The following is a 115,343-nucleotide window of genomic DNA, read 5'->3' on the forward strand; positions in this document are numbered from 1 at the left end:
GCGCAAAACATGGGACTGGGGCTTGTTTGTCGGCTCGTTTGTTCCGGCTTTGTTGTTCGGCGTGGCCTTGGGCAATGTGATTCAGGGCGTGCCGTTTCACTTTGACGACACCATGCGCTCGTTTTACACCGGCTCGTTTTGGGCATTGTTGAACCCGTTTGCCTTATTGTGCGGCTTGGTTTCTGTGGCGATGCTGGTGTTACACGGTGCGATTTTCCTGATGAATAAAACCGAAGGTGTGGTTTATCAGCGCACGCGCAAGGTGTTATTTCCTGCTTTAATTGCTACTTTGGTGTTATTCAGCATCGGCGGATGGTGGGTGGCCACGGGTGTGGACGGCTATGTTGTGACCGCCGGCACACTCAGCCCCGACACACTGCCAAACCCTTTGGGCAAAGAAGTGACCCAACAAACCGGCGCTTGGTTAAACAACTACCAGCAATATCCGCTGACCATGTTGGTGCCGCTGATAGCCTACGCCGGATTCATCATCGGCACGTTGCTGGCACGCATGGATAAAATGGGTGCGGCGTTTTTCTTCTCAGCCTTGGGCGTAATTGGCGTCATCGGCACATTCGGCGTGTCGCTGTTCCCATTTATCATGCCGAGCAGCAGCGACTTGCGCTCGAGCTTGACCGTGTGGGATTCCACTTCCAGCCATCTGACTTTGGTGGTGATGCTGTTTTCAACCGCAATTATGATGCCGATTATCTTGGCCTATACATCGTGGGCGTATAAGGTGATGAGCGGCAAAGTGACTGTGGAAGACATCCGTGAAAACGATCACAGCGCGTATTAACACGATTCAGACGGCCTATTGATTTTGAGGCCGTCTGAAAACAGAAAGGAACCAACAATGTGGTATTTTGCATGGATTTTGGGCTTGGGCTTTGCCGTGTTGCTCGCCATCATGAATGCAATGTGGGGCGAATTTGAGCAAGACCGCGATAAGCTGTTTGCCAAAGAAGATGAGGCCGTCTGAAAACGGGCACGCCCACATCAACTAAGTTAGCAAAATGCCGTCTGAAATATGTTTTAATCTGTTTCAGACGGCATTTTCTTTATCCCTTATAATGAGGCCGTCTGAAAGGAAATCCTGCTTGAAATGAACACCTATCCCTTAGCCCAAACGCTCGAAATCATCGCCAACGCCCCGCAAGCCTTGCTGTATCTTTCTGGCACGAATTGCGGCGTGTGCCATGCGATGAAACCGCGCGTGCAGGCTTTGGCGGAAAAACATGCGCTGACAGCTTTAGAAATCAATTTGAGCGAGCAAACCGAAGCAGCGGCTGTGTTTGAAGTGCTGACCATTCCGGCGGTGTTGCTGTATGCACATGGTAAGGAATACCACCGCCAAGCAAGATTTATCGATTTACAAGCGCTTGAACAGCAAATGAAGCAGCCACCGCTTGAGCATACGGATTATGCGGAAATCTTTAAATAGGCCGTCTGAAAAAACTGCCAGATTGAAAACCGCCGTTCCATCCCTATCTTTATCATCTATCAAACCCTTACCCGACGAGCCGTTCCGTGAGCGAAACCCAAGACTTCAATTTAGATTTATTCCTAAAAAACCTGCCCAATTTACCGGGCGTGTACCGCATGTTTGATGCAGAAAACAATGTATTGTATGTCGGTAAAGCGGTGAATTTGAAGCGCAGGGTGTCGAGCTATTTCCAAAAAAACGATTTATCGCCACGCATACGGTTAATGGTAAAACAGGTTCACCACATCGAAACCACGGTCACACGCAATGAAACTGAAGCCTTGATTTTGGAAAACAATTTCATCAAGGCCTTGTCGCCGAAATACAATATTTTGTTTCGCGACGATAAAAGCTATCCGTATTTGATGTTCAGCGGGCATGAGTTTCCGCAGATGGCGTATTACCGCGGCACCTTGAAAAAGCCGAATCAGTATTTCGGCCCGTATCCCAACGGCTATGCCGTGCGCGACAGTATTCAGATTTTGCAGAAAGTATTCAAGCTGCGCACTTGTGAAGACAGCGTATTCGAGCATCGCGAGCGCGCCTGCCTGCTTTATCAGATTAAACGCTGCTCGGGGCCTTGTGTCGGCCATATTTCGCCGGAAGATTACCGAGCCGATGTCAATCAGGCGGCCACGTTTTTGAATGGCAAAACCGACGAACTCACCCAAGTTTTGCACCATAAAATGAACCGCGCGGCCGATATGCTAAATTTTGAAGAAGCAGCCAAATACCGCGACCAGATTCAGGCTTTGGGCGTGATTCAGAGCCGCCAGTATATCGACAGCAAAAATCCGAATAACCCCAACGACATCGACTTACTCGCCGCCGTGGTTTCAGACGGCCTTGTGTGCATCCATTGGGTGAGCGTGCGCGGCGGGCGGCATGTCGGCGATAAAAGCTTCTTTCCCGATGTGCGCCACGATCCGGATCCCAATCTGCAGGATTACGCCGAAGCCTTTGTCGCGCAACATTATTTGGGTAAAGACAAGCCCGACATCATCATCAGTAATTTCAGCTTGCCCGAAAGCCTGCAACAAGCCTTGATTGGCGAGCAGGGCAGGCAGATTCAGTTTGTCACCAAAACCATCGGCGAGCGCAAAGTCTGGATGAAAATGGCCGAACAAAATGCGCGCATTGCCATCGGCCAGCGCCAATTACAGCAAAGCAGCCAGCAAAACCGCATCGAAGAATTGGCCAAAGTGTTGAACATGGATTCAGACGGCCTCAAACGCCTAGAATGCTTCGACATCAGCCATATGCAGGGCGAAGCAACCATCGCGTCCTGCGTGGTGTATGACGAACAGGCCATGCAGTCGAGCCAATACCGCCGCTACAACATCACCACCGCCAAAGCCGGTGACGATTACGCCGCCATGCGCGAAGTATTGACCCGCCGTTACGGCAAAATGCAGCAGGCCGAAGCCAACGGCGAAGCAGTGAAATGGCCGGATGCCGTGTTGATTGACGGCGGCAAAGGCCAAATCGGCGTGGCCGTGAGTGTGTGGGAAGAATTGGGTTTGACCATTCCGCTGATCGGCATTGCCAAAGGCCCCGAGCGCAAAGCCGGTTTGGAAGAGTTGATTTTACCGTTTACCGGCGAAGTGTTCCGCCTGCCGCCAAACAGCCCGGCGCTGCACCTGCTGCAAACCGTGCGCGACGAATCGCACCGCTTTGCCATCACCGGCCACCGTAAAAAACGCGATAAAGCACGCGTTACCTCATCGCTGACCGACATCCCCGGCGTAGGCAGCAAACGCCGAAAAGCCTTGCTTACCCGCTTCGGCGGCCTACGCGGCGTGGCCGCAGCGAGCAAGGAAGATTTGGCGCAAGTGGAAGGCATCAGCAGCGCATTGGCAGAGAAGATTTATGAGCATTTGCATTAGTGGATTTAAGAAGGTTGGATATAAGTATCCGAGCTGCGATTGTTGTGATATGTGGGAATAAACAAAGCCGTCTGAAAGATTTGCGGCATTTAGTTCAAGATTGTCGGATACAAGTATCCGACCTACGCTTGCTAAGACGATTTACGGCCTTTACCCAGATATTCCATTAAGAGGCCGATAACAAACAGACCGGCAACGATACTGCTGATAATCGGATAGAAGGCAAATCCTACGGCAAACATCACCAATATGAGTAGGACTGCAAAAGCCAGCCCCAACATGCCGAAAATATCATCGATAAATGCGACTAATTCTTTAGGCAACTTGAATGTGGGCATGTGCGGCTCCGAAAAAACATTTATTTTACAGGGACTTTAATCTATTTCATCTAATTTGGCAATAGCTATTACCGTCGGTACCAGCAAACGAGCAAGCGTAGGGGGCAACTCGTTGCCCACGCGTTTTAACTCGTATCCGATATTTCTAAAAATGCCGTCTGAAAGATAATAAAACTTTTCAGACGGCATGCAAGCTTATCCCTTACTTTTCGCCGCAATCATTGCGCGCAAATTGGCCAAATGGCTTTTGCCTTCTTCCTTGCTGACAATTGGTTCGCCGCCTTGACGGCCTAAGATTTTCAAATCTTCCTGCGGCATTTCGTCGATAAAACGGCTGGGCTCGGGAAATTGCCATGTGCCTTGTCGCTTGCGTTTGATGCAGTGGGTGAGAGTTAATTGGCGTTTGGCGCGGGTGATGCCGACATACATCAGGCGGCGTTCTTCTTCGACGTTGCTTTCTTCGATGCTGTCGGCGTGAGGCAAAATGCCTTCTTCGCAGCCGACTAAAAATACATACGGATATTCCAAGCCTTTGGAAGCGTGCAGGGTGGAGAGTTTGACTGCGTCGTTTTCTTCTTCGTCTTTGCCTTCCAGCAGCGTCATCAGCGCGATGGTTTGCGCGATTTCGATGATGTTTTTGCCGTCTTCATCGCCTTTGCGTTGCAGCCATGAGGTTAAATCGGTGACGTTGCGCCATTTGATTTCTCCGGCTTTGCCTTCTTCGCTGATGAGCAGATGGTTTTCATAGCCGATTTCTTCCAGCAGGCTGGTGATGAGTTCGCCTGCATCGGCCACTTCGGCGCGGTTGCGGTAGGCTTCCATCATGTGCATAAATGCTTGTAAATGCTCGCGGTTGGTGGTGTTGAGCAGGGCTAAGGCTGCTTCGGTTTGGGCGGCTTCGTATAGGCTGCACTCGTGTTCGTGGGCGTAGGTATTGAGTTTGCCCAGCGTGACGTCGCCGATGCCGCGTTTGGGTGTGGTCACGGCGCGTAAAAAGGCAGGGTCGTCGGCCGGATTGGCAATCAGGCGGATGTAGGCCAATACGTCTTTAATCTCGGCTTTGTCGAAAAAACTTTGTCCGCCGGAAAGCTGATAGGGCACGCGTGCGCTGCGTAGGGCTTCTTCAAACACACGCGCTTGATGGTTGCCGCGATAAAGCACGGCAAAATCGGCATATTTGGCTTTGTCGCCCGCCACGACTTTTTGTTTGACGATTTGGCTGACCACCCATTCGGCTTCGTGCTGCTCGTTTTGACACGCCACCACTTTCACCACTTCGCCCATGCCGAATTGCGACCATAAGGTTTTTTGGAACAATTTCGGATTGTTTTCAATCACTTTGTTGGCGATTTTTAGAATCCGCGCGGTGGAGCGGTAGTTTTGCTCAAGTTTAATCACCTTCATTTGCGGATAATCCTGCTGCATTTGGCGCAGGTTTTCCATGTTGGCGCCACGCCAAGCGTAAATCGATTGGTCGTCATCGCCCACCGCGGTGAACATGCCTTCCGCGCCGGTAAGCAGCTTCATCAGCGTGAATTGGCAGGTGTTGGTATCTTGGCATTCATCGACCAGTAAATAGCGCAAACGCAGCTGCCATTTGTGGCGCACTTCGCTGTTTTGCTGCAACAAAAGCGTGGGCAGGCGGATCAGGTCGTCAAAATCCACTGCCTGATAGCTTTCCAAAGTGGCTTGATAACCGGCATAAATTTGTGCAGTTTGCTTTTCCCATTCGTTTGAGGCCGTCTGAAACGCGATTTCAGGCGTTTGCAGATTGTTTTTCCATAGTGAGATTTGGTGCTGTGCTTTGAATACGGCTTCTTTGCCCGTGCCGCCCAACAGCTCGCCGATGATTTTGGCGCTGTCGGTGCCATCTAAGATGGAAAAGTTTTTTTTGTAGCCAATTTGCGCCGCTTCTTCACGCAAAATACGCATGCCCAACGAGTGAAACGTGCAAATCGTCAGCCCGCGTGTTTTCGATTTGGGCAGCATTTTTGCCACGCGCTCCTGCATTTCCTTTGCCGCTTTGTTGGTAAAGGTAATCGCCGCGACTTGATGGCCGGCATAGCCGATGTTGACCAGCAAATGCTTGATTTTCTGCGTAATCACGCCGGTTTTGCCACTGCCGGCGCCGGCCAGCACCAAAAGTGGCCCACCCAAATAATTCACAGCGGCTTGTTGTTGGGTATTGAGTTTCATAAGACGATAGGGGGAATGTGTTTGGAACAGGATTATAACATCGGGTAAAAGAACAGGCCGTCTGAAAAGTGTTGGGCAAACAAATTTCAGACGACCTTTTAAGAATGGATAAGCGAATTTTTAAGCGGCTAACCACTCATTAATCGCGGCTTCCAAGCGCTGCATGCCTTCTTGCAAATCTTCATGGTTCAGCAGCAGACTTGGGGCAAAGCGCACGACATTCGGGCCGGCAACCAGCACCATCAGGCCGTGTTTTAAGGCGGCGTTGAAGATTTCACCGGCGCGGTTTTCATATTGATCGGCCATCACGGCACCAAGCAGCAAGCCCATGCCGCGGACTTGTTTGAATACGCCGGTGCGCTCACTGATTTGTTGTAAGGCCGTCTGAAGTTTTTCGCCTTGGGTTTGCACATGGCTTAAGGTTTCAGGCGAGTTGATGATGTCGAACGCGCGATTGGCAACGGCGCAGGCTAATGGGTTGCCGCCGAAGGTAGAGCCGTGTGTACCGGGGCCGAAAGTTGGGGCGATGGCATCGGTGGTGACAATCGCGCCAATTGGGAAGCCGCAGCCGAGCGCTTTGGCTAAGCTCATGATGTCGGGTTTCACGCCATAATGCTCGTAGGCAAACAATTTGCCGGTGTGGCCGACGCCGGTTTGCACTTCATCAAAAATTAGTAAGGCATTATGTTGGTCGCACAAGCGGCGGGCGGCTTCAAGATATTCTTGCGTGGCAGGCAAAATGCCGCTTTCGCCTTGAATTGGCTCGATAATCACGGCGCACGTTTTTTCGCTGATGGCGGCTTCGAGCGCGGCGATGTCGTTAAACTCAACGTGGGTAATGCCTTGTGGCAGCGGCGCGTAATCTTGGCTGTATTTTGGTTGACCGCCGACGGATACGGTAAACAGCGTACGGCCGTGGAAACTGTTGACGCAGGCGATGATTTCAGTTTTGTGTTCGCCAAAATGGTCGCGACCGTGTTTACGGGCAAGTTTCAGCGCGGCTTCGTTGGCTTCGGCGCCGGAATTGCAGAAAAACACTTTGTCGCCGAAGCTATTTTCGACCAAGCGGCGAGCCAAATCTTGCGCGGGTTGGGTGGTGTAGATATTGGAAATGTGCCACACTTTTTGCGCTTGCTGGTTCAGCGCGTCAATCAGCACGGGATGGCTGTGACCCAAGGCGTTTACGGCGATGCCACCTGATAAGTCAATCAGCTCACGACCTTCGGTATCCCACACGCGGCTGCCCGAGGCGCGCTCGGGAATCATTGGGGCGAATGAGAAATTGGGGGTGAGATAGTTGCTCATGGCGGCTTCCTTTATTGAAATGGGTTGGCTGTTTTTTATAAAAATGAGCCTTTGATTATGCGCCGATTGTTAACGATTTTCAAGACAAAAGGCCGTCTGAAAACGATATTTTCAGACGGCCTTTAATCATCGCAATCAAATCGAGTATTCGATTAATTCGTTTTGCGAGAAGATGTAGATTTGTTTTGGCACCAATGCGAGCTCATTGCCCACGGCTAAGGCCAAGCGGGCGGCATCGCTGCCGGCTAGGGTGATGTGCACATCGCGGTTGTCGTGTTTGACGGTGACGTGGGTCAAAGCGCCGACAGCGTGGATTTTTTCAACCGTGGCGGTGAGCATCGGCGTTTGGCCGGCTTGGGCAATTTGCCATTCATGCGGGCGGATATAGCCGGTGGCCAATTGTTCCTGCCATTTGTATTGGCGGTCGAGCGGCCATTGATAGCTGCCGTAATGCCACACGCCTTTTTCGATGCGGCCTTCGAAGGCATCGGTTTCGCCTAAAAATTCGGTGACAAACGCGTTTTCCGGCTGGCGGTAAATGTGGTCTGCGCTGCCGGTTTGCTCGATGTGGCCGTGATTCATCACCACAATTTCATCGGATACTTCCAAGGCTTCTTCTTGGTCGTGGGTGACGAGAATGCTGGTCACGCCGAGATTATGGTGAATGTCGCGCAGCCAGGTGCGTAATTCTTTGCGGACTTTGGCATCGAGCGCGCCGAATGGTTCGTCCAGCAGCAGCAATTTCGGTTCAACCGCTAAAGCTCGGGCAAGGGCGATGCGCTGGCGTTGGCCGCCTGAAAGCTGGTGCGGATAAGATTTGGCCAAATGCGAAAGCTGCACCAAGCTCAATAATTCTTCCACTTTGGCGCGGATTTTTTCCTTGCTCGGGCGTTCGTTTTTCGGCAATACGGTCAAGCCGAAAGCCACATTGTCGAACACGTTCATGTGGCGGAACAAGGCGTAATGTTGGAACACAAAGCCAACTTTGCGGTCGCGCACATGTTTGTCGGTAACGTCTTGGCCATCGAACAGGATTTTGCCGTTGTCGGAAGTTTCCAAGCCGGCAATAATACGCAACAGCGTGGTTTTGCCGCAGCCAGATGGCCCCAGCAGCGAAACCAATTTTCCAGTCGGCACGTTTAGATTGATGTTTTTCAGCGCGTGGAAATTGCCGAAATGTTTGTTTAAGTTTTCAATGGTGATGCTCATGCGTTTCTCTCCGCTGCGGCGAGTTTTTTCTCTTGCATTTTGGTGATGAAGTTTTGTAAGGCTAAGGTGGCTAAGGCCAATAAGGCCAATACACCGGATAGGGCAAAGGCGCCGGTAAAGTTGTATTCGTTGTAGAAGATTTCCACTAAAAGCGGGATGGTGTTAGTCTCACCGCGAATATGGCCGGACACCACACTTACGGCGCCGAATTCACCCATGGCGCGCGCATTGGTCAGAATCACGCCGTAGAGCAGCGCCCATTTGATATTGGGCAAGGTCACGCGCCAAAACATTTGCCAGCCACTCGCACCCAAAATCAAGGCCGCCTGCTCTTCACTGTCGCCCTGTGCCTGCATCAGTGGAATTAGTTCACGCGCCACAAAGGGAAAGGTTACAAACAAAGTGGCCAATACAATGCCCGGAATGGCAAAAATAATCTGAATGCCTTGCGCTTCGAGCCAGCCGCCCAAGACGGTGTGTGCGCCAAACAGCAACACAAACATCAAACCGGCCACCACCGGCGACACCGAAAACGGCAAATCAAGCAAAGTTGTCAGCAATTGCTTGCCACGGAAATCAAAGCGCGTGAGCAGCCAAGCCATGGCAATGCCTAACACGGCATTCACCGGCACCACAATAGCAGCGGTAATCAAGGTCAGTTGAATGGCTGACCATGCTTCGGGATCGGTAATCGATTGCACATATAAATCCCAACCGCCTTTTAGGGCTTCGTAAAACACCACCACCAGCGGCACCACCAGCATCACCAGCAGGAATAGCAAGGCAATGGCGATTAAGGTAAAACGCAGCCAGCGTGGTTCGGTCAGGTTTGGATTGGAAGAATGAGTTTGCATAATCAATGTCTTTTTTCTATTCCAAAAGTTTCAGACGGCCTATCAAGCTTTGGCGCCGGCGCGTTTGCTCAATGCCCATTGCGTTACGTTTAAGGCAAATAAAATCGCAAACGAAATCATCAGCATAAATAACGCCACCGCCGAGGCACCCTGCACATCAAACTGCTCCAGTTTGCCGGTAATAATCAGCGGCAAAATCTCGGAAACCATCGGAATATTGCCGGCAATAAAAATTACTGAGCCGTATTCTCCGGTTGCACGGGCAAACATCATGCCGGCGCCGGTAATCAAGGCCGGCATGATTTCCGGCAGCAATACGCGGCGGAAAGTGGTAAAGCGGTTGGCACCTAAAGTGGCCGCTGCTTCTTCGTATTCACCCGATAATTCTTCCAGCACCGGCTGCACGGCACGCACGATAAACGGCAGGCTTACCACCACCAGCGCAATCCAAATGCCGATGGGGGTAAAGGCAATTTTGATACCCAAAGGTTCGAACCATTGGCCGATCCAGCCGTTTGGCGCATATAAAGTCGCCAAGGCAATACCGGTGACGGCGGTAGGCAGGGCAAAGGGTAAATCTACCAAAGCATTTACCAGACTTTTGCCCGGAAACTCATAGCGCACCAACACCCACGCGACCAAAGTGCCGAACACAATATTGGTCAGCATGGCGTAAAACGACATTTTCAGAGTCAGCCATACCGCTGCCAAAACGTTAGGCTCGGCAATAGTTTGCCAAAAAGCCGTCCAACCGATTTCGCCGGCTTTGGCGGCCATCATGGCAAACGGCAACACGACCAAGAGCGACAAACACAACACGGTCAGCCCTAAGCTGATTTTGAAACCGGGTAAGACACTGGGGGTTTTCAGTAATAACATGGTTTGATAACAGAATAGTGATTATGGGCATCACTTTATAGAAGCCGTCTGAAAAAGGGAAAGAATGGTTTGTTTGTTACAAAGATGATTTTGTTATATATGTTGCTGGGAAGTGGACTGGAAAAGGGTTTGATAAAAAAAGGCCGTCTGAAACTTATGTTTCAGACGACCTTTTAAGACAATAGCTTATGCGGCAAACTGTCGGCTAAATTCGATAAATTCCGCTTTTTTGGCTTTGGCTTTACCCGAATCAATCGCTTCTTGGGCGGCGGTGACACCGGCAGCCAAAGAGTTCACCACGTTGCCTGCATACAGGGCGGCAGCAGCATTAAGCACCACAATGTCGCGTGCAGCGCCGTATTCACCGTTTAAAACGTCATCCATTTTTTGCAGCGATTCTTCGCTGTTTTCCACGCGGATGTCGTCAAGGTTGCGGCGGATTTCCATGCCAAAATCTTGTGGATTGATGTCGTATTCGCGGATGGTGCCGTCTTTTAATTCAGCTACACGGGTGTTACCGGTAAGGGTGATTTCATCCAAGCCGCCTTCACCACAGACTACCAGCACATGTTTCGAACCCAATTGCTGCAACACACGCGAGAGAATGCCGCACAAATCAACGTGGAACACGCCCAAAAGCTGGTTCGGCGCACCTGCCGGATTCGTTAACGGGCCTAAAATATTGAAAATGCTGCGGAAGCCCAATGAACGGCGTACCGGTGCAACATGACGCATGGCGCTGTGGTGGTTTTGTGCAAACATAAAACCCATGCCGGTTTGTTCTATACTTTGGGCAACTTGTTCGGGGGTAACATTCAATACTGCACCCATTTGTTCCATCACATCGGCCGCGCCGCTGGAAGAAGACACCGAGCGGCCGCCGTGTTTCGCCACTTTGGCACCGGCTGCGGCGGCTACAAACATGGCCGTGGTTGAGATATTGAAGGTTTTCGCACCATCACCGCCTGTACCGACGATATCGACTAAATTATCATCATGGTTGACTGCCACTTTGGTAGAGAATTCACGCATCACGGCAGCAGCAGCAGTGATTTCGGATACGGTTTCCACTTTAATGCGCAAGCCTGTCATAATCGCCGCAATTTGTTCCGGCGGCACTTGACCGCTCATGATTTGGCGCATCAAATCGGTCATTTCGTCATAAAAAAGCTCATTGTTGCTGATTAAACGTTCAATTGCCTGTTGTGGCGTAATCATATGGTTTCCTTTGGAAAAAAATGAACTTGATACAGATTATTTAAGCGCATTTCTAAGTTTATATAAAGAATATTCACCTTATGCTTTAATCATTTGAGATTTGTTATCTGAATTGAATGATCAGAACCTTAACCTTCAAATGAAATATGGTGCTTCAATCTGTGTACAGACGAAAATCTTTGAATTCTTTTAAGAAATTACGCAGCATGTCGTGGCCGTATTCGGTCAGCAAGGCTTCAGGATGGAATTGTACACCTTCGATGGCATAGTGTTTGTGGCGCACGCCCATGATTTCTTGGTCATCCGTCCATGCGGTAACTTCAAGGCAATCGGGCAGGGTGTGGCGATCGATCACCAAGCTGTGATAGCGCGTGCAAGTCACGGGATTAGGCAAACCTTTAAACATGCCCTGATTGGTGTGATGAACCGGCGAAACTTTGCCATGCATTAAGGTTTGCGCACGCACTACATTGCCGCCAAACGCTTCGCCGATGGTTTGATGGCCGAGACACACGCCCATAATCGGCAGCTTACCGGCAAAATACTGCATGGCGGCCACGGAAATGCCTGCTTCTTTCGGTGAACACGGGCCGGGGCCGATAATCAGGTATTGTGGTTTGAGCGCGGCGATTTCTTCCAATGTAATGTCGTCATTACGGCGCACCACAACTTCTTGGCCGAGTTCGGCAAAATATTGCACGATGTTGTAGGTGAAGCTATCGTAGTTATCAATAAAAAGCAGCATTTTTAACCTTTTGTATTTATTTGTTTTATGTTTCAGACGGCCTGAGAACTTTGCAAAACTCTAAATTTGAGTACAGTTCAAAGTTGGAGCAGCACAGAAAGTGAATACATATCATGAAGATAGGCAAGATTTCAAGCAGCGCACAACAAAGAAATGTGCCAAAGATAGGGATTTTGCAAAGGTCCCGACCTAATTTTTCACCAACGCCAAGTTATCGGGATCATTGATAAACAACCACATTTTTTCATCGGTGGTAAACACGCCGTTGCGAATGAGATAGTGTAAATCGTGTTTGACTTGTACATCGGCTTTGCGTATCACCACACGCATATTGTTGCGGAATGCGGCCATTTCAAGAATTTTGGCGGCAAACTTCGGCTGGTGTAAACGGGCATGGGCGAGCGGATTACGGTGAATGTATTCATTTAATTTGCGGGCGCTGCTTTTGAAATCGGTGTGCAGCGGGTCGATGAATACGATGTGAAACGGCATCCGGCTGAGGTAATCGTGTTCGATATCCATCATCTGCGCCTTTTCTATTAAATCTTGAATGATGTTTATCTTATCAGCAATTCAGGCCGTCTGAAAGAATTTTTGCGTGGGGAAATTCTTTCAGACGGCCTGTTTTCATGCTGCATTGCTTTACGGCAATTTCGGTTTGACTTTCACGCTTAAAGGCAGATGGTCGGAAAGCATTTGCCAGTTGCGGCTGTTGTGGATTTGGGTTTCCATGATGTCCAAATTGCGCGTATAAACCCGGTCAAGGCTCAGCAGCGGCATGCGGGAAGGGAAGGTTTTCGGGCGTTTGCCATTGCTGTCGAGAAATACTTCATCTAAGTTGAGCGCCTTGCCCAGCGAAATAGCCGATTTATAGCGCCAATCGTTGAAATCACCGGCAATAATCAATGGGCTTTGGCTATCAATCTGCTGGCTGACGTATTCGAAAATCGCGTGATATTGCTTGGCGCGGTCAGGTTCGCGCAAATTCAAGTGGGCACATAAACAGACCAAAGGCACATCCCAACCTTCCGGCAACACTTCACAATGCAACACGCCGCGCTGCTCGTGTTTGTTGACCGTGATATTCAGGTTATTGCGGGTTTCTAGTGGCAGATGACTGAGAATGGCATTGCCGTGATGACGCTGCGGATAGATGGCATTTTTGCCGTAGCTGCGGTTGAACGAAAGATAGTCACCCAATACATCATAATGCGGCTCACTCGGGTATTCGAGAATTTTGCTGCTGCGGTTGGCATGCATGCCTTGCACTTCCTGCAGAAACAACACATCTGAATTAAGCGATTGCAAGGCATCACCCATGCTGTCGAGCTGGTATTTGCGGTTGAGCGCCGACATGCCTTTGTGCATATTGTAAGACGTAATGGTAACGGGATGTGGTGACATGACATGACCTCACTGTGTGTTTTGTTATGCGTCGGCTCATGATTGGATTTGTATTGAAGCCGACTGTTTTCCTCACTAAAGTATAACACCATAAAAGCCATGGTTTTTTTGCGCTATGTAAAAAAACTTCAGTTTTAGCAAGCAATAGAAACACCATGAGATTAGACCATCTGAAATGAATATCCAGATGGTCTTTTACTAAGATTTTATCTTGTCATTATCTTTTAAAAACATATTCACACCATTTTCACAACGAATTTGCTGTGTTTCTAAAGTATGCTCTAAAATTGCATCGTTTTGTGGTAATGACGCGCGCTCAGCTTCGTGATGCCACAAATGGTAAGCAATACCAGCGAATTTGAGATTGTGGCGTTTCATGCCGTTATGGTAACAGCGGGCAACAAACTCGCTGTCTTCACGTCCCCAACCGACAAACTGATTATTAAAGCCGTTCACAGCCAAGGCATCTTCGCGGAAAAAGCCCATATTGCAGCCTTTAATACCTTTAAATTTTCTAGATGATTGATTGCCAATTATTTTACTCAGCAAAGGAAACCTAACTGCAGATAATCGTTTAACAACTGCTTTATGGAAACATGATAGGCGTGGCAGCATGCTAGGTGATTGTAAAATCTCTTTGGTATAGGATTCTGTTAATAATACTCGTGAGCCTTGGATAAATCGATTTTTCCTAGCGATCTGTACATGATCAAAAATAAAGTTTTTTTCTAAAACCATATCACCATCAACAATAATCAAATAGTCACCTTTACTAGCGGCAATTGCGCGATTACGTGATTGTGCTAAACGGAAACCATCATCTTGTTGCCAAATATGTTTAACCGTAACCGGGCTGATTGATGAGAAATGTTTAATTACATCATAGGTTTCCTCTCTTGAGCCATCATCTGCTACCAAAATTTCTAGCGGAAGCTTTGTTTGATTAATAGCAGAGTATAGAACCATTTCTAATGCATCCGGCCGGTTATAGGTAGTAATAATCAGCGATACTTTCAGATTTTGGTTACGCTCATGCAGCTTCACATATTTATAGTAAGAACCTTGCGCGTTGGCCACGGAAATGGTGAGGCCGTCTGAACCGTAAGCAAAACCGCGTTTCAGGAAATAATTTTTCATAAACGACACGCCGCCGTGCAGTAAGGCTTTGGCAGGTGAAGTTTTCTTTTTAAAGCGGTTTTCATCGGCATACAGCGAAGAATATTGCTGCATTTTTTGAATCAAACCTTCTGCGTTTTCAAAAGAATAATGTTTCAGACGGCCTGACAAAGAATAGCTTTGCGCATCTTTAGGAATCATCAAAGATTCATGCACTTGACGGTCAGAAAAGCGGGTAAAACGACGATGGTAAAGGCGCGGCAGAATATCCGGATACCAGCCGCAACCTTTAATCAAACGGCCGTTGTAATGATTCAGGCGGGACAAGGTATAAATGCTTTGTGGGTCGTTTTCCGACACTGCGGCGCGAATACTGTCGATTAATTCCGCATCGGGCACTTCGTCGCTGTCGATGCTGAAAATCCAATCGTTTTGCGCCAAACGTGCGGCCAGGTTTTTCATGGGGCCGAAACCGATAAAATCATGCTTGAAATAGCTGACATTTTTAAATTGCGCGGCAATCTCGAAAGTGCGGTCAGTCGAGCCGTTATCGAGCAGCAAAACTTCATCAAAATCGCCCAGCGCGGTCAGCACTTCCACCAAATAGCGTTCGGAATTTTTTACCAACATGGCGGCAGTTGCCGGAATTCTTGTGTTTATCATGGTCAGGCCGTCTGAAAAATATCTTAAACGGCTGTATTTTACCCGATATACCGCTACAATACGCATTTCATTTTTCAGACGGCCTATTGACTATGCGATTGCTGCTCGCCCCTATGCAAGGATTATGCGACGACGTGATGCGTGATTTGTTAACGCGCATCGGCGGTTACGACGAGTGTGTCAGCGAATTTGTGCGCATCACCCACACCGTGCATTCCCGCGCCACCTGGTTGAAATATGTGCCGGAAATTGCTAACGGCAACCAAACCTTTGCCGGCACACCGTGCACCGTGCAACTTTTGGGCAGCGATGCCGACAATATGGCTGTCAATGCTTTGGAAGCCGTGTGCTTTGGTGCCGATAAAATCGATTTAAACTTCGGCTGCCCCGCACCGACGGTTAACAAACACAAAGGCGGCGCAGTTTTGCTGAAAGAGCCAGAATTGATTCATCACATTGTCAAAACCCTACGTAGCCACCTGCCCGAACATATTCCGCTGACCGGTAAAATGCGCTTGGGCTTTGAAAACACAGATTTGGCTTTGGAATGCGCGGCCGCGATTGCTGAAGGCGGCGCATGCGGTTTGACCGTTCATGCCCGCACCAAAGTTGAAGGTTACGAACCGCCGGCGCATTGGGATTGGGTACGCAAAATTCGTGATGCGGTGTCGATTCCGGTCACGGCAAACGGCGATGTATTCACACTGGAAGATTATTTGGCGATTAAAGAAGTCAGCGGTTGTGACAGCGTGATGCTGGGGCGCGGCGCGGTGATTCGGCCGGATTTAGCGCGACAAATCAAACAATACGAGCATGGCGAAACAGTGCAACCCACCGACTTTGCCGAAATCGCCGGTTGGATTAATCTCTTCTTTGACTTGTGCGTAGCGAAAGAAGCGAATAACAAGTACCCCGTTGCGCGTTTGAAACAATGGCTCGGTATGATGAAAAAAGAATTTCCGCAAGCGCAAGATTTGTTTGAACGCGTGCGAACCTTAAAAGAAGCGGATGAGGTCAAACAAGTGTTGTCGGCCTTTGAAGCAGAGCAACAGGCCGTCTGAAAAAATGCCGTCTGAACGTTTTCAGACGGCATTTTTAGTTTGATTAAGTCAGCTTAAGAAGCCAACACGCGCGGGAAAAATACTTCGTTTTCCAAATGGATATGGTCGGTCAAATCATTAACCATTTCTTCTGCTAAGCGGTATAGGCGCGTCCAGCTGCCGCAAGCGTTTTCGGGAATTTCAAAATTGTTGGTCAATTCGCGCAGGCGCTCAATCGCTTTATCGTGCTCTTCATGTTCGTGCATCATCACACTAATCGGCATCGCCGCACCACGCCCGACACCCTGATTCACCATCGGAAACAGCATACGCTCTTCCTTCATCATGTGGCTCAATAATTCGTTTTGCATATACGCCAACAATTCGGCGATTTCAACCGGAAAAGTATCCGCATGCACCGTCGCCACTTTTTGCGCCAACGGCACCAGCTCATCAAATTGTGCGCGATGCACATTATGGTAACGCTGCAAAATATGGTCGATGGTGGCATTAAAAGGTGCAGTTTGCCAAACGGTAAAATCAGTCATGGTCAGGTTCCTTGTGTTGATGAAAGGCTTTCAGATGGCCTTTTTAAAAGATACATATTTTATGAATGTATTGAATAAGTGCAAGGATACACCCAATCTGCCGTTTTGTATAGCATGACTAAAGATATAAATAATTAAGAATAAAAGTAATTTTCAGTTTTTGAAGCCATTGTTTTTTGCTGAATCACTTTTAAAGATAGCCTGTATCGGCTTGATTTTTGCCAAACGAGCTTCATCGATGCGTTGTCCAATCAAATGTTGCTGCTGATTTTGGGTGCATTGGGCAGCAATATCACCGGCATCGATTTCATTGGCTGCCTGTAATAAGTTCAGCCAATGTTCACGTTGCGGATATTCGGCATCTTCAAAATTCAGACGGCCTCGTTGGTCGGCCACGCATACATTTAAGGCCGTCTGAAAACGTTCCGGCCGTCTGAACGCATCGGTTTTCTTAAAAGTATTCAACACGGTAGTCGGTTTGAGTTGCCCCACTTGATGAAAAATAATGTGCCAGCGGCAAACCAGTTCGGCCAATTCGGCACATGCACGCGGCGCACGCAAACGCTCGTTCACTTCACGCACCAAACTTACACCGGCTAAATCATGGCCGTGATGCTTGGGCAGAATTTCAGGCGGCGTTTTGGCTTTGCCCAAATCGTGCAGCAAGGCCGCATAGCGCTCCGGCAAACTTAAGCCCATTTCAGCAGCTTTTTGCAGCACCATCAGCGTATGGATGCCGCTGTCGATTTCGGGGTGATAATCCGCCCGCTGCGGCACGCCGAACAACGCTTCTACTTCCGGCAGCAACACCGCCAGCGCACCGCATTCGCGCAAAACTTCAATCATTTTTGCCGGATTCTGCTCCATCAAGCCTTTGGCCAATTCCTGCCAAACCCGTTCCGCCACCAGTGCATCCACTTCGCCATCGGCCACCATTTGCCGCATCAACTGCATGGTTTCAGCCGCTACTGCAAAACCATAGCGCGCGGCAAAACGGGCAATACGCAAAATCCTGACCGGATCTTCGGCAAAAGCAGGGGAGACATGGCGCAAAATGCCGTCTGAAAGGTCTTGCTGCCCGTCGAACGGGTCGATAATCAGGCCGTCTGAATCTTGCGCCATGGCATTAATGGTCAAATCGCGACGCATCAAATCTTGTTCCAGCGTCACATCTTTATCGGCATGAAAGGCGAAACCGGCATAACCTTTGGCCGTTTTCCGCTCGGTGCGGGCGAGGGCATATTCTTCATGGCTGTCGGGATGCAGGAACACCGGAAAATCTTTACCCACCGGCTGAAAACCTTGCGCCAGCATGGTAGGCGCATCGGCACCGACCACCACCCAGTCGCGGTCTTTGACTTCTAAGCCCAATAAATGGTCGCGGACAGCACCGCCGACTAAATAAATCTGCATAGCAAACCTTCAGTGAAGTAAATAGTTTTCAGACGGCCTGAGACCTTTGCAAAATCATCCCTATCTTTGGTACATTTCTTCGTTGTGCGCTGCTCGAAAGCTTGCCTATCTTAATGATATGTCTTCACTTTCTGCGCTGCTACAACTTTGAACTGTACTCAAATCTAGGGTTTTGCAAAGGTCTCAGCCTTTGTTTTATTTTGTAGTGTCGTTATCCAACGCTTCAAACGCCGCTTTCATGGTCGGATTTTTGCGCGTGAGTTTCTTCACGCTTAATTCTTCCGCCTTATTATTGGCCAAGTGCAAGTTGTTTTCCGAAGAGAGCAGCGCTTCTTTGGTTTTCTGCAAGTGGGTGATGGTTTTGTCGATTTCTTCAATGGCCGTCTGAAACTTGCGGCTGGCCAATTCGTAATTGCGGGCAAACGCGGTTTTGAAGGTGTTTAAATCTTCTTCAAAATTCGTGATGTCGATATTTTGCGCGCGCATTTGGGCGACTTCTTGCTTGTATTTCAAGGTATTCAGCGCGGCATTGCGCAAGAGTGAAATCAGCGGAATGAAAAATTGCGGCCGCACGACATACATTTTCGGATAAGCGTAAGACACATCGACAATGCCGCCGTTGTAAAGCTCGTTATCGGCTTCCAACAGCGACACCAACACGGCATATTCGCATTTTTTCTCGCGGCGGTCTTTATCCAACTCTTTGAAAAAATGTTCGTTTTTCTTTTTGGTGGCGGTGGTTTCGTTTTCGTTTTTCATCTCAAACATAATCGAGATGATTTCATTGCCGTCTGAATCACATTCGCGGTAGATATAGTCGCCTTTGCTGCCGCCGGTCGCGTCGTTATCCTTGCCAAAGACGGCTTGCGGGAAAGCGGTAGTGCGGATGCGGTTGAACTCGGTTTCGCAATGCTGCTCAAGACTTTCGCCGACCATTTTGGTGGATTGGCGCGCTTTGAAATCTTTATAAAACGCAATCGCTTCATCTTTTTGCTTCAATTCGGCTTGATATTGCTCACGCAAGGCTTGTTTTTCCAATTCTCGCTCTTTAGCCTGCAATAAAAAACGCGCATTGAGTTCGCCCAATTCACGCTCTTTCACCGCGACGGCACGATGGATTTCCAATTCTTTTTCGATGTTTTTTGATTCTTCCAACGATTTGGCCTGCAAACGCAGCGCGGCAATTTGCTGATCGCGCTCGGCCAATTGCGCTTTCAGACGGCCTTCCGCTTCGGCAACAGCCAATTGGCTGTCTTTTTCATGGCTTTTTAAATGCGCCGCCAATTCGGCCAATTCGCGCTCTTTAGCGGCAAGTTTTTGCTGATAAGCCGTTTCCAGCGTGTTTTCCGCCAGCTTGATTTCGGTGTCGAACTGACGGCGGCTTTGCGCCAAACGATCGTTTAATTCCTGCTGAAATTCCAGCGTGCGCACTTGATTGGCAATATCGGCATAACCGGCTTCATCTACGGTAAAAGCGGTGTGGCAATGAGGGCATTTGATTTCTGGCATGATGTTCTCGCGTGATGTGTTTGTGCGTTATTTTAGCAGAAAGGTCGTCTGAAAACTGGGTTTCAGACGGCCTTTCTGATGGTTTCAGCACATTACGTTAATCGCATTTTACCGGACCGACATCATAGTGAATATTGTGAAATTCATTCAGGCTGCTGCGGTGGACGATGCTGATGATGACGCTTTCGGGCATTTTTTCGCGAATAGCGCGGTAGAGCAGAGATTCGGTCGGCTCGTCAAGCGCGGAGGTGGCTTCGTCGAGCAAAACGACTTTGGCGCGTGAGAGCAGGGTGCGGCAGAAGGCAACGCGCTGCAATTCGCCGGGGGAGAGTTTGTGTTGCCAATCGTCGGTTTTGTCGAGTTGGCCGCTTAAATGCTCGAGGCGGCAAAGACTCATGGAAGTGGCTAAATCAGGATGCTGCGTGTCAATATCGGGGGAGCAGATGGCTTCACGCAAAATGCCTTGCGGGGTGTACGGGCGTTGTGGCACAAATAAAATTTGGCTGCGTTCGGGTTGCGCGATATGGCCGCTGCTGCCAAACGGCCACAGCCCGGCCAGTGAGCGCAGCAGGGAAGTTTTGCCGCAGCCGCTCGGGCCTTTAATCAAGAGGGCATCGCCGGGTTTGACATTGATATTGATGTTATCCAACAGGATTTCGCCGTTGTTGCGGTAGAGCGCGACATTATTGAGTGTGAGGCCGTCTGAAACGTGTTTTATCTCGGGCTTGGGTGCGTTGTGTTGCTCGTGGGTACTGAGTAGGAAGCCGTATAAGCGTTCCAAGCGGGCGCGGTAGGCGGTGAATTCTTCGTAAAACATGCGAAAAAAAGACAGGGCGCGTTGCAGGCGGACAAAGGCTTGCACGGTTTGCTGCACGTCACCGATTTTGATTTGTCCGGCAAACAGGCGCGGAGCTTGCAGAATAATTGGGAACAGCTGAATGCTGTACCATTGGTTTGGGTTGGTTTAGCGACAGCCGTGCGCAAGGCACATTTGATTTGGGCGAGCGCTTTGGTGAAGACAAGCAATTCGGCGTACGCGTCAACGGCAAATTGCGCCACGGCGATACCCCGCGCGATGGCTACAGCGAAGACAACAAAGAATTTGCCTTAAATACGGATTACCGCGGTGAAAAATTACGCGTGGCGTTTGATTCCGTGTATTCCAAACGCAAAGCACAAGGCGGCCGCGCACGTATTCAAGATATTCAAAATGCTAATGGCCGATTGTTTGACGCACCAAGCGGCGACACCAATCTGCTACCTTCGTGGAACTGGCAAAACACCCGCGGCCAAACTAACATGCTGACCTTTGAATACGACACTGACTACGATTTTCAAATCAGCGGCGGTATCGGCTACAACGATGCGCGTTATTACGGCACGCTGATTTCGCCAACAATAAGCACCACCGACAGCACCCAATACAACACTAACACCGCGCGCCTGACCGACCAGCGTTTTCAAACCACCAGCATGAATCTCACCGCACGCGGCCAATTTGAAACCGGTGCAGTTGACCACACGTGGAGCGCTGCCTTAGACCGCATCGACCGCCGCCGCCAAACCTATCGCGGCACCAAAGCGGGCAGCAGCAAAGCCACAATTGATGGCACCGGCGATATTGCCGCGCAACTGGCTTCGCTTACTGCCGACTATTCGACCACGATGGAAAGTACGCCGAATTTGGATACCCGTATTGAAGTCAACAGTTTGGCCTTGTCCGACACCATGGGCTTTGTCGATAACCTCTACCACTTGACTTTAGGCGGTCGCTTGCAGCAAGTTGAGCAAAAAAATAACCTTGACCAAACCAAAGCCAATGCCAGCCGCTTCAGCCCGATGCTGATGGCCGCGTGGGTGCCACAATCGGATTTGGTCGTTTACGGCAACTACATGGAAGATTTGGAGCCGGCCAGCTTGAGTGTGGACGGCACCACCGGCGACACCACCATGGCCAAACCGCGGGTCAGCCGTCAGTTTGAAATCGGCGTGCGCAAAAACTGGGGCGATTTTGTCACTACCTTAAATGCCTTTCAAATCCGCCGTCCGGGCTATTGGCGCGGCAACACCACCAGCGGAACCGATTTTGCTGCCAGTGGCGCAGCTGCGGGCGATGAGCAGGGCATTGAGCGCAATCGCGGTATTGAATTTAATGTTTACGCCAACCTGCTCAACCAAACCTTGCGCCCGAGCTTCGGTTTGATGTATTTGAAATCGCAAGTGAAAGATTATCCGAATTACAAAGACAATCTGGTCAGCGGCGTGCAAGTTGCCAATCCGAGCGTGATTGCCAAAGCAGGTGTGGAATGGGATACGCCTTATGTGAAGGGGTTGACGCTGTCGGGCAATGTGCAGTATTTCGGTAAATCTTATCAAGACACACAGAAACAATACGCTTTCCCGTCTTACACTTTGGTGGACATCAGCGCACGATATAAAACCAAGCTGGGCAAAAACGATTTGACCGTGAGCACGGCGGTCGAAAACTTGTTCAACAAAGCTTATTGGCAAGTTCAACGCGGCCAGTATGACCGTAGCTTTGCCGTATTGGGCATGCCGCGTACTTATTGGCTGAAAGCAGAATATTCGTTCTGATTTTGACAATGAAGAAAGGCCGTCTGAAACTTTCAGACGGCCTATCGATATCAAATTTATTCAGCATCTTTCAAACCAAAATGCAGATAAGTGCGCTCGGTAGCAACACGACCGCGCGGTGTGCGCTGCAAAAAACCTTGCTGAATCAAATAAGGCTCAATCACATCTTCAATGGTATCGGTCGATTCACCAATCGCCGCCGCTACGTTTTCCAATCCCACGGGGCCGCCGCTGAATTTGTGCAAAATGGCTTCGAGGAATTTTCTGTCCATCACGTCTAAACCTTTACCATCGACGTCAAGCATGCTCAACGCGGCATCTGCAATATCGGCATCAATTACACCATTATTTTTCACTTCAGCATAATCGCGTACACGACGCAGCAGGCGGTTGGCAATACGCGGGGTACCACGGCTGCGCTTGGCCACTTCCATCGCACCTTCATCGCCCATATTCAATGACAATAATTGCGCCGAACGGCTGATAATTGTCGCTAAATCATTGTTTTCATAGAACTCTAAGCGAGAAACAATACCGAAACGGTCACGCAGCGGATTGGTCAGCATACCCGCGCGCGTGGTGGCGCCAATCAGCGTAAACGGCGGCAAGTCGATTTTTACCGAACGCGCCGCAGGGCCTTCGCCAATCATGATATCAAGCTGATAATCCTCAAGGGCAGGGTAGAGAATTTCTTCGACAACCGGACTCAAGCGATGAATTTCATCAATAAAAAGAACATCATGCGGCTCAAGATTGGTTAACAGGGCGGCCAAATCACCGGCGCGTTCCAATACCGGGCCGCTGGTTTGGCGTAAGTTCACGCCTAATTCTTTGGCAATAATGTGCGCCAAAGTGGTTTTGCCCAAACCCGGCGGGCCAAATAATAAAGTATGGTCAAGCGCTTCACCACGTTTTTTTGCCGCTTCAATAAAAATCGCCAATTGCTCCTTAGCCTTAGCTTGGCCGATGTAATCCGCCAGCGTTTTCGGACGTAGGGCGCGTTCTAAAAGCTCTTCTTGAGCAGAAATCGATTGTGCCGCAATAATGCGCTGCGGCTGCTGGGCGGTAAGGTTATCGGTTTGCAACATAATTTATCATTTCAATCATCGGCAAAAAGCCGGAAATATTTTCAGACAGCCTCAAAGTTAATATAGCGTTTAGGTTTAGCCGCGTAATTCACGCCAAGCCAAGTAATCACGCAGCGGCGGCATAGGCGGATTAATGCAATGCGGACAAACGCCGGTGATGTCTTCATCGTCGCTGTCGATATGGTATTCATTCGGATCAAAACGCTGCTGCTGCAAAACCGCCTGAGCCAATGCCTGTGCCTGAACCACGTCAAAATCAAAGCGCTGTAAAATTTCTTGAAGCAAACCGGTTTCAGTGGCGCTGAAATCACCGCTGTTGGCAATAATCATGCGCTGATAATCTTCGTTGATAATTTTCTGGCGCAGTAAATCGGTATTGAACATAAAGCCATTGGAGACATGAGATAATAGGCTGGATTATACAGCATAAGTGTATGCTTCGAGATGATTATATAAATTCGCATAATGTATATTATGTTAAATTATATTAGCATATTCAATCCGCATATTTAGTTATATTTGTTCCTTTTGAAAAAATTTTCATATAAGCTACCGTGCTAATGCTGGTATCGTCGAGCTGCTGCTCGGCGAAAACTCAGATGCGCTCTTGCGTTCTACCGTGTCTCATACGGTCTATCCGAATTTGGACATCATTATCTCAAATAACATTTCCGCCGATATTCAGACCAAAGTCGCCAACCGTGCCGACCGTGCGTTTTTGCTTAAGTCCAAACAATTACGATGCCATTTTGATTGATACCCAAGGTGCGGTTGGTGCCTTGCAGGATTCGGCAGCTTTTGCTTCCCAATGCCTGATTACCCCCTTCATGCCTAAAATCCTCAGTGCGCGTGAGTTTGTAACAGGTACTATAGTGGTCAACTTTTTCCGCAGTCACACTTAGGCAGCTTCAGCCCATAACGGCGGCAAACCGTTATTGGCCGTATGTGGTCGGATATGATTGTAATACAGCACATACTTCCTGATATCGTCCAAGGCCTCTCCAAACGTCGCATAGCCGCCCTTAGGCATTCATTCGGATTTGAAACTGCGAAACCAGCGCTCCATCGGCGCATTGTCCCAACAATTGCCCCGACGGCTCATACTCTGTATCAATTCGCTGTCTTTCACGCATTCGGCAAACAGCTTACTGCCGTACACACTTCCCTGATCCGAATGGAACACCGCACCCTCCCGCTTTTCAAACGGGATCCCCAGTATGGCATGCCGTAGCGCCGCACAGACCAATTGCGCGTCCTACGTAGCGCCAAACTGCCAACCGGCCAAACGGCGGCGGCTCAAATCCAGTACCGCTGCCAGATAATGCCATTGGCCGTTCACTTGTATATAGGTCACGTCACCGTACAATACGGTCGGCTCTCCTTCTTTGCGCTCAAACTTGCGTTGGAGGCGGTTTTCAAAAAGGTAGTGAGGTTTGCCGCCGGTATGGTTCGTTTTTTTCACCGGCTGTTTGCTGACCAAAGCCATTTCTTTCATCAGCTTACTGACCACATAAACCCCGACTTCAATACCTTTATTGCGCAGCAGATGCCGTATCGTCCGTTTACCCGGAGCCCGACGGCCTTCTGTATGGGCAGAGCGGATGTGTCGTTTTAAAGAAGCGTATTTGTCGGCACATCGTGCCGCCTGCCGCCAATCGTAGTAGGCGCGTTCGGATATGACGAACAGTTTGCACAGCCTTTTGATTTCGTGCGATTTTAAGGAGCTTATCTGCTGATAACGCTGTGCTTTCGGGAGGTTAAAATCGCGGTGGCTTTTTTTAAAATTTCATTGTCCTCTTCGAGTTCACGGATGCGGTTTTCCAATGCGCGGATGTATTGCATATCAGGGGCAATGGGGTTGCTGCCGGAGGGAATGGTGCCGTTTTGCTCGGCAAGGTACTGGCGCTTCCATTTACTCAAGAGACTTTCATTAATCTCTGCCTCGCGTGCGGCTTGTGCGACGGTGTACTTTATGTCAGTAACGAGCCTGACGGCCTCTATTTTGAATTTTGGGGTATATTTTTTGCGGGACATTAAGGCATCCTTTTTGTGTATTTTAGGGGAAATATCTGCCTTAGAGGGATTGCGGGATTATTAGACCACTATATCTGGCAGTGATGCTACCACTTGCCGAAATAAATTGATTTAGGCTTGATGCAATTCCAACCAATAACCCAGTTTTTAATCATGAGTTCTATAGTTAAAAAACATCAATTTCCAACCCTATAATTCACTTAACCCTTTTTTATGTTGGGTTCATTGCTTTGAATTCGATTATAGCTTTTAAAAGAGAGTAGAAATTTGAAACAACAACAGTAGCTACGCTACTGTTGTTGTTATCTGATAAGCATAAAATTATGCCTTTTAATTTATTGGAGTACAGTTTTTTCTAATAATTTGATTCACTTTTTCTCTTTTCCCATTTATTAAAACCATTTTATTCTGTGTTAGAAAACCATTATTTGCACGATGTATATTTGAAATTTCAGAATTATTTACGCTCCATTGATATCCTTGGCCGCTGAAAACAGTTATATCAGAGTTGCTTTCACTATCATATTTCATATTAAAAATTTTACCATTAATTTTTACTTCTGCAGTAGCAATAGCTTTGCTAATTTTATAGTGAACTGTTACTCGTTCGCCATCATGACATTCATAGTCAATCCAATTATTATTGATAGTACCAAGTTGTGCAGTATGGAGTGCTGTTTGATTTATAGTATTTGTTATGGCAAGAGTAACAACATATGGGCGTAAATTATTATTTTTTCTAGCTCCATTACGTGTTTGAAAAACACGTACTTCATAAAAGCCAGTAAAAGGAAGAATTTGATTAACTGTCGTTAAGAATTCATTATCTGAGCTTTTTCCCAAGTATCGTACAGAGACATCAATATCTTTATCACTGGTATCATAATTAATATTTAAAACTTGCCCTTTTTTAGCATAAAATCTATAACTATCAAACTGATAGCCTCTAACACTTCCCTTGTATGTAATAGATGATGTACCTAGCCTAAAGCGTACATCAACAGCTTTCACAGGCTTATTATTATTTGCTGTTGCTATTGGAGAGATAGCCGCAAATACTATAGATAAAGCTGATATTGAAAGTAAATGCATTGACATAATTTGTATCCTTATACTAAAAGTTTTTAGGGAGCTGTCTTAATATAATGAGAGAACTTATTTTTGGTTAGAATTCTTCATATTAAGAAAAAGTCACTCAGGCATTATTATTTGAACAGAAGCAGAATTAATGGATATAGACATAAAATATTGCATGTACTGTTGTTGCAACACAGCTTGTAAAGTTGTATTTCTCAAAAACAATATTTATGCACTTAATTTTATCCTTAAAGCAGCACAACTGCAACTGCTCAATTGGAGAAGAGAAAAAGTTTGAATTGAGTAAGTGGATCAGCATATTGTGTCGCCGTATCCTTTACCATGATGATTTACCATCAACCGTCAAACATGCAATGACTCCGGCTGACTTCACTCCGTATTAAAATTAAAGAGGCTGACTAGATAACTAGGGAAATCTAATTTCAGGTTAGAATAATCCCTATGAGAAGAAGTCGTTTAAGTCAGTACAAGCAAAACAAACTGATTGAACTGTTTATTGCGGGTGTTACTGCTCGCACCGCAGCGCAATTAGTCGGCGTTAATAAAAACACAGCAGCCTATTACTTTCATCGTTTACGCTTACTGATTTTCCATAACAGCCCGCATCTGGAAATGTTTGATGGCGAAGTAGAGGTTGATGAAAGCTATTTTGGCGGACGGCGCAAAGGCAAACGCGGTCGCGGGGCAGCCGGCAAAGTGGCTGTATTCGGGCTTCTGAAGCGCAACGGCAAGGTTTACACCGTTGCTGTGCCCAATACGCAAACTGCCACTTTATTACCGATAATACGTGAGCAAGTAAAGCCTGACAGTATTGTTTACACTGATTGTTACAAAAGCTATGACGTACTTGATGTGAGTGAGTTTAGCCACATTCGCATCAATCACAGCACACATTTTGCTGAACGACAAAATCATATTAACGGAATTGAGAACTTTTGGAATCAGGCAAAACGCCACTTACGGAAGTTTAACGGCATTCCCAAAGAGCATTTTGAACTGTATTTGAAGGAATGTGAATGGCGTTTTAACCACAGTGAAATAAAAGTTCAATTTTCCATTTTAAAACAATTAGTAAAGCAGAATTCATTCTAGTTATCTAGTACAGCCCCAAAAGATTTATAGATACAGATAACGAGAAGCATAAAATTATATTTCATAAATTAAATAAAATCAGCGATAAGGACAGGATATGGTTGGACGGCAATGCAAATAAGTGTCCTAGTTAAAAGGCGCAGATTCGCATAGCAAGGCCATCTGAAAGCAAGAAACGACGGCAGCTACGAAGCCTTCAGCCAACTGAGCCACAGCGAACGCCAAACTATTCTAAGCAGCGAATCAGAAGCCAACCGCCATGCCGACACTGAGGCCAAAAACTGGGGCATAGGCGGCAGCAAATCCCGCGCAGTATTGTTTTGCAAACCTTGTAAACAACACTCGTTTTCTTGCATATGAACCAGTGGATAATTAGCCCACCCAGTTCTCTAGCCTTAGCCCATCAACCCGTTCAAATTCTTTCAAATTATTGCTGACTAGCACCAAGCCTTCACTACGGGCATGGCCGGCAATCATATTGTCATAAGGCCCGATGGTTTTTCCTTGCTTTTGCAGTTCGGCACGAATCTGCGCCGCATGTGCGGCAGCTTCTGGCGTAAAATCCAATACAATCAGCCTTGCGATAAAACTTTCTACACCGGCCAATGCTTCTTTTGCTCGGACTGATTTTTCGGCACCGTAAAAAAGCTCCATCGCCACAACCGAGCTGATACACATTTGTCCATTGTGACGGGAAAATGCCGCTCTGACTTCTTCGGGTTTATTTTTCATGGTGTAAATACAGATATTGGTGTCCAGCATATAGCGCAACATCAGAGTGACTCTCTTTCTTGCATAGCCGGCTGATCACGTTCCGTCATGAAGTCATCCGGCATAGAGACATTGTCAAACCAACTGTCCCAAACTTGCTCGGCAGGTACCAGCAAACGAGATTCGCCTTGTACAATGACTTCTACCCGTTTAACTGTTTCTGGAAATGCAACGCGTTTCGGCAAGCGTACAGCCTGACTTTGATTGCTTTTGAAAATAGATGCTTGCATGGCATTTTCCTTGGATATGTTTGTTGTATATCCTTTCATTTTTTAGTAATGGTGTCAAGATTTTCTTTCGAAATTTATTGGTCTCGGTATTGATTTAATTTCGATGTGCCGTGAAATCAGCCGGACTCATTGATGTTCGACTGTTGATATAAACCATCATGGTAAATGATAAGGTGGAAAAGTGCTAATCTGCTGATATCAAGCTAACGAATCAGTAGGATTCTCGATTATTTTGGTAGATACAAAAAACGGGAAAAAATTTTAAGAACACTATGTTTTCAGGCAGCTGTCGCAAACCTTAGGTTTATTAAGATTGTTAAAGCTTTAATAAAAAAACAAGGCCGTCTGAAATCTGTTTTCTTAAAACTTTTCAGACGGCCTTGTTTATAATTTAACCTTAATCTTCGCCCCACACTTCAGCAGCGATTTCTTCCACCAAGCGCACTTTTGCCCATTGCTCGGCTTCGGTCATGATGTTGCCTTCTTCGGTTGAAGCAAAACCACATTGCGGCGACAAGGCCAGTTGGTCGAGAGGCACGATTTTTGCAGCTTCGGCGATACGTGCTTTGATTTCGTCTTTGCTTTCCAACTCAGGGAATTTGGACGTTACCAAGCCCAACACAATGCGGCCTTTGTGCGGATTGTCGTTGAAGTATTTCAACGGCTCGAAACCGCCCGAACGCTCGTTGTCGTATTCCAAGAAATAGCCGTCATAAGCCGTTTGACCAAACAATTCAGGCGCAACCGGATCGTAAGCGCCGGTCAACAAATAAGACGATTTGTAGTTGCCGCGGCAAACGTGGGTAGTGATGGTCATATCGGCCGGTTTGTCGGCCAAAATGGCTTGGATGTTTTCCAAGGCAAATTTTTTGCTGGCTTCAAAATCAAATTCAGGATTGCTGAAATTGTTGCACAAGGTACCCCAATACACGTCATCGATTTGCAGATAACGGCAGCCGGCATCGTAAAATGCTTTAATCGCATCTTTATAAGTTTGGCGCACGTCTTCGCAGAATGCGGCTTTGCTTTCATAAACGCCGGTATCCCAAATAAACGGATACATCAATTGGTTCGGGCTTGGAATGGTGTATTTCACAATGCCGCGATCACCAACGATTTCGGCTAAAGCTTTGTAATGGGCGATAAACGGATGGTTTTCGTTCCAAGACAATTTGCCGTTGCAGCGCGTATTGTATTTACGCACTTCAGTGCCTTTAAACGCATAAGCCTGCTCCGGCACAAAGCCTTCAATGCCGTTGAGGTTTTCCAAAAAGTCGATGTGCCACCATGAGCGACGGAATTCACCATCGGTAATCACTTGAATGCCCGCGTCTAATTGGTCTTGCACCAATTTGGCGATTTCTTGATCTTCCACATGGGTCAATTCTTCACGGCTGATTTTGCCCTCGGCAAATTCGGCACGCGCTTTTTTCAGGTTTTCGGTACGCAGGTAGCTGCCGACGGTATCGGCGCGCAAAGGTAAGGTTTTGCTCATGGTAGGTTCCTTGAATGAAGTTTATCTGTCGGCAAGTATAAATGAATTCATTAATGACCTGAAGTCAAACAGACATGAAAAATTCACGCATTCGTGTGATTGAAATTCATAAAGGCCGTCTGAAAGATATTCTTTCAGACGGCCTGATAAACAATCTCAATGCTGGGCACGAATTTGCTGCAAGAAGCGGCGGGTGCGTTCGTGTTGCGGATTGTCAAACAACACTTCCGGCGCGCCCTGCTCAACAATCACGCCGCCGTCCATCACCACCACAATATCGGCCACTTCCATGGCAAACTTGATTTCGTGGGTTACGACCACCATCGTCCAGCCTTCTTGCGCCAGCTCTTTCATGGTGTTCAACACGTCTTGCACCAATTCCGGATCAAGCGCGGAAGTCGGCTCGTCAAACAGCATCAATTCCGGTTGAATCGCCAAAGCGCGGGCAATGCCGACACGTTGCTGCTGGCCGCCTGACAATTGATACGGATACAAATCGACCTTATCGCCCAAGCCCACTTTTTCCAGCAAAGCCAAAGCGGCGGCACGCGCTTCGTTTTTGGCTTTGCCCTGTACCGATACCGGCCCTTCCATTACATTTTCCAAAGCGGTTTTGTGCGGAAAAAGATTGTATTGTTGGAACACCATGCCCGATTTGCGGCGCAAGGCCAAAATTTCGGCTTTGCTCGGTTTTTGGGCAAAATCAACTGTTAAAGGCGCTGCATTATCGAATTCGATTTGCCCTTGCTCGGGCATTTCCAACGCGTTCAAGCAGCGCAAAAACGTGGTTTTACCCGAACCTGAAGGCCCCAAAATCACCACCACTTGACCTTTGTTTACATCCAAATCAATGCCGCGCAAAATGGTGTTGTCGCCGAATGTTTTGTGGATATTACGGATTTTAATCATCTTTTTCCCTTACTTAGCCACATAGCGGTCGAAGCGTTTTTCGATTTTCGCTTGAATCAGGAACAATACCCAGCAGAAACACCAATACACCAAACCCGCTTCGATATACACCGGCAAAAAGTCATAGGCGCGGTTAGCCACTTCGGAAGCGGTGCGGAACAATTCCGTTACCGTCACAAACGAAGCCAGCGACGTGCTTTTGAATAAGCTGATGAATTCATTGCTCAAAGGCGGCACGGATACGCGGAAAGCCTGCGGCGCGATAATGCGGCGGAAGGTTTGCATATAAGTCATGCCGATGGAAAAACCGGCTTCCCATTGGCCTTTGTGCACCGACAAAATCGCGGCACGAATGGTTTCGGAAGCATACGCGCCGACATTCAGCGAAAAGCCGATAATCGCCGCCGGAATCGGATCAATGTACACCCCGACCGCCGGTAAGCCGTAAAACACCACCGCCAATTGAATCAGCATCGGCGTGCCGCGAATAGCGGAAACATAAAACTTCGCCAAAGCCAATAAAATTTTGTGCAGCCAGCTTTCAGACGGCATCACGCGAATCACCGCCACGATAATGGCAATTACCATGCCGATGATAAACGAAGCAATCGCCAGCGGCATGGATACCAAAAATCCGGCCTTGACCATAGGCCAAAACGCGCTGATTACCAAATCAGCGCGTGTCTCGGTCATAAACGGCAATGAAGCCAGTAGATTATTTAACACTGATGTCTTTTCCGAAGAATTGTTCGCCCAGTTTTTTCAAGGTGCCATCTGCTTGCAACTCCTTCATTGCTTCGCTGAATTTGGCCACGGCTTCATCATTGCCTTTATTGACAATCAAACCGGCACCGACTTTTTCATCAGCAGGCGCAGTCCACACGATTTTCACGCCGGCATTCGGATTTTTTTGCAGATAATCCAATACCGCCAATTCATCGTTTAATGTTACTTCAGCACGTTTTTGCTCAATCAGCATCAGAGATTGCGCCAAACCGTCAACCGGCACGATTTCGGCTTTAGCTGCAGTAGCGCGTTCGCCGTAGTTGCTGGTTAAAGATTGGGCGGCTTTTTTACCGGCAATTTCTTCAACAGATTTGATGGTGCTGTCGTTGCGTGCCACCAAAACCGGACCGCTCCAGCTATATGGCTCGGATTTGTCAAATGTTGCTTGGCGTTCAGGACTGGTCAAAGCCACCTGGTTGGCCACCACATCAAAACGACCTGCTTTCAAACCGGCCATCATGGCATCCCATTGGGTTTCTTTAAATTCAACCGTTACGCCCAATTTTTCAGCCACGGCGCGGGTCACTTCCACATCGTAGCCGGTCAATTTGCCGGATTTGTCGTGGTAGGTGAACGGCGCATAAGTGCCTTCGGTGCCAACGGTGATGGTGCCTTTATTGTTGATGCGTTCAATCAAAGAGCCTGAAGCATTGGCCGCAGGTGCGGCACCTGAAGCTGCCGAGCCGCCCTCACTGCCGCCGCAAGCAGCCAGTACTAAAGCAGTCATGCTGCCCAATAAGAATTTTTTCAACATCGCTTGATTCCTGTGTGTATCTTTAAAGCGGCTATTCTAATAGATACTGCCTGCAAATACAAAGAATGCTTTCTGCTATCATTTATAACCAAAACATATAACAAAGGCCGTCTGAAACAAAATATTCCGATATTCTGCTTCCGACGACCTTTCCAATAAACACTAAAATTTTATAGATTTAATGAAACTTCTAAATTATCAATCAAACGCGTGCTGCCCAATCGGGCCGCTGCCAATACCACTAAATGTTTGTCGCCCACACGCGCTACTTCCAAGCTTTCTGCTTGACGGATTTCAATATAATCTACCTCCCAACCGGCTTGATTTAAGTTTTCTATTGCCGTTTGCTCGATTTGCGTATAGGCAACATTACCTGCCTGCAATTGTGCCGCAGCGGCTTGTAATTCACGGTATAAACGCGGCGCTTCGGCGCGCTCGGTTTCGCTTAAATATTGATTGCGGCTCGATAAAGCCAAGCCATCGGCTGCACGGCCGGTATTCACCGGCACAATTTCAATATTAAAGTTTAAATCTTCAACAAAACCTTTAATAATCGCCAATTGCTGATAATCTTTTTTACCGAAACAAGCGACATCTGCCTCGACAATATTAAATAATTTACTCACCACCGTTGCCACACCGCGGAAATGGCCGGGACGAAATTTGCCACATAATTCGTTTTGCAGATGCGGTGGCTCAACGTTGTAACGCTGCTCGACATTGGGATAAAGCTCTTTTTCATCCGGCGCGAACACCACTGCTACGCCTTCATTGGCCAATTTATCGGCATCTTGTTGCAAAGTCCGTGGGTATTGATCAAAGTCTTCACCTTGACCAAATTGAAGACGGTTCACAAAAATACTGACCACCACATTATCGGCGCGCTTTTTCGCTTCACGCACCAAAGCCAAATGGCCTTCATGCAGATTGCCCATGGTCGGCACAAACGCTACTTTTCCGGCCTGTTTGCGCCATTCGCGCAATTCTTGAATGGTATGAATGATTTGCATAATTTGAATAATCCTTAGAGACGGCAAGGCCGTCTGAAAATAACGGTTTAATTATACGCCTAGCCCTGACGATAACCAAATCCATAAAGTAAAAACAAACATGCCGTCTGAAAACCTGTTATTTTTCAGACGGCATGTTGATTGTTTATTTGCTAATTAATCGGCAAAAGTATGCTCAGGTGCTGGGAAGGTTTGCGCTTTCACTTCATCGACATAGGCTTTCACCGCCGCTTGCACGCTGTCTTTGCCCTGCATAAAGTTTTTAACAAACTTGGCTGTTTTGCCCGGGAACACGCCCAGCATATCATGCATCACCAAAACCTGACCATCGCAATCCACACCCGCACCAATGCCAATAGTTGGGCAAGCCACGCTTTCGGTTACTTGCTTAGCCAATTGCGCCGGCACGCACTCCATCAACACAATCGCGGCACCTGCTTCATCATGTGCTTTGGCATCGTTTAACAAAGCCTGCGCTTTGTCGCCGCGCCCCTGCACTTTATAGCCGCCAAATGCAAACACCGATTGCGGTGTCAAACCGATGTGCGCACACACAGGAATACCGCGCATTTGCAGAAATTCAGTAGTTTCTGCCATCCATACGCCACCTTCCAGCTTTACCATATGCGCACCGGCTGCCATCAATTCCACCGCTGCTGCAAAGGCTTGTTCTTTACTTTGCTGATACGAACCAAAAGGCAAGTCGCTCACAATCATGGCGTTTTTCGTGCCGCGCGCCACCGCTTCGGTGTGATAACACATATCGCGCAAACTCACCGGCAGCGTGGAAGTTCGCCCTTGCACGGTCATGCCTAAAGAATCGCCCACCAGCAAAACATCCACGCCCGCTTCGTCCATCAACGCGGCAAAGCTTGCTTCGTAAGCAGTGAGCATGGCGATCTTATTGCCTTCGGCTTTCATTTTTTGCAGTGTGTTCACAGTAATCATGTCGTCTGGTTTTCCCGTCTTGTTCAGACGGCCTTATGTAGATTAAAACGAGGCCATTATAAGGCTTTCGTATCAAATATGTATCAAAAAATAAAAAACAGCTTAACCACATTCATGATTAAGCTGTTTTATTTTGGTGCCGGCACCAAGAGTCGAACTCGGGACCCCCTGATTACAAGTCAGGTGCTCTACCAACTGAGCTATACCGGCTTAACTGGCTGCATAAAAGCAATACAGTTTTAAACTGGTGCCGGCACCAAGAGTCGAACTCGGGACCCCCTGATTACAAGTCAGGTGCTCTACCAACTGAGCTATACCGGCTAAGAAAGTCAGCATTATGCCTTTAACCCTTGCCATTGACAAGGGCTTTGCTGCGAAAAAAATCTGCTATCGAACAAAATATTTGATTTTAAATTAAATATACTTTTTTTCATTTCAAGCAAATGACATGATAAAAATCTATATGGTCAATCATTCTGCAATAGGCCGTCTGAAAAAGAACACAAAATCTGTTAAAATAACCGACTTTCCCAATATTTCACGACTCTGCTCATGGCCCAACATCCTTACCGTCGCTTGCGTGTGCCGCAAGCGCATTTGCTCGAAGTCGGCATTTCTGAAGAAGGCAATATCCGCTCACTGCATTTGGGCAGCTCGACGATTCAAAGCTCAATGAATCTCGATCACCCTGCCGAATTGGTGTTGTCATACAGCCGCGCCATGATGGGCTGGCTGTTGTTTGCCGAAAACACGCCGCGCCACATCACCCAAATCGGCTTGGGCGGCGGCTCGTTTGCCCGCTGGATTGACGCCTATCTGCCCGATACCAGACAAACCGCCGTCGACATCAATCCGCAAGTCATTGCCGTGGCACGCAGTTTGTTTGAATTGCCGTTTGAAGGTGAAAAATTTGAAATCGTGGAGGCCGATGGTGCGGAATATATTAAGCTGTTCCGCCACAATACCGATGTGATTTTGGTCGATGGTTTCGACGGTGAACAGATTATCGATGATTTGGTCAGCGAACCATTTTTTGAAAACTGCCGCCAAGCGCTGTCGCCCGATGGTGTGTTTGTGACCAACTGGTGGAGCGGCGACAAGCGTTATCAGCGTTTTGTTGAGCGTTTGTTAAAAGTTTTTGACGGGCGTGTGTTGGAATTGCCGGCAGAAAGTCATGGCAACATGGCGGTGATGGCGTTTCAAAGCAGCCCAAAAGAGCAAAATCTCGACAACCTGAAAAAGCGTGCCGACAAGCTCAGTGACTTATACGATTTGAATTTCAAACGTATGCTGGCCGATTTAAAAGCCCATAATCAAAACAACGGCAAACATTTTTATTTATGACATAAATGCCGTCTGAACATTTTCAGACGGCCTCACACTCAATCAAAAGGAAATCATGATGTTGAAACTCGAGGTTATCGCCATTCAAGGTCCGGTCGGCACACTCGAAACCATTTACCTACCTGCCCAAGGCACTGCGCGCGGCGTGGCCGTGGTGAATCACCCCAACCCGCTGCAAGGCGGCACCAACACCAATAAAGTAATTCAAACCGCCGCCAAAGCCCTGACCCAGCTTGGTTTTCACTGCTACCTGCCCAACCTGCGCGGCGTAGGCAACAGCGGCGGCGAACACGATTACGGCAAAGGCGAAACCGATGATTGCATTTGCGTTATCGACTACGCCCGTGCGCAACATCCCGAATTAGAACAATTTGTGTTGGCCGGTTTCTCGTTTGGCGGTTATGTCGCCAATTTCGCCGCCCAAGAGCGCGAACCCGATATGCTGTTGCTGATGGGCGCTGCCCTGCGCCACTACACCGACCGCCCCGAGCCTGAAGCGGCACCGAATCCGAATAGAACCTTAATTATTCACGGCGCGGAAGACGAAGTGGTCGAGATCGAAAAAGTCTGGGCATGGGCGGAACCACAAGATATTCCGGTGATTGCCATTGCCGGTTCTACTCATTTTTTCCACGGCAAACTGATTGTGTTGCGCGATACAATCAGCCGCTTTGCACCGATGATTTTGGGTTAAGTTACTATGATAAACAGGCTGAGTCCTTTGCAAAACCTCATTAATCATTAGTAAAAACCAAAACAGCCGTCATTCCCGCGTAGGCGGGAATCCATCTCAAAATTTCAGAAACTTAATTTATTCAATAGCTTGATATGTTGAAAAATGGATTCCCGCCTACGCGGGAATGACGTCGGTTCTTTGTGCAATGGTTTTTCAAGGTGTTTTGCAAAGGTCTCGGCCTGTTTTAATTCGCCCCCTCATCACGAAACATCTTGCGCCAAGCATGCGGATTCACTTGATAATATTTAAAAAACTGCTGCCGAAACGACACTGCATTTTGAAAGCCGGTTTTCTCGGCAATCTGCTCAACGCTAAAACCTGAATTTTCCAATAAATCCAAGCTGCGTTGCAGGCGCTCTTTGTGCAGCCATTCGAGAAAGGTCATGCCAGTGGCTTTTTTGAAATGACGAGTGAAGGTGCTGCGGCTCATGGAAACGCGTTCGGCCACTTCATCAATATTTTGCGGCTCGTGTAAATGGTCGCGCAAATAATCCAACAGCACATTGATTTGCGTGTCTTTGGTTGATTGCGCCAATGGCCGCTCGATAAACTGCGCCTGCCCGCCCTCGCGATGCGGCGGCACCACCAGCAAACGCGCGGTTTTGTTGGCGGCTTTTGCGCCGTAAAACTTGCGGATAATGTGCAGGCAGCAATCCAAAGCGGCGGCAGTTCCGGCAGAAGTAATGATGTTGCCATCTTCTACATAAATCGAATTCACGTCCAGTTTCACTTCAGGGAACCGACGACTGAAATCGGCCTCACCCTTCCAATGCGTTGCCGCTTTTTTACCATCTAGCAAACCAGCATAAGCCAAGGCATACGCGCCGTAACACAGACCGACAATATACGCGCCGCGCTGATAGGCCGTCTGAAGCGCGCTGATTAATTCAGGCACAGGCTGAGTTTGTTCGTCTTTCCAACCCGGCACCACCACAATATCGCATTGCGCCATCAACTCCAAACCACCATCAATCGGCGGTTGCATAATCTGATTGTACAAAGGCTTGCCTGTGGGCGTGACGATTTTCACCTCAAACAAACCGTCTTCCGCCGCATCTTGAAACGCCATATACGGCACGGAAAAATGAAACGGGTTCACTTCGGGATAAAGCAACAAGGCGATTTTCAACATAATGTAATTCTTTGATTGAAATTGACCCGATTGTTATGTTTTTTGAACTGAATGTCAATTTTCAGACAGCCTCATGCTGCGTACAATGCGTTTCATCGATTCAATCATCACGCTTAAGGACGAAATCATGAAACCGAATACCCTGTTTACTGCCGTATTAACCGCTTCTACTCTGTTTGCTGCTGCGCCTGCCATGGCTGAAGTAAGCTATCAGCATATCCGCAATGCTACCGCTAAAATCAATTACGGCGGCACTACTTTTTTGGTTGACCCGTATCTTGCGCCTAAAGGTGCATATGCCGGTTTTGCAGGCACAGTGAACAGCCAATTGCGCCATCCGCTGACTAAATTGGCGCAACCTGTTGCCGACATCATCAAAGGCGTGGATGCGATTGTCGTGACCCACACCCATGACGACCACTGGGATGAAGCGGCGCAAAAAATGCTGCCGAAAGATTTGCCGGTATTCGTGCAAAACGCCAACGATGCCAAAATTATCCGCAGCCAAGGTTTTAAAGACGTGCGCGTCGTCGGTCAAAATACCGAGTTTAAAAATGTGCGTTTAAGCAAAACCGGCGGCCAACACGGCAGCGATGAAATGTATGCTAACCCGCAATTAGCGGAAATGCTGGGCGATGCAATGGGTGTTGTGTTCCAAGCGCAAGGCGAGAAAAGCCTGTATGTGATCGGCGATACTTTGTGGAACTACCATGTTGATCACGCTTTGGCACAATATAAACCTGAAATCATCGTGATGAACACCGGCCTTGCGCGTATGCCGCAATTTAAAGAAGGCATCATCATGGGTACTGAAGATGTGGGCAAAGCCTACCGCGTCGCACCGAATGCAGACATCATCACCGTGCATATGGATGCGGTAAACCATGCCACCATCAGCAGCGATGATATGCGCAAATATGTGAAAGACAACCGCTTAGGCTCACGCGTGCATGTCCCGAGCAATGGCCAAGTGTTGAAATTTTAAACAACTATAAATAAACAGGCCGTCTGAAACAATTAGGTTTCAGACGGCCTATTGTTACTTAACGACTTAAATCCGCATATCGCTAATGCGTTGGAACATATAAGTATTTTGACGATTAGATACCGGAATCACGCCGATAAAGGTTGCGCCTTTAACCTTTTTAAATTGCTGGATTTGCGCCTCGGTGATTTGCGAAGCCAACACGCGCGTGCGGAAAATGCGGCCATTGGCATCATGAAAATTCAAGGCCACATATTCACGGCCATTGACTGTGCGACGATCGGCTTCGACTTTGCGAATATCGTTCACCACCATTTGATTATTCAAACCGCGGATTTGCTCTTGTAATGCAGTTTGCAGCGGCTGTTTAAGGCCATCCCAGCTCTTATCGGTCGTGATGGTCACATTCGGATCGTTGGTGTAATGCGTTGTGGTCGAATCGGAAACAGCACACGCACTCAACGCCGATACAGCTGCTACTGCGGCAATGGTTTTGATAAATAAGGTTTTCATAATCTTCCTTTCTTTCCATGTGGGCAATATGCTTTCAGACGGCCTATTAAAACGAACGTACTATTATGCTGTCTGAAAAATATCCGTCATAAAAAACGGCTTGATTCATGTTAACACGAATCAAGCCGTTTGCACTAATATGGATTATTCAGCGGCAGGCGCTTCCAACAATGCTTTCATTGACAAGCGTACACGACCGCGGTCGTCCACTTCCAAGGCCTTCACTTTTACTGTTTGACCAACTTGCAAGTAGTCGCTTACGTTTTTCACGCGCTCATGGGCGATTTGGCTGATGTGTACCAAGCCGTCTTTGCCTGGCATCACAGACACAATCGCGCCGACGTTGTTGTCCAAGATTTTCACCACAGTGCCTTCGTACACTTTACCCACTTCGACTTCGGCAGTAATCTGCTCAATGCGGGCTTTCGCGGCATCACCGGCTTCTTGCGTGGTCGCGGCGATGGTAATGGTGCCGTCTTCGGCGATGTTGATTTCGGTGCCGGTTTCAGCAGTCAATGCGCGGATGGTTTCGCCACCTTTGCCAATCACATCACGGATTTTATCTTGGTTGATTTTCATGGTGAACAAGCGCGGTGCGTGTGCCGACAATTCTTGCGGACCGGCCACGGCTTCCTGCATTTGCGCCAAGATGTGCAAACGTGCTTCTTTGGCTTGCGCCAAGGCGATTTGCATGATTTCTTTGGTAATACCTTGGATTTTGATGTCCATTTGCAGCGCGGTCACACCTTCGGTAGTACCGGCTACTTTAAAGTCCATATCGCCCAAGTGGTCTTCATCACCCAAGATGTCGGTCAACACGGCAAATTTGTTGTTGTCCAAAATCAAGCCCATGGCAATACCGGCCACGTGTGCTTTCAACGGCACACCGGCAGACAACAGGCTCAAACAGCCACCGCACACGGAAGCCATGGAAGACGAACCGTTTGATTCGGTGATTTCAGATACCACGCGCATGGTGTAGCTGAAATCTTCCGGCTCAGGCAATACCGCCAACAAAGCGCGTTTAGCCAAGCGGCCGTGACCGATTTCGCGGCGTTTTGGCGCGCCGACGCGACCAACTTCACCGGTAGAATACGGTGGGAAGTTGTAATGCAGCATGAAACGGTCGGTGTATTCGCCGCTCAAAGCATCAATGATTTGCTCGTCGCGTGAAGTACCCAAAGTGGCCACAGCCAAGGCTTGGGTTTCGCCACGGGTAAACAAAGCCGAACCGTGGGTGCGCGGCAATACGCCGGTTTGGATGTTCAGCGGACGTACGGTGCGGGTATCGCGGCCGTCAATACGCGGTTGGCCGTCCAAGATTTGGCTGCGCACCACATCGGCTTCCAAGTGTTTGAAAATGCCTTTAATTTCGTTGGCAGACAGAGTGTCGGTTTCTTCGGTAATCAGAGCGTCTTTAACGGCTGACCAGGCTTCATCCAATTTAGCAGAGCGTGCTTGTTTCGAGCGGATTTTGAACGCTTCGCCAATGGCATTACCGGCGATTTCGCGCACTTTAGCCACCAATTCTTCATTGGTTTCCGGCGCTTTCCAATCCCATACTTCAGGGTTAACCGCATCGGCAAATTCGTTGATGGCTTGAATCGCCACTTGCATTTGATCGTGTCCGTAAACTACTGCGCCCAACATCACGTCTTCAGGCAGGATGTCGGCTTCAGATTCCACCATCAACACGGCTTTTTCAGTACCGGCAACCACCAAATCCAATTGAGATTCAGCCAATTGCGCTTTGGTTGGGTTCAATACGTATGCGCCATTCACATAGCCTACGCGCGCCGCGCCAATCGGGCCGGCAAACGGTACGCCGCTCAATATCAAGGCGGCAGATGCACCCAACATGGCAGGAATATCAGAATCGATTTCAGGGTCAACCGATACCACCATCGCCACGATTTGGATGTCGTGGTAGAAGCCTTCCGGGAACAGCGGGCGAATCGGACGGTCGATCAGACGGCTGGTCAAGATTTCTTTTTCGCTTTGCTTGCCTTCGCGCTTGAAGAAGCCGCCCGGGATTTTACCGGCAGCATAGGTGCGCTCTAAGTAATCTACGGTCAACGGGAAGAAGTCTTGGCCTTCTTTCACGTCTTTATTGGTGGTCACGGCAACCAATACCACGGTGTCGCCCATCGATACTTTAACGGCCGCCGCAGCTTGGCGTGCGATTTCACCGGTTTCCAAAGTGACGGTTTGATCGCCGTATTGGAAGGTTTTGATGTGTTTATCGAACATGTTTGTCCTTTCGATGTTGCCGCATCGCTAAAACACTAATGATGCACACTAAAGCGTGAATGTGCATGGTTAGGGTTTCAGGCTGATGCAGCGGGTTAGTTAATCTTTCAGACGGCCTTTTTAAAACCGCCCAATCTGCAATTATAACGGCAAACTGCCGCTAAATCTATATGGTGATTTTATTCAGATGACAAAAGCCGAGACCTTTGCAAAATCCCTAGATTTGGTTACAGTTCAAAGTTGTAGCAGCACAGAAAGCGCAGACATATCACAAAGATAGGCAAGCTTTCGAGCAGCGCACAACGAAGAAATGTGCCAAAGATAGGGATTTTGCAATAGTTAATAGTTAAAGGCCGTCTGAAAGAGTATTCCTTTCAGACGGCCTCATTACATTTTAACGCGTCAATAAATTCAACGCTTCTTGATATTTTTCGACGGTTTTTTCAATCACTTCAGTCGGCACTTTCGGCGCAGGAGCTTGTTTGTTCCAACCGCTTTGTTCCAACCAATCGCGCACAAACTGTTTATCGAATGAAGGCGGATTGGTACCGACTTGATATTGATCGGCCGGCCAAAAGCGGCTTGAATCAGGCGTGAGCACTTCGTCCATCAAGGTTAAGGTGCCATTTTCATCCAAACCGAATTCAAACTTGGTATCGCAAATAATGATGCCGCGTGATTTGGCGTACTCAGCCGCTTCGGTATAAAGCTGAATGGCTTTCTCGCGCACTTCGGCTGCCAATTCTTTGCCGATGATTTGTTCGCATTGCTCAAAGCTGATGTTTTCATCATGGTCGCCCACTTCGGCTTTGGTTGACGGAGTAAAAATCACTTCCGGCAATTGCTGCGCTTCCTGCATACCTTCAGGTAGCTTAATGCCGCAAACGGTACCGGTTTTCTGATAATCTTTCCAACCGCTGCCGGCCAAATAACCGCGCACAATCGCTTCAACCTTCACCGGCTTAAGTTTTTTCGCCACAACAGCGCGTTTTTCCAATGCTTTGGCTTCGTTTTCCGGTAAAACATCGTAAACGTTATCACCAGTAAAATGATTCGGCATAATATGCGCCAGTTTTTGAAACCAGAAATTAGAAATCTGCGTCAGAATTTCGCCTTTGGTGGGAATTGGGTCGTCCAAAATCACGTCAAAAGCCGATAAACGGTCAGAAGCGACCATCAGCATGCGTTTGTCGTCGATTTCATATAAGTCACGTACTTTTCCCGAATAAATATTTTTCAAACTGATTGCCGCCATGTCGAGAGTCTTTCCAGTCAGGATTCAAAGGTATTATTTTAGCCGAATTTTTTATAACAAGGCAGCCCATTGATTAAATAAAGGCTGCCCGATAAAAAATATATTCTTTTTAAAAATTACCTGTCCTGCTCTTACGACAACAAACCTTGTGTTTTCAATGCTTTTTGCACGCCCTCATCGGCTTCCACGCGCTGATAAAAGCCTTCCAATTTATCCAAGTGGCTCAAATCAATGTTGAATGCTTTCGCCCAACGCAACACCACATACACATACACATCGGCAATGGTTAATTCGCCGGTCAGATAATCCTGATTGTGCAGGGCTTCGTTAACCAAGCCGAAATAATCGCTCACTTGCAGCATCGCACGCGCACGGATTTGCGCACCCTCGCCCTCGCCTTCGATAAAGCGGTTTGGATTGAAGACATAAGTAAAAGTCGAATGCAAATCAGCATTGGCAAACGCCAGCCATTGACGTGCTTTGGCTTGTTGGTGCACATCGCCTTTGCCAAACAGCTTGGCTTCAGGATATTGCGTGTTGATGAAGTCCAAAATCGCTATATTCTGCATCAGCGCCCAGTCGCCATCTTGCAAGACCGGTACCGAACCCAACGGATTCAAGGCCAAAAATTCCGGCGTTTTCAATTCATCGTGCGCCATTTTTACCGCTTCAAAATCGGCTTTCGCCCATTCCAGAGCCACGTGCGGCACCAACGGGCAAGCGCCCTGCATATAGTAAAGTTTCAACATGGTTTTTCCTTTTGTGTGTTGTGAAGCTTATTGTGCACGATTTTAAAAAGGCCGTCTGAAAGCCGCACTCATTAGAAACGTTCAGACGGCCTCCATCTCAATCATCAGGGTGAAATCTGGCCGCGGCACGCTCACGCGCTACGGTGCCTTTGTCTTTTAAGGTTGCGCCTAAACCCAGCTTTTTTTCATATTCAGATGGCGGCGTATCGTCGTCTTCCATGCCGAACGCGCTGGCATTGACCCAAAGCGACAGCAGCCCGGCCACCGCTGCTAAAAACCCAACAATATACCAAAACATAGCTCTTTCCTTTCGCCATGCTCAATCGGCATGGCCTTTTGTTATATTGGGATAAACTGTATCATATTCTGATAAAAGGATAAATTATTCTTACTTAATACAATATTCAGCAGATTAAAACGTTAAGAAACGAAAAGGCCGTCTGAAAACCACGTTTTCAGACGGCCTAAGAAATAATCAATCAACCGCCGCACGCACCGCAGCAACCGCCTTCACTGTGGCCGCCACGTTTTTCTTGATCATCCAAAACCGGCAATTCCACTTCTTCTTTGGTTTCGGCTTCTTGGTTTGGCAAATCGTTGACTTTGATTTTGTTTTCTTCGCTCATGGCTTCGCTCTCGCTTTAGGGTTAAAGTCCGGCCATCATAACATGACTTTTATATTCATCTTTTGATAAAGCGCAAAAAAAGCCGTCTGTTTCAGACGGCTTTTTTTCATCAGCAATATTCGCAATCCAAAATATCTTTGCGGATGTTTTTCAGCAAGAATTCAGCAGCGGTATCGGATTCGGTTTGAATGAATACAAATAATTTCGCCACCACTTTGCCGATAAATACTTTCTTCAACGCGCATGCTTCGGCGATTTTGTAAGACCCCAAGAAATCAGTGATATCTTGCGGCAGGCTGCGTTTATCCAGCTTCACCGCTGTCATGCGTTTGTCGCTGTTGAAACGTTGCAGTAGGGTTTGCTCTTTGTCGAGTTTAATACCGGCTTCTTTTTCTTCGGCAGTGGCGCGGTTAAACGCATCGTAAATTTCGGCATACAACATGTCGTTCGGCCCTTCAAAAATGGTGAACGGGCGGAAGTCGATGGCAATATTGCTGGCCACATGGCCGCTTTCAAAGCCTTTGGCGCCAAGTAATTTTTGCAGCTTTTGCGCGGCATCATAAGTGTATTCGGTCGCCAAAGTCTTGATAATATTGGCTTCCATCACCTGATGGCTAACCGGCTGATCCGGTGACACGCGGTTGCAAGTGAAATCGTACAACACTTGCGACACCTCATAGCGGCGCTCGATTTCGCGGCGCTCAAATTCGACAAATTTGATGTCGTTGCGCACGTATTTTTGCGTGTTGGCGACAATGTATTCCATGATGCCGTGCGTCATACCGACCAATTGCAGGCGGCTGCGAATGAAAATGTTTTGGAACGCGCGCAAGCTCGCGGCATCGCTATCCGACAGTTTCATCACCAAATTGGCCGGAATATTGCCATCGATGCGGTTAATCGCGTAACGCACCGCGCGCAAACCTTCCGATTTCAACACTTCGCAGCGAATGTATTCTTTTGGCACCAACAATAAATTGATGACCTTAGATAATTTGCCGTTTTTGCGCTCTTTGGCCGCCACCAGCAGAAAATCACTTTGCGAATTGCCCTGCCAATATTTTGCCGCTTTCACGTAAACGGTTTCGTCATCAACATACTCGTAAAACGACTGCATTTCACGCGCGATGGCTGCACCTGAAGTTTCCGGTTCAGTTACGCCCAAGCCGCCCCCCTCGCCTTTGAAAATCAGATCCAAACCGAGCTTGATTTGCGACTCGCTGCCAAATTCTTGCAAAGGCTGCAATACCAGCGCACCTTCAATACCAGTACGCAAAGTCACTGGCACGCCGTAATGGCCGGCCAAACGCAATACTTCTTGAATTTCAAATTGGCTGTTTTTGCGGCCGCCGTGTTTTTCATCCAAAAACGGCAGCAGCAAACCGGCATTTTTCAATTCCAGCCATTTGTCTTCCGGCAGATATTGCATTAAGCACAATCCGCCGCCGAATACGCGCGCAAACGTCTCTTCGATATGTCGCAAAAAAGCAGCCGTATCCATGTTTACCGGCTGCAATGTAGATTCTGCAGATGCCATACAACCTCTTTTTAGATGATGTGTTTTAGAGTTTAGAGTTTATTTACTAATTTATATCACAATCTTTATCGGGCGACAATCGTTATCAAAAATTTTGACGGTATCATTGTGAAAAGCAATGATTTGGCGAATAAAAGCACGATTCAAGGCCGTCTGAATGCAGCATAAACACAAACAAAAATACAACACTTCTTTCAAAAACCTTAGCCCATGCCGTCTGAAAAGTTTCAGACGGCATGAAGCGGCATACGTATAATAACGGCTTCATACCTTATCACGGAATCCGTCATGGCAAAAGCACCGAAAACTGTTTACCAATGCACTGAATGCGGTGGCACCTCTCCCAAATGGCAAGGCAAATGCCCGCATTGCGGCGAGTGGAATACTTTGCAGGAAAGTTTGGCCGCGCCCGAACCGAAAAACGCGCGTTTCCAATCGTGGGCAGCGGATACCTCGAGCGTGCAATCTTTATCGGCCGTGACCGCAACCGAAGTGCCGCGCAACCCGACCGGCATGGGCGAACTCGACCGCGTATTGGGCGGCGGTTTGGTTGATGGCGCGGTGATTTTGTTGGGCGGCGATCCGGGCATCGGCAAATCGACCCTGCTGTTGCAAACCATCGCCAAAATGGCGCAAACGCGCAAAGTTTTATATGTATCGGGTGAGGAATCCGCACAACAAGTCGCTTTGCGCGCGCAGCGTTTGGACTTGCCGACCGATGGCGTGAATCTGTTGGCCGAAATCCGCATGGAAGCGATTCAGACGGCCTTAAAGCAGCATGAGCCGGAAGTGGTGGTCATCGATTCGATTCAAACCATGTATTCCGACCAAATCACGTCTGCACCCGGCTCCGTGTCGCAAGTGCGCGAATGTGCCGCTCAACTCACCCGCATGGCCAAACAAATGGGCATCGCCATGATTTTGGTCGGCCACGTTACCAAAGATGGTGCAATTGCCGGCCCGCGTGTGTTGGAGCATATGGTCGATACGGTGCTGTATTTTGAGGGCGACCAGCATTCCAATTACCGCATGATACGCGCGATTAAAAACCGCTTCGGTGCCGCCAATGAGTTGGGCGTATTTGCGATGACGGAAACCGGCTTGAAAGGTGTGTCGAACCCGTCGGCGATTTTTTTGGCCAGCTATCGCGACGATGTGCCGGGCTCGTGTGTATTGGTCACACAGGAAGGCTCACGGCCTTTATTGGTGGAAATCCAAGCCTTGGTCGATGATGCCCACGGTTTCACGCCCAAACGCCTCACCGTCGGCCTTGAACAAAACCGCCTGTCCATGCTGCTGGCCGTGCTAAACCGCCACGGCGGCATTGCCTGCTTCGATCAGGATGTGTTTCTCAACGCCGTCGGCGGCGTGAAAATCGGAGAACCCGCCGCCGACTTGGCCGTAATTCTCGCCATGCTTTCCAGCTTCCGCAACCGCCCTTTGCCGGAAAAAATGGTCGCCTTTGGGGAAATCGGTTTGAGCGGCGAAGTACGCCCTGTTGCCCGCGGTCAGGAACGCTTAAAAGAAGCGGAAAAACTCGGCTTCAAACGCGCCATCGTGCCAAAAGCCAATATGCCGCGCAATGTGAAAGAATTTCCGAATTTGGAGATTTTCGGCGTGGGCAGCTTGCAAGAAGCAATTGATGTCTGCCGTAATGCGCAAGATTAAATCATATTGCAAAGGCCGTCTGAAACGTTTCAGACGGCCTCACTTATTGATAATTACTTATTCTGTAACCACTTTGCGAATTAATTTCTCCGCATTAGCCAACGTATTTTCTACTTGTGCATAGTCGATTTTGCTGCCCGCAATCAGTGCGCGCGTGTCGTTGAACACCACTTTCACGCGCCCGTCGGTTTCCGTTACCAATACGCGCAACGGCAATTGCAAGGCAAATTCAGGATCTTTCACCATCAAAGGCGTGCCGGCTTTCGGTGTGCCGAACACAATCACTTTTGCCGGTTGCATATCCAAGCCACTCTCTTTGGCCGCCGCTTGATGATCAATCACGGCAAACACATTCATGCCCTTTTCTTTGACTGCGTTTTGCAGGCGGTTAACCGTTTCGTCGAAAGTGTATCGGCTGTCAACTGAATGCGTTTGGTTCATCTGCTTTCCTTGTCGCATGATTGGGATGGGGTTACTGGCTGAGGTAGAACAAGCAGCAATTACCGTGGTAGCAAATACTGCAACAGCTAAAGTTTTTAACGCTTTCATAAAATCTCCTTTTTATGTTTTTAAAATCAAGGCCGTCTGAACATATTTTCTTTCAGACGGCCTCAATGATTATTTCAAACCTTTTTTCAATAAATCTTTATAGCCGCCATGATTGGTTACATTGGTGTAACCTTCTTTTTTCAAGGCTTCTAAAGCGGCTTCGGCTCGGCGGCCGCTGCGGCAATAAAGGTTAACCGGTGCATTTTTATCCGGGCTGACTTGTTTGATTTTGGCGGTAATTTCGTTTGCCGGAATATTAACCGCATTGCGCAAATGACCTTGGGAAAATTCTTCCGGTGTACGCACATCAACCCATACACCTTTTGCTTTGGCAGGTTGTGATGCGGCTGCTTTCTCAGTCGGTTTCGTGCCCATAGCCTGTGCAGACAAAGGGGCAATCAGAGCAGCAGCAACGATTAATAACAGGAATTTTTTCATGTTTTTTTATCCTTGAAATAGTTTATGAAACGATTTGAAATGATTCTACACGATATTATTTTCAGACGGCCTTTGAGTCAGTTTTAAATTTAAGCCAATTTCAATTTGGCATTCACATCGCGCAATGCAGTGCGTAAGCCTTCTTCGATCACCGGATGATAGAAAGGCATATCCAGCATTTGCGGAATGGTCATTTTCATTTGATGCGCCCAAGCCAACAGATGCGCTAAGTGTTCGGCAGCCGGACCAAAGATTTCTGCACCCAAGAATAAGCCGGTGCCTTGCTCGGCGTAAACACGCATATGACCTTTGTTCACCAGCATCACACGGCTGCGGCCTTGGTTTTTAAACGATACTTCACCGCTGACAAATTGGTCTTCTGAGTATTTGGCAGAAACTTGTGCATATTTCAAACCAATCGAAGCGATTTGCGGCGTGGTGAACACGACACCGATGGTGCTACGGCGCAAACCTTGTTCCAGATTTGGGTAACGACCGGCATTGTCACCGGCGATTTTACCTTGGTCGGAAGCTTCATGCAGCAATGGCAATTGGTTCGAGGCGTCACCAGCGATGAAGATATTTGGAATGCTGGTTTGCATGGTCAACGGATCGGCGGTTGGCACACCGCGATCGTCCAATTTGATGTCCAAGTTTTCCAAACCGATATTGTCCACGTTCGGACGGCGGCCAACAGCAGCCAACAGGTATTCAGCAGTAAATTGACCGCTTTCGCCGTCTTGTTCCCATTTCACCACGACATTACCGTCTGCATCCAATGCAGCTTCGGTTTTGGCATCCAGATGCAGAGTCATTTCTTCACCGAATACGGCTTTGGCTTCTTCCAATACCACGGGGTCAGAAATACCGCCTAATGCACCGCCTACGCCGAATACTTCCACTTTCACGCCCAAACGATGCAAGGCTTGACCCAATTCTAAACCAATCACACCCGGACCAAATACGGCCACGCTTTTCGGCAGTGTATCCCATGAGAATACATCGTCGTTGATGATGACTTTGTCGCCCAATGCTTGCCATTGTGGCAACACAACCGGACGCGAACCGGTCGCAATCACGATGGTTTTGGCTGTGATTTCGGTGTGGTCGTCAATTTGCACGGTATTGGCATCGATGAATTTAGCGGTGCCCATGATGCGTTTATCAGCAGGCCATTCTTCTACATCGCTCACCACAAAGCCGACAAAACGGTCACGCTCAGATTTGACGCGGCTCATCACTTCTTCGCCGTTAACCGTTACGCTGTCTTTATCCAAATGGATACCGAATGGATCGGTATGCAAGGCATGGTGACGGGCTTCGGCAGCGGCAATCAATAATTTGGAAGGCATGCAGCCAACGCGTGCGCAGGTTGTGCCATAGACGTGGTTTTCAATCAGGTAAACATTGTCTGTGTGCAAACGGGCATTACGAAACGCGCCCATACCGGCAGTACCGCCGCCCATTACCACTACATCTGCTTGAATTTTTTTCATTGTCGATTCCTTTATGATTGCCGCCCAAACGTATTCAGACGGCCTAATTGTTTTTTCAGAAACCCCGATTAAATTTCATAATAACCGGATTTCCTTGTAAATATAGAGTTACTCAGGTAATACCGCGCAATGTTCGGCATTACCTGAATAACTCTAACATTATTCAGGAAAGCAGCCCGAAGACTGCTTTTTATTTTTTAGCGATTAATCATGAATGATTAAACAGTCGCCAAGTAAGCATCCAGCTCTTCGCTGCCGCCGATGTATTTACCACCAACGAATACTTGAGGAGCAGTCATCTTACCGGTAATGGCGCGAACAGAAGTCACAGTAGCGTCTTTACCCAATACGATTTCTTCATAAGACAGGCCTTTGTCTTCCAAAGCTTTTTTAGCTTTAGCGCAGAATTGGCAGCCTGGTTTGGTGAAGATCGCAATAGACTCTTGAGATTTCCACTCTGGAGCGATGTAGTTCAACATGGTATCAGCGTCAGATACTTTGAATGGATCACCTGGTTCTTCCGGCTCGATGAACATTTTTTCTACTACGCCGTCGTTAACCAGCATAGAGTAGCGCCATGAGCGTTTACCGAAGCCCAGATCGTTTTTGTCAACCAACATGCCCATGCCTTCGGTAAATTCGCAGTTACCATCAGGGATCATCACGATGTTGTCAGACTCTTCTTCAGCAGCCCAAGCATTCATTACGAATGTGTCGTTTACAGATACGCAGTATACAGCATCTACACCGTTCTCTTTGAACGCTTTAGTCAATTCATTGTAGCGTGGCAAGTGTGAAGATGAACAAGTTGGGGTAAATGCGCCTGGCAATGAGAATACCACTACTTTTTTACCGGCGAACAAGTCATCGGTAGAAACATCTTTCCAAGCGTCGCCAACGCGAGTGTGGAATACACAGCTAGGTACTTTTTGACCAGTACGATCTTGCAAAGCCATTTTGAGCTCCTTTTAGATTAGGTTTAATAAGGGTGTTGAAAATCAATGTGCACATTCTAACCCACCGACTTTCATTTGTATAATTTATAGTTCAAATAATCTTAATAATCTTAAACTATAAATTATATCACTGCTTCTAAAAATAGAAATAGAGGCCGTCTGAAAAATTTCAAGGCTTATTCAAAACTATTTTTATCTGCTTCAATATTTTGGCGCACATAATTTTCCGCAATATCCTTTAGCGCATAACGGTCGCTATTCGGATATTCAGACGGCCTGTATAAAGGCGCAAAGTCCAAGCGAATGCGGATTTTTTTCATGGAAATGATACGCCACAACGATGACACCAAGTTTACATCAGCATAAGAAGGCTCAATGCTGCGCCGCCCCAAGCTGTCGTAATAGCGTAAGGTTACCACCTGAATCGGCGCATCGGCATCAATGGCAGATTGGAATAAGGCCGCTTTAAAAGGTAAAACTTCTTTGCCTGAAGACGTCCGCGCTTCGGGAAAGAAACTCACGTTTTGCCCCGAACGCAAAGCCACGCCAATTGCTTGGTTAATCGGCTCAATGTCGCGGCGGGAATTGCGGTTGATAAACACTGTGCCGGCATTTTTGCCCATTTTGCCCAATACCGGCCATTTGCTGATTTCCTGCTTGGCGATAAAACTACTCGGATACACCGCACTCATGGCAAAAATATCCAACCACGACACATGGTTGGCCACGACTAAAGTGCCGTTTACCGATTGCTGCTGTGGCGGACTACCGATTTCCAGCTCAACATCCAAGGCATTCAGCGCGCCTTGACCTAAAGCCAATACCGCCTGATTGCGTTGCTCCGGATTATTGCCATCGATGTTGCTCAGATTTTTAGCAGTTTGATACAGCCACGCCGTCAATCGCGATAAGCGGCGCAGGCGTGTGGTGAATGAGGCTTTTGGAGAAGACATATTTTTCTTATATTCCATTTGTTTTCAGACGGCCGAGACCTTACCCGACCTTATTTCTGGCAATGCACACAATAAAAAGTACCCCGCTGACCCAAAGTCTGCTTTTGAATCAACTGACCACATTGCAAACAAGGCTCGTTGTGTCTGCCGTACACGGCGTATTCCTGCTGAAAATAACCGCTTTTGCCATCGCTGTTGACGAAATCGCGTAAAGTGCTGCCACCGGTATCAATCGCGCGTTGCAATACTGCTTTGATGGTTTCAACCAATAAAGCGCATTCTTTTTTAGTCACTTTATTCGCTGGGCGCTGCGGCAAGATGCCCGCTTTAAACAGACTTTCGTTTGCATAAATATTACCCACACCCACCACAACGGCATTGTCCATCACAGCCAACTTCACCGCGCGCTTAAGCGGTTTCAATTTTTGATACAGATATTCAGCGTTAAAATCATCAGACAACGGCTCAGGACCTAATTTTTCCAATAGCGGATGGTGCTCGGCAATACCTTCATACCATAAAAATGCGCCAAACCTGCGCGGGTCATGATAACGCAGCAATGTGCCGTCTGAAAAACGGATTTCAACATGATCATGTTTGTCGTGTGTCTCTATGCGTTCGTCACTGGCGGTAAAAATCCGCAAGCTGCCTGACATGCCCAAATGAATCAGCAAAATACCGGTATCAAATTGAATCATCAAATATTTTGCGCGGCGCTGACAATCGAGCACGGTTTGCCCGTGTAAAATCTGCGCCAATTCAGGATGAATCGGCCAACGCAATTTAGGCTGGCGCACTTCAACCGATGAAACCGTTTTTTTGGCTATGTGCGGGCTAATTCCACGCAAGGTGGTTTCCACTTCAGGTAATTCGGGCATAATCTTTGAATGAGAATAATCTTAAATTAAAGAAAGCAAAACAATAAAGCCAACCGCATTTATTTTAAAGTATCCCGCCGTCTGAAAAAGGTAAAACTCTGCAAAAATGCTCTATTTCCCTTCTACTCTGGCAATCGTCAAAGCCACCGGCTGCTCTGCCAATTCTTCTTGAAGTTCCGGCAACAGCGTTACCCCTGCCATGCGCTTGACCAATACCAAACCATAGACGGCAGCACATTGCGGCCACCAACGATCACCCGCCTTTTCCAAGAATTGCCAAAATTTCAGTGCTGATTCTTGCTCAACCGGCGGCACATACACCATAAATTGCCCGTATTCAATTTCAAAACCCAAATCCTGAATCTGCTGCTTAAATTGTGGCAAGGTCAAACAATTCTCTTTATGCGGCAGTCGTTTACCGTCAAACCATTTGCTGCCATACCAGAGTGAATTCACATTAAAACCGGTCACAATCAATTTACCGCCATGTTTCAATACTCTGGCAGCTTCAGTCAACGCCAGCAGCGGCGAATCGCTGTATTCATGGCTGTGCGGCAGCAGCAGCATATCCAATGATTGGTTTTCCCAAGCCATTTCGGTTGCAGTCATACGCACATCATCGGGAACATAAATAAGCTTTTCAGACGGCCTCAACCAAGCCTGCCCGATTTGCGCTGCCTGTTGAGTTTCGGTGATGTGCACATGTTTTTGGAAAAACTGCCGCTCTTTTTGTGCAATATATTGCCCGATGACGGTTTGTTCAAACCCATTATTCATTCATATCCCTCTTTTCACACAGCTTTGCTCTATATCTTAACTGTCAGCTGAATGTATATCATAACCATAGCATGAAATTTTCACCTACAGCGTAGCGGCTTTGTCAAAAAATTGGTATCAGAAACACAATATCTGTAAATACCAAGCATATCGGCTTGACGTTTGCAACATCAAACAGTAGTATCCACCCATTTAAAATTTATTACCCTATACTATTGTAAATTATGGCAAAACTTAAAAAGCTTGTTCTCACCCTTTCCGGTATTTCTGCCATGCTTGGTTCAACCTATACTTATGCTGCCAACCCGACACCAAATCAAGTCGGTATGGCCATGATGCGCTTGAATGCCGCCCTTCTTGATCAGGCCAAATCGCAGACCTTCGGTTCAAAAAGTTTGTGGGCTTCTCTGCGTAAAGATTTCCGTATGAATGAAGTCAACAGCGAGCTCGTTCGGCGTCATGAAGACAAATTCGCAGCCGGCCGTGCTTATTTCGACCGCACCATCAATCGCAGCAAACCTTATATGTATCATATTGCTACTGAAGTTAAAAAACGCAATATGCCTGCTGAAATTGCACTGCTGCCTTTCATTGAAAGTGCGTATGTCACCAAAGCAAAATCACATGTCGGTGCTTCAGGTCTATGGCAATTTATGCCGGCTACCGGTCGCCAGTATGGCTTAGAAAAAACCGCACTATATGATGGCCGCCATGACGTTTACGCGGCAACCAATGCCGCATTAAACTACTTGGAATATCTGCATCGCCTGTTTGGTGATTGGTCTTTGGCTTTGGCGGCCTATAACTGGGGCGAAGGCAATGTCGGCCGTGCCATTAACCGTGCACGCGCACAAGGCTTAGAGCCGACCTATGAAAACCTGCGCATGCCGAATGAAACGCGCAATTACGTGCCGAAATTACTGGCTGTACGCAATATTGTTGCCAATCCACAAGCGTATGGTATGAATGTGAGTGAAATCAGTAATCAGCCATATTTCAAGGCTGTACACATTGACCAGCCGATTGACCACAGTGCAATTACCCGCTTAGCTGATATTGGTGAAAGCGAATTTTTGGCCTTAAACCCTGCATTTAATGCACCGGTTTTTCTTCCTAAGCCTAACCGTAAATTACTGTTGCCGGCCAGCGCTGCGGCAACTTTCGAGAAAAATTACCGCAATGCTAAACCGGAAACCCTGCTGTCTTGGGATGTGTACACTTCATTCAGCAATACCCGTTTGAGTACAATTGCAGCTGAAACCGGTATGAGCGTTGCCGAAATCAAACGCTTAAATGGCCTTACCGGCCAGACGTTATCTGCCGGGCGCAGTATTTTGGTAGCAAAAAACAGCTTAAGCAGCGGCAACAATGCACCGATTAACTTCATTGATTCCGACAGCACACCGGATACTTATCGCCCGAATACGCCTGGACCAGCACCGGTCCAACTGGCCAGCAATACCAAACTTGCTGATACATTGGCTGCCAACATCGTGACTCCGACCGAAAAACCAAGTACCCCTGTTCATGTTGCAGGTAGCAACCAAAACGAATATATTGCAGCAGCCATTACCCAAACACCTGCTCATGCGACTGTGATTAACTTGACAGAGTCGCAACCGGCATTTACTGAATCACTCCCTATTAATGCAACTGCCCGCAATATTACTGCTCAAGCAAATGTGACAACGGATAGCTCCACTGAAAAAGCGGTTGAAATGACCATTATCTCCACACAGGAACCGGTTGCAGCAGAAATTGCCCTCACCGGACCACTTCCGCTGCCGACACAGGGCCACCAAGCTGAAGAGCCTGTACAAGGAGATAGCGATTCTTTAATGATTTTGGTAGAAGATTCTACTTCACGAATCCAAGCTGCAGAAACAGTTCAGGCAACCATTGCCAAACTTACCGAGCAGGAAAATGCTACCCAAGCCCGTGCGGCAAGATTGGCTGACAACAAAGCAAAACAGCAGCAACGTGTTGCTGCCCGTCTTGCCCGTGCCAAAACAGCTGAAGCTTCGCCGGCTTCTGCCGGTATGCATCGTGTAATGGAAGGCGATACTTTGTACAACATTTCACAACGCTATAATTTGAGCGTGGCTGATTTGATTACAGCCAATAATATTAAAGGCAACAATATTCGTACCGGGCAATTATTGAATGTCGCCTCAATAAAACCGGCCACAAGATCAGCTGCCGTACATAATGTTGCTTATACTGTTCGCAAAGGTGATACATTAAACACCATCGCCAACCGTTTTGGGGTTGATGTCAACGATATTCGCCGCTGGAACAAAAACACCCGCACCATTACACCGGGTCAGCGTTTGAAATTGCAAGGCAGTTAATGCCATAAAAAAGAACCGCAATGCGGTTCTTTTTTTGTTGGTGACTATTGATGATTACGATAAATAAGCTAATCAGTGATACAAAAACAAAAAGGAATGCAGAAAACTGCATTCCTTTTATTTTCAGATGGCCTTTAGACCATTAACCGCGCTTACCGGCCGGACGGCTTGATTTACCATAGCCGCCTTTACCGCCAAAGTCACCGCCTGATTTGCGTTTGCCTTTAAAATCCGAGCCGCTCTTTTTGAAGCCTTCCGATTTTTTAAAGCCTTCACCGCGTGGTTTGAAACCGTCGTCACTGCGCTCGCTACGGGCTTTGCCACCAAAGCCACCTTCGCTGCGCGGTTTACCGCCTTTGCGATCACCGAATTTACGGTCACGATCGCCGTAGCCGCCTTTGGCAAAGCGGCTGCCGCTGCCTTTCGGTTTGCCGCCGGTAGATTTGCGTTTGCGGGTTGGTTCCATGCCTTCTACAGTCACTTCATTCAATTTGCGGTCGATGTATTTTTCGATTTTATGTACTTTAATGTATTCGTTCACTTCGGCAAACGTCACTGCGATACCTGTGCGGCCTGCACGACCGGTACGGCCAATACGGTGCACATAATCTTCCGCTTGTTTCGGTAAATCGTAGTTAATCACGTGGGTAATGGTTGGCACGTCAATCCCGCGTGCGGCCACATCAGTCGCCACCAAGATTTTGCAACGGCCTTTGCGCAAATCCATCAAGGTACGGTTACGCCAGCCTTGCGGCATGTCGCCGTGCAAGCAGTTGGCAGCAAAACCTTTTTCATACAACTCATCAGCCAACACTTCGGTCATGGCTTTGGTTGAAGTGAAAATCACGCATTGGTCGATATTGGCATCGCGCAAAATATGGTCGAGCAAGCGGTTTTTGTGGCGCATATCGTCGCAATACAATAATTGCTCTTCGATTTTGCCTTGGTCGTCAACGCGCTCAACTTCAATTACTTCCGGATTTTTGGTCAGCTTACGCGCCAGTTTACCGACTGCACCGTCCCAAGTTGCAGAGAACAGCAAAGTCTGGCGGTCTTCCGGCGTGGCTTCAACGATGGTTTCGATGTCGTCGATGAAACCCATGTCCAGCATACGGTCGGCTTCATCCAGAATCAGCACTTCCAAGCGGTCGAAATCAATTTTGCCGCTGTTCATCAAGTCCATTAAGCGACCCGGAGTAGCCACCACCAAATCAACCGGTTTGCTCAAGGCACGGGTTTGATAACCGAATGATGCGCCGCCAACAATGCTGACGGTGCGGAACCAACGCATATTTTGCGCATAAGTCAGCGCGTTTTTCTCGACTTGTGCCGCCAATTCGCGGGTCGGGGTCAGTACCAAAGCGCGCGGGCCTTTACCGGTTTTTTCGCTGCGTTTGGTTAAGTGTTGCAGGGTCGGCAGCAAGAAAGCGGCGGTTTTACCCGAACCGGTTTGTGCCGAAGCCATGATGTCGCGGCCTTCCAAAGCTACCGGCACCGACTGCGCCTGAATCGGGGTTGGCGAATCGTAGCCCGCGCTTTGCAACGCAGACAAAATGTTTTTATCAAGATTTAAATCAGCAAATTTAATAGACATGACTATCCTAAAGACACAACAACAACTTCCGACTGAACATTTCAGACGGCCTGAAGCAAAGGATAAGTAACGGGAAATAAGTTACAAGGTTGTCGCAAGCCCTGTGGCTTGTAAGTTAACATCGACGACAACCTGCAAATATGCGTGAAAGCAAAAAGATATAAGAAACGCGGCACAATACCGGTTAATAGGTTTGAAGACGATGGCTTCATAAAAATAAAGGCGAATGGCGGATAATATAGACTTCGCCATATTCGGTCAAGCACAAATGCGTTAATTGGCGTAAAATAGCCATTTTATTCAGCAGGCCGTCTGAAAATGACCGACATCACACCATTCGCCAACCGCTTGGGCAAAAACATCAAACACCTGATGAAATGGGCCAAACGTAACCAAATTGAAGCATGGCGCATTTACGACCGCGACATTCCACAATTCCCTTTTGCCATCGATGTGTATGGCGACCACATTCATTTGCAGGAATACGACACCGGCTGGCTGATGCAGCCGGAAGAATACGAAGCATGGCTGGACGATGTGTTGGAAGCCATCGGCTTTGTCACCGGCTTTGCGCCCGAGCAAATCCATCTCAAACGCCGCGAACGCCAAAAAGGCACACAGCAATATGAGAAAACCGGCAAATCCGGCGAGGATTTCATCATCAGCGAAAACGGCCGCCGTTTTTGGGTCAATCTTGATAAATATTTAGACACCGGCCTTTTTCTCGACCACCGCAATACCCGCAAAAAAGTCGGCGACAGCACCCAAGGCAAGCGCTTTTTAAACCTGTTCTCCTACACCGGCAGCTTTACCGTGTATGCCGCAACCGGCGGCGCCGTTAGCAGCGAAACCGTCGATTTATCTAATACTTATCTGGATTGGGCAAAACGCAATTTTGAATTAAACGGTATTGATTCAAACGCACACAAAATCGTACGCGCCGATGTGTTTCAATACTTAAAAAATGCTGAAGCCGAAGGCAAAAAGTTTGACCTGATTGTGATGGATCCGCCGAGCTTTTCCAACAGCAAAAAAATGCTCGATATTCTCGACATCCAGCGCGACCAAATGACTTTAATCAACAGCGCGATGAAGCTGCTCGCTTCAGACGGCCTGATGTATTTTTCAAACAATTTACGCAGCTTTGAATTGCATCCCGAAGTCAGCGAAAAATATGCCGTGAAAGATGTGAGCAAGCAATCCGTTCCCGATGATTTTCGCAACAAGAAAATCCATCAATGCTGGGAAATCCGCCATAAATAATTTCAGACGGCCTAAAATCAAATCAGGCCGTCTGAAAAAGAATTCATCAAAAATAAGGAGCTATGATGTCTACACTCGAATTGATTTCACGCAACAAAATGTTCAACGGCCACCAAGAGCGCTACCGGCATGCTTCTAGCGCCAACGGCTGCGACATGACCTTCAGCATTTACCTGCCGCCGCAAGCCTTGCAAGGCTACCGCGTACCGGTGTTGTATTGGCTCTCCGGCCTGACCTGCACCGATGAGAATTTTACCCAAAAATCCGGCGCGCAACGCTTCGCCGCACAATGGGGCATCGCTTTAGTTATGCCCGACACTTCACCACGCGGCGACAACGTAGCCGATGATGAAGGCTACGATTTGGGTAAAGGCGCAGGCTTTTATGTCAACGCCACACAAGCACCTTGGGCAGAACATTACCGCATGTACGACTACATCGTCGAAGAATTGCCGGCGTTGATTGAAGCCAATTTTCCGGTGACCGACCAACGCAGCATTTTCGGCCACAGCATGGGCGGCCACGGCGCATTACAAATCGCCTTGAAAAATCCCGAGCGCTACGCTGCCGTTTCCGCTTTCGCGCCGATTGTCAACCCGAGCGAAACACCTTGGGGACAAAAAGCCTTCGCCGCTTATTTGGGCGACGACCAAACCGCATGGAAAAACTACGACAGCACCGCCCTCGTTCAGACGGCCTCGAAAAAACTGCCGATTCTTATCGACCAAGGCGATGCCGATCAGTTTTACCCGAAAGAATTGCAGCCGGAAACCTTTGTCAACGCTGCCCGCGGTAACGGGTTTAACGTTCAATTCAAAAAACGCGAAGGCTACGACCACAGCTATTTCTTCATCGCCAGCTTTATCGACAGCCACATTGAATTTCATGCCGAGGCATTGGGGTTGTAATCTGCCATAATCAATTAAAGGCAGGCCGTCTGAAAAGCCGACACAGCTTTTCAGACGGCCTTTTGCTATAATCAGCATTCTGAATTTGAGTTTTGTCACACGGAAAATTACCATGTCCCGAATTGCCGCCCTGCCTGATCATCTTATTAACCAAATTGCCGCCGGCGAAGTGGTTGAACGGCCTGCCAATGCGTTGAAAGAAATTGTTGAAAACAGCATCGACGCAGGCGCGACGGCGATTGATGTCGAGCTTTCCGGCGGCGGCATCCGCCTGATTCGTGTCACCGATAACGGTTCGGGCATTCACGCTGATGATATCGAATTGGCGCTGCACCGCCATGCCACCAGCAAAATCAAAAGCTTAAACGATTTGGAACACGTCGCCAGCATGGGTTTTCGCGGCGAGGGTTTGGCCAGCATCGCGTCAGTATCACGCCTCACCTTAACCAGCCGCCAAGCTGACAGTGCACACGCCAATCAAGTGAAAGCGGAAGACGGCAAAATCAGCGAGCCGAGCGCGGCAGCGCATCCTGTCGGCACTACCATCGAAGTGGCCGAGCTGTTCTTCAACACACCCGCACGGCGCAAGTTTCTCAAATCGGAGAACACCGAATACGCCCATTGTGCCACCATGCTTGAACGCTTGGCCTTGGCGCATCCGCACATTGCCTTTTCACTCAAGCGCGACGGCAAAAGCGTGTTCCATTATCCGAGCCAAAACCTGAATCAGCGCATTGCCGCTATTGTTGGCGATGATTTTCAGACGGCCTCGTTGGAAATCGACAGCGGCAACGGCGCTTTGCGTTTATACGGCACGATTGCCAAACCTACCTTTGCCAAGGGTAAAACCGACAAACAATATTGCTTCGTCAATCATCGCTTTGTGAAAGACAAAGTCATCATGCACGCGGTAAAACAGGCTTACCGCGATGTGTTGCATAATGCGTTGACACCGGCTTTTGTATTGTTCCTCGATTTGCCGCCGGAAGCGGTGGATGTCAATGTGCATCCGACCAAAACCGAAATCCGTTTCCGCGACAGCCAACAAGTGTATCAACTGGTGTTCCACACGCTCAACAAAGCCTTGGCCGACACCCGCGCCGACCAAACCGAAAGCGTTACCAACGCCGGCGGCATTTTGCACGATATGCTGGGCGTGACCAGGCCGTCTGAAACGGAAAACACGCCAACCAATATGCCGTCTGAAGACTCCGACCAAGCGAAAAACCAAGTGTTTCACACCAGCTATGCCAATATCATCCGCACAAATGTTTCAGACGGCCTGCCATCCTCTTCCGGCAAAACCGCGCCCATGCCTTATCAAGCCGCACGCGCGCCGCAACAGCGTTCACTATCTCTGCGCGAAAGCCAAGCCGCGATGAACACTTATGCTGAATTGTTCAAGCGCACCGAGCCTGATGACGACATCGAGCTGGCGCAATTCGAGCAAGCCCGATTTGGCGGCACCGAGCCTTATGTTTCCGCAGCCTCCAATCCGCTTTCAGACGGCCTAAGCCGCCCCGAAACACCGCCGCTTGGTTTTGCCATCGCCCAATTATTAGGCATTTACATCCTCGCCCAAGCTGAAGAAAGCCTACTGCTGGTCGATATGCACGCCGCTGCCGAACGCGTGAATTACGAAAAAATGAAAAACCAACGCGACAATCTTGGCAGCCTGCAAAGCCAGCGCCTGCTGATTCCCGTTACCTTCGCCGCCAGCCACGAAGAATGCGCCACTCTTGCCGACCACGCCGAAACCCTACAAGCATTCGGCTTAGATATGTCAGATATGGGCGGCAACACCATCGCCGTGCGTGCCGTGCCGAATATGTTGGGCAAAGCCGATGTCGCCGCGCTAGCCAAAGACGTGTTGCAAGAGTTGGCACAAACCGGCGCAAGCCAAACCATTGCCGCACGCGAAAACCAAATCCTAGCTACCATGTCGTGCCACGGCTCCGTACGTGCCGGCCGACAGCTCACTCTTCCCGAAATGAACGCCTTGTTGCGCGACATGGAAAACACCCCACGCAGCAACCAATGCAACCACGGCCGGCCGACTTGGGTAAAACTGACTTTAAAAGAATTGGATGCATTATTTTTACGGGGACAATAACCCATTTAATTTGAATAATTTATGATTAAACAACAAGGCCGTCTGAAAATTCCAGACGGCCTAATCACAGAATATCCGTTATAATAGCGCATTAATGAAACAGGCTGTATGCTTGATTGACAAGATTCACGCCCAATCCACTTCAGACGGCCATCAGAAAGGACACATCATGCGAAAACCACAACGCGGCTATGCCCGCCAAGACCGAGTTCGTGAACAAATCATGCGCGAACTGGCCGAACTCGTCCGCACCGATTTGAAAGACCCGCGCGCCGGTTTCATCACCATCAACGAAGTCGAAGTCACCCGCGATTACAGCCACGCCACCGTGTTTTACACCGTATTGGACGACAGTACCCGCGAAATCACCGAAGAAGCGCTCGACCACGCCAAAGGCCACTTGCGCAGCGAATTGGCCAAACGCATCAAGCTCTTCAAAATTCCCGAGCTGCATTTCAAATACGACGAATCATTAGAACGCGGCATGAGTATTTCCAGCCTGATTGACCAAGTGGCGGCGGAAAAGCCGGTAGAAGATTAAACCATCCATAATAAAGGCTGTCTGAAAAGCATTTAACCGGCTTTCAGACGGCCTTTTACAGTTGAAACCCCATGAATACCAAACCCAGCAAACGCCCTGTCAACGGCGTTTTATTACTCGATAAACCCGAAGGCTTGAGCAGCAACACCGCCTTGCAAAAAGCGCGCCGTCTTTATCGCGCCGAAAAAGCCGGCCACACCGGCGTGCTCGACCCACTCGCCACCGGCCTACTGCCTGTATGCTTCGGCGAAGCGACCAAGTTCGCGCAATATCTGCTCGATGCGGATAAAGCCTACACCGCCACCATGAAACTGGGCGAAGCCAGCACCACCGGCGATGCCGAAGGCGAAATCATCGACACCGCCCGCGCCGACATTTCCCTGCAAGAATTTCAGACGGCCTGTACCGCGCTTACCGGCTCTATCCGCCAAGTGCCGCCGATGTTTTCCGCACTGAAACACGAAGGCAAACCGCTTTACGAATATGCGCGCAAAGGCATCGTGATTGAACGAAAACCACGCGACATCACCATTTACTCGATTGATATTCAGGAATTTGCCGCACCCAAAGCCGTGATTGACGTGCGTTGCAGCAAAGGCACCTACATCCGCACCCTCAGCGAAGACATCGCCAAACACATCGGTACCTTCGCCCACCTGACTGCCTTGCGCCGCACCGAAACCGCCGGTTTCACCATCGCACAAAGCCACACGCTGGAACAATTGGCAGACTTAAGCGAAGCCGAACGCGACGCACTCTTGCTGCCTTGCGATGTGTTGGTGCAGCATTTGCCAAAAATCACACTCAACGACCGCGCCGTGGAAATGCTGAAATTCGGCCAACGCCCGCAGTTCACCGAAAACATCGAGCATGAACAACCGATTCGTGTGTACAGCCAACAAGGCGAATTTATTGGCTTGGTCGAGTATCAACAAGCCATAGGCCGTCTGAAAGCGCTACGTTTGATGAATACGGCGAATACAAGTGAATAAAATACACAAGGCCGTCTGAAAAGGATAAACATATTCTTTTCAGACGGCTTTTTTCAAAACAGCAATTAAATCATCATCAATATTTTATGTTATCTCAAAGCAAATTATCCGTTGGAGTTCATCATGAATAAAACCAAAAAGCCTTTTTATCAGGAACTTTATTTTCAAGTCATCGTCGGCATTGCTGCTGGTGTGCTGCTTGGCTGGGTTGCCCCTGAATGGGCAGTTAAATTCAAGCCATTGGGTGATGCGTTTATCCGTCTGATTTCGATGATTATCGGGCCGATTATTTTTTGCACCATGGTCACGGGCATTGCAGGCATGAAAGACATGCAGGAGTTAGGCAAAGTTGGCAGTAAAGCATTGATTTATTTCTTTGTAATGTCGCTTATTGCATTAATCGGCGGCTTGCTGTGGGGGCATATCATACAACCCGGCGCAGGCTTTAATGCCGACTTAAGCACACTGGATACCGACAAACTGTCTCAATATGCGGAAACAGCCAAAAACGTCAACCTAACTGATTTTGCCATGAGCATTATTCCGAAAACCTTTTTCAGCGCGTTTTCAGACGGCAATATCTTAGCGATTTTAATGGTATCGATTTTATTCGGTGCCGCACTTTCTGCTATTGGAGATAAAGGCAAACCGGTATTTACCTTGATTGAGAGTGCCTCTAAAGTTATTTTCAAAATGGTACACTTTATTTCTAAGCTCTCTGCGATTGGTGCATTTGGTGCGATCACTTATACCATCGGTGCATTCGGTATTGAATCGGTGATTCCGTTGGCCAAAATGATTTTAGGTTTTTATGCTTTGCTGATTGTATTTGTGGTTGTCATCTACGGCCTGCTTGCGCGTATGTTCGGCATGAATATTTTTGCTTATTTAGGCTTTATCAAAGAAGAGTTGCTGATTATTTTGGGCACAGGTTCATCTTCCGTGGTATTGCCGCATCTCATGCAGAAACTTGAGCGCTTGGGCTGTCCGCATTCGATTGTGGGCTTGGTCGTGCCTTCCGGTTATTCGTTTAACCTCAACGGTACCAATCTCTATATGACCTTTGCCATTCTCTTTATTGCACAAGCCACCAATATTGATTTGAGCCTGTCGCAACAGCTCATTCTGTTGTTAGTGGCCATGTTAACTTCTAAAGGCGCTGCAGGAGTAACCGGCGCAGCTTTTGTGATGCTGGTCAGCACCTTAACCGTGTTACCCGTGGTACCGGTAGCAGGCATGATGTTGATTTTGGGCATTCACCGCTTTGTCGGCACCGGCTTGGCCATTGTCAATTTGATTGGTAATGGCATTGCTGCTCTTTTTATTGCGAAATGGAACGGCCAGCTTGACCAAGCACAAATACGCGAAACGCTGCAAAATCGTTAAAGAAATAAAACCAAGGCCGTCTGAAAAAATAATTTCAGACGGCCTTTTTCTATTCAATCAACCTTAATGCAACAATTGTTGCGATTCACCCCGTTCGGCAGCTTGCACCTTGTCTTGCGCCGCTTTGACATTGTTTTCCAAACCTTGCACACGCTCTAAATACTTGGCGTAATTGCGTTCATTACCCAAGCGCACTTTTTTGCCTTCTTCCAAAGCTTGCTGCGCTTGCTGCAATTCGCGTTGCGCCGCTTCCAAATCGGCAGATGTGTTTGCTTGCGGCGTGCTTTCGCTGATGGCAACTGGGGCGGCAGCTTGATAAACAGGTGCGGAAGTGTACACCGATGGGCGGTCGATATTGCTGGCTTTGCAGTTTTTACCACCCTCTTGGCTATAGACCTTGCGGCCTGAGTGGTCGGTGCATTCATAAATGCTTGCTGCTTGGGCGGCGGTAGAGGCAAGCAAGGCTAAGACTAAGGCAAGTAAAACGGCTTTGCTGATGTAGTCCATCCGGTTGACATCCATTTTGCGTAAAAATACCTTGACTAAAACCACTTCCACCAAATAAACACCAGCGCGGCAATCATAATCAGATTGGCGATGATAATCGGCGTCCATCGTTGCGGCTGCTGGCGCACTTCGGTGGCATTGCGCGTGCGGCGGATATAGAAAAACGGGCTGAGCAACATTGAAGCCGCACAAATCAGAATAATCACGGCGTAATAGATTTTTTCGGTTTCCAACGCGTTTCCTTTTCAGACGGCCTCTGTAAAATATGCTACAATTTCGCCCGATTATAACACTCTATTTATAAAGGTTTTACAAAGAATGATTTCTACCAACGGCATTACCATGCAGTTTGGCGCGAAGCCGCTGTTTGAAAACGTGTCTGTCAAATTCGGCGAAGGCAACCGCTATGGTTTGATCGGTGCCAACGGCTCGGGTAAATCCACGTTTATGAAAATTCTGGGCGGCGATTTGGAGCAGACTGCCGGTGAAGTGGCAATTGAAAACGGCGTACGCTTGGGTAAGCTGAAACAAGACCAGTTTGCTTACGAAGACATGCGTGTGTTGGATGTGGTGTTGATGGGGCACACCGAAATGTGGGCGGCCATGACCGAGCGTGATGCGATTTACGCCAACATGGAAGCCACCGAAGACGATTACATGCGAGCGGCCGATTTGGAAGCCAAGTTCGCCGAATACGACGGCTATACCGCCGAAGCACGCGCTGCCGAATTGTTAAGCGGCGTGGGCATTTCCGAAGATTTGCATAATGCGCAGATGAGCGAAGTTGCCCCTGGCTTCAAATTGCGCGTGTTGTTGGCGCAGGCATTGTTTTCCAAACCTGATGTATTGTTACTCGACGAGCCGACCAACAACTTGGACATTAACACCATCCGCTGGCTGGAAGGCGTGTTGAACGAATACGATTCGACCATGATCATCATCTCGCACGACCGTCACTTTTTGAACGAAGTGTGCACCCACATGGCCGACTTGGACTACAACACCATCACCATCTATCCGGGCAACTACGATGATTACATGCTCGCTTCGGCGCAATCCCGCGAGCGCGCGCTGAAAGACAACGCCAAAGCTAAAGAAAAACTGCAAGAATTGCAAGAATTCGTGGCGCGTTTCTCGGCCAACAAATCCAAAGCCCGCCAAGCCACCAGCCGCTTGAAACAGGCCGACAAAATCAAATCGGAAATGGTCGAAGTCAAACCTTCTACCCGCCAAAACCCGTATATCCGCTTTGAAGCCGACGAAAAAGCCAAGCTGCACCGCCAGGCCGTGGAAGTGGAAAAACTGGCCAAGCGCTTTGAAACCCAGTTGTTTAAAAACCTGAATTTCATCTTAGAAGCGGGTCAACGCTTGGCGATTATCGGCCCCAACGGTGCCGGTAAATCCACTTTGCTGAAATTATTGGCCGGTGCCTACAACGCCGAATATTCAGACGGCCTCACTCAAGACGAAGGCACCATCAAATGGGCGGAAAAAGCCCATGTCGGCTACTATCCGCAAGACCATGAAAACGACTTCGACGTCGATATGGACTTGAGCGAATGGATGCGCCAATGGGGTCAGGAAGGCGACGATGAGCAAGTGATCCGCGGCACACTCGGCCGCCTGCTCTTTGGCAGCAACGATGTGGTGAAAAAAGTCAAAGTATTGTCCGGTGGTGAAAAAGGCCGCATGCTTTACGGCAAATTATTGCTGCTGAAACCAAATGTGCTGGTGATGGACGAACCGACCAACCACATGGACATGGAAAGCATCGAATCGCTCAACATGGCGCTGGAAAAATACAACGGTACGCTGATTTTCGTTTCACACGACCGTCAGTTTGTTTCATCGCTCGCCACCCAAATCATCGAGCTCGACGGTAAAGGCGGCTACGAGCATTACTTGGGCGACTACGAAAGCTATTTGGAGAAAAAAGGTTTGGCTTAATCATTGGTTAGATTAAACTCAAATCTAAAGGCCGTCTGAAAAGCAAAGTTAATTGCTTTTCAGACGGCCTTGTATCATCCATACCGACCTATCCTCTAATCACGATTTGGGACACTCCAATCTCTATCAGTCAAATCATAAATTTTCTGGATTTCTTTCAGAATATTATCAAAATCAATATTCAAATCTTTCAGACGACCCGTGCGGATATCAAATACCCAACCGTGCACTGTTGGGTAGTGTTCATGCAGATAACGCTTCTGCACTTCAGCCATTTTGATAATATTGACACATTGCTCCTGCACATTCAATTCCACCAAACGGTCATAACGCTTAGTTTCATCATCGATTGCATCCAATTCTTCCCGATGCAGGCGATAAACATCACGTATATTGCGCAACCACGGGTTAAGTAAGGCATAATCACGTGGCTGCATCGCGGCTTTGATACCGCCGCAATTATAATGTCCGCATACAACAATATGCTTTACTTTCAAATGATCAACAGCATAGCCGACTACTGAAGCCGCATTGATATCCATCGGGTTAACCATATTGGCAATATTACGATGAACGAACACTTCTCCCGGCTGCATCCCCATCATTTCTTCAGCCGTCACCCGGCTGTCCGAACAGCCGATATAGAGATAGTCAGGTGTTTGCGTTGCTGAAAGATGATCAAAAAAATGTGGATCGGCACGTAATTGCTGCTCAGCCCATTGACGATTATGTTCAAAAATATCTTGCTGCGTTTTGGTCATACTTATTCTTCCTAAATTCTTCCTAAAACAGATTTACAGCTGAAGTCTAGGCTGATTTATCCGTACAGACAAGCCCAAATACAGGAAAGTCTGCTGTCATTGCGGCTGAATGAGCTGTAATTTCAAGAAATCTTTTTGTCAAACCTATACACTTATCCTCATTCATTTCCCGCTACATCAATCACCCACACTTCCGCCTGTGAACCCAAGCGCATGGGGATGCCCCAGAAGCCGTAGCCTGATGTCACAAAATAATGGCCGTTGCCGATGGCTTCGTAGCCGTAGGCCACGCGGTTGATGGTTCGCACGATTAAGTTGGCCGGTGCCACTTGGCCGTTGTGTACATGGCCGGAAACCTGAATATCCACCGGCAATTCGGCATGCAAATCGATTTCAGACGGCCTGTGATCCAGCAGCAAAACCGGCAGATTGGTGTTTTGGCCTTGCAACAATTGCTCGGTAGACGGGCGTGATTGATCCATATCGTCATTACGGCCGACCAGCAGCAAACCATGCGCTTCGATGGCTTCGTTTACCAGCACACGAATGCCTGCTTTTTCCAATTCGGCATAAATTTCGTTTTGATGGCCGAACAAATCATGATTACCCAACGTGGCATACACGCCCAAAGGCGCGGTCAGCTTGGCCAGATGCGGTTGCATATTTTTGGCGACATACACTTTGGTATCGTCATCCATAATATCGCCCGGCAACAAAATCAAATCGACTTTTTCCTGCTGCATGATGGCAGCGAGTTTGTCCAATTGCTTAGTGCCCATCAGCAAGCCCAAATGGGTGTCGCTGGCCAAGCCGATGCGCAGCGGACGGTCTAATTTTTTATTAATGGTAATACTTTGATGGCGCACCACCGGCGTATAGGCGTTGTACACCGATAACGCGGTCAAGAACACGAGAAACAGCGGCGCAAACAAGCGCAGGCTGCGCGACAAAGGCGGCTGCGCCATAAATTTGCGCAGCAACAGATACAACACAAACGTTGCCAGCGCCGAATACATCACAAACAGCAGCAACACCATCCAAAACGCCGTCACGCGGAAAATAGCGTGATCAACTTGCAACAGCAAGCCGACAATCAAACTGTTGGTAATCAAATAAGCCAAACCCATCAGCCAGCGGCGGCCGCGTTTGCCGATAAACGGTGCCAGCAGCCATTGCAGCGAGCGCCCCAAACCAAAGGTAAAGAGCTGCATCAACACCAACACAATAATAAAAAATCCGATGCGCATGAATCAACCTGCCTGAAAATAAGGCGCACATTCTAGCATAAAGCCGTGTCAACAAAGGCCGTCTGAACGCAAGCAACTGTAAACCGCCTAGGTAAATTGCGTTATAATATTGCCCGATGAAAACTGATATTCGGAAGCCAACCATGAATCCGCAAACCGCCATTATTTCCGACCACGCCAAATCGGGCGTGTTTATCGAAGCCGACATCCGCATCGGCCAAATCGATGCCGTTAAAACTGCCTGTCGCGACAGCGTTGCTCATCTTCAGGCTTTGCAGGCCAAGTTTCCGCAATCTGATTTGGGCTTGACCATCGCATTTGGCAGCGAAGCTTGGCGCATTTTCGGCCATGCCGATGAAGGCCGCGAAATTAAACCGTTTACGCCTTTGGGCAACGGCTTGGCACCCGCCACGCAGCAAGACGTGTTGATTCACATTCAATCGCTGCAACAAGATGCCGCTTTGGCTTTGGCGCAAGACGTATTGGAAACCTTCGGCGACAGCTTAACCATCGTCACCGAAGAATACGGCTACCGCCTGTATCAAGAGCGCGGTTTAGACGGCTTTGTTGATGGCACAGAAAACCCGCAAGACCAAGCCATTTACGAAGCAGGCATTATTCCCGAAGGCCAGCCTGATGCGGGTGGCAGCTATGTGTTGTTGCAAAAATACCGTCACGATTTGAAACGCTGGAATAAAGTGGATGTGCCGCACCAAGAAAGCTACATCGGCCGCAGCAAGGAAACCGACGAAGAGCTGGATAAAAGCGTGCGCTTGGCCGATTCACACTTGGGCCGTGTGGACTTAAAAGAAAACGGCGTCGGCCTGAAAATTGTGCGCCGCAGCCTGCCCTACGGCAAAATCACCGGCGAACACGGCTTGATGTTCCTTGCCTATTGCCACACGCTGCACAACATTGAAGCGCAATTATTGAGCATGTTTGGCGAGGCAGACGGCAAAGTCGATTTGCTGCTGAAGCATATTTCAACTGCCGTTTCCGGTGCCTATTATTTCGCGCCGTCGGTTGAGCGTTTGCAAAACCTTTAATCGGCAATTTGGTGTGAACAGGCCGTCTGAAAGTCGATGAGTTTTCAGACGGCCTCTGCTATGATAAACACATTCTTTTTATTTTAAGCCTCTTGCGATTATGTCCCATTCCGTTCATGCTTTTGCGCCGCTGTCGATTCCGATTCAAGGCACCAACCTGATTGAAGCCTCCGCCGGCACCGGTAAAACTTACGGCATCGCCGCGCTGTTTACCCGCCTGATTGTGTTGGAAAAAATGCCGGTAGATAAGGTTTTGGTCGTTACCTTCACCAAAGCTGCTACTGCCGAACTCAAAACCCGCTTGCGCGCGCGTTTGGACGAAGTGTTGCAAGCTTTGGAAAGCGTGGCAAACGCCGCCGAAGATTCAGACGGCCTCAATCAATATTGCGAACGCGAATACCCCGGCGACGTGTTTCTCAAAGGCTTGCTGCAGCAGGCATTAGCGCAAGAAAGCCAAGCGCGCTTAATCGTGCGCCTGAAAGCGGCCATTGGAGATTTCGACAACGCTTCAATTTACACCATCCACGGCTTCTGCCAGCGCGTGCTGCGCGATTTCGCCTTTTTGTGCCAAACGCAATTTGATGTCGAACTCGCCGACGACAGCCGCGAACGTTTGCTGGTGCCGGCGCAGGATTTTTGGCGTGAACGCGTGAGTAACCATCCGCAATTGGCCAAGCTGGTTTTCAAGCATCAATACACGCCGCAAAAAATGCTGTTCGAGATTCAAAGCTTTACCAGCCGCCCGTATTTGCGTTTCAGACGGCCTGAAAATCTTCTGGCCGAATCGCAACAAAACGTTGCGCAAACATGGGCAAACGTCAAAACCAATCTGCCTAAATTAAAAGAAAGCTTTTGGCGCATTCACCCTAATCTCAACGGCAACAGCTACCGCACCAACACTTTCCAAGAATTGTTCAAACAGCTCACACACGCCGCCGAACAAGATTACTTGCCGAAAAATCACGACAAATTGCCGATGTTTGGCGCAGATGTGCTGGCCGAAAAAGCCAAAAAAGGCCAAAGCCTTGATGCCGCCGCTTTGGCCGATTTGCAGATGCTCGCTAATCTCGGCCGCGATTTGCACCAAGCCGCCGCAGAAGAAGAAAACGCCCTCACCCTGCTCAAGCTCGACCTGCTCGACCACATCAACCAAGCCTTAGCCGAACAGAAAAAATCCCGCCGCGAGCGTACCTTTGACGATTTGCTGCTGGATGTGTTCAACGCATTACAACCGACTAATCCGCATGCCCAAGCCTTGGCCCAAGCCGTGGCAGCCACTTGGCAAGTGGCCTTGATTGACGAATTCCAAGACACCGACCCACTGCAATATCAGATTTTCAGCGAGATTTTTATCCGCCAAAACAAGCCTTTGTTTTTGGTCGGCGACCCCAAACAGGCGATTTACAGCTTTCGCGGTGCCGACATTTATGCCTATCTGCAAGCCGCAGAAGATGCGCAACAGCATTACACACTGGCGACCAATTTCCGCAGCCATGCCAAGCTGATTAACGGCATTGGTGCACTGTTTCAATGCAAAAACCGCCCGTTTGTATTGGAAAACATTGATTACAATCCGGTTGGCGCGGCGCGTGAAGAAAGCCGCTTGTCGCCGAGCCGCCCTGTTGTTCAAGTGCGTTGGCTGCACGGCAATGAAACCGAGCCGCTAAACAAAGATGTCTTACGCAAACGAGCCGCCGAATATTGCGCCGATGAAATCGCTTTTGCCTTAAACGAAGCAGCGGAAGGCCGTCTGAATTTCAGAGAGCGGCCGCTGGAATCGGGCGACATTGCCGTGTTGGTACGCACCCACAACGAAGGCAGCATGATTGCCCAAGCCCTGAAATCACGCCGCATCCAAAGCGTATTGCTGCACCGTGAATCCGTGTTCGCATCGCCCGAAGCACAAGGATTGGCGGCTTTATTGGATTTCTGGCTCAATCCGCGCCGCACCGAATCGCTGCGTTTTGCCTTAAGCGGTGTACTGTTCGGCTACGATGCCGATGCACTTTACGCGCTCAACCAAAGCGAAGCCGACCTGTTGACGTGGATCGATTCGGCAGAGCGCGCCGCCCAGCTATGGCAGCAAAAAGGCATTTACACCGCCATGCAGCATTTTTCCGCCGAACACGGCATCGAAACCCGCCTGCTTTCAGACGGCAACGGCCGCAGCCTGACCAATTATCATCAACTGCTGGAACGCTTATCCGAAGAAAACGAGCAAAGCCACAGCCCCGCATCGCTGCATCAATGGCTGCTGGCACAAATCAATCTGGCCGAAAACGGCAACAAAAGCGACAACAATGTCTTACGCTTGGAAAGCGACGAAGCCTTAGTCAAAATCGTCACCATGCACGCAGCCAAAGGCTTGCAATATCCGCTGGTGTATTGCCCGTTTGTGTGGGACGCGCAAGACAATAAAGCGCACGATTGGCAGATTCTGCACCGCGATGACGGCGAAAGCGAATTGCTGGCCGAACATCAGCTTGATGATGACGACCACGTCCAATTGGCCGATGAAGAAATGGCCGAACGTCTGCGCCTGCTCTATGTTGCCCTCACTCGCGCCGAAGAACAATTGAATATCTATGCCGCCTATTGCCAAGATACTGACGATAACACTTTCGCCTACCTGCTCGAAGGCCATGCCGACAGCACGCGTGAAGCCGTGAAAGCTGCTTATGAGGGCGAGCGCAAAGCCGGAAAAGGCGCAGCAGAAATGGCCATGCTGAAAAACAATTGGACAAAATTCATCAACGGGCAAGCCGCAAACGAAAATACCGACTTTGTATTCACGGAAGATACACCTCTCTCCGCCGCTTATCATTCCGGCCAACAAGCCGATGTCGCGTATCAAGCTGCCCATATTCCGCCGCGCGGATTTGAATACATCCGCCACACCAGCTTTACCGGCTTGAGCCGTCACGTCAAAGCGCACGACGGCGAACGTGAAGAATTGCAACCGAGTTTGGATGCCGCAGAAAGCAACATCAGGCCGTCTGAAAACGTGGTTCAAGAAAACGACCATGACAAATTGAGCATTCACCATTTCCCGCGCGGCACCAATGCGGGCTTGTGTTTGCACGATATGCTGGAGAACCTTGATTTCCAAAGCCCTGCTGCCGAACAAAGTGAGCAAATTCTGGAAACCTTAACCCGCTACAGCTTTGAAGAAAAATGGCTGCCCGCTGTGATGACCATGTTGGATTGTTGCCGCGAAACGCCAATCTCAGGCAAAGATACTTTGTCAGACATTCAACCGAGCGAGCGTTTACCCGAAATGGGCTTCACCCTGTATATGCAGGATTTCAATCTTGCCGCATTACGCACATGGTTTGCCCAGCCGCATTTGGGCTTGCCGCCGGAATGCATCGAAGCGGCGCAACGGCTGGATTTTCAAGATGTACAAGGCTATCTCAACGGCTTTATCGACATGACCTGCATCGCTTCAGACGGCCAAGTTTGCGTGATTGACTACAAATCCAATTACTTGGGCGCCAATGCAGCAGCTTATACCCCGCAAGCCATGAATGAAGCCATGGGCGAACATCATTACTACCTGCAAGCCCTGATTTACGCCATTGCCGTCGGCCGCTATTTCAAACTGCGCGGCCTTGCTTTGCCACAAATTGCCGTGCGCTATCTGTTTTTACGCGGCATGAACGGCACGGAAAACGGCATTTGGTCGTGGGATATTGATGCAGAAGATTTGGCAGATTGGGTGTGATTAGATCGTATAAAAAATTTGTAGTCGGATACTTGTATCCGACAATCTTAAACTAGAAAAGAAAAAGGCCGTCTGAAACTCATTCGTTTCAGACGGCCTTTTAAATTAATGCTTAAGCCTTACCGTCGGCTTTCAACAAGATTTCATACAAGCGGTCTTTCAATGCCAGTTTTTCTTTTTTCAGCTCTTCAATATCGTCCGCACCAGCAGTAACCGGATTATTCACCAAGCCGGTGATTTTATCGTCCAATTCGTTATGCTCGTCAAATAAGCGGGCAAAGTGTGCATCTTCTTGTTTTAATTTGGTAATCAATTCGCGATATTCTGGGAACATATTTGTTTTCCTCTCTTTTTCAAATCAAAGTAAAAATAACACGGTAAAACCTGTGTTGTGTTGTCGATTTCTTGATTACATTATAACAAATACGCTACTTTTAACCACTTTTTCAGGTAAAAACCTGCTTTAAATCAAACATCAACCTAAAATCTTTTTATGATAAATTTAATCGGCCTCTAGACGCAGCAAAACCTCCGTCTTACAATCAGTCAAACACGCAACCGTAAGGACAAAACCATGAATCACGCCATCGAAACCATGAAAAACCACCGTGTATTCCGTCACTTCAAAACCGGCATCCCCATGCCTAAGGAAGAGGTGCAAACCATCATCGATTGTGCACCCCAAGCGGCTTCATGGATGAACGGCCAACACTACACCATCATCAACATCACCGATGAAAACTTACGCAGCCAAATCGCTGCCTTGCAACCGGCTAATCCGCAAGTTGCCACCTGCAGCACTTTTCTGATTTTCATCGCCGATTTACACCGCAGTGAATTGTGTTCACAAGCCTATAATGGTACGTTTGCCGCAGCTTCGCATTCCGACAACTTAATTACCGCCGTCACCGATGCTTCTCTAGCCGCGCAAAATGCCGTTGTTGCAGCCGAAAGTCTGGGCTACGGCACTTGCTATATCGGCGGCATCCGCATGATTGCGGCGAATATTATCGAATTGTTGAATTTGCCAAAAAACACGTTCCCCCTATTCGGCCTGTGTATCGGCACGCCCGACATTGAAATGCGCGTCAAACCGCGTTTGCCGGAACACACCGTTTACGCTGAAAACCGCTATCCCGACGACCAAACACTTTCAGACGGCCTCGAAGCCTATGAGCAAACCATGACCAAATTTGGTGAAGCGCGTGAAAAACTGCCTTACCGCGAAAAATTTGCCCGCTATTACAGCAGCACCGAGCCAAAAAACGAGCCGTTGATTTTTCAACAAGGTTGGCTGGGCAATAATCCACACAGTTAAGCCTCATAACGCTAACAGCTCTGTATATAACTTTATTCTTAACTAAATTAAGCTCGACAATTTCAAACGAAACATTAAAATTGTTGACAATTCCAGCCAATTTGGTACATTACTCAGTTTATTTGTCTGCAACATCATTTTCCCTTCACGACCATTCCACCACAAAGGATAAGCCATGTTTTCAAAAAGCGTGACCCTCGCACAATACGACCCAGAATTAGCCGCCGCCATGGATTTGGAAGTGCAGCGCCAACAAGACCACGTTGAGCTGATTGCTTCTGAAAACTACGTCAGCTGCGCCGTTATGGAAGCCCAAGGCTCACAATTGACCAATAAATACGCCGAAGGTTACCCGAGCAAACGTTACTACGGCGGTTGCGAACACGTTGACGTGGCCGAGCAATTGGCCATTGACCGCGTGAAAGAATTGTTTGGCGCGGCTTATGCCAACGTGCAGCCACACTCCGGTTCACAAGCCAACCAAGCGGTTTACGCTTCTGTATTGCAACCGGGCGACACCATTTTGGGCATGAGCTTGGCGCACGGCGGTCACTTGACCCACGGTGCCAGCGTGAACATTTCCGGCAAACTCTACAATGCCGTAACCTACGGTTTGGATGAAAACGAAGTATTGGATTACGCCGAAGTTGAACGTTTGGCTTTGGAACACAAACCAAAAATGATCGTGGCCGGCGCATCTGCCTACGCTTTGGAAATCGACTGGGCAAAATTCCGCGAAATCGCCGATAAAGTGGGCGCGTATTTGTTTGTCGATATGGCACACTATGCCGGTTTGGTGGCCGGTGGCGAATACCCGAATCCGGTGCCTTTTGCCGATTTCGTCACCACCACCACCCACAAAACCTTGCGCGGACCACGCGGCGGTGTGATCTTGTCCCGCAACGAAGACCACGCTAAAGCCTTGAATTCAGCCATTTTCCCGAGCCTGCAAGGTGGCCCTTTGATGCACGTTATCGCTGCCAAAGCCGTAGCCTTCAAAGAAGCACTGCAACCTGAATTTAAAGAATACGCCAAACAAGTGAAAGTCAATGCTGCAGCAATGGCGGAAGAATTGGTGAAACGCGGTTTGCGCATTGTTTCCGGCCGCACCGAAAGCCACGTTTTCCTGGTTGACCTGCAACCGATGAAAATCACTGGCAAAGCTGCCGAAGCCGCCTTGGGCAATGCGCACATCACCGTGAACAAAAACGCCATCCCGAACGACCCTGAAAAACCATTCGTGACTTCAGGTATCCGCATCGGTTCGGCTGCGATGACCACCCGCGGTTTCCAAGAAGCTGATGCCCGTGTGTTGGCCAACTTGGTCGCCGATGTGTTGGAAAATCCGGAAGACGAAGCCAACTTGGCGAACGTTCGCGATCAAGTGACCGAATTGTGCAATAAATATCCGGTTTACGGCGCGTAATATATTCAGACAGCCTGTTTTTTGATCAGGCAGTCTGGGCATAAGAAAACTGCCCTCAAAAGTTGATTTACACCAACTTTTGAGGGCAGTTTTCTTATGCCCAGACTTCAAATACCGAGTCGTAGGCCGTTATCACCCAGTGTACAGTCAACGAAAGTAGCGAAACTATTCAAACATCCAGTAAGAGTGAAAATGCCGCACTTAAAACTTGTCAGGCGAATGTAGGCGCCTTGAATCAATCATTAATTTTTGTTTGTTCAATCAAATATGCCACCAAGCTCGGCACACCTTCTGCCGCACGTTTCGGAATTACTTCGATATTCGCCGCCACACTTTGCGGTTTCGGGTCAACCAAATACAAATCGGCATGTGGCGGGGCATAATGCACCAAAGAAGCTGCCGGATACACCTGCATCGATGTACCGACAATGATCACCACATCGGCATCGCGCATTTCTTCTACTGCTACATCAAACATCGGCACTTGTTCGCCGAAAAATACAATATGCGGCCGCATTGCACCACCGCGACTGCTCAAAGTTTGCGCCGTTTGCTCGCCGGTAAATTCAATGATTTCATCGGGATCATCAACACTGCGCAATTTATTCAGTTCGCCATGCAGGTGCAACACATTTTTGCTGCCGGCTCTTTCGTGCAGATTGTCCACATTTTGCGTAATAATGTGCACGCGGTAATATTTGGCCAAATCCAACAACGCTTTATGCGCCGCATTCGGTACGGCCTCATTGGCTTGCCGGCGGCGTTGGTTGTAGAAATCAATCACCAATTTCGGATTATTTGCCAAAGCTTCAGGGGTGCAGACATCCGTGACCTTATATCCTTCCCACAAACCGCCTGCATCACGGAAAGTCAATAAACCGCTGTCAGCACTAATACCCGCACCAGTTAAGACCACACATTTTTTCATCATATCGGATTTTAAATTTAATATGGATTAGATAACTTTTTAAATGATTCGATAATCAAACCTCGGCCGTTTTCCTTTTTCTTGGTTTACGGCGACGTTTGCGCTTGGGGACTTCGCTGCTGCTTTGTTCCTGCTGTTGGCGTTGTTGTCCAGCCATACTCATTTGGCTGCGAACCATATCATCAGCATGTTGGAAAGTTGTCCACCATTGCACGATGTCGTTATCCACTTCGCCGACTTGGCCGCGCAGTACCAGAAAATCATAAGCGGCACGGAAGCGCGGTTGGCTTAATAATTTATGCGGACGGGCTCCACGCATATTGTCAAATTGCGGTTGCAACTGCCAAATTTCGCGCATGGTGGCGGAAAAACGTTGCGGTACCCCCCAACCTTTTTCGAGCGTTTCACGCAAGGTGGTGATGGCATCGTTTAAGGCCGGTGCCGATTTTTGGCCTTGCTGCCGGTATTCTTGCCAATAGGCGTTAAGCTGTGGCCATAAAATCGCTGCCAATACAAAACCAACCGACACGGATTTATCGGCGCGCAAACGCTCGTCGGTATTTTTCAGCGCAATGGCAATGATGCGGTTTTCGGCTTTATCGGCGGATTTCAAAGCGGTGAGCAGTGGATGAATATCGTTGCTCACACCTAAGGTATTCAACTTTTGCAGGCATTGGCGGGCATGGCCGGAAAACAGCAGCTTCATGATTTCATCAAACAAGCGCGCCACCGGCTCGTTTTTCAGACGGCCTGCATATTGCGGAATCGGCGCGGCGGTATGTTCTTCCACATCAAAACCGAGTTTGCCCGATAATCGCACCGCACGCAAAATCCGCACCGGATCTTCTTGATAACGCTCGGCCGCATCGCCAATCATCACCAGTTTTCGGTCGGCAATATCGCTCACGCCTTGATGGAAATCGAGGATTTCTTCATGAATCGGGTCGTAATAAAGTGCATTGCAGGTGAAGTCGCGGCGCATGGCATCTTCTTCGATGCTGCCGTAGGTGTTGTCTTTCATGATGCGGCCGTGCGCATTTTGCACGGCTTTGTTACCGCCGCGGAAAGTGGTCACTTCAATGGTTTCTGGGCCGACCATCACATGCACAATTTGAAAACGGCGGCCGATGATGCGGCTGCGGCGGAAAATCTTATGCACTTGCTCAGGCGTGGCGTTGGTGGCAACGTCAAAGTCTTTCGGTTCCACGCCCAACAATAAATCGCGCACCGCACCACCAACTACATAGGCTTGAAAGCCTTCTTTATTTAATTGCTTCACCACTTTTTCGGCGGCAAAGCTCAACATATCTGCGCTGATGCGGTGTTCGCTATACGGCAAAACCGTTTTTTGCACCGCTTTGCCCGCTTTCGACGGCAAAACTTTGTGCAACCATTTTTTCAACATACTCAAGATTCTTTTTAATTGAGGCCGTCTGAAACGCTGACGGTTGAAAGCAACCTTTGCACAATATTCTGTGGGCAAAACATTGTGCAAAGGTTTCAGACGGCCTTTATTTTAAATACAAATTGCAAAACACCTTGAACCGACGTTTTGCAACAATAATCCGCCATTATACCCGAAACCCTGTTTTCCCCAACAAAATCAGCTATAATATCGGCCTTAACACATTTGACGCGCCTTTGGAGCAACAAAAATGTATCACTACAAATCCGATGCCACCCAATTTTTAGACCAACTGATTGCCGACCATCCTGAGCTGGAACAAGAGCGTTTGGCCAACCGCGATTTATTGTGGGATGTCGAACTCAAGCCCGAAGAGCAAGCCGGTTTTGAAGCGGCAAAAGTGGCGAAAAAACCTTACACTTACTACCAAGATTGATGGTTCAGGCGGCATGACCACCCACGCACACAACATCGCACCCGAGTTGCAGAATTATCTTAATGCCATCGGCGAAGCAGAACATCCCGTGCTTACGGCTTTACGCGAGCGCACAGCGCATCACCGCTTGGGCAAAATGGCAATTGCACGCGAACAGGCAGCTTTGCTGACTTGGTTGGCGCGTTTGCTTAAAGTGGAAAACTATCTGGAAGTGGGCGTGTTCACCGGCTACAGCAGTACAGCAATGGCCTTGATCCTGCCCGAAAGCGCTCGCATTACCGCCTGCGACATCAATGTGACCTTTACCGACATTGCCCGCGAAACCTGGCAGGCTGCCGGAGTGGCGCACAAAATCAACCTGCATCTGCAACCTGCTTTGCTCACGCTGGACGATTTAATCGCCGAAGGCAAAAGTAGCTGCTACGATTTGGCCTTAATTGATGCCGATAAACCGCCAACGCCGCAGTATTTCGAGCGCTGCCTGCAATTGGTACGCAGCGGCGGCGTGGTGGCGATTGATAATGTGTTGCTCAATGGCCGCGTGATTCATGAGGCGGCTGACAACGCGCCGCCAAGCCTGCATATTTTACAACAATTCAACCGAAACCTACCAAATGACAATCGCATTACTCCGATTACCTTACCTGTTGGCGACGGCTTAACCCTGTTATTAAAAAAATGACTACGCTCAAATTCAAGCTTACCCTTACTGTTTTATCCGCAGTCGCCTTAAGTGCATGCGCTACTCCCCAACCTGTTGTTCGGCAGGAACCTACTCTGATTTTGCCGGATAATCCCGATAAGCCTTTGCTTCCGCCACACGGAATTCCCTATCCCCAATTAAGCCAACAAAACCAAATCAACCAGCTGGGTATTCAAGTAGCACGTCTCGAGTGGGAAATAGAAGCCTTACGGACACAACTTCGAGAATTTGAGCAGAGCGGTAAAAATCTTTCAACACCCACCACTGCCTCGCCCAGTTCATCTGCCTCCAAAACAGCACCCATACAGCGATTGAACGATGCTAAATTGAAAGCAGCATATTTAAACAAAAACAATATGGCCACAGCAGAGGGCGATGCCGTGATTTCAAATGAAGCACGACTATATAATCAAGCCATAAAATACTACCAACAAGGCAATTATGCAGCTGCTGCAGCTGTATTGAGCGGAGCAAACGGTGGCAACGGCAATGAGATGGCACGCCGCAATATGTATTTGCTGCTACAAAGTCAACAACATATGGGAAATTGTGAATCGGTGATTGAAATCGGCCGACGCTATGCCAACCGCTTCCGTAGCAGCTCCCAAGCGCCGGAAGCACTCTTCAGCATTGGTCATTGCCAATACCAAATGCAGCAAAAAGATATTGCCCGCAGCACATGGCGTAAGCTGATTCAAACCTACCCGGACAGCGAAGCCGCCAAACGTGCTGCAGTCAGAATCAAACAACGCTAAACGTTTTTCAGACGGCTTTTTTGTATCATCTGTCATCTGAAATTTTTATTTATTTAAAAGCTTTATTTTTGGAGAAAAATCATGGTTCAAGTCGGCATTATTATGGGCAGTAACAGCGATTGGCCGGTTATGCAGCAGGCGGCGCAGTTTTTAAAAGAGTTCGGTGTGGAATTTGAAGCGCGTGTGATTTCTGCACACCGCACACCGGATTTGATGTTTGAATACGCTGAAACTGCACGCGAACGTGGTATTAAAGCGATTATCGCCGGTGCCGGTGGTGCGGCGCATTTACCGGGCATGGTAGCAGCGAAAACAACTGTGCCGGTATTGGGCGTGCCGGTGCCAAGCAAATACTTACGCGGCGAAGATTCTTTGCTCTCTATCGTACAGATGCCCAAAGGTGTGCCGGTGGCAACATTTGCCATTGGTGAAGCCGGTGCGGCCAACGCTGCCTTGTTTGCCATTTCTTTATTGGCGAATGAAAACGCTGAATTGGCGCAAAAGCTGGCTGATTTCCGAGCCAAACAAGAGCAAACTGTTTTGGCCATGACGCTGGAAGATTAGTCATCTCGTTCTAAGATAGTAAACAAGGCCGTCTGAATGTTCAGACGGCCTTGTTTATTGCCTAATAGGAAAAGTTATTTCAATATTTAGCGGCTAGATTTAACTCATCATAAAACATATCATGCCGATTATTCCATCACAGAAAGCACAGCATGAAAACCATTTACCATGCCGCCGATACACGCGGCGAAGCCCATCATGGCTGGCTGCACAGCCGTCATACCTTTAGTTTTGCCGACTACCACAATCCCCAACGAATGAACTTCGGTGCCTTGCGCGTCATCAATGATGACCACGTTGCCGCCAGTATGGGCTTCGGCACGCATCCGCATCACAATATGGAAATTATCTCGATTCCCTTATCCGGCGATTTGGCACACCGAGACAGCATGGGCAATGGTAGCGTTATTCGCAACGGCGATATTCAAGTGATGTCTGCCGGAACCGGTGTAACCCACAGCGAGATGAACGCCAATCCTGATCAAGACGTTAAATTCCTACAAATTTGGGTGTTTCCACGCGAAAAAAATGTTGCTCCACGCTACCAGCAAATCACGCTGACAAAAGATATTGCGCAGCAAGATTTTCAGCAAATTCTTTCACCAAATCCCAACGATGAAGGTGTATGGATACATCAAGATGCTTGGTTCTCACTGGCTAAATTTTCAGATGGCATCAATAAAACCTACCAGCTCAAGCAAGCCGATAATGGTGTGTACGCTTTTATGATTAAAGGCCATGCCAAAATTGCCGGCCAAGAATTGGCAGAACGTGACGGCTTGGGCATTTGGGAAGCCGACAGCTTTACTGTCGAATCTATCGGCGACAGTGAAATCTTGCTGATGGAAGTACCAATGAGTTTTTAAACTAAGAAAATAGGCCGTCTGAAAACATTTCTGCTTTTCAGACGGCCTTTCTTTAATCTCTTTAAATCACTGATTAACGCAGATTCTCTTCTGTATCGCTGGTTTCCAGTGTATCTTTCGCCATTTGCTGCATATCCTTACGGATTTCATGATTGTCAATAACTGATTCATTAACCAATTGATTCAACTCAGCTTGATGCTTGTGGGTAAACTCCTGATTGTCATCGTGTTTTTTCAACATTAGATCAAACATCTGACGACGGCGCACACGTTCCTCTTCAATCAACTTGCGGTTTTTAACCCATGCCACGGCCAGCAGCAACATCAACACCATGCCGATATAACCTAAAATCGGGAACATCGTTGACACCAACGTTTTAAAACCGGCAAAGCTCAAACCAAAACCGATGGCAACCAATATCACCATCAACCACTTAAACCGCTTCTCGCTACCATTAGAAAAACGCTTGGCCAAAGAGTAATACAAACTAATGGCTGTATTAAAAATCATGCCGAAAATAACGAAGGTCATCAGCGTGCCCAGCATAGGATTGATTTCCGCCACCAAGGCTTGCATAGGAATATCGGCCACGGCAGCCAATTCTACACGCGCCATCAAAACAAAAGCAGTACACGCCGTAATCACACCAATAATCGCGCCACCCAGCATACCACCGCGGCCGGCCTCACCGACATACATCGATTCACCGCCCAACACGAAAGCCATTGCCGTCGCACCCATAATACAGATGGCGTAATAATTGACAACAGACACCCAAATATTGGGGAAAGACACCGGTTGCTGCAAGGCAAATTCATTTAACACATTCCAATCGTAAGATTTGCCCCAGAAAGTATAAATTGTTAACGCGAAAATCACCGCCACAATAATCGGCGTAAAAATACCGATGGCCTGTGTGACACGTTCAAAATCCAGCATGCTGACCCCAATCACGAGCAAGGAACAAATCAACGCCCCCACCCATGTCGGCAAGCCAAACTCCTGATTCAAATTGGCACCCGCCCCAGCAATCATCACAAATCCCAATACGAAGCCGCTGGCAATCAGCGCGAAATCTAAAAATCGGTTTACCAGCGGGCCGGCAATGCGGCTCAATACTTCACTGTGCTCGCTTGAGCGGTAAAAAGAACCAAACGACAAAATAATCTTACCGAATAAGGCATGCAAAATGCCGATCACGATGACGCCAACCAAACCCATCGAACCGAAACTGACGAAATATTGAAAAACTTCCTGACCCGATGACAAACCGGCACCGGTTACCACACCCACATAAGCCAGGGCAATCATGACAATTTTTTTATAATTCATTCAAACCTTTTCTGTTTAATTTAATGATAAAAAGCCAATGCATCGCATACCATCTCAATCATTAAAATCGATAGCGATAATCATCAGATTATAATGTTATTATACCACAAAATTAAATCATTGATTTGTATTAAATTTTTTTAAATTATCAAAATAATAATAGGTCGTCTGAAACTTTATTTCAGACGACCTATTTTCTATTTGGCTTTATATAAAAGCTTAAATTAAACCGCTACCCTGCGCTTTTTGTTTGGCTTGACCAAATTCCAATTTGCTCAATGCCGACAAATAAGCCTTGGCCGTTGCCACCAACACATCGGTATCCGCACCTTGGCCGTTCACCACGCGATCACCGCGTTGCAAGCGAACCGATGTTTCACCTTGGCTTTCCGTGCCTTGCGTCACAGCATTTACTGAGTAAATCTGCAAAGTCGCTTGGCTTTGCGCCACGCTTTCGATGGCTTTGAAAATCGCATCAACAGGGCCTGAACCATTGGCGGTTGCGCGGTGCTCGCTGCCATTTACGCTGAACACGATTTCGGCAGTCGGCAATTCGCCGGTTTCGGTATGGATTTTTTGCGAAATAAATTTGTATTGTTCGGTCGCCAACGTCATTTCATCGGACACCAAAGCATGCAAATCTTCGTCGAAAATTTCACGTTTTTTATCAGCCAGTTCTTTAAAGCGAGCAAATGCGGCATTCAGCGCTTCTTCGCTGTCCAATTCAATGCCCAATTCCTGCAGCTTGGTTTTGAAGGCATTGCGGCCAGACAATTTACCCAAGCTCAAGCGGTTGGTTGACCAGCCTACTGATTCAGCCGACATGATTTCGTAGGTTTCGCGGTGTTTCAACACACCGTCTTGGTGAATACCCGATTCGTGAGCAAACGCATTGGCGCCGACGATGGCTTTGTTTGGTTGCACCGGATAGCCGGTAACGGTCGAAACCAATTTGGAAGAAGGCACGATTTGTGTCGTATCGATACCGGTTTCGAAGCCAAACAAATCACTGCGTACTTTCAAGGCCATCACAATTTCTTCTATAGACGCATTGCCCGCGCGCTCGCCCAAGCCGTTGACGGTACATTCCACTTGGCGCGCACCACCTTTCAAGGCTGCCAATGAGTTGGCCACGGCCAAGCCCAAATCGTTGTGGCAGTGTGCAGACCAAACCACGCGGTCGCTGCCCGGAGTTTTGGCAATCAGTTCGCGGAAAAATTCTTCAGTTTTGTAAGGAATCGAGTAGCCGACCGTATCCGGAATATTGATGGTGGTCGCACCGGCTTCAATCACCGCGCCACAAATTTCGGCCAAAAAGTCGATTTCGCTGCGCAATGCATCTTCGCATGAAAACTCAACATCATCGGTGTATTCTTTGGCAATTTTCACGGCTTTTACTGCAGCTTCTACCACCTGCTTCGGCTTCATCTTCAGCTTGTATTCCATGTGAATCGGGCTGGTAGCAATAAAGGTGTGAATACGCTTGTTTGGCGCCGGCGCAATCGCTTCACCGGCTTTTCGGATATCGTTTTCAACCGCACGAGACAATGAACAAACCGTTGATTTGGTGATAATTTTAGCAATCGAATTGACTGCGTCCCAGTCCCCCGGGCTGGCAGCAGCAAAGCCTGCCTCGATCACATCAACACCCAATTTTTCCAATTGGCGGGCAATGCGGATTTTCTCTTCTTTGGTCATCGCGGCGCCGGGTGATTGCTCGCCGTCGCGCAGGGTGGTATCAAAAATAATTACGCGGTTTGTCTGTGTCATGTCATTTCTTTCCAGAGAATCTTGTTTTTGTAAAAAAGCATTCAAGTCTAAGCGGCGGCCTTGTGCTTCGGCTAGGGCGGTTAATTTTTGCAATTGCGCCAAAGGCAACGAGCCTCGGGTGCGCCATTTATAGATGGCGGCAGTGGTCGCGGCATTTTCGGGATCGTGTTGCTTCAGCGCTTCAGCCAACGCGTTCACACCGCCGAAATAAGCAACCAAGCGGTCGATGTCCAGTTGCATGATGTTCCTTGTCTAAAACTTTGGAAATTTTTAGTTGAGTTGAAAAGCATTATACGCAAATTGGACAAAACGACAATAATTTTTTGCTAAAAACCGCATAAATATTTTTATAAGGCTAAAATTTTTATACATATTGTCTAATTTAATCATTATTAATGAGGCCGTCTGAAAAATATAGTACACTCTACACTCTCTGCAAATATATGATTTACCATGAATTCGCTGATTCCTACTTCTCAACATACCGAAATCGAATGGCACAATCAAAGCACACAAAAGCCGCCGCAAAAAGCAGTTTATCTGCACGATGCCAATACCGACACGGTATTAAAAGCTGCCTACGAACACACCGCCACGGTTTGGACAGGCGATTTTCACCAAGCCAAACAAGTGTTGGCTGCGATGAAAAAGCGTATACGCAAGCCGGCCAAATCTAAGAAAACACCAGCAGATGTTCAGACGGCCTTTCATACCCACCGCATGCAGCAGGCGCAACAAAGTCGCGTGATCAATATGCTGGCAGTGGAAATCGGCGCAGGATTCACGCTCAACATTCCCCGCGCGCCCGACATCCGCCCTGCGCTGCTGGACGTGTTTGGCGAAGAAAACGACCACGCTTTTTTATTGCCGCTTAATCAGCTGCTCGGTTTTATCGGTGCGCATGAATGGCACAAAAAAGGCATTCATCTCGAAGCCTTGGGCGGCAAGATTCATGTACCCTTTGGCGTATTTTCACCCTTACGCGGCGAATATTTAGACTTAATCGCCGCCGCACCACTTAACCCAAATGTTCAGACGGCCTTTGACATCGGCACAGGCTCAGGCGTGATTGCCGCCCTGTTGGCCAAACGCGGCATCGCCCACATCACCGCCACCGACACCAATCCCCAAGCCATCGCTTGCGCCACAAAAAATATTCGCAATCTTGGCTATGAACAGCAAGTTAACATTCAGGCGGTAAACCTGTTCCCTGAAGGGTGTGCCGATTTAATCGTCTGCAATCCGCCTTGGCTGCCCGCGAAACCCACTTCGACCATCGAAACCGCCTTATACGACCCCGAACACGGTATGCTCAAAGCGTTTCTCAACGGTGTGGGCAAACATTTAAACGAAAGCGGCGAAGCGTGGCTGATTATTTCCGACTTGGCTGAGCATTTACACCTGCGTCACGCCGACGATTTACGCACATGGTTTCAGACGGCCTCATTAGCAATCATCGATGTGCTGCACATCAAACCGCAACACAGTAAAGCCACCAATCCCAACGATCCGCTTGCTTTTGCCCGCCTGCAAGAAACCACTTTCCTCTACCGCTTGAAAGTGGCTTAAAACGCGCCATATACAGGCCGTCTGAACGTTTCAGACGGCCTATTTCATTTTTTAAGAAAGCAAGCATGAACACTGCTCTTATCCGCCCCAATATTGAAAACAGCCGCAGCTACCGCTTAAGCCGCCTGCTCAAGCGCTATCTTGATGATTATTATCTCGATGGTTTTATCGGGCTGTTTCCCGTGGCGGGCGATGTGTTCAGCCAAACATTTAATTTAGTGTTTGTTTATATTTCACTGTTTAAAGTCCGCTCGATTCCGCTCACGCTGGTGGTGATTTTCAACAGCTTGCTGGATTTGCTCATTGGTTTGATTCCGGTAGTGGGTACAGTTTTGGATTTTTTCCACCGCTCTTACAAACGCAATTTCCTACTGGTAGAAGGCTTTAGCCAAAACAATCCGCAGATTATCCGCAAGGTTCATGGCCAAGCCATTTTTGCGGCGGTGGGTATTATGGCCGTGGGCGTGGCTTGTGTTTGGCTGATTCAAAACCTGTTTATGTTGCTGGAACAAGGCTGGCAAATGTTGCTGAATTGGCTGTAAAACCTGCCTTACTGATACATCGGCATAACTTATAACCAAACACCATAAGATAAGCAAAATCGATTCTTTCCTATTTTTTCAGACGGCCTTTAACATGCCGACATTGCTAAAATAAGAAAGAATACACCATGAGCCATTATCCGATTTTTGCTGATTTGCACGGCCGTGCTGTTTTGCTGGCAGGGGCTGGCAAAGTTGCCGAGCGTAAGGCGGAAAGCTTATTGAAAGCCGGTGCTGTTATCCGCGTGGTGGCGCAAAAGCTGGGTCCGACTTTTCAGGCATGGCAAAGCAAAGGCAGGATTACTTGGCTCGGCGGCGTGTTTCACGATTTTTATTTGGACGATGTGTTTTTGGCCGTTGCCGCTACGGATGATCACGGCTTCAACCAACGGATTTTCCAAGCGGCGGAAGCGCGCGGTAAATTTTGCAACACAGTCGATACCGCCGATTTATGCTCGTATATCGTGCCGGCCATTATTGACCGCAGCCCGATTCAAATCGCTATTTCCAGCGGCGGCACTTCGCCTGTGTTGGCACGAAAATGGCGGCAAATCATCGAAACGCTGTTGCCGCTGCACACCGGAAAAATGGCAGCCATCGCGGGCAAATGGCGCAGCCGCGTAAAAGACAAAATCGACGGCATGGAAAACCGCCGCCGCTTTTGGGAACATTTGTTCGACAGCCGCTTCAACGCGTTAACTGCACAAGGCAATCTCGAAGCTGCCGAAGCCGAATTATCCGCCCAACTTGACGGCTACCAGCCGGCTAAAGGCGAAGTGGTGTTGGTCGGTGCAGGCCCGGGCGATGCCGGTTTGTTGACCATTCACGCCTTGCAGGCGATTCAGGCGGCGGATATTGTGTTGTATGATGCATTAGTGTCAGATGAAATTCTGGGCATGGTGCGCAAGGATGCGGAAAAAATCAGCGTCGGCAAGCGCGCGGGCTGCCATCATGTGCAGCAGGAAGACACCAATCAATTATTGGCAAAATATGCCTTACAAGGTTTGCGTGTGGTACGTCTGAAAGGCGGCGACCCGTTTGTCTTCGGGCGTGGCGGCGAAGAAGCGCAGGTATTGCGTGCAGCCGGTGTACCTTACCGCATTGTACCGGGCGTAACCGCTGCTTTGGGTGCGACGGCATATGCCGGCATTCCGCTGACGCATCGCGATTGTGCGCAAAGTGCGCTGTTTGTTACCGGCCACAGCAAACACGACGGCGATCAGCCTGATTGGCGCACTTTGGCATTGAGCCATCAAACTTTAGCAATTTATATGGGTACACTACGCGCTTCGGTGATTGCAGAAAAATTGATTGAATACGGTCGCAGTGAAGATACCCCTGTTGCTATTATTTCCAACGGCACCCTGCCAAACCAATTCGTGCAAACAGGCCGTCTGAAAGATTTACCGCAAATGGCAGAAAACGCGCCACGCCCTGCTTTGATGATTATCGGTGAAGTGGCGGCATTGCGTGATAAATTGAAATGGTTTCAAGAAGGTTATGCTGCTTAATCGTTAATGGATATAGTCCACAAATCAAAAAGGCCGTCTGAATTTTCAGACGGCCTTGTGTTTCATAGGGTTAGGCAGCGATTAATGCTGCCATATGCCTATTATTTTTTCTTCTGCGCCGGCAAGTCGGTACAAATACCCAATGCCACTTCGGCAGCCATACCGATCGATTCACCCAAAGTCGGATGCGGATGGATGGTTTTACCGATGTCTTCGGCATCACAGCCCATTTCAATGGCCAAACAGATTTCGCCAATCATGTCGCCGCCGTTTGGACCGACAATACCGCCGCCGATGATTTTGCCGGTTTCGGCATCAAAAATCAGTTTGGTAAAGCCGTTGTCGCAGCCGTTGGCAATGGCACGGCCGGAAGCCGCCCAAGGGAAGTTGGCTTTGGTGATTTTGCGGCCTTCTGCTTTGGCCGACAACTCGGTTACACCTACCCAAGCCACTTCAGGCGCAGTGTAGGCAACCCCCGGAATCACGCGCGCATCGAAGAATGCTTTGTGACCGGCACAGTTTTCTGCGGCAACGTGGCCTTCGTGAACGGCTTTGTGCGCCAACATAGGCTGGCCGACAATGTCACCAATCGCGTAGATATGCGGCACATTGGTGCGCATTTGTTTGTCAACTTCGATAAAGCCGCGGTCGGTTACCGCCACACCGGCTTTTTCCGCACCAATCAGCTTACCGTTAGGCGCACGGCCTGCAGCGACCAACACGGCATCGTAGCGTTGCGGCTCTTTTGGCGCATTTGCACCTTCAAAAGTCACATACACGCCGTCTTCTTTGGCATCAACTGCTACGGTTTTGGTGTTGATCATGATGTTGTCGAAGCGGTATTCGTTGGCTTTTTGCCATACTTTGACCAAATCGCGGTCGGCACCTTGCATCAGGCCGTCCATCATTTCAACTACGTCTAAGCGTGTGCCCAAAGTGCTGTATACCGTACCCATTTCCAAGCCGATGATACCGCCGCCGATAATCAACATTTTGCCCGGCACTTCTTTCAGTGCCAATGCGCCGGTTGAATCGAAAATGCGCGGATCTTCAGGGATAAACGGTAACTTAGTAACGCGGCTACCCGCAGCGATGATACAGTTTTTAAACGCAACGGTTTTCTTCTCACCGGTTTGAGTGGCTTGTTCGTATTCGTCGCTGGTGGTCAACGCCACTTCCATGTGGTTAGGACCAACAAATTGGCCTTCGCCTTGGATTACATCCACTTTACGACCTTTGGCCATGCCTTTCAAGCCGGTGGTCAAGCGGCTAACCACACCTTCTTTGTAGTTGCGCAGCATGTCGATATCCAATTCCGGCTCAGGATATTTAATGCCGTTGGCTGCCAAGTGGCGCACTTCATCAATTACGGCTGCATTGTGCAGCAAGGCTTTTGATGGAATACAACCCACGTTCAGGCAGACACCGCCCAAGGTGCTGTAGCGCTCAACGATGGCTACTTTTAAGCCTTCGTCAGCAGCGGCAAATGCAGCTGAATAGCCGCCAGGGCCGCCGCCCAAAACTACTACGTCGTATTCAGCATCAGCAGTACCGGCAAATTGCGCGGCTTGTGGTGCAGGCGCAGCTTGTTTCGGTGCTTCTTGTGCCGACGCTTCGGCTTTAGGGGCTTCTGCTTTTGGTGCTTCCGCAGCTGCGCCTTCGGCTTCGATAACAGCAATCAAGCCGCCTTCGGAAATTTTATCACCGACTTTGACTTTCACTTCTTTCACCACACCCGCAGCTTCGGCAGGCACGTCCATGGTGGCCTTATCGGTTTCCAAGGTAATCAGCGTGTCTTCCAGCGCGATGGTATCGCCCGCTTTGATTTCCACGGCAATAATATCTACATTTTCGTGACCGCCGATGTCGGGCACTTTCAATTCGATTAAGCTCATTTTTAGCCTTTCTGGTTAGCCGCCTGAAAGGTTTCAGACGGCATCAACATCATTCAAACTTAGCGTGTTGCGGCAAGCCTTGAAGCCCGCCGCACACTTCACCGATTACAAACTAATGCGGCGGAAGTCTTTCAACAGGTTGGCCAAGAATACGGTGAAACGCATACCAGCCGCGCCGTCGATGACACGGTGGTCGAAAGACAGGCTCAATGGGCACATCAGACGCGGTTCGAATTCTTTACCGTTCCAAACCGGTTTCATTTGCGATTTACACACCCCCAAAATAGCCACTTCAGGTGCGTTCACAATCGGGGTAAAGCCGGTGCCGCCGATACCGCCCAAGCTAGAAATGGTAAAGCATGCACCTTGCATTTCTTGCGGTTTCAGCTTGCCTTCGCGGGCTTTTTTCGACAATTCGCCCAATTCTTGGCTGATTTGTTTCAAGCCTTTTTGATCCACATCTTTAATCACCGGCACAACCAAACCGTTTGGTGTATCGGCAGCAAAACCGATATTGAAGTAGTTTTTCAATACCAAGTTGTCGCCGTCTAAAGAAGCGTTGAATTCAGGGAATTGTTTCAAGGCTGCAACGGAAGCTTTGATGATGAAGGCCAAAGGCGACAATTTCACGCCTTCGCGTTCCCATTCTTTATTCAGCTGTTTGCGGAATTCTTCCAATTCGGTCATGTCCGCATCTTCGTTTACGGTCACGTGTGGAATCACCACCCAGTTGCGCGACAGGTTTTGGCCTGAAATTTTCTTAATGCGCGACAACTCTTTGACTTCAATCGAACCGAATTTGCTGAAGTCCACTTTCGGCCATGGCAACAAGTCCAAACCACCACCCAAAGATGCGCCGGCTGCAGCAGGAGCCGCCTTGCCCGCACCGCCTTGCATAGCGGCTTTGACAAATGCTTTGATGTCGTCGCCAACGATACGGCCTTTCAAGCCGGTACCTTTTACTTGACCCAAGTCCACACCCAATTCACGCGCCAATTTACGCGCTGATGGACCTGCATGCGCTTTGGCAAAAGCAGCTTCATCAACCGGTGTGCTGCCGAATGCGGCAACTGGTGCAGAAGAAGCAGCAGGTGCAGGGGCAGCGGCTTTAGGAGCTTCTTGAGCAGGAGCCGGAGCAGCTTCGGCAGCTTTCGGTGCTTCAGCAGCAGGTGCAGGTGCGGCAGCAGCGCCACCGGCAACTTCAACTTCAATAATTGCCGAACCTTCAGATACTTTATCGCCCACTTTAATCAACACAGATTTCACCACACCGGCAGCGGTAGATGGCACATCCATAGTGGCTTTATCGGTTTCCAAGGTAATCAGCGTGTCGTCTTCGGCAACGGTGTCACCGACTTTGATTTCAACAGCAATTACATCAACATTTTCATGACCGCCGATGTCCGGTACAGCCACGGTTACTGTACCACCAGCAGCGGCAGGTGCAGCAGCTTGAGCCAGCGCAGCAGCAGGTGCTTCTGCTTTGGTTTCTTCTGCTTTAGGCACTTCGGCAGCAGCCGGTTTTTCTTCGGCAGTTTCAGCACCGGTTTCCACCAGCAAAATCACGCCGCCTTCAGAAATTTTGTCGCCAACGCTAACTTTCACTTCTTTCACCACACCTGCGGCATCGGCAGGTACGTCCATGGTGGCTTTGTCGGTTTCCAAAGTAATCAGGGTATCGTCAACCGCGATGGTGTCGCCGGCTTTAACTTCTACGGCGATAATGTCCACGTTTTCGTGACCACCGATATCGGGTACTTTAATTTCTACGATTTGACTCATCGTTTTATTCCTTAGTTGTGCTGCAACGTTTATCGTCGCAGTAAGGTTTTGTGAAACAGATACGTTTGTTTTCAGACGGCCTTTATTTCTCAAGGCCGTCTGAAACATTAGCCTTGCATGTTTAACGCTTGATTTTGAATAAGAATAGCATTCAAAATCTGTGTTCAGACGGCCTGTTTATCACGAGACTGTCTGAAACGTTTTAGCGTTTCCAGCTTGGTGCGGTATCGGTGGCGATACCGTATTTCTCAATGGCTTTTTGTACGGTTTCTTTGCTTACTTTACCTTCATCGGCCAAAGCAGCCAAAGCGGTAACGGCTACGTTGTAGCGGTCAACTTCAAAGAAGCGGCGCAGATTTGCACGGCTGTCGGAACGGCCGAAACCGTCGGTACCCAACACGTGGAAATCGTTTGGAATATAGGCGCGGATGCGTTCTGCAAAGCTGCGGATGTAGTCGGTAGCAGCAACGACCGGACCTTCATGGCCTTTCAATTGTTGCGCCACAAACGGCAACTTAGCTTCTTCCAACGGATGCAGACGGTTGTAACGTTCTACTTCCATGGCATCGCGGTGCAATTCGTTGAATGAAGGGCAAGACCACACGTTGGCTTCCACACCGAAATCTTCTTTCAGCAATTTTGCACCGGCCATCACTTCTTGCAAAATGGTGCCTGAACCCATCAATTGAACTTTCTTGTCAGATTTGCCGCCTTCTTCCAGCAAGTACATACCTTTCAAGATTTCTTGCTCAATGCCTTTACGTTGTGGCAAGGCCGGGTGGGTGTAGTTTTCATTCATCAAAGTCAGGTAGTAGAACACGTCTTCGTTTTCTACATACATGCGGCGCAATGCATCTTGAATAATAACCGCCAATTCGTATTGGAAAGTCGGATCGTAAGATACACAGTTTGGAATCAGGTCAGCTTGAATTTGGCTGTGACCGTCTTCGTGTTGCAAGCCTTCACCGTTCAAGGTTGTACGACCGGCAGTACCGCCCAACAAGAAACCGCGTGCGTGCATGTCACCTGCTGCCCATGCCAAGTCGCCAACGCGTTGGAAACCGAACATTGAGTAGTAGATGTAGAACGGAATCATGGCATAGCGGCTGTTGGCGTATGATGTTGCCGCAGCAATCCAGTCGGCCATTGCGCCCGGCTCATTAATACCTTCTTGCAGAATTTGACCGTCAACTGATTCTTTATAAAACATCAATTGGTCTTTATCTTGCGGGGTGTATTGTTGGCCTTTAGGATTCCAAATACCGTATTGGCGGAACATGCCTTCCATACCAAAGGTACGACTTTCATCCGGCACGATCGGCACAATACGTTTACCAATTTGCTTGTCTTTCAACAAAGTTGACAAGATGCGGACAAACGCCATAGTGGTCGAGAACTCACGATCGCCGCTTGATTGCAATTGACCGTCAAATGCACTCAATTCAGGAATCGGCAAGGCTTCGTTGTTCGGGTTGCGTTGCGGCAGGTAACCACCCAAGGCGTTACGGCGTTCGCGCAAGTATTTCATTTCTTCGCTGTCTTCGGCAAAGCGGTAGTATGGCAAGTCACCGCTGTCGATTTGCTCGTCAGTAACATCGATGCCGAAACGGTCGCGGAATTGTTTCAGCGATTTTACGTCCATTTTTTTGGCTTGGTGGGCAACGTTTTGACCTTCACCTGAAGCACCCATGCCGTAACCTTTAATGGTTTTTGCCAAAATCACAGTCGGACGGCCACCGGCATTGTTTACCGCTTCATGGTAAGCTGCATACACTTTGTGTGGGTCGTGACCACCGCGGTTCAATGCCCAAACTTCTTCGTCAGACATATTGGCAACCAAGGCTTTCAATTCAGGCGTATTGAAGAAATGCTCGCGCACATACGCACCGTCTTTAGATTTGTAGGTTTGGTAGTCACCGTCCAACACCTCTTCCATGCGTTGTTTCAAGGCATTATTGGTATCGCGCGCTAACAAGGCATCCCATTTACTGCCCCAAATCACTTTTAATACGTTCCAACCGGCTCCGCGGAAGTTGCCTTCCAATTCTTGGATGATTTTGCCGTTACCGCGTACCGGGCCATCCAAGCGTTGCAAGTTACAGTTGATGACGAAAATCAGGTTGTCCAAACCTTCGCGGGCAGCCAATGCAATCGCGCCTTGAGATTCCGGCTCGTCCATTTCACCGTCACCACAGAATACCCAAACTTTACGGCCTTTAGTTTTGCTCAAACCGCGTGAATCCAAGTATTTCAAGAAGCGCGCTTGGTAAATTGCCATCAACGGGCCCAAACCCATCGATACGGTTGGAAATTGCCAGAAATCAGGCATCAAGTGTGGGTGCGGGTAAGAAGGAATACCTTTGCCGTCCACTTCTTGACGGAAATTATCTACCTGTTCTTGAGTCAAACGGCCTTCAACGAATGCGCGGGCATAAATACCCGGTGCAGCGTGGCCTTGAAAGAAAATCAAATCGCCTTCTTCGCCTTCGCCTTTAGCGCGCCAGAAATGATTGAAACCGACGTCATACAAGGTAGCAGCCGATTGGAAAGATGCGATATGACCACCCAATTCCAAATCTTTCTTACCTGCACGCAATACCATGGCTGCTGCATTCCAACGGATGGCAGAGCGGATGCGGTGTTCCAATTCGTGGTTACCCGGAGATTTCTGCTCTTTACCCACCGGAATGGTGTTCAAATAAGCAGTGGTGGCGTCAAACGGCATATGAACGCCGCGACGACGGGTGTATTTCACCAAATTTTCCAGCAGAAAGTGGGCGCGTTCGGTGCCTTCAGTTTCTAAAACCGAGCTTAATGCATCCAACCATTCCTGTGTTTCAATCGGATCTACATCGTGCAATTGAGTGGACATATCAGTATCCTTATATTGGGTTACAAACACCGACTTCGAAAGCATTCTTTTCGAGTCGATTCGTATATTTTCGACCTAGAAAATATAATTTTCAAAATCGAACATTTAAGCGAAATATATGACGGATTTCCCGCCAAAACATCTGATTTAAAGGCAAAATTTACCAATGCTGTTTGATGACAGCATTTGTCACAATTACCCTAGTTAAAAAGACGATTTAAATCGTATCAGTATTTATTCCGACTGGCAAACCAATCGGATGAATTATTCAATAAAAATCAAATTTTTTCGGCCTAAATTTTTGTGCAATTTTCCAGAAAATTCATATTCGAAATAAATCGAATATTTTATTTTCGTATTAAGCGTCATTACCACCATTTAAGAAAAAGAGTATCTTCGCTTTAACTTTCGTTTTCTAAGCAAAAAAGCGTAAAGATTTAAATAGATAAAATTCTCATTTGCATTTTAAATACATCAAGGCCGTCTGAAAACCTTTTGGCTTTCAGACGGCCTTGTATATCATCGCTCGATTATTCTTCTTCACGGCGTGGACGCTTCAGCAGAATCCGTACCGCACCATCATTGCCTTGACGCGGCTCAACATAAGCCAACACATCCGGATGCTGTATCAGCCAACGGCGGGTCATGTTTTTCAAAACCGGTTTGTAGCCGGAAGACCCTAGGCCACTACCATGTATGATTTCAGCACATACGCCGCGTTTTTTAGTGAATTCAATGAATTCATTCAACACTTGCTGCGCTTCTTCCTGCGTATAGCCATGTAAATCCACATCAGCCACCACCGGATAATGGCCGTTGCGCAAACGTTGAATGTCGTTTTTGCCTTGACCGTTTTTACTAAAGGTAGCTGGTGGCTCGTCCCAACCACCTTGGCCGACATAAAAATAATCTTCTTCCGCCAAATCACTTTCCGCTTTTGGGCGCGGCTTGATGGTGGTTTTCGGGCGTGGCGCTTCGTAGCGTTGCGAGTTTTTCAAAGGCGTTACCGCACCAACCGCTTTGGCAAAATCAACCTGCTCTTCTTCACGCTTTTTGGCTTCTACTGCTTCGATTTTGCGCTGCTCGGCTTCTTTTTTTGCTTGTTTGCCCAAGGCTTTTAATGTGGCTTGAAAATCCATATTCATTTGATGTTCCTTATTTAGTTTTCAGACGGCCTGTTTGACGATGTTTGCGCTAAGGCCGTCTGAAAAGTCTGTTTCAATGATTGCCATGTGCGGACATCTTGGATAATTTCATCCCCAAAATCCGCATCAGCAATCATTTCGGCCATTATGTTGGCCACTGATTCGGGTGAACTCAATTCCTGATTGGCGTGAAGCTGCTGGAATCGCGGCAAAATCGGAAAATCATCGCCATCTTGCGCCCGAATCTGCGCCTGCATATCGGTATCAACCACACCCGGCGCAATGCTGCATACTTTCACATTGCGGTGATTTTCCGCTTCCACACAACGCGCATGATGATCTAGCGCTGCTTTGGTCGCACCGTAAACACTCCAGCCCTGATAAACATTGTGTCCTGCACCACTGCTGATGTGCACGATTTTTACTGCCTGATTATCTGCTTTTGCGGCCAAAACATGGTTGCTGAGTAATAAGGGCGCAGTAATGTTTAAACTCACCGCCGCCGCAATTTCAGACGGCCTTTGCTTACCGCATACCGAACTTGGCGCAACCGTGCCGGCATTATTCACCAGCACCAATTCATCCGCATCTTGCATAAAATTATCGATTGCACCGCTTTGTAGCCATGCGCTTAATTTTTCCGCATCGGCCAAATCCAACGCCACTTGCTGCAAACCATTTTCTGCGGGCAATTCACGTCGGGCAATGCCCAACACTTCTATGCCTGCTTGCAGATAATGCGCGGCCAAGGCTTTGCCCAAACCGCTGGAATGTCCGGTGATGATGCTTTTTTGGCGCATGACAGGTTCCGTTTGATGGATTCAAGGTAAACGATATTTTGCCATAGTTCTTTTTATCTGAAAAATCAGTCTGAGACCTTTGCAAAAACGCTTTTCAGGTATAGTATTCTCTACTCATCAAGTTGATAAAATATGCGCTATTTTGGAGAAACCGAATGTTCAAACGTCCTGAAGAATTAATCGTATTCGTTTTAGGATTATTGTGGGTTGCTTTTACCTATTTTCTCACCACCTATCTCGGTGCCGACACCTACACTTCTTTAGTGATTACCGGCTTTACCCTGCTTTGGGCGGTGGTGTGTTTCATCTTGTGGCAGCGTGATTTGAGCCGCATGATTTGGCCTTGTTTCTTAGGCTTATTGGTGGCTTGCTGGTGGCCGTTTCTCGATTGGTTTGCGATTAAAGATTTCATCGTACCCGGAGCGGAAAGCCAAGCGATTGTGGTGGCTAAGCCTTGGTATGCCAGCTGGACATTTAAAATTATTTTGGCGCTGATTCCGGTTGCACTTGGCTATTTCATTAAATTCAAGCGCGCGCGTCAAACCAAAATCAATACGGCTTCCAGCTTCTAATTTTACCCGACACCGTTTTCCATCAAAACGATGTTTATTTTTGTTTCAGACGGCCTCTACCGCATCGGCAAATCGGTTAACAATACCCCCATAAGCTGCTATACTCTTTGCACTCTTTAACATCGACCATTTCGCTGCATACACGCATCGCATTTTTCAGGTAAGGCCGTCTGAACATGATCAGCAAACAAGAATATCAAGCCCAAGTCGCGCAAGGATACAACCGCATTCCGCTGGTGCAGGAAGTCCTCGCCGATCTCGACACCCCCTTGTCGCTCTATCTCAAGCTGGCTAACAAGCCCTTTACCTATCTGCTGGAATCCGTGGTAGGCGGCGAACGCTTCGGCCGCTATTCCTTTATCGGCCTACCTTGCCATCATTATTTAAAAGCCAGCGGCAAACACGTCGATGTGTATCTCAATGGTGAAATCGTCGAACAATACGACGGCAATCCGCTGCCCTTTATCGAAGCCTTCCACGCACGTTTCAAAACCCCTGAAATCCCAAGCCTGCCACGCTTTACCGGCGGTTTAGTCGGCTATTTCGGCTATGAAACCATTTACAATTTCGAGCATTTTGCCCACCGCCTGAAAAACCCGCCGAAAGCCGACCCGCTCGGCACGCCGGATATTTTGCTGATGCTGTCGCAAGAATTGGCGGTAATCGACAACCTTTCCGGCAAAATCTACCTGATTGTCTATGCCGACCCAAGCCAAACCAACGGCTACGAAGCCGCACGCGAACGCTTGGAAGACTTACGCACCCAATTGCGCCAAAGTTGCGCCATTCCGTTATCTTTAGGTAGCGCCACTACTCAGCCGACCAGCGAATTTGGCGAAGCGCCTTTCAAAGCCTGTGTCGATAAAATCAAAGAATACATTTTCGCCGGCGACTGCATGCAGGTCGTACCCAGCCAGCGCATGACCATGCCCTACACCGACAGCCCACTGGCACTTTACCGCGCCTTACGCACGCTGAATCCGTCGCCGTATATGTTTTACTACGACTTCGACGATTTCCACATTGTCGGCTCTTCACCGGAAATTCTTGTGCGCCGCGAACAAGATACTGTAGTCGTGCGCCCGATTGCCGGCACCCGCCTGCGCGGCAAAACCCCTGCCGAAGACCTGGCCAATGAGCAAGATTTATTAAGCGATGCCAAAGAAATTGCCGAACACGTTATGCTGATTGACCTCGGTCGCAACGATGTCGGCCGCATCAGCCAAACCGGCCAAGTCAGCGTTACCGACAAAATGGTGGTGGAAAAATATTCCCATGTGATGCACATCGTTTCCAATGTTGAAGGCCGTCTGAAAGACGACATCACCAATATGGAAATTCTGGCCGCAACGTTCCCAGCCGGCACCTTATCCGGCGCACCAAAAATCCGCGCCATGGAAATTATCGAAGAAGTCGAACCAAGCAAACGCGGCATCTACGGTGGCGCCGTAGGCGTGTGGAGCTTTAACAACGACATGGACTTGGCCATCGCCATCCGCACCGCTGTGATTAAAAACGATACGCTTTATGTACAAAGCGGCGCAGGTGTGGTGGCGGATTCTGTGCCCGAATCCGAATGGCAGGAAACGCAAAACAAAGCGCGTGCGGTGGTGCGCGCGGCGCAGATGGTTCAGGAAGGGTTGGATAAGTAGGTTTTTTCCGGCATTCCCATACCCGTAGGAATAACGGCCTAAGCCGTCTGAAACCTTTCAGACGGCATTCATCATTTATTTTTAATTAATCAATATCAAATCATAAACCATGCAAAACACCCCCATTCTCCCCCCGTCCAATCTCGGCATTCTCGGTGGCGGCCAGCTCGGCCGTATGTTCACCATCGCTGCCAAAACCATGGGCTACCAAGTGACCGTTCTTGATCCGGACCCCAATGCACCGGCAGCAGAATTTGCCGACCACCATTTGTGCGCTGCATTTGATGACGAAGCAGCGTTAAACGAATTGGCCAAATGCACGGCGGTAACGACTGAATTTGAAAACGTCAACGCTGATGCCATGCGCTTTTTGGCGAATCACACCAATGTTTCCCCAAGCGGCGATTGTGTGGCGGTGGCGCAAAACCGTATTCAGGAAAAAGCATGGATTCAAAAAGCCGGTTTACAAACCGCGCCTTATCAGGCCGTCTGTAAAGCGGAAGACATTACCGAAGAGAGTACGGCATTTTTACCGGGAATTTTGAAAACTGCCACGCTGGGTTACGATGGCAAAGGTCAAATCCGCGTGAAAACGTTGGATGAGCTCAAAGCCGCTTTTGCCGAGCATGGCGGCGTGGATTGTGTGTTGGAAAAAATGGTCGATTTGCGTGGCGAGATTTCAGTGGTGGTCTGCCGCTTGAACAGCGATAATGTGCAAACTTTCGACCCTGCAGAAAATATCCATGAAAATGGCATTCTGGCCTATTCCATCGTTCCGGCGCGGTTGAGTGCCGATATTCAGCAACAGGCGCGGCAGATGGCGCAGCGCTTAGCCGACGAATTGGATTATGTCGGCGTATTGGCAGTGGAAATGTTTGTCGTCGGCGATACGCATGAATTGGTGGTCAACGAAATCGCCCCGCGCCCGCACAACTCTGGTCACCACACCATTGACGCTTGTGCGGTCAGCCAATACCAGCAGCAAGTACGCATTATGTGCAACCTGCCGCCGGCTGACACCCGTCTGCTCTCGGCCTGCTGCATGGCGAATATTTTGGGTGATGTGTGGGGCGAAGACGGCAGCGAGCCGGATTGGCTGCCGCTGCAAAGTGATACGGCTTCTTTCCTGCATCTCTACGGCAAAAAAGCCGCGCGTACCGGCCGTAAAATGGGGCATTTTGTTACGCTGGCCAAGGATTCCAATGCCGCTTTTGCAAAAGCCCAAGCCTTACACGCCACATTGAAACGCGCTTAAGGGCTTTACAATCGTTTTCTGTTTTCAGACGGCATTTGCGCTACAATACGCCGTCTGAAAACGTTTGCCTCGAGTCGGATTCTATATCCGACATTTTTTATTGATTTCTTCAGATGGCCTTGTATCTTTTATCAAGGCTGAGACCCTAAGTTCCCCATTATGAAAGCTTTACTCGATTTCCTGCCTCTGATTGTTTTTTTCTACCTGTATAAAACCGTCGAGCCTACCGATACCAACCATCCGCTGCTACAACTGACCGGAGCGGCAGGCAGCGACAATAATCACGTTTTAGCCGCTACCGCCGGTTTGATTATTGCCACGGTACTGGTGTACGGCTATCAATTGGTGAAACAGAAATTCCGTTTGGAGCGCCAGCAATGGTTTGTGCTGGCAATGACAGTGGTGTTCGGCGGTGTGACGCTGGCCTTGAGCGACGATTATTACATCCGCCTGAAAGCCGTGTTGCTCAATGCCGCATTCGGCGTGGGCATGCTGGTGTCGCACTTTTTCTTCAGCGACCGCCGCTCTGCCGTGCAAAAAATGTTTGATTCGGTATTGGTGCTGTCGCCCGATGGCTGGAAGAAACTCAATTGGGCTTGGGCGGGCATGTTTTTCCTGCTGGCCGCGCTGCATGCTTTTTTTGCCTTTGTGTTTGCCGGTGGCCGGTATTGGGGCGAATTTACCGCATTCGGCGATTTGATTGTGATGTTCAGCTGCATGGGTATTATGTTTTTCGTGTTGCGCAAGCATTTCAAAAGCGAATGACAGTAGCAAAAATTTCCGTTTAAAGGCCGTCTGAATCAGCTGCGTTGCTGCTATAATCACTTTATCGATTATTGATTTTCAGACGGCCTTTGTTTGATATTTTAATGTGAAAACCACCATGAACCTGCTCACTGTGCTTCGCCCCGCGACCGAAAAAGACTGCCCTTTCATTCACAGCGCGCATCTGCATGCCGTGCAATACACCTGCATCCGCAGCTACAACGAGCGCGTGTTGCAAGCATGGGAAGAATTGCTCGGCATGGAAAGCTATCATGCTACGATGGCCGACAAAACCAAGGCTTTGTGGGTGGTGGAATACCGTGGTGCGATTCAAGGCTTTTTCCAAGTCGATTTCAAAGAAGCCCAACTCGATGCGCTGTATGTGCATCCTTTAATGCACAACAAAGGCTTGGGCACGGCACTGTTGCAGCGTGCCGAAGAATTGGCACACGACGCAGGCTTGAGCTTCCTGAAACTGTATGCTTCACTCAATTCCGTGCCGTTTTACCGCTTAAACGGCTACGAATCCTTAGGCGAAGCGGTATTGCCCTTAAACGAACAGGTCAAAGTCAAATGCGAATTAATGCGCAAATATGTATAGCAGTTATCAGGCCGTCTGAAAATTTTCAGACGGCCTATTTGTTAAGTGTATAAAATATATAACTAAAAATCCTTTCGATACAATCAACCATTCTTTCCTTTTTTTCTGCCTGACAATTAAAGTGTGTCCGACAACACGATGACACAAAGGAACACACATGGGCAAAATCCGCTTCATCATCGCCATAACCGCGCTGTCTTTGGCTGCTTGCGGCAGTGGCAAAACCAATACCGAAAAAAGCCAATATAAGAAAATTCTCAACGTTTCCTATGACGTATCGCGCGATTTTTTCAAAGCGTATAACGCCTTGTTTATCGAACATTTCAGCAGAAATCATCCGCATATCGACCTACATATCCAGCAATCACACGGCGGCTCGAGTAAACAAGCCATGTCGGTGGCCAACGGCTTGCCCGCCGATGTGGTGACTATGAACCAAACTTCCGACATCGATTCTCTACAACAACGCGGTTTAGTTAAATCTGATTGGGCGCAACGCTTGCCGGATAACGCCGTGCCGTTTTCCAGCGTCACCGTGTTTCTCGTGCGCAAAGGCAATCCGCAACACGTTTACGACTGGGCAGACTTGGCGCGTGATAACCTGCAAGTTGTGTTTGCCAACCCAAAAACCAGCGGCAATGGCCGTTATGCCTTCTTAGGTGCATACGGCTACGGCTTGAAAGCGAATAACAGCAACGAAACCGACGCAAAAAACTTTATGCGCAAGCTGCTGAACAATGTGCCGATGTTTGAAAATGGCAGCCGCGCCGCCACCACCAGCTTTACCCAACGCCAAATCGGCGATGTGTTGATTACCTTGGAAAACGAAGCCAATTTCGTCAGCCGCCACCTTGCACCCGACCAATTCGATATCGTTTACCCAAGCTACACTATCGAAGCACAAACACCCGTGGCCGTGGTTGACAGCGTTGCCGAGAAAAAAGATTCCGAAGCCATTTCCAAAGAATATCTTGAATTCTTGTGGAGCAAACCGGCACAGGAATTGGCGGCCGAACTCTACTTCCGCCCGAGCGACAAATCCATTTCATCCGCCAACCATGCGGATTTCCCCGATTTGGAGACCTTCCGCCCTGACGAAACCTTAGGTACATGGCCGCACATCATGCAGAAGTTTTTTGCCGACGGCGGCATGTTTGACGAATTGACCACTACCGCAAAGTAAACCTTTAGGCCGAGATCTTTACAAAACTCCTGCCAAAACCAGCCTACATACAATAGCCGTCATTCCCGCGCAGGCGGGAATCCATCTCAAAATTTAAGAACCCTATTTTATTGAATAGCTTGTTATGTTCAAAAATGGATTCCCGCCTACGCGGGAATGACGGCGGTTTTAGTTTTTATTAATTTTTCATCAGATTTTGTAGATATCTCAGACCGTCTGAAAGCCTTTCAGACGGTCTGCTACTTATAACCAAAGCTGATAACCACCAAATCAAACATTATTTCTCATGTTCAATCAGACGGTATAAAGTATGCCCATTGATTGAAGGAGCCAACACATGACCATCCGTAACCTCACCCTTGCTGCCATCGCAGCTTCCATGGCCTTAACCGCCTGCACCCCGAAAGAAGAAAAAGCCGCCGACGGCAATGCTGCTGCACCTGCTGCCAATGGCAAAGGCATTACCCTGTTGAACGTGTCTTACGATGTGGCACGCGATTTCTATAAAGAATACAACCCGCTGTTTATCAAAGAATACCAAGCCAAACACAATGGCGCGGAGATTGATGTGCAGCAATCACACGGCGGCTCAAGCAAACAGGCTTTGTCTGTGGCCAACGGTTTGGCAGCCGATGTGGTGACCATGAACCAAACGTCCGACATCGAATTGCTCGAGCAAAAAGGCTTGGTGAAAAACGACTGGACGCAACGCCTGCCGGATAACGCCGTGCCGTTTACCAGCACCACCGTCTTCTTGGTGCGCAAAGGCAATCCGAAACAGATTCAAGACTGGAGCGACTTAACCAAAGATGGCGTGCAAATCGTCTTAGCCAACCCGAAAACCACCGGCAACGGCCGCTATGCCTTCTTGGGCGCATACGGCTACGGCTTGAAAGTGAACAACGGCGATGAAGCCAAAACCAACGAATTTGTCGCAGCTTTCCTGAAAAACGCGCCCGTATTTGAAAACGGCGGCCGCGCAGCCACCACCACCTTCAGCCAACGCAACATCGGCGATGTATTGGTCACGTTTGAAAACGAAGCCAACCACGTCAGCAAAAAACTGACCCAAGACCAGTTTGAAATCGTTTACCCGAGCTACACCATTTTGTCGGAAAGCCCGGTTGCCGTGGTTGATTCTGTGGTTGAGAAAAAAGGCACACAGGAAGCCGCCAAAGAATATTTGGAATACCTGTGGAGTGAACCGGCACAAGAATTGGCAGCCAAACTCTACCTGCGTCCGCGTAATGCCGATGTTTTGGCCAAATACCAAGCCGATTTCCCGGTTATTGAAACTTTCACGCCAAACGAAAAATTCGGCGCATGGGAAGACATCATGAAGAAATATTTTGCCGACGGCGGTTTGGTGGACCAACTGTCGCCTAAAAAATAAAGTTGATGTGTATAAAGAACAGACCGAGACCTTTGCAAAATCCCATCTTTGGCACATTTCTTCGTTATGCGCTGCTCGAAAGCTTGTCTATCTTCGTGATATGCCTGCGCTTTCTGCGCTGCTATAACTTCGAACTATACTCAAATCTGAGGTTTTGCAAAGGTCTCATGCCGTCTGAAAATGGATTTCCGTTTTCAGACGGCCTTTTGCTGCTTATTTTCCGTTAAAATAATGTTTTCTGTTTTTTAGAATTTAGATGTCCGACCGCAAAATCATCCATATCGATATGGACGCGTTCTACGCTTCGGTAGAATTGCGCGAACAGCCGCACCTGAAAGGCAAGCCCGTGGTAGTGGCTTGGGATGGTGCGCGTTCGGTGATTTGTGCGGCTTCTTATGAAGCGCGGCAATTCGGTTTGCATTCGGCGATGTCGGTGGCGACAGCCAAACGGCTTTGTCCGCATGCTGTCTATATTCCGCCGCATTTTGAGCTTTACCGCCAAGTATCCGCACAGATTCACGCTATTTTCAGACGGCATACCGATTTAATCGAGCCGCTTTCTTTGGATGAAGCGTATTTGGACGTGACGGTAAACAAACAAAATATCCGCTACGCCAGCGAAATCGCCGAAAAAATCCGCGCCGAAATCTTTGCCGAAACGGGGCTGACCGCTTCCGCAGGCATTGCGCCCAACAAATTTCTCGCCAAAATCGCCTCCGATTGGCGCAAGCCCAACGGCCAATTTGTGCTGCATCCGCAAAAAATCGATGCTTTTTTGGAAACGCTACCGCTGGGGAAAATTCCCGGCGTGGGTAAAGTCACATTGAAGAAAATGCAGGCATTGGGCATGCAGACGGCCGGTGATTTACGTCGCTTCGAGCGGGGCGAACTATTAAACCATTTCGGCCGCTACGGCTATCGGCTTTATGATTTGGCACGCGGGGTAGATGAACGGCCGGTGAAAGCCAGCCGCGAGCGTTTGCATATTTCGACCGAAATCACACTGCCAGAAGATTTGTCACTGGCGCAAACCATCGAACACTTACCGCATTTGGCCGAAGATTTATGGCAGCAAATCCAGCGTAAAAATGTCGATGTCAAAGGCGTAACGCTGAAACTCAAAACCCATGATTTCCGCATCATCACCCGTTCACTGACTTATTCTTCGGTGCTGCCCGACAGCCAAGCCCTGCTCAAAGCCGCGCATACCTTGGTTGAACGTGTGCCGCTGCAAACGGAAGATGCGTTTCGCTTAATCGGTATCGGGGTCAGCCACTTATTGCCGAAAAACCAGCAGCAATCGCTTTGGTTATAAAGAAATAGAAAAGCATTCTTTCCTTTCACTTTACGACAGGCGGACAATGAGGGTATGACAACAATGTTCAGACAGCCCGAGCCCTTTGCAAAATCTTCATCTTTGGCACATTTCTTCGTTATGCGCTGCTTGAAAGCTTGCCTATCTTCGTGATATGTCCGCGCTTTCTGTGCTGCTCTAACTTCGAACTGTACTCAAATCTGAAGTTTTGCAAAGGCCTCGGCCTTAAATCATAAAAGGCCGTCTGAAACACAATAAGGAACACCTGCCATGACTTCATTTTTCCGTCCGAGCTTCTGGAAAATTCCCGAAGTAACCGCCGAAGAGCGCCAGCGCCTGCCCCAACTCACCACCACTTTAGAGCAACGTCTGCAAGAAATTGCCGAACGTTTTCCGCAATCTGTGTTTGCTTCCAGCTTGGCGGTTGAAGACATGGTGATTACCGATGCGATATGCCGTCTGAAACTGCCTATCCGCATCATCACGCTCAATACCGGCAAACTCAATCCTGAAACCGAAGCCTTGATAGCCGCCACCAATACGCGTTATCAGACCGAATTGGAAGTGTTCCACCCGATTGAAGCGGATGCGCAAGCTTTTGAAGCACAATTCGGCACCACCGCTATGTACGACAGCATAGAATTACGCCGCCAATGTTGCCATATCCGCAAAATCGAACCGCTCAATCGAGCCTTGGGCAACGCGCCCGCATGGCTCACCGGCCAACGCCGCAGCCAGTCAGATACGCGCAGTGAATTGAATTTTGAAGAGCATGATTCAGGCCGCAATATCGCTAAGTTTAACCCGATTTTTGATTGGGAAGAATTAGATGTGTGGGCGTATGCGCAATCACATGATGTGCCACTGAATGATTTGTATCACCAAGGCTACCCGAGCATCGGCTGCGAACCGTGCACCCGCCCGGTAAAAGAAGGCGAGAACATCCGCGCGGGGCGCTGGTGGTGGGAAAGCAAAGACAGCAAAGAATGTGGTTTGCACAAATAATGCCTTAAAATACAAAAGGCCGTCTGAAAAATAATGAACTGTCCCCCAATTCTTGGACAAATTAAAAATCTTTCTCAAACAGCCTGTTCAAGCTGGGTCCTGTAAGCCACAGGACTCAGCTTTTTTAAATTCAAACTAATACGTTCATAATTGTAGTAACGTATGTAATCATCTATCACTTTGGTCAACTCTGCCACCGATAACACACCTTCCTGATAGAAGCTTTCCACTTTTAATGTCCCGAAGAAACTCTCCATCGGTGCATTGTCCCAGCAATTCCCTTTGCGCGACATGCTCTGCACAATGCCTTTCTCCGCCAGCTTTTCCCGATAAGCCTGAGTTCGGTAAAGCACACCTTGGTCAGAATGCAGCAGCGGGGTCTGCCCTTTCAGACGGCCGAATGCCTTATCCAGCATCTGCATGACCATCTTGCTGTCCGGCTTTCTACTGAGCTCATAAGCCACAATCTCACGATTGAATACATCCAATATCGGCGATAAGTACAGTTTGCCGTCGGTGCATTTAAACTCGGTCACATCGGTCAACCATTTATCTCCCGCTTTATCAGCAGTGAATGCACGCTTAAGGATGTTTTTCGACGTCTCTCCTATAACTTGCGGACGATAGGATTTTTTGTTGCGCACTTTGGCTTTCAAACCCAATAATCCCATAATACGCTGCACTTTCTTTTTATTCCACGATAATACAGCTCCAATCCGCCGTTGGCCGTAGCGACCTTTGTGTTGGTGATAAACTTCACTCACCGCCGCTTTGGCTTCCATATCGGGATCGGATTTACCGATGTGGTAGTAGAAACTGCTTTTGGGTATGCCGGCACTGTGCAACAAGTATTTCAGCAGGTGCTTCGCCCTCAGCGTTTGAACGGTTTCGCAACTTTGGTGGCGTTCTTTTCGTTGAGGGCTTTCATGTGCTTTAGGTAGTCGATCTCCGCCCTCATGTAGCGTAACTCTTCAATCAGCTCTGCCTGAGTTTTTTCATGGTCGGGTTTGTCGACGATAAAGGGATTGTTGCGTTTGGTCTGCGTAGTCTTCATAAGCGTAGCCTGTGGGTGCTGAAGTGCGGCTATACCGCCTTGACGGTAGGCGGCAATCCAACGGCGCAGGTGGGTGCGTGAGACGTTGAAATGGTCTGCGGTACGCTGTTGGCTGTGCACTTGATGGTAATGGAGTACGGCTCGGTATTTGAAGTCTAGTGTATATTTGGACATAAGAAAACTGCACCTTTTTAAGTTGGGGGGAAGTGTCCAACTTTTGGGGTGCAGTTCAATAATTTTCAGACGGCCTTGATTTTATTAATTTCACTTACGCCTTATCCGCGCCCAAAATCATTGAGCCGATACCGGAATCGGTAAAGATTTCCAGCAATAACGCATTTGGCACGCGACCATCAATGATGTGCGTAGCCTTCACGCCGTTGACTGCGGCTTCTACCGCCGAGCTGATTTTCGGCAGCATACCGCCGTAAAGCGTGCCGTCGGCAATCAATTCGTCAATGCGGCTCGGGGTCAGGTTAGTTAAGAGATTGCCTTCTTTATCCAGTACGCCAGTGATGTTGGTCATCATCAGAAGTTTTTCGGCGTTGAGCTCTTCCGCTAACTTACCGGCCACCAAGTCGGCATTGATGTTGAACGCTTCGCCCCGTTTGCCCACGCCAATCGGGGCAACCACAGGGATTTGGCCGTTGTCGATTAAGCCTTGAATCAGCGTAGTGTCGATGCTTTCCACTTCACCAACTTGGCCGATGTCCACACCCGGGTTTTCAGGGGTGTTGATCAGCAGCTTTTTGGCTTTGATAAAATGGCCGTCGCGACCGGTCACGCCGACAGCTTTGCCGCCATGAGTGTTAATCATTGACACGATTTCTTTGTTGACATGACCGCCCAACACCATTTCAACGATGTCCATGGTTTCGCCATCAGTCACGCGCATGCCTTGTACGAACACGCCTTCTTTGCCGACACGCTCGAGCATATCGTTAATCTGCGGGCCGCCGCCATGCACAATCACAGGGTTGATGCCCACCAGTTTCAGCAACACGATGTCGCGGGCAAAGCCTTCTTTCAAAGCCGGTTCAGTCATGGCGTTGCCGCCGTATTTAATCACAATAGTCGAGCCGGAAAAGCGGCGGATATACGGCAGGGCTTCGGATAAAATCGCGGCTTTGTCGGCGGCGGAAATGTGTTTCATATCACTCATGAATCTACTCTTTAATTGTTAACAATTTTAATTTTGGAATATTAATACTAAAGGCCGTCTGAAACAAGCCGAAACGTAAAAGGATTTATGATTTGCCTGAAATGTTTTAGAATAACGGGCTATCAAATTTCTATTCCACACAGGAATCCCCCATGATAAAAATCAGCACCCAATTTGACGCCGGCTCGGTGATTGTGAACGATTTGAGCGACCCGGGCAATATCCACCTGTCGCTACGCCCCGACAATGCCGCCGATTTTACGCAATGGTTTTATTTCCGTCTGCAAGGCGCGGCGTATCAAAATTGCGTGATGCATTTCGACAATGCGGCTCAAGCGGCTTATCCCGACGGTTGGGAAGAATACCAAGCCTGTGCCTCTTACGACCGCCAAAATTGGTTCCGCGTGCCGACTTATTATGAAAACGGCGTGCTCACCATCAACCACACACCTTTGTCCAACAGTGTGTATTACGCTTATTTCGAGCCTTATTCGCACGAGCAGCATTTGAACTTATTGGGCGACGCGCAAGGCAGCGGCTTGTGTCAAATCGATGATTTGGGCAGCACCGTGCAAAGCCGCGACATCAATTTGCTCACCATCGGCAACCAAGTCGAAAGCGATTTGAAAGTGTGGATAATTGCACGCCAACACCCGGGCGAAACCATGGCGGAATGGTTTGTCGAAGGCTTTTTAGGCCGCCTGCTCGACCCGCAAGACCCGACCGCCCGTGCCCTGCTTGACCGCGCCACGTTTTACATCATACCGAACATGAATCCAGACGGCTCGGTATTGGGCAACCTGCGCACCAATGCCGCCGGTGCCAATCTGAACCGTGAATGGCAAAACCCAAGCATGGAACGCAGTCCGGAAGTATATGTGGTGCGCGAAAAAATGCGCGAAACCGGCGTGGATTTGTTCCTTGATATTCATGGCGACGAAGGTTTGCCGTTTGTGTTCGTGGCGGGCACCGAAGGCGTGCCGAGCTATAACGAACGTATTGCCGCGTTGGAAACCCAGTTCAAACAAGCCCTGCTGGCCGCCAGCCCGGATTTCCAAGACGAAATCGGCTATCCGAAAGACGAAGCCGGCCAAGCCAACTTGAGCATGGCCACGTCGTGGGTCGGCGAGCAATTCAAATGCTTGGCCTACACGCTGGAAATGCCGTTTAAAGACAACAATAACCTGCCTGACGACGATTTTGGCTGGAACGGCCAACGCTCGCTGCGCTTGGGCGAAGCGATGGTGTCGGCGATTTGGAATGTGTCGAGCGATTTGCGCTAAGTATTTTTAATGATTAAAAGGCCGTCTGAAAACGAGACATTTTTTCAGACGGCCTGAGACCTTTGTAAAACATCATAAATCACCAAGAAAACCGAAAAAGCCGTCATTCCCGCGCAGGCGGGAATCCATCTTAAAATTTAAGAAATCTATTTCATTCAATAGTTTGCTATGTTTAAAAATGGATTCCCGCCTGCGCGGAAATGACGTCAGTTTTTGTACACTGGCTTTTGAAGGAGTTTTACAAAGGTTTCAGCCTTTATCTGCCATTTAAGGATTTCCCATGATTATTCACCCCCAGTTTGACCCCGTGCTCATTAGCATAGGCCCGTTGGCCATTCGCTGGTATGCCTTAAGCTATATTGTCGGTTTTGCGCTGTTTATCTGGCTGGGTCGCCGCCGCATTGCACAAGGCAATACCTTGTTCACCAAAGAAATGCTGGATGATTTTCTCACTTGGGGCATTTTGGGCGTGATTCTCGGCGGCCGCTTGGGCTATATTTTGTTTTATAAATTGTCCGACTATCTGGCCGACCCAATCAGCATGCTCAAAGTGTGGGAAGGCGGCATGTCGTTTCACGGCGGTTTCTTGGGCGTGGTCGTGGCGATGTGGCTTTTCAGCCGCAAACACAAAATGAGTTTTTTCAAAACCATGGATTTCGTCGCGCCCTTAGTACCGCTGGGCTTGGCTTCCGGCCGCATCGGCAACTTCATCAACGGCGAACTGTGGGGGCGCGTCACCGACCCAAACGCTTTCTGGGCAATGGGCTTTCCACAAGCACGTTACGAAGACTTGGAAGCAGTGGCGCACAATCCGCAATGGGCAGAATGGCTCAACCAATTCGGCATGTTGCCGCGCCATCCTTCGCAGCTTTATCAATTTGCGCTGGAAGGCATTTGCCTGTTTATTTTGGTGTGGGTGTTTTCTAAAAAGCCACGCCCTGCCGGACAAGTGGCGTCTTTATTCCTAGGCGGCTACGGCTTTTTCCGCTTCATCGCCGAATTTGCCCGCCAGCCCGATGATTATTTGGGCTTACTGACATTAGGCTTGTCGATGGGACAATGGCTGAGCGTACCGATGATTGTGTTGGGCGCGGTTGGCTTTGTGTATTTCGGTAAGAAAAACGCTGTAAATTAATAGGAGGCCGTCTGAAACATTCAGACGGCATTTTATTCAAGGTATTCCATGAACAAACAACTTCTTCATCTCAACGATAAAACGGTTTCAGTCTACTTAAGCAGCCAAGCAAATGCGCCGCTGTTCCTAACCTTCTTAAGCCAAGAAGAAGCCGACGATTTAGCCGCCTTGATTGCAGAGCAAGCCACTTTGGTGTCCATTGACGAACCCAATTGGGAACATGCTTTCACACCATGGCAGGCACCGGCTGCGTTTAAAAAAGCACCCGATTTCAGTAGCGGCGCAGACGACTATTTGCGCTGGCTGATTGATTCGGTCTTGCCCGAAGCGACTAAATCATTTTCTTTGCAACCGCAATGGACAGCCTTAATCGGCTATTCCTTAGGCGGTTTGCTTGCGGCGTATTCCGCTTATCAGGCCACGCCATTCAGCCGTATTGCTTCGGTTTCCGGCTCGTTGTGGTTCGACGGTTGGTCAGAATTTGTGGCCGAACACAGCTTGCAAACGCCGCCGCAAAAAGCCTATTTTTCAGTCGGCGACAAAGAGAAAAACACCAAAAATCCGCGCATGAGTGTTGTAGAAGATGCCACACGCGCCACGCAAGCCAACTGGCAGCAGCAAGGCATTGATACCGCATTTGAACTCAACAGTGGCGGCCATTTCGAACAAGTGCCACAGCGTATGGCTAAAGCCGTTGCGTATTTGTTGAGTGAATAGATAAATCTTCAGACGGCCAGAGACCTTTGCATTTGAATCAATAAAACATCGCAGCGTAGTTTCAGGTAAAATACGCACTTGAATGTTTCCATTATTTCCCCGTAAAACCATGTCCAAAAAAACCAAACAAGAATTAGAAAACAACAAACTCAACAAACGCTTGCGCCATGCGGTCGGCGCGGCGATTAATGATTTCAATATGATTGAGCCGGGCGACAAGATTATGGTCTGCCTGTCGGGCGGTAAAGACAGCTATGCGCTGTTGGATATTTTGCGCCAACTGCAAGCCAGCGCGCCGATTGAATTTGATTTAGTCGCTGTAAACCTCGACCAAAAGCAACCCGGCTTCCCAGAGCATGTGTTGCCGGAGTATCTGCAAAGCATTGATGTTGATTACAAAATCGTCGAAGAAGACACCTATTCCACTGTGAAACGCGTGCTGGAAGAAGGCAAGACCACCTGCTCGCTGTGCAGCCGTTTGCGCCGCGGTATTCTGTATCGCACGGCAAAAGAATTGGGCTGCACCAAAATCGCGCTTGGCCACCACCGCGACGATATTTTAGCGACCATGTTTCTGAATATGTTTTACGGTGGCAAACTCAAAGCCATGCCGCCTAAATTAGTTAGCGACAATGGCGAGCATATCGTGATTCGCCCGCTGGCGTATGTAAAAGAAAAAGACCTGATTAAATACGCCGAACTGAAACAATTCCCGATTATTCCGTGTAATCTGTGCGGCTCGCAGCCGAACCTGCAGCGCCAAGTGATCGGCGATATGCTGCGCGATTGGGACAAACGCTTCCCTGGCCGTATCGAATCGATGTTTTCTGCATTGCAAAACGTGGTTCCATCGCATTTGGCCGACCCTGAATTGTTTGATTTTGCCGGTTTGGAACGCGGCCAGAGCTTGAAACACGGCGGCGATTTGGCATTTGACAGCGAAACTGTGCCTGAGCGTTTTGTTTCAGACGGCCTCGATGATGAAGACGACAGCGAAATCAAAATCGAAACGGAAAAGCCCAGCCGCAAAGTGATTAATATTTTGGCCAGCAAACCGAAAAACTGCGGCGCTTGATAGGCTAAACTCAAAATCCGGACAGTATTTGCCCGGATTTTGATATTTTTGCAAAGTGTTAACCTGTAATGCAAGGCTTTACCCTACAATAGGCCGTCTGAATATAACACACACTTATCCTTAAGGAACACGCATGACTGCTGCTTTAATCACCCTATCTTTAATCCTGATTCTCGTCGGCCTACTCGGCACGATTTACCCCGCCATTCCGGGCTTAGGCTTAATGTTTGGCGGCGCGTGGCTGCTGGCGCATGTCAACGATTATCAAATTTTCGGCACCACAACATTGGTTTTTTTGGGTATCGTTACCGTCATCGGTACGGCGATGGATTATGTAGCGGGGATGCTGGGCGCGAAATACACCGGTGCCAGTAAATTAGCCATTTGGGGTGCGTTTATCGGCGGTGTGGTCGGCGCATTTTTAGGCTTGCCGGGCTTATTGTTTGGCCCGTTATTGGGCGCTGGCATCGGCGAATTTCTGACCCGAAAAGACATGTGGCAGGCGGGTAAAGTAAGCATCGGCACCTTTATCGGCTTCATCATTGGCACGGTTGCCAAAGTCGGCTGTGCACTGACCATTATTTTAACTTTGCTCACCATGTGGATCATCAGCTTTTTTTAAAGGTTATGCTTATTGCTGATTGTGTCAATAAAAGTAGGGGGAACCTCCCCGATTTTTATTGACTACCATTACAGGACTCCTTCATGATAATAGTCGTTTAAAATAGCGATAAAACAAGACAACAGCGGCCACTGTGTACACGCAGTTCAAAAGAGAGCTGGTAACGCTGTATTATTTCTAATTTAAACGACTCTCGTGATACAAATATTTTATTGTCAATAACCAAAATTTCGAATATGGATTGATATATCTATTAATATTTTATAGCGGCTAAAATACCGTATTTAACGGTATGGGCTGTTTTTTTTGATAACCCATTGAAGCCATATATTCTTCAAACCCAATCATATCCAAAGCATCTTTTAAATATACAACCTGGTAATCCGTCTTTTGTTCTGTTAGATCACCCTCAGCAACTAAAGCATTTCTAAAGGATAAGGAAGGATCTAGCATCATCGCCTTCGTTGAACCCCCAATTAAATATAAAACAATTTCATTATCACTATTCAGCTTTTCTTTCGGCGTTTCAAATAAAACACAACCAAAAAAATCCTTATCTGCTTCAGATGGCTTATATAGATTTTCATACTTGCAGATATTTTTAAAGTTGTACCGTTCATGACAGATTGCAAATTTGATTCCGTTTCGGGGAAATGAAGAGCGTATTTCGATACTTTTCCCATTATCCAACACAATATCAATCTGACCATTCGCGCCATTAAACGGTGTAAAGCTTGCTGCATTTTTGCCATATCTGCGCAAGAGATAATAAAGCCATGCTTCTTCCGCTAAAACACCGCCTAAGGCATCCAATATCAATCTTTCCCTTTCTCTGGGCTGGGTAGCGTTATTGGCCTTATAAGGATTAACACTTGCCGCCAAAGACCATGCCTTTTTCCTGACTCTTTCAAGCTGGCTATTTGAGTTATTAAAAATCGCTTTGACAACAACATAATCACGCGCCACATGATTAAAATTATGAGGTGTTTGGCAACAGATTTTCTCATAAATAAATGGCATTTTAATTTTCCTTTTTAAACCGGATCAGCAACCTTGAGTACATTCTTTTCCCGTTTAAATACCCTCTATCTAT

At 48.4% G+C, this 115,343-nt stretch carries 107 protein-coding genes, 2 tRNA genes and 3 pseudogenes (2 of these 112 running past the window's edge); 45 read left to right on the forward strand and 67 right to left on the reverse strand.

The window, feature by feature from the left end:
* The 4 genes from cydB to uvrC all read left to right on the forward strand — a co-directional run.
* Window positions 1–799, forward strand: the 3' portion of a protein-coding gene (gene cydB, locus ACM67B_RS05455) for a cytochrome d ubiquinol oxidase subunit II (RefSeq protein WP_416190483.1). It extends 359 nt beyond the left edge of the window; 799 of the gene's 1,158 nt are visible here — the last part of the coding sequence; its start codon lies beyond the left edge, outside the window; its stop codon occupies window positions 797–799.
* Window positions 800–856: 57 nt separating this feature from the next.
* On the forward strand, window positions 857–982 hold the full coding sequence (gene cydX, locus ACM67B_RS05460) for a cytochrome bd-I oxidase subunit CydX (protein ID WP_096295327.1): 126 nt from the start codon (window positions 857–859) through the stop codon (window positions 980–982).
* A gap of 123 nt (window positions 983–1,105) precedes the next feature.
* Entirely contained in the window at window positions 1,106–1,444 is a 339-nt protein-coding gene (locus tag ACM67B_RS05465) for a thioredoxin family protein (protein WP_416188791.1), read from the forward strand.
* An 86-nt stretch (window positions 1,445–1,530) separates the two neighbouring features.
* Window positions 1,531–3,372, forward strand: a complete 1,842-nt coding sequence (gene uvrC / locus ACM67B_RS05470; RefSeq protein WP_416188792.1) for an excinuclease ABC subunit UvrC — start codon at window positions 1,531–1,533, stop codon at window positions 3,370–3,372.
* Window positions 3,373–3,503: 131 nt separating this feature from the next.
* Here uvrC and ACM67B_RS05475 read toward each other — a convergent pair whose 3' ends face one another.
* The 11 genes from ACM67B_RS05475 to ACM67B_RS05525 form a co-directional block, all read right to left on the reverse strand.
* Entirely contained in the window at window positions 3,504–3,710 is a 207-nt protein-coding gene (locus ACM67B_RS05475) for a hypothetical protein (protein WP_416188793.1), read from the reverse strand.
* 195 nt (window positions 3,711–3,905) lie between these two features.
* Window positions 3,906–5,906, reverse strand: a complete 2,001-nt coding sequence (gene rep / locus ACM67B_RS05480) for a DNA helicase Rep (RefSeq protein WP_416188794.1) — start codon at window positions 5,904–5,906, stop codon at window positions 3,906–3,908.
* A 120-nt stretch (window positions 5,907–6,026) separates the two neighbouring features.
* Entirely contained in the window at window positions 6,027–7,211 is a 1,185-nt protein-coding gene (locus tag ACM67B_RS05485; RefSeq protein WP_416188795.1) for an acetylornithine/succinyldiaminopimelate transaminase, read from the reverse strand.
* Between the two features lie 135 nt (window positions 7,212–7,346).
* Window positions 7,347–8,420 carry a sulfate/molybdate ABC transporter ATP-binding protein gene (locus ACM67B_RS05490; protein ID WP_416188796.1) on the reverse strand — a complete coding sequence of 358 codons (1,074 nt, stop codon included), beginning with the start codon at window positions 8,418–8,420 and terminating at the stop codon, window positions 7,347–7,349.
* Complete coding sequence (gene cysW, locus ACM67B_RS05495) at window positions 8,417–9,274, reverse strand: sulfate ABC transporter permease subunit CysW (RefSeq protein WP_416188797.1); 858 nt, start codon at window positions 9,272–9,274, stop codon at window positions 8,417–8,419. Before cysW ends, ACM67B_RS05490 begins: the two co-directional genes overlap by 4 nt.
* Window positions 9,275–9,316: 42 nt before the next feature.
* Window positions 9,317–10,153 (reverse strand): sulfate ABC transporter permease subunit CysT, encoded by an 837-nt coding sequence (gene cysT, locus ACM67B_RS05500; RefSeq protein WP_416188798.1) that lies wholly within the window; start codon window positions 10,151–10,153, stop codon window positions 9,317–9,319.
* 186 nt (window positions 10,154–10,339) lie between these two features.
* The gene (gene trpD / locus ACM67B_RS05505; RefSeq protein ID WP_416188799.1) at window positions 10,340–11,371 is read right to left on the reverse strand and encodes an anthranilate phosphoribosyltransferase; all 1,032 of its coding nucleotides are present in this window, start codon (window positions 11,369–11,371) and stop codon (window positions 10,340–10,342) included.
* A gap of 154 nt (window positions 11,372–11,525) precedes the next feature.
* Window positions 11,526–12,116 carry an aminodeoxychorismate/anthranilate synthase component II gene (locus tag ACM67B_RS05510; protein WP_416188800.1) on the reverse strand — a complete coding sequence of 197 codons (591 nt, stop codon included), beginning with the start codon at window positions 12,114–12,116 and terminating at the stop codon, window positions 11,526–11,528.
* Window positions 12,117–12,305: 189 nt separating this feature from the next.
* Window positions 12,306–12,641, reverse strand: coding sequence for a hypothetical protein (locus ACM67B_RS05515; RefSeq protein WP_416188801.1), 336 nt, complete (start codon window positions 12,639–12,641; stop codon window positions 12,306–12,308).
* Window positions 12,642–12,758: 117 nt separating this feature from the next.
* Window positions 12,759–13,520, reverse strand: coding sequence for an endonuclease/exonuclease/phosphatase family protein (locus ACM67B_RS05520; RefSeq protein ID WP_416188802.1), 762 nt, complete (start codon window positions 13,518–13,520; stop codon window positions 12,759–12,761).
* A 198-nt stretch (window positions 13,521–13,718) separates the two neighbouring features.
* A complete protein-coding gene (locus tag ACM67B_RS05525) occupies window positions 13,719–15,296 on the reverse strand; it encodes a glycosyltransferase family 2 protein (RefSeq protein ID WP_416190524.1) in 1,578 nt (525 codons plus the stop codon).
* Between the two features lie 95 nt (window positions 15,297–15,391).
* Here ACM67B_RS05525 and ACM67B_RS05530 point away from each other — a divergent pair, with 95 nt between their 5' ends.
* Entirely contained in the window at window positions 15,392–16,360 is a 969-nt protein-coding gene (locus ACM67B_RS05530) for a tRNA dihydrouridine synthase (protein ID WP_416190525.1), read from the forward strand.
* A 53-nt stretch (window positions 16,361–16,413) separates the two neighbouring features.
* On the opposite strand, the gene dnrN is transcribed toward ACM67B_RS05530, so the two are convergent.
* The 4 genes and pseudogenes from dnrN to ACM67B_RS05550 all read right to left on the reverse strand — a co-directional run.
* Window positions 16,414–16,887 carry an iron-sulfur cluster repair protein DnrN gene (gene dnrN / locus ACM67B_RS05535; protein WP_416188803.1) on the reverse strand — a complete coding sequence of 158 codons (474 nt, stop codon included), beginning with the start codon at window positions 16,885–16,887 and terminating at the stop codon, window positions 16,414–16,416.
* A 153-nt stretch (window positions 16,888–17,040) separates the two neighbouring features.
* Window positions 17,041–18,300: a multifunctional CCA addition/repair protein gene (locus ACM67B_RS05540; protein WP_416188804.1), complete on the reverse strand. Its 1,260-nt coding sequence runs from the start codon at window positions 18,298–18,300 to the stop codon at window positions 17,041–17,043.
* Between the two features lie 195 nt (window positions 18,301–18,495).
* Window positions 18,496–19,809, reverse strand: a complete 1,314-nt coding sequence (locus ACM67B_RS05545; protein ID WP_416188805.1) for a DUF2130 domain-containing protein — start codon at window positions 19,807–19,809, stop codon at window positions 18,496–18,498.
* Window positions 19,810–19,906: 97 nt separating this feature from the next.
* Window positions 19,907–20,749, reverse strand: a pseudogene (locus tag ACM67B_RS05550) (ATP-binding cassette domain-containing protein); the annotation flags it as partial.
* An 8-nt stretch (window positions 20,750–20,757) separates the two neighbouring features.
* On the opposite strand from ACM67B_RS05550, the pseudogene ACM67B_RS05555 reads away from it, so the two are divergent.
* Window positions 20,758–22,404 (forward strand): annotated as a pseudogene (locus ACM67B_RS05555) (TonB-dependent receptor); the annotation flags it as partial.
* Between the two features lie 56 nt (window positions 22,405–22,460).
* On the opposite strand, the gene ruvB reads toward ACM67B_RS05555, so the two are convergent.
* From ruvB to ACM67B_RS05590, 7 genes and pseudogenes are all read right to left on the reverse strand, one after another.
* Window positions 22,461–23,492 carry a Holliday junction branch migration DNA helicase RuvB gene (ruvB, locus tag ACM67B_RS05560; RefSeq protein ID WP_416188806.1) on the reverse strand — a complete coding sequence of 344 codons (1,032 nt, stop codon included), beginning with the start codon at window positions 23,490–23,492 and terminating at the stop codon, window positions 22,461–22,463.
* Window positions 23,493–23,567: 75 nt separating this feature from the next.
* Window positions 23,568–23,876: a hypothetical protein gene (locus ACM67B_RS05565; protein ID WP_416188807.1), complete on the reverse strand. Its 309-nt coding sequence runs from the start codon at window positions 23,874–23,876 to the stop codon at window positions 23,568–23,570.
* 646 nt (window positions 23,877–24,522) lie between these two features.
* Window positions 24,523–24,675, reverse strand: a complete 153-nt coding sequence (locus ACM67B_RS05570; protein WP_416188808.1) for a hypothetical protein — start codon at window positions 24,673–24,675, stop codon at window positions 24,523–24,525.
* A gap of 72 nt (window positions 24,676–24,747) precedes the next feature.
* Window positions 24,748–24,954, reverse strand: a complete 207-nt coding sequence (locus tag ACM67B_RS05575; protein ID WP_416188809.1) for a hypothetical protein — start codon at window positions 24,952–24,954, stop codon at window positions 24,748–24,750.
* Between the two features lie 51 nt (window positions 24,955–25,005).
* Window positions 25,006–25,221 (reverse strand): annotated as a pseudogene (locus tag ACM67B_RS05580) (hypothetical protein); the annotation flags it as partial.
* Window positions 25,218–25,526 carry a transposase gene (locus tag ACM67B_RS05585; protein ID WP_416188810.1) on the reverse strand — a complete coding sequence of 103 codons (309 nt, stop codon included), beginning with the start codon at window positions 25,524–25,526 and terminating at the stop codon, window positions 25,218–25,220. The pseudogene ACM67B_RS05580 and the gene ACM67B_RS05585, both read right to left, overlap by 4 nt.
* A gap of 330 nt (window positions 25,527–25,856) precedes the next feature.
* The gene (locus tag ACM67B_RS05590) at window positions 25,857–26,624 is read right to left on the reverse strand and encodes a hypothetical protein (protein WP_416188811.1); all 768 of its coding nucleotides are present in this window, start codon (window positions 26,622–26,624) and stop codon (window positions 25,857–25,859) included.
* Window positions 26,625–27,065: 441 nt separating this feature from the next.
* Between ACM67B_RS05590 and ACM67B_RS05595 the strand changes: the two genes are divergently transcribed.
* Entirely contained in the window at window positions 27,066–27,716 is a 651-nt protein-coding gene (locus ACM67B_RS05595; protein WP_416188812.1) for an IS1595 family transposase, read from the forward strand.
* Window positions 27,717–28,088: 372 nt separating this feature from the next.
* On the opposite strand, the gene vapC is transcribed toward ACM67B_RS05595, so the two are convergent.
* From vapC to ACM67B_RS05645, 10 genes are all read right to left on the reverse strand, one after another.
* On the reverse strand, window positions 28,089–28,490 hold the full coding sequence (gene vapC, locus ACM67B_RS05600; protein ID WP_416188813.1) for a type II toxin-antitoxin system tRNA(fMet)-specific endonuclease VapC: 402 nt from the start codon (window positions 28,488–28,490) through the stop codon (window positions 28,089–28,091).
* Window positions 28,490–28,717, reverse strand: a complete 228-nt coding sequence (gene vapB / locus ACM67B_RS05605) for a type II toxin-antitoxin system VapB family antitoxin (RefSeq protein WP_416188814.1) — start codon at window positions 28,715–28,717, stop codon at window positions 28,490–28,492. Before vapB ends, vapC begins: the two co-directional genes overlap by 1 nt.
* A 397-nt stretch (window positions 28,718–29,114) precedes the next feature.
* Window positions 29,115–30,212 (reverse strand): 5-methyltetrahydropteroyltriglutamate--homocysteine S-methyltransferase, encoded by a 1,098-nt coding sequence (locus tag ACM67B_RS05610; RefSeq protein WP_416188815.1) that lies wholly within the window; start codon window positions 30,210–30,212, stop codon window positions 29,115–29,117.
* Window positions 30,213–30,368: 156 nt separating this feature from the next.
* Complete coding sequence (locus tag ACM67B_RS05615) at window positions 30,369–31,121, reverse strand: amino acid ABC transporter ATP-binding protein (protein ID WP_416188816.1); 753 nt, start codon at window positions 31,119–31,121, stop codon at window positions 30,369–30,371.
* A gap of 9 nt (window positions 31,122–31,130) precedes the next feature.
* On the reverse strand, window positions 31,131–31,847 hold the full coding sequence (locus ACM67B_RS05620) for an amino acid ABC transporter permease (RefSeq protein ID WP_416188817.1): 717 nt from the start codon (window positions 31,845–31,847) through the stop codon (window positions 31,131–31,133).
* A complete protein-coding gene (locus ACM67B_RS05625) occupies window positions 31,837–32,661 on the reverse strand; it encodes an amino acid ABC transporter substrate-binding protein (RefSeq protein WP_416188818.1) in 825 nt (274 codons plus the stop codon). The genes ACM67B_RS05620 and ACM67B_RS05625 overlap by 11 nt, the downstream gene beginning before the upstream one ends.
* A gap of 170 nt (window positions 32,662–32,831) precedes the next feature.
* Window positions 32,832–33,671 (reverse strand): pantoate--beta-alanine ligase, encoded by an 840-nt coding sequence (gene panC / locus ACM67B_RS05630; RefSeq protein ID WP_416188819.1) that lies wholly within the window; start codon window positions 33,669–33,671, stop codon window positions 32,832–32,834.
* A gap of 156 nt (window positions 33,672–33,827) precedes the next feature.
* Window positions 33,828–34,619, reverse strand: coding sequence for a 3-methyl-2-oxobutanoate hydroxymethyltransferase (gene panB, locus ACM67B_RS05635; RefSeq protein ID WP_416188820.1), 792 nt, complete (start codon window positions 34,617–34,619; stop codon window positions 33,828–33,830).
* 134 nt (window positions 34,620–34,753) lie between these two features.
* Window positions 34,754–34,829, reverse strand: a tRNA-Thr gene (locus ACM67B_RS05640).
* Between the two features lie 35 nt (window positions 34,830–34,864).
* Window positions 34,865–34,940 (reverse strand) — tRNA-Thr (locus ACM67B_RS05645).
* A 231-nt stretch (window positions 34,941–35,171) separates the two neighbouring features.
* On the opposite strand from ACM67B_RS05645, the gene ACM67B_RS05650 reads away from it, so the two are divergent.
* Together ACM67B_RS05650 and ACM67B_RS05655 are read left to right on the forward strand one after the other, a co-directional pair.
* Window positions 35,172–35,963, forward strand: coding sequence for a polyamine aminopropyltransferase (locus ACM67B_RS05650; RefSeq protein WP_416188821.1), 792 nt, complete (start codon window positions 35,172–35,174; stop codon window positions 35,961–35,963).
* A 58-nt stretch (window positions 35,964–36,021) separates the two neighbouring features.
* Complete coding sequence (locus tag ACM67B_RS05655) at window positions 36,022–36,657, forward strand: alpha/beta hydrolase (RefSeq protein WP_416190526.1); 636 nt, start codon at window positions 36,022–36,024, stop codon at window positions 36,655–36,657.
* Between the two features lie 226 nt (window positions 36,658–36,883).
* Here ACM67B_RS05655 and ACM67B_RS05660 read toward each other — a convergent pair whose 3' ends face one another.
* Window positions 36,884–37,831: a GlxA family transcriptional regulator gene (locus tag ACM67B_RS05660; protein WP_416188822.1), complete on the reverse strand. Its 948-nt coding sequence runs from the start codon at window positions 37,829–37,831 to the stop codon at window positions 36,884–36,886.
* 127 nt (window positions 37,832–37,958) lie between these two features.
* On the opposite strand from ACM67B_RS05660, the gene ACM67B_RS05665 reads away from it, so the two are divergent.
* A complete protein-coding gene (locus ACM67B_RS05665; RefSeq protein ID WP_416188823.1) occupies window positions 37,959–38,816 on the forward strand; it encodes an MBL fold metallo-hydrolase in 858 nt (285 codons plus the stop codon).
* 66 nt (window positions 38,817–38,882) lie between these two features.
* Here the strand turns inward: ACM67B_RS05665 and ACM67B_RS05670 are convergent, their stop codons facing one another.
* The 7 genes from ACM67B_RS05670 to ACM67B_RS05700 all read right to left on the reverse strand — a co-directional run bounded on the left by ACM67B_RS05670 (window position 38,883) and on the right by ACM67B_RS05700 (window position 45,746).
* Complete coding sequence (locus ACM67B_RS05670) at window positions 38,883–39,329, reverse strand: hypothetical protein (protein ID WP_416188824.1); 447 nt, start codon at window positions 39,327–39,329, stop codon at window positions 38,883–38,885.
* A gap of 144 nt (window positions 39,330–39,473) precedes the next feature.
* On the reverse strand, window positions 39,474–41,579 hold the full coding sequence (gene pnp / locus ACM67B_RS05675) for a polyribonucleotide nucleotidyltransferase (RefSeq protein WP_416188825.1): 2,106 nt from the start codon (window positions 41,577–41,579) through the stop codon (window positions 39,474–39,476).
* Between the two features lie 394 nt (window positions 41,580–41,973).
* Window positions 41,974–42,834, reverse strand: a complete 861-nt coding sequence (locus tag ACM67B_RS05680) for a phosphoribosylaminoimidazolesuccinocarboxamide synthase (protein WP_416188826.1) — start codon at window positions 42,832–42,834, stop codon at window positions 41,974–41,976.
* Between the two features lie 131 nt (window positions 42,835–42,965).
* Window positions 42,966–43,583 (reverse strand): glutathione S-transferase family protein, encoded by a 618-nt coding sequence (locus tag ACM67B_RS05685; RefSeq protein ID WP_416188827.1) that lies wholly within the window; start codon window positions 43,581–43,583, stop codon window positions 42,966–42,968.
* Window positions 43,584–43,680: 97 nt separating this feature from the next.
* Window positions 43,681–43,881 carry a hypothetical protein gene (locus tag ACM67B_RS05690; RefSeq protein ID WP_416188828.1) on the reverse strand — a complete coding sequence of 67 codons (201 nt, stop codon included), beginning with the start codon at window positions 43,879–43,881 and terminating at the stop codon, window positions 43,681–43,683.
* 181 nt (window positions 43,882–44,062) lie between these two features.
* The gene (locus tag ACM67B_RS05695; protein ID WP_416188829.1) at window positions 44,063–44,209 is read right to left on the reverse strand and encodes a hypothetical protein; all 147 of its coding nucleotides are present in this window, start codon (window positions 44,207–44,209) and stop codon (window positions 44,063–44,065) included.
* A gap of 109 nt (window positions 44,210–44,318) precedes the next feature.
* On the reverse strand, window positions 44,319–45,746 hold the full coding sequence (locus ACM67B_RS05700) for an acyl-CoA dehydrogenase family protein (protein ID WP_416188830.1): 1,428 nt from the start codon (window positions 45,744–45,746) through the stop codon (window positions 44,319–44,321).
* A 288-nt stretch (window positions 45,747–46,034) separates the two neighbouring features.
* On the opposite strand from ACM67B_RS05700, the gene radA reads away from it, so the two are divergent.
* On the forward strand, window positions 46,035–47,414 hold the full coding sequence (gene radA, locus ACM67B_RS05705) for a DNA repair protein RadA (protein ID WP_416188831.1): 1,380 nt from the start codon (window positions 46,035–46,037) through the stop codon (window positions 47,412–47,414).
* A gap of 57 nt (window positions 47,415–47,471) precedes the next feature.
* Here radA and ACM67B_RS05710 read toward each other — a convergent pair whose 3' ends face one another.
* The 7 genes from ACM67B_RS05710 to ACM67B_RS05740 form a co-directional block, all read right to left on the reverse strand.
* Window positions 47,472–47,963 (reverse strand): DUF302 domain-containing protein, encoded by a 492-nt coding sequence (locus ACM67B_RS05710; RefSeq protein ID WP_416188832.1) that lies wholly within the window; start codon window positions 47,961–47,963, stop codon window positions 47,472–47,474.
* 69 nt (window positions 47,964–48,032) lie between these two features.
* The gene (locus ACM67B_RS05715; RefSeq protein WP_416188833.1) at window positions 48,033–48,401 is read right to left on the reverse strand and encodes a rhodanese-like domain-containing protein; all 369 of its coding nucleotides are present in this window, start codon (window positions 48,399–48,401) and stop codon (window positions 48,033–48,035) included.
* Window positions 48,402–48,490: 89 nt separating this feature from the next.
* Window positions 48,491–49,897 (reverse strand): dihydrolipoyl dehydrogenase, encoded by a 1,407-nt coding sequence (locus ACM67B_RS05720; RefSeq protein ID WP_416188834.1) that lies wholly within the window; start codon window positions 49,895–49,897, stop codon window positions 48,491–48,493.
* Window positions 49,898–50,115: 218 nt separating this feature from the next.
* On the reverse strand, window positions 50,116–50,853 hold the full coding sequence (locus ACM67B_RS05725) for a glutathione peroxidase (RefSeq protein ID WP_416188835.1): 738 nt from the start codon (window positions 50,851–50,853) through the stop codon (window positions 50,116–50,118).
* Between the two features lie 176 nt (window positions 50,854–51,029).
* Complete coding sequence (locus tag ACM67B_RS05730) at window positions 51,030–51,806, reverse strand: 1-acylglycerol-3-phosphate O-acyltransferase (RefSeq protein WP_416188836.1); 777 nt, start codon at window positions 51,804–51,806, stop codon at window positions 51,030–51,032.
* 50 nt (window positions 51,807–51,856) lie between these two features.
* Entirely contained in the window at window positions 51,857–52,684 is an 828-nt protein-coding gene (mutM, locus tag ACM67B_RS05735) for a bifunctional DNA-formamidopyrimidine glycosylase/DNA-(apurinic or apyrimidinic site) lyase (RefSeq protein WP_100563756.1), read from the reverse strand.
* Window positions 52,685–52,795: 111 nt separating this feature from the next.
* Complete coding sequence (locus ACM67B_RS05740) at window positions 52,796–53,461, reverse strand: class I SAM-dependent methyltransferase (RefSeq protein ID WP_416188837.1); 666 nt, start codon at window positions 53,459–53,461, stop codon at window positions 52,796–52,798.
* 224 nt (window positions 53,462–53,685) lie between these two features.
* Between ACM67B_RS05740 and ACM67B_RS05745 the strand changes: the two genes are divergently transcribed.
* Window positions 53,686–55,812, forward strand: coding sequence for a LysM peptidoglycan-binding domain-containing protein (locus ACM67B_RS05745; protein WP_416188838.1), 2,127 nt, complete (start codon window positions 53,686–53,688; stop codon window positions 55,810–55,812).
* A gap of 142 nt (window positions 55,813–55,954) precedes the next feature.
* Here ACM67B_RS05745 and ACM67B_RS05750 read toward each other — a convergent pair whose 3' ends face one another.
* Window positions 55,955–57,406, reverse strand: a complete 1,452-nt coding sequence (locus ACM67B_RS05750; protein ID WP_416188839.1) for a DEAD/DEAH box helicase — start codon at window positions 57,404–57,406, stop codon at window positions 55,955–55,957.
* Window positions 57,407–57,724: 318 nt separating this feature from the next.
* On the opposite strand from ACM67B_RS05750, the gene ACM67B_RS05755 reads away from it, so the two are divergent.
* The 6 genes from ACM67B_RS05755 (at window position 57,725) to dctA (ending at window position 64,609) form a co-directional block, all read left to right on the forward strand.
* Window positions 57,725–58,669 (forward strand): class I SAM-dependent methyltransferase, encoded by a 945-nt coding sequence (locus tag ACM67B_RS05755; RefSeq protein WP_416188840.1) that lies wholly within the window; start codon window positions 57,725–57,727, stop codon window positions 58,667–58,669.
* A 62-nt stretch (window positions 58,670–58,731) separates the two neighbouring features.
* Complete coding sequence (fghA, locus tag ACM67B_RS05760) at window positions 58,732–59,577, forward strand: S-formylglutathione hydrolase (protein ID WP_416188841.1); 846 nt, start codon at window positions 58,732–58,734, stop codon at window positions 59,575–59,577.
* 112 nt (window positions 59,578–59,689) lie between these two features.
* Window positions 59,690–61,690 (forward strand): DNA mismatch repair endonuclease MutL, encoded by a 2,001-nt coding sequence (mutL, locus tag ACM67B_RS05765; protein ID WP_416188842.1) that lies wholly within the window; start codon window positions 59,690–59,692, stop codon window positions 61,688–61,690.
* Between the two features lie 169 nt (window positions 61,691–61,859).
* Complete coding sequence (gene rbfA / locus ACM67B_RS05770; protein WP_095502029.1) at window positions 61,860–62,231, forward strand: 30S ribosome-binding factor RbfA; 372 nt, start codon at window positions 61,860–61,862, stop codon at window positions 62,229–62,231.
* Window positions 62,232–62,302: 71 nt separating this feature from the next.
* The gene (gene truB / locus ACM67B_RS05775; protein ID WP_416188843.1) at window positions 62,303–63,223 is read left to right on the forward strand and encodes a tRNA pseudouridine(55) synthase TruB; all 921 of its coding nucleotides are present in this window, start codon (window positions 62,303–62,305) and stop codon (window positions 63,221–63,223) included.
* 123 nt (window positions 63,224–63,346) lie between these two features.
* Complete coding sequence (gene dctA / locus ACM67B_RS05780; protein WP_416188844.1) at window positions 63,347–64,609, forward strand: C4-dicarboxylate transporter DctA; 1,263 nt, start codon at window positions 63,347–63,349, stop codon at window positions 64,607–64,609.
* A gap of 63 nt (window positions 64,610–64,672) precedes the next feature.
* Here the strand turns inward: dctA and ACM67B_RS05785 are convergent, their stop codons facing one another.
* Window positions 64,673–65,131: a DUF4124 domain-containing protein gene (locus ACM67B_RS05785; RefSeq protein WP_416188845.1), complete on the reverse strand. Its 459-nt coding sequence runs from the start codon at window positions 65,129–65,131 to the stop codon at window positions 64,673–64,675.
* 20 nt (window positions 65,132–65,151) lie between these two features.
* Window positions 65,152–65,349 (reverse strand): hypothetical protein, encoded by a 198-nt coding sequence (locus tag ACM67B_RS05790; RefSeq protein WP_096294992.1) that lies wholly within the window; start codon window positions 65,347–65,349, stop codon window positions 65,152–65,154.
* A gap of 85 nt (window positions 65,350–65,434) precedes the next feature.
* Here ACM67B_RS05790 and ACM67B_RS05795 point away from each other — a divergent pair, with 85 nt between their 5' ends.
* Window positions 65,435–67,063, forward strand: a complete 1,629-nt coding sequence (locus tag ACM67B_RS05795; RefSeq protein WP_416188846.1) for an ABC-F family ATPase — start codon at window positions 65,435–65,437, stop codon at window positions 67,061–67,063.
* A gap of 95 nt (window positions 67,064–67,158) precedes the next feature.
* Here ACM67B_RS05795 and ACM67B_RS05800 read toward each other — a convergent pair whose 3' ends face one another.
* Window positions 67,159–67,824, reverse strand: a complete 666-nt coding sequence (locus tag ACM67B_RS05800) for a carbonic anhydrase (protein WP_416188847.1) — start codon at window positions 67,822–67,824, stop codon at window positions 67,159–67,161.
* A 158-nt stretch (window positions 67,825–67,982) separates the two neighbouring features.
* Window positions 67,983–69,071, reverse strand: coding sequence for a metallophosphoesterase (locus ACM67B_RS05805; protein WP_416188848.1), 1,089 nt, complete (start codon window positions 69,069–69,071; stop codon window positions 67,983–67,985).
* A gap of 143 nt (window positions 69,072–69,214) precedes the next feature.
* Here ACM67B_RS05805 and ACM67B_RS05810 point away from each other — a divergent pair, with 143 nt between their 5' ends.
* Both ACM67B_RS05810 and recB read left to right on the forward strand, forming a co-directional pair.
* Entirely contained in the window at window positions 69,215–70,117 is a 903-nt protein-coding gene (locus ACM67B_RS05810; RefSeq protein WP_416188849.1) for a Dyp-type peroxidase, read from the forward strand.
* A gap of 100 nt (window positions 70,118–70,217) precedes the next feature.
* Window positions 70,218–73,841: an exodeoxyribonuclease V subunit beta gene (gene recB / locus ACM67B_RS05815; protein WP_416188850.1), complete on the forward strand. Its 3,624-nt coding sequence runs from the start codon at window positions 70,218–70,220 to the stop codon at window positions 73,839–73,841.
* A gap of 112 nt (window positions 73,842–73,953) precedes the next feature.
* Here recB and ACM67B_RS05820 read toward each other — a convergent pair whose 3' ends face one another.
* Window positions 73,954–74,175, reverse strand: coding sequence for a YdcH family protein (locus ACM67B_RS05820; RefSeq protein WP_416188851.1), 222 nt, complete (start codon window positions 74,173–74,175; stop codon window positions 73,954–73,956).
* A gap of 240 nt (window positions 74,176–74,415) precedes the next feature.
* Between ACM67B_RS05820 and ACM67B_RS05825 the strand changes: the two genes are divergently transcribed.
* The gene (locus tag ACM67B_RS05825; protein WP_416188852.1) at window positions 74,416–75,159 is read left to right on the forward strand and encodes a nitroreductase family protein; all 744 of its coding nucleotides are present in this window, start codon (window positions 74,416–74,418) and stop codon (window positions 75,157–75,159) included.
* A 175-nt stretch (window positions 75,160–75,334) separates the two neighbouring features.
* A complete protein-coding gene (gene glyA, locus ACM67B_RS05830) occupies window positions 75,335–76,585 on the forward strand; it encodes a serine hydroxymethyltransferase (RefSeq protein ID WP_416188853.1) in 1,251 nt (416 codons plus the stop codon).
* 235 nt (window positions 76,586–76,820) lie between these two features.
* On the opposite strand, the gene ACM67B_RS05835 is transcribed toward glyA, so the two are convergent.
* On the reverse strand, window positions 76,821–77,513 hold the full coding sequence (locus ACM67B_RS05835) for an SIR2 family NAD-dependent protein deacylase (protein ID WP_416190527.1): 693 nt from the start codon (window positions 77,511–77,513) through the stop codon (window positions 76,821–76,823).
* A 55-nt stretch (window positions 77,514–77,568) separates the two neighbouring features.
* Window positions 77,569–78,918: a polynucleotide adenylyltransferase PcnB gene (locus ACM67B_RS05840; RefSeq protein WP_416188854.1), complete on the reverse strand. Its 1,350-nt coding sequence runs from the start codon at window positions 78,916–78,918 to the stop codon at window positions 77,569–77,571.
* A 250-nt stretch (window positions 78,919–79,168) separates the two neighbouring features.
* Here ACM67B_RS05840 and ACM67B_RS05845 point away from each other — a divergent pair, with 250 nt between their 5' ends.
* The 5 genes from ACM67B_RS05845 (at window position 79,169) to ACM67B_RS05865 (ending at window position 82,242) form a co-directional block, all read left to right on the forward strand.
* The gene (locus ACM67B_RS05845) at window positions 79,169–79,354 is read left to right on the forward strand and encodes a DUF3460 family protein (RefSeq protein WP_416188855.1); all 186 of its coding nucleotides are present in this window, start codon (window positions 79,169–79,171) and stop codon (window positions 79,352–79,354) included.
* A gap of 13 nt (window positions 79,355–79,367) precedes the next feature.
* A complete protein-coding gene (locus ACM67B_RS05850; protein ID WP_416188856.1) occupies window positions 79,368–80,036 on the forward strand; it encodes a class I SAM-dependent methyltransferase in 669 nt (222 codons plus the stop codon).
* On the forward strand, window positions 80,033–80,812 hold the full coding sequence (locus ACM67B_RS05855; RefSeq protein WP_416188857.1) for a tetratricopeptide repeat protein: 780 nt from the start codon (window positions 80,033–80,035) through the stop codon (window positions 80,810–80,812). The genes ACM67B_RS05850 and ACM67B_RS05855 overlap by 4 nt, the downstream gene beginning before the upstream one ends.
* A gap of 81 nt (window positions 80,813–80,893) precedes the next feature.
* The gene (gene purE / locus ACM67B_RS05860) at window positions 80,894–81,376 is read left to right on the forward strand and encodes a 5-(carboxyamino)imidazole ribonucleotide mutase (protein WP_416188858.1); all 483 of its coding nucleotides are present in this window, start codon (window positions 80,894–80,896) and stop codon (window positions 81,374–81,376) included.
* 152 nt (window positions 81,377–81,528) lie between these two features.
* Window positions 81,529–82,242, forward strand: a complete 714-nt coding sequence (locus ACM67B_RS05865) for a pirin family protein (protein WP_416188859.1) — start codon at window positions 81,529–81,531, stop codon at window positions 82,240–82,242.
* Window positions 82,243–82,315: 73 nt separating this feature from the next.
* On the opposite strand, the gene ACM67B_RS05870 is transcribed toward ACM67B_RS05865, so the two are convergent.
* Together ACM67B_RS05870 and ACM67B_RS05875 are read right to left on the reverse strand one after the other, a co-directional pair.
* On the reverse strand, window positions 82,316–83,575 hold the full coding sequence (locus ACM67B_RS05870; protein WP_416188860.1) for a hypothetical protein: 1,260 nt from the start codon (window positions 83,573–83,575) through the stop codon (window positions 82,316–82,318).
* 219 nt (window positions 83,576–83,794) lie between these two features.
* Window positions 83,795–85,585 carry a 2-isopropylmalate synthase gene (locus tag ACM67B_RS05875; RefSeq protein ID WP_416188861.1) on the reverse strand — a complete coding sequence of 597 codons (1,791 nt, stop codon included), beginning with the start codon at window positions 85,583–85,585 and terminating at the stop codon, window positions 83,795–83,797.
* Between the two features lie 213 nt (window positions 85,586–85,798).
* Here ACM67B_RS05875 and ACM67B_RS05880 point away from each other — a divergent pair, with 213 nt between their 5' ends.
* The 3 genes from ACM67B_RS05880 (at window position 85,799) to cysG (ending at window position 88,967) form a co-directional block, all read left to right on the forward strand.
* Window positions 85,799–86,914, forward strand: coding sequence for a methyltransferase (locus tag ACM67B_RS05880; protein ID WP_416188862.1), 1,116 nt, complete (start codon window positions 85,799–85,801; stop codon window positions 86,912–86,914).
* A 65-nt stretch (window positions 86,915–86,979) separates the two neighbouring features.
* Window positions 86,980–87,456, forward strand: coding sequence for a DUF4112 domain-containing protein (locus ACM67B_RS05885; protein WP_416188863.1), 477 nt, complete (start codon window positions 86,980–86,982; stop codon window positions 87,454–87,456).
* A gap of 128 nt (window positions 87,457–87,584) precedes the next feature.
* Complete coding sequence (cysG, locus tag ACM67B_RS05890; protein ID WP_416188864.1) at window positions 87,585–88,967, forward strand: siroheme synthase CysG; 1,383 nt, start codon at window positions 87,585–87,587, stop codon at window positions 88,965–88,967.
* A gap of 101 nt (window positions 88,968–89,068) precedes the next feature.
* Here the strand turns inward: cysG and lpdA are convergent, their stop codons facing one another.
* From lpdA to ACM67B_RS05915, 5 genes are all read right to left on the reverse strand, one after another.
* On the reverse strand, window positions 89,069–90,862 hold the full coding sequence (gene lpdA / locus ACM67B_RS05895; RefSeq protein ID WP_416188865.1) for a dihydrolipoyl dehydrogenase: 1,794 nt from the start codon (window positions 90,860–90,862) through the stop codon (window positions 89,069–89,071).
* A 105-nt stretch (window positions 90,863–90,967) separates the two neighbouring features.
* Entirely contained in the window at window positions 90,968–92,644 is a 1,677-nt protein-coding gene (aceF, locus tag ACM67B_RS05900) for a dihydrolipoyllysine-residue acetyltransferase (RefSeq protein ID WP_416188866.1), read from the reverse strand.
* Window positions 92,645–92,846: 202 nt separating this feature from the next.
* The gene (gene aceE, locus ACM67B_RS05905) at window positions 92,847–95,516 is read right to left on the reverse strand and encodes a pyruvate dehydrogenase (acetyl-transferring), homodimeric type (RefSeq protein WP_416188867.1); all 2,670 of its coding nucleotides are present in this window, start codon (window positions 95,514–95,516) and stop codon (window positions 92,847–92,849) included.
* Window positions 95,517–96,046: 530 nt separating this feature from the next.
* Complete coding sequence (locus ACM67B_RS05910; protein WP_095501652.1) at window positions 96,047–96,661, reverse strand: Smr/MutS family protein; 615 nt, start codon at window positions 96,659–96,661, stop codon at window positions 96,047–96,049.
* 14 nt (window positions 96,662–96,675) lie between these two features.
* Entirely contained in the window at window positions 96,676–97,461 is a 786-nt protein-coding gene (locus tag ACM67B_RS05915; protein ID WP_416188868.1) for an SDR family NAD(P)-dependent oxidoreductase, read from the reverse strand.
* A 155-nt stretch (window positions 97,462–97,616) separates the two neighbouring features.
* Here ACM67B_RS05915 and ACM67B_RS05920 point away from each other — a divergent pair, with 155 nt between their 5' ends.
* The 9 genes from ACM67B_RS05920 (at window position 97,617) to ACM67B_RS05960 (ending at window position 107,202) form a co-directional block, all read left to right on the forward strand.
* Entirely contained in the window at window positions 97,617–98,033 is a 417-nt protein-coding gene (locus tag ACM67B_RS05920; protein WP_416188869.1) for a hypothetical protein, read from the forward strand.
* Between the two features lie 176 nt (window positions 98,034–98,209).
* Window positions 98,210–99,685: an anthranilate synthase component I gene (gene trpE, locus ACM67B_RS05925; RefSeq protein WP_416188870.1), complete on the forward strand. Its 1,476-nt coding sequence runs from the start codon at window positions 98,210–98,212 to the stop codon at window positions 99,683–99,685.
* A gap of 109 nt (window positions 99,686–99,794) precedes the next feature.
* Window positions 99,795–100,940 carry a 5-(carboxyamino)imidazole ribonucleotide synthase gene (locus ACM67B_RS05930; RefSeq protein WP_416188871.1) on the forward strand — a complete coding sequence of 382 codons (1,146 nt, stop codon included), beginning with the start codon at window positions 99,795–99,797 and terminating at the stop codon, window positions 100,938–100,940.
* Window positions 100,941–101,099: 159 nt separating this feature from the next.
* Window positions 101,100–101,705, forward strand: a complete 606-nt coding sequence (locus tag ACM67B_RS05935) for an inner membrane-spanning protein YciB (RefSeq protein ID WP_416188872.1) — start codon at window positions 101,100–101,102, stop codon at window positions 101,703–101,705.
* A gap of 118 nt (window positions 101,706–101,823) precedes the next feature.
* A complete protein-coding gene (locus ACM67B_RS05940) occupies window positions 101,824–102,306 on the forward strand; it encodes a GNAT family N-acetyltransferase (protein WP_416188873.1) in 483 nt (160 codons plus the stop codon).
* A gap of 157 nt (window positions 102,307–102,463) precedes the next feature.
* On the forward strand, window positions 102,464–103,489 hold the full coding sequence (locus tag ACM67B_RS05945) for a sulfate ABC transporter substrate-binding protein (RefSeq protein WP_416188874.1): 1,026 nt from the start codon (window positions 102,464–102,466) through the stop codon (window positions 103,487–103,489).
* Window positions 103,490–103,826: 337 nt separating this feature from the next.
* Entirely contained in the window at window positions 103,827–104,882 is a 1,056-nt protein-coding gene (locus ACM67B_RS05950) for a sulfate ABC transporter substrate-binding protein (RefSeq protein WP_416188875.1), read from the forward strand.
* Window positions 104,883–105,138: 256 nt separating this feature from the next.
* A complete protein-coding gene (gene dinB, locus ACM67B_RS05955) occupies window positions 105,139–106,197 on the forward strand; it encodes a DNA polymerase IV (RefSeq protein WP_416188876.1) in 1,059 nt (352 codons plus the stop codon).
* Window positions 106,198–106,467: 270 nt separating this feature from the next.
* Entirely contained in the window at window positions 106,468–107,202 is a 735-nt protein-coding gene (locus ACM67B_RS05960; RefSeq protein WP_416188877.1) for a phosphoadenylyl-sulfate reductase, read from the forward strand.
* A 74-nt stretch (window positions 107,203–107,276) separates the two neighbouring features.
* Here ACM67B_RS05960 and ACM67B_RS05965 read toward each other — a convergent pair whose 3' ends face one another.
* The 3 genes from ACM67B_RS05965 to argB all read right to left on the reverse strand — a co-directional run bounded on the left by ACM67B_RS05965 (window position 107,277) and on the right by argB (window position 109,418).
* Window positions 107,277–108,050, reverse strand: coding sequence for an IS3 family transposase (locus ACM67B_RS05965; protein ID WP_416188878.1), 774 nt, complete (start codon window positions 108,048–108,050; stop codon window positions 107,277–107,279).
* 23 nt (window positions 108,051–108,073) lie between these two features.
* Entirely contained in the window at window positions 108,074–108,430 is a 357-nt protein-coding gene (locus ACM67B_RS05970) for a helix-turn-helix domain-containing protein (protein WP_416188879.1), read from the reverse strand.
* A gap of 94 nt (window positions 108,431–108,524) precedes the next feature.
* Window positions 108,525–109,418: an acetylglutamate kinase gene (gene argB, locus ACM67B_RS05975; RefSeq protein ID WP_416188880.1), complete on the reverse strand. Its 894-nt coding sequence runs from the start codon at window positions 109,416–109,418 to the stop codon at window positions 108,525–108,527.
* A gap of 152 nt (window positions 109,419–109,570) precedes the next feature.
* Between argB and ACM67B_RS05980 the strand changes: the two genes are divergently transcribed.
* From ACM67B_RS05980 to ACM67B_RS06000, 5 genes are all read left to right on the forward strand, one after another.
* Window positions 109,571–110,701 carry a M14-type cytosolic carboxypeptidase gene (locus tag ACM67B_RS05980; protein WP_416188881.1) on the forward strand — a complete coding sequence of 377 codons (1,131 nt, stop codon included), beginning with the start codon at window positions 109,571–109,573 and terminating at the stop codon, window positions 110,699–110,701.
* A gap of 280 nt (window positions 110,702–110,981) precedes the next feature.
* Complete coding sequence (gene lgt / locus ACM67B_RS05985; RefSeq protein WP_416188882.1) at window positions 110,982–111,836, forward strand: prolipoprotein diacylglyceryl transferase; 855 nt, start codon at window positions 110,982–110,984, stop codon at window positions 111,834–111,836.
* Window positions 111,837–111,884: 48 nt separating this feature from the next.
* The gene (locus tag ACM67B_RS05990; RefSeq protein ID WP_416188883.1) at window positions 111,885–112,553 is read left to right on the forward strand and encodes an alpha/beta hydrolase; all 669 of its coding nucleotides are present in this window, start codon (window positions 111,885–111,887) and stop codon (window positions 112,551–112,553) included.
* Between the two features lie 109 nt (window positions 112,554–112,662).
* Entirely contained in the window at window positions 112,663–113,628 is a 966-nt protein-coding gene (gene ttcA / locus ACM67B_RS05995) for a tRNA 2-thiocytidine(32) synthetase TtcA (protein ID WP_416188884.1), read from the forward strand.
* 133 nt (window positions 113,629–113,761) lie between these two features.
* On the forward strand, window positions 113,762–114,250 hold the full coding sequence (locus tag ACM67B_RS06000; RefSeq protein ID WP_416188885.1) for a DUF456 domain-containing protein: 489 nt from the start codon (window positions 113,762–113,764) through the stop codon (window positions 114,248–114,250).
* A 270-nt stretch (window positions 114,251–114,520) separates the two neighbouring features.
* Here the strand turns inward: ACM67B_RS06000 and ACM67B_RS06005 are convergent, their stop codons facing one another.
* Both ACM67B_RS06005 and ACM67B_RS06010 read right to left on the reverse strand, forming a co-directional pair.
* Entirely contained in the window at window positions 114,521–115,270 is a 750-nt protein-coding gene (locus tag ACM67B_RS06005) for a hypothetical protein (RefSeq protein WP_416188886.1), read from the reverse strand.
* 1 nt (window position 115,271) lies between these two features.
* Window positions 115,272–115,343, reverse strand: the 3' portion of a protein-coding gene (locus ACM67B_RS06010; protein WP_416188887.1) for an adenine-specific methyltransferase EcoRI family protein. 1,020 nt of this gene lie beyond the right edge of the window; only the last 72 of its 1,092 coding nucleotides appear in the window; its start codon lies off the right edge, out of view; the stop codon is at window positions 115,272–115,274.

Origin of the sequence: Neisseria sp. CCUG17229 (assembly GCF_047839235.1) — a bacterium.
Lineage (GTDB): Bacteria > Pseudomonadota > Gammaproteobacteria > Burkholderiales > Neisseriaceae > Neisseria > Neisseria brasiliensis.

Coding starts and splice junctions, on each gene's coding strand:
- ACM67B_RS05490 (WP_416188796.1), bottom strand. CDS start 8,420: ATGAGCATCACCATTGAAAACTTAAACAAACATTTCGGCAATTTCCAC.
- ACM67B_RS05800 (WP_416188847.1), bottom strand. CDS start 67,824: ATGACCAAAACGCAGCAAGATATTTTTGAACATAATCGTCAATGGGCT.
- ACM67B_RS05795 (WP_416188846.1), top strand. CDS start 65,435: ATGATTTCTACCAACGGCATTACCATGCAGTTTGGCGCGAAGCCGCTG.
- dinB (WP_416188876.1), top strand. CDS start 105,139: ATGTCCGACCGCAAAATCATCCATATCGATATGGACGCGTTCTACGCT.
- dnrN (WP_416188803.1), bottom strand. CDS start 16,887: ATGACTGATTTTACCGTTTGGCAAACTGCACCTTTTAATGCCACCATC.
- ACM67B_RS05805 (WP_416188848.1), bottom strand. CDS start 69,071: ATGCGCATCGGATTTTTTATTATTGTGTTGGTGTTGATGCAGCTCTTT.
- ACM67B_RS05970 (WP_416188879.1), bottom strand. CDS start 108,430: ATGTCCAAATATACACTAGACTTCAAATACCGAGCCGTACTCCATTAC.
- glyA (WP_416188853.1), top strand. CDS start 75,335: ATGTTTTCAAAAAGCGTGACCCTCGCACAATACGACCCAGAATTAGCC.
- ACM67B_RS05850 (WP_416188856.1), top strand. CDS start 79,368: ATGACCACCCACGCACACAACATCGCACCCGAGTTGCAGAATTATCTT.
- ACM67B_RS05935 (WP_416188872.1), top strand. CDS start 101,100: ATGAAAGCTTTACTCGATTTCCTGCCTCTGATTGTTTTTTTCTACCTG.
- aceF (WP_416188866.1), bottom strand. CDS start 92,644: ATGAGTCAAATCGTAGAAATTAAAGTACCCGATATCGGTGGTCACGAA.
- trpE (WP_416188870.1), top strand. CDS start 98,210: ATGATCAGCAAACAAGAATATCAAGCCCAAGTCGCGCAAGGATACAAC.
- ACM67B_RS05740 (WP_416188837.1), bottom strand. CDS start 53,461: ATGAATAATGGGTTTGAACAAACCGTCATCGGGCAATATATTGCACAA.
- radA (WP_416188831.1), top strand. CDS start 46,035: ATGGCAAAAGCACCGAAAACTGTTTACCAATGCACTGAATGCGGTGGC.
- ACM67B_RS05540 (WP_416188804.1), bottom strand. CDS start 18,300: ATGCAGATTTATTTAGTCGGCGGTGCTGTCCGCGACCATTTATTGGGC.
- ACM67B_RS05685 (WP_416188827.1), bottom strand. CDS start 43,583: ATGTTGAAACTTTACTATATGCAGGGCGCTTGCCCGTTGGTGCCGCAC.
- ACM67B_RS05715 (WP_416188833.1), bottom strand. CDS start 48,401: ATGAAAAAATTCCTGTTATTAATCGTTGCTGCTGCTCTGATTGCCCCT.
- mutL (WP_416188842.1), top strand. CDS start 59,690: ATGTCCCGAATTGCCGCCCTGCCTGATCATCTTATTAACCAAATTGCC.
- ACM67B_RS05485 (WP_416188795.1), bottom strand. CDS start 7,211: ATGAGCAACTATCTCACCCCCAATTTCTCATTCGCCCCAATGATTCCC.
- mutM (WP_100563756.1), bottom strand. CDS start 52,684: ATGCCCGAATTACCTGAAGTGGAAACCACCTTGCGTGGAATTAGCCCG.
- ACM67B_RS05915 (WP_416188868.1), bottom strand. CDS start 97,461: ATGCGCCAAAAAAGCATCATCACCGGACATTCCAGCGGTTTGGGCAAA.
- ACM67B_RS05515 (WP_416188801.1), bottom strand. CDS start 12,641: ATGATGGATATCGAACACGATTACCTCAGCCGGATGCCGTTTCACATC.
- ACM67B_RS05475 (WP_416188793.1), bottom strand. CDS start 3,710: ATGCCCACATTCAAGTTGCCTAAAGAATTAGTCGCATTTATCGATGAT.
- ACM67B_RS05595 (WP_416188812.1), top strand. CDS start 27,066: ATGAGAAGAAGTCGTTTAAGTCAGTACAAGCAAAACAAACTGATTGAA.
- ACM67B_RS05465 (WP_416188791.1), top strand. CDS start 1,106: ATGAACACCTATCCCTTAGCCCAAACGCTCGAAATCATCGCCAACGCC.
- ACM67B_RS05910 (WP_095501652.1), bottom strand. CDS start 96,661: ATGAATATGGATTTTCAAGCCACATTAAAAGCCTTGGGCAAACAAGCA.
- ACM67B_RS05840 (WP_416188854.1), bottom strand. CDS start 78,918: ATGTTGAAAAAATGGTTGCACAAAGTTTTGCCGTCGAAAGCGGGCAAA.
- ACM67B_RS05725 (WP_416188835.1), bottom strand. CDS start 50,853: ATGGCTTTGCAAGATCGTACTGGTCAAAAAGTACCTAGCTGTGTATTC.
- panB (WP_416188820.1), bottom strand. CDS start 34,619: ATGATTACTGTGAACACACTGCAAAAAATGAAAGCCGAAGGCAATAAG.
- ACM67B_RS05720 (WP_416188834.1), bottom strand. CDS start 49,897: ATGAAAAAAATTCAAGCAGATGTAGTGGTAATGGGCGGCGGTACTGCC.
- ACM67B_RS05710 (WP_416188832.1), bottom strand. CDS start 47,963: ATGAAAGCGTTAAAAACTTTAGCTGTTGCAGTATTTGCTACCACGGTA.
- ruvB (WP_416188806.1), bottom strand. CDS start 23,492: ATGTTGCAAACCGATAACCTTACCGCCCAGCAGCCGCAGCGCATTATT.
- cysW (WP_416188797.1), bottom strand. CDS start 9,274: ATGCAAACTCATTCTTCCAATCCAAACCTGACCGAACCACGCTGGCTG.
- ACM67B_RS05750 (WP_416188839.1), bottom strand. CDS start 57,406: ATGTCTATTAAATTTGCTGATTTAAATCTTGATAAAAACATTTTGTCT.
- ACM67B_RS05625 (WP_416188818.1), bottom strand. CDS start 32,661: ATGTTGAAAAAATTCTTATTGGGCAGCATGACTGCTTTAGTACTGGCT.
- ACM67B_RS05920 (WP_416188869.1), top strand. CDS start 97,617: ATGTTCAAACGTCCTGAAGAATTAATCGTATTCGTTTTAGGATTATTG.
- ACM67B_RS05845 (WP_416188855.1), top strand. CDS start 79,169: ATGTATCACTACAAATCCGATGCCACCCAATTTTTAGACCAACTGATT.
- ACM67B_RS05545 (WP_416188805.1), bottom strand. CDS start 19,809: ATGCCAGAAATCAAATGCCCTCATTGCCACACCGCTTTTACCGTAGAT.
- ACM67B_RS05885 (WP_416188863.1), top strand. CDS start 86,980: ATGAACACTGCTCTTATCCGCCCCAATATTGAAAACAGCCGCAGCTAC.
- lgt (WP_416188882.1), top strand. CDS start 110,982: ATGATTATTCACCCCCAGTTTGACCCCGTGCTCATTAGCATAGGCCCG.
- ACM67B_RS05700 (WP_416188830.1), bottom strand. CDS start 45,746: ATGGCATCTGCAGAATCTACATTGCAGCCGGTAAACATGGATACGGCT.
- ACM67B_RS05945 (WP_416188874.1), top strand. CDS start 102,464: ATGGGCAAAATCCGCTTCATCATCGCCATAACCGCGCTGTCTTTGGCT.
- ACM67B_RS05590 (WP_416188811.1), bottom strand. CDS start 26,624: ATGTCAATGCATTTACTTTCAATATCAGCTTTATCTATAGTATTTGCG.
- ACM67B_RS05565 (WP_416188807.1), bottom strand. CDS start 23,876: ATGTTCAATACCGATTTACTGCGCCAGAAAATTATCAACGAAGATTAT.
- ACM67B_RS05820 (WP_416188851.1), bottom strand. CDS start 74,175: ATGTTCCCAGAATATCGCGAATTGATTACCAAATTAAAACAAGAAGAT.
- trpD (WP_416188799.1), bottom strand. CDS start 11,371: ATGATTACGCCACAACAGGCAATTGAACGTTTAATCAGCAACAATGAG.
- ACM67B_RS05960 (WP_416188877.1), top strand. CDS start 106,468: ATGACTTCATTTTTCCGTCCGAGCTTCTGGAAAATTCCCGAAGTAACC.
- ACM67B_RS05875 (WP_416188861.1), bottom strand. CDS start 85,585: ATGCAACTGGACATCGACCGCTTGGTTGCTTATTTCGGCGGTGTGAAC.
- cysT (WP_416188798.1), bottom strand. CDS start 10,153: ATGTTATTACTGAAAACCCCCAGTGTCTTACCCGGTTTCAAAATCAGC.
- ACM67B_RS05940 (WP_416188873.1), top strand. CDS start 101,824: ATGAACCTGCTCACTGTGCTTCGCCCCGCGACCGAAAAAGACTGCCCT.
- ACM67B_RS05655 (WP_416190526.1), top strand. CDS start 36,022: ATGTTGAAACTCGAGGTTATCGCCATTCAAGGTCCGGTCGGCACACTC.
- rep (WP_416188794.1), bottom strand. CDS start 5,906: ATGAAACTCAATACCCAACAACAAGCCGCTGTGAATTATTTGGGTGGG.
- argB (WP_416188880.1), bottom strand. CDS start 109,418: ATGAGTGATATGAAACACATTTCCGCCGCCGACAAAGCCGCGATTTTA.
- ACM67B_RS05880 (WP_416188862.1), top strand. CDS start 85,799: ATGAATTCGCTGATTCCTACTTCTCAACATACCGAAATCGAATGGCAC.
- ACM67B_RS05745 (WP_416188838.1), top strand. CDS start 53,686: ATGGCAAAACTTAAAAAGCTTGTTCTCACCCTTTCCGGTATTTCTGCC.
- vapC (WP_416188813.1), bottom strand. CDS start 28,490: ATGTTGCGCTATATGCTGGACACCAATATCTGTATTTACACCATGAAA.
- rbfA (WP_095502029.1), top strand. CDS start 61,860: ATGCGAAAACCACAACGCGGCTATGCCCGCCAAGACCGAGTTCGTGAA.
- ACM67B_RS05520 (WP_416188802.1), bottom strand. CDS start 13,520: ATGTCACCACATCCCGTTACCATTACGTCTTACAATATGCACAAAGGC.
- purE (WP_416188858.1), top strand. CDS start 80,894: ATGGTTCAAGTCGGCATTATTATGGGCAGTAACAGCGATTGGCCGGTT.
- ACM67B_RS05680 (WP_416188826.1), bottom strand. CDS start 42,834: ATGGCGGCAATCAGTTTGAAAAATATTTATTCGGGAAAAGTACGTGAC.
- cysG (WP_416188864.1), top strand. CDS start 87,585: ATGAGCCATTATCCGATTTTTGCTGATTTGCACGGCCGTGCTGTTTTG.
- ACM67B_RS05670 (WP_416188824.1), bottom strand. CDS start 39,329: ATGAAAACCTTATTTATCAAAACCATTGCCGCAGTAGCAGCTGTATCG.
- truB (WP_416188843.1), top strand. CDS start 62,303: ATGAATACCAAACCCAGCAAACGCCCTGTCAACGGCGTTTTATTACTC.
- ACM67B_RS06005 (WP_416188886.1), bottom strand. CDS start 115,270: ATGCCATTTATTTATGAGAAAATCTGTTGCCAAACACCTCATAATTTT.
- ACM67B_RS05930 (WP_416188871.1), top strand. CDS start 99,795: ATGCAAAACACCCCCATTCTCCCCCCGTCCAATCTCGGCATTCTCGGT.
- cydX (WP_096295327.1), top strand. CDS start 857: ATGTGGTATTTTGCATGGATTTTGGGCTTGGGCTTTGCCGTGTTGCTC.
- ACM67B_RS05755 (WP_416188840.1), top strand. CDS start 57,725: ATGACCGACATCACACCATTCGCCAACCGCTTGGGCAAAAACATCAAA.
- ACM67B_RS05835 (WP_416190527.1), bottom strand. CDS start 77,513: ATGAAAAAATGTGTGGTCTTAACTGGTGCGGGTATTAGTGCTGACAGC.
- ttcA (WP_416188884.1), top strand. CDS start 112,663: ATGTCCAAAAAAACCAAACAAGAATTAGAAAACAACAAACTCAACAAA.
- ACM67B_RS05695 (WP_416188829.1), bottom strand. CDS start 44,209: ATGAGCGAAGAAAACAAAATCAAAGTCAACGATTTGCCAAACCAAGAA.
- ACM67B_RS05615 (WP_416188816.1), bottom strand. CDS start 31,121: ATGATTAAAATCCGTAATATCCACAAAACATTCGGCGACAACACCATT.
- ACM67B_RS06000 (WP_416188885.1), top strand. CDS start 113,762: ATGACTGCTGCTTTAATCACCCTATCTTTAATCCTGATTCTCGTCGGC.
- ACM67B_RS05660 (WP_416188822.1), bottom strand. CDS start 37,831: ATGTTGAAAATCGCCTTGTTGCTTTATCCCGAAGTGAACCCGTTTCAT.
- panC (WP_416188819.1), bottom strand. CDS start 33,671: ATGCAAATCATTCATACCATTCAAGAATTGCGCGAATGGCGCAAACAG.
- aceE (WP_416188867.1), bottom strand. CDS start 95,516: ATGTCCACTCAATTGCACGATGTAGATCCGATTGAAACACAGGAATGG.
- ACM67B_RS05530 (WP_416190525.1), top strand. CDS start 15,392: ATGCGATTGCTGCTCGCCCCTATGCAAGGATTATGCGACGACGTGATG.
- ACM67B_RS05650 (WP_416188821.1), top strand. CDS start 35,172: ATGGCCCAACATCCTTACCGTCGCTTGCGTGTGCCGCAAGCGCATTTG.
- recB (WP_416188850.1), top strand. CDS start 70,218: ATGTCCCATTCCGTTCATGCTTTTGCGCCGCTGTCGATTCCGATTCAA.
- ACM67B_RS05785 (WP_416188845.1), bottom strand. CDS start 65,131: ATGGATGTCAACCGGATGGACTACATCAGCAAAGCCGTTTTACTTGCC.
- ACM67B_RS05810 (WP_416188849.1), top strand. CDS start 69,215: ATGAATCCGCAAACCGCCATTATTTCCGACCACGCCAAATCGGGCGTG.
- ACM67B_RS05950 (WP_416188875.1), top strand. CDS start 103,827: ATGACCATCCGTAACCTCACCCTTGCTGCCATCGCAGCTTCCATGGCC.
- ACM67B_RS05665 (WP_416188823.1), top strand. CDS start 37,959: ATGAAACCGAATACCCTGTTTACTGCCGTATTAACCGCTTCTACTCTG.
- dctA (WP_416188844.1), top strand. CDS start 63,347: ATGAATAAAACCAAAAAGCCTTTTTATCAGGAACTTTATTTTCAAGTC.
- pnp (WP_416188825.1), bottom strand. CDS start 41,579: ATGTTCGATAAACACATCAAAACCTTCCAATACGGCGATCAAACCGTC.
- ACM67B_RS05690 (WP_416188828.1), bottom strand. CDS start 43,881: ATGTTTTGGTATATTGTTGGGTTTTTAGCAGCGGTGGCCGGGCTGCTG.
- ACM67B_RS05585 (WP_416188810.1), bottom strand. CDS start 25,526: ATGTCCCGCAAAAAATATACCCCAAAATTCAAAATAGAGGCCGTCAGG.
- ACM67B_RS05610 (WP_416188815.1), bottom strand. CDS start 30,212: ATGAGCAAAACCTTACCTTTGCGCGCCGATACCGTCGGCAGCTACCTG.
- ACM67B_RS05510 (WP_416188800.1), bottom strand. CDS start 12,116: ATGCTGCTTTTTATTGATAACTACGATAGCTTCACCTACAACATCGTG.
- ACM67B_RS05980 (WP_416188881.1), top strand. CDS start 109,571: ATGATAAAAATCAGCACCCAATTTGACGCCGGCTCGGTGATTGTGAAC.
- vapB (WP_416188814.1), bottom strand. CDS start 28,717: ATGCAAGCATCTATTTTCAAAAGCAATCAAAGTCAGGCTGTACGCTTG.
- fghA (WP_416188841.1), top strand. CDS start 58,732: ATGATGTCTACACTCGAATTGATTTCACGCAACAAAATGTTCAACGGC.
- lpdA (WP_416188865.1), bottom strand. CDS start 90,862: ATGAGCTTAATCGAATTGAAAGTGCCCGACATCGGCGGTCACGAAAAT.
- ACM67B_RS05870 (WP_416188860.1), bottom strand. CDS start 83,575: ATGAATTATAAAAAAATTGTCATGATTGCCCTGGCTTATGTGGGTGTG.
- ACM67B_RS05730 (WP_416188836.1), bottom strand. CDS start 51,806: ATGTCTTCTCCAAAAGCCTCATTCACCACACGCCTGCGCCGCTTATCG.
- ACM67B_RS05825 (WP_416188852.1), top strand. CDS start 74,416: ATGAATCACGCCATCGAAACCATGAAAAACCACCGTGTATTCCGTCAC.
- ACM67B_RS05865 (WP_416188859.1), top strand. CDS start 81,529: ATGAAAACCATTTACCATGCCGCCGATACACGCGGCGAAGCCCATCAT.
- ACM67B_RS05855 (WP_416188857.1), top strand. CDS start 80,033: ATGACTACGCTCAAATTCAAGCTTACCCTTACTGTTTTATCCGCAGTC.
- ACM67B_RS05990 (WP_416188883.1), top strand. CDS start 111,885: ATGAACAAACAACTTCTTCATCTCAACGATAAAACGGTTTCAGTCTAC.